Here is an 82,812-nt window from a genome sequence, read left to right as displayed (position 1 = left end):
ATTAAAGAGTTTTTGGATATCAACTTTTGATTACTTTATTTTTTGGATTTTTACTAGTTTTTTAGTTTTGTTGTTGTCTTGTTTTTTGCTAAATGCTTCTATTTTTAGTTTTTAAGGGGTTTTAAGCAATTTTCTAGGTTAGGACATAGTAAACCTTGTCTTGATTGTAAAATGCTTGATACAAGCGAAATTAGATATATATTAGTTTTCATAATTCAACTTGAAAAATTTAGGGGAATTTTCACTTTTTTATTTCAAGTTTAGAAATTTTGATTAAAAATGCTGTTGTTATGGTATCGCGTATCAGTTATAGTAATATCTTTACATTAAGTTAAAAGAAACATTTAACTCTATTGTTATTAATTAGTTTTATTTTTGTAAGTTAGGAAAAATAAAAACATAATGTCGAAAGACAAATAAAAACAAGTATAGAAAGAAAAAATACAAGAATGAAAAAATAAAAGCGCTAAAAGCGCATAAATAAACGAATAGAAAAAGAAAAAGAAAAAATAAATTAATACACAACAATTTTTTCTCTTGGTTTATCTTGTATTTTTTTGTTTTGTTATTTTTTTTGACTTGATTAATTTTTGAGTTTGTTAATTGCAGTTTATTTTTAATTGTGATTGTTTTTTTGTAAAGTTTTTTTTGATAAGAAAAATTTTTTTGTGGTATAATAATGGTAACTAAGATAAGTGCGACTAATAACACATTACTTTGCCCCCTTAAATTCTCTTGTTCCCATAATTGCTTATTTTTTGGCTGTCTTTTTGATTTTTTAGCTTTTTGAAAACAAAAAGCAGCTTTTGCTGCCATTAGTTACTGATCAATGAAAGAATTCATCTTATTATTGAGTACCCGTTATTTGGTGAAAGGTGATTATCTAATTCTTGAACGTTGTCATTGATAAAAATTAATGAACTTTCATTCTCTTCTTTGTCTTTTATCTTATCTAAGCATTCTACAAACAACTCGTTTATTTTGTCTAATTTTAAAAACTCTCGCACAAAGAAAAGTTGTCTTTCCTTGTATGGTTTATACACATTTTTCTTTCACGCTCTTGAAAGAGTTATTTTTCCGTTTTCATTTTTGTACACTGCCTCTATATTTAGACCAAAATTCAGTATTTCTATAATAGATAGGTCGTCTAGATTAGTTTTATCCATTATTTCTGCGAACGACAAAGGGCGGATTGTGAGCATTTCTATTATTGAAATAAACAAATCAATATTAATATCTAGAGAAATATTTTTACTACTATATATTTCGTTAGAGTTTAAATTTGCATAAGTAGTATAAATATCGAACAAAGATAAATTTACATCTTCAAATGAATATCTTTTTGATTTAACTAGATTCACTGATGAGTAATCATTAATATCATTAAATTTATACTCATATAGATTGATTATCCTATTAACGTACACACAGAATACTAACCTAATTGGCTTTTTGACTTTTGTGGTTCAGAATCTATATGGATAATAAAGTTGTCTAATATTAAAATCTAACAATGGTATATTTTTGGCTTCTATTATTACAATCGATTCTTCGTTTTCAGCGCCAGCATCAATCTCACATTGTGCCTTAATTACCGATATTTTTGCCTTTTTATCATCGTTTGTGTTTACTACAAAATCAAAATTATTAGTTCACATTCTCCCATTAAACGTTTGTATGTTACCTGTCACGCCCAAAAAATCATCCAAAATTTTAGATATAAACAAAATATTTAACATTCGCGTTTCTGAGCTTATGTTATCAAGTTGCAAGGATTCATATTTGTCCAGTATTGTTCTGTCTATAATTGTGGGTTTTGTTACAATTGGCAATATGTTATTGTATAGTTTAAATTTTCCAAGTATGTAATGAGTTTTATCAACAGGTAAAATGTTTATCTGATTATCTTTAAATATTTTGGGCAATGACTTGTGAGTATCTCATTTTGCCATTAGTCGTGGTTCTTTGTATTCCTTGATTTGTTCAACAGTTATAAAATAGTAACCATGCCTTTCTATTTCGTTTAAAATGTCATACTTCTCGAATATTTTTTCTCAAGCTTCGCTTAAAGTTATTTTGTTAGTCATAGTTTCTTACTAAAACCTCATTAACATTTCCGCGTTTAGCGGCATCACTATTAATTGTTCTTTTAGCTGTAACAATTGTTATTTTGTAGTCTTTATATAACTCTTTTATAAATTCGTGTTCAGAGTTGGAAAGTAAAAATTTCACTCCTTTTTTGTTCAATTTGTCACATTCTTTCTTTAGTTCCACTTGCTGCTCCTTACTAAAACCATTTTCTGTGTAGCCGGTAAAAGAGGCAGAACTAGAAACTGGCATATAGGGAGGATCTAAATAAACAAAATCGTCCTTTTTTGCCTTTTTAAGCACTTCTTTATAATCACCTGACATAAAAATAATTTTGTTTTTGTTAAAATAATTAGACAAATTCCGTATAGCCTCTTCATTGACTATATTTGGATTTTTATATGCTCCATATGGGGTATTAAAAAAACCAGCCTGATTTACTCTAAATAGACCATTAAAACAAGTTTTGTTTAAGTAAATAAGTCTTGAAGCCTTTAATAAATCATTTCATTCTTTGTAATTAGGGTCTCTGTCCTGCGAACGAACAAGATAGAAATATTCTTTTGAATTTAACTTCTTGTGTTCTTTAAGAAGCTCAATTAATTCTTCAGGCTTATCCTTAACACATTTGTATGTTTTTATTAAACTTTCATTAAGATCATTGATTAACGCTTGTTTAGGCATTAATTCCAATAATACTGCGGCTCCCCCAATAAATGGCTCAATGTAATTATTGAACTTTTTAGGTACTAATCTTGAAATTTCAGGAAGAAGTTGTCTTTTACCTCCTACCCACTTTATGATTGGTTGTAATTTCTTGCTATTCATTTTTCAAATTTCCTTTTTAAATATTATATATTTAACTCCAAAATAACATCGGATTTGAAACAAAAAAAGCCCCTTTGGGCTTTCTGGTCAATTTCTTGATATGGTGCGCGAGGAGGGACTTGAACCCTCACGCCGTGAAGCACTAGTGCCTAAAACTAGCGTGTCTGCCAATTTCACCACTCGCGCAAATGGTGCCACCTATAGGACTCGAACCTACGACCTACTGATTACAAGTCAGTTGCTCTACCAACTGAGCTAAGGAGGCTTTTAATTTGCTTTAATATTATAACAATTTAAAGAACAAATTTTTAAAATTTTTTATTTTTCAGCAAGACACATATCGATGTGGGGAATATCATCTTCTAAATACTCAAAACCTACTGTTACAAAGCCACATTTTTCATATAGACCTAATGCATAAACTTGCGCCGATAGTCATATTTGTAACCCTTTTTGTTGTGCTACATTCTTTACAATTTGCACCACTTCAGACAGAAACTTTTGCATCAATCCCTGACGTCTATAACGTGGGTTAGTTATAACTCTACCTATTTTGTATTTTCCATCACTTTCAAAATATCTCAAATAACAAGCAATTTCATTTCCAATATAGTAAAAGGTATGGCTGGCAGTAGCATCAATTTCATCGATATCCTGATATAAACACTGCTGTTCTATCATAAAAACATTTTGACGCAAAGCAAAGATATGCATTGCTTCCAAACCTGTCATTTCACTAAGTTTTTTAATTTTGATATCCATAATACACAAATATAATAACAAAAAAGCAAATAAAAAAAGCACTTGTGTGCTTGGTGATTTAACATATGGTGGACGATGAGGGGCTCGAACCCACGACCCTCGCCTTGTAAGGGCGATGCTCTCCCAACTGAGCTAATCGTCCGATAAAAAATGGTGACCCTAGCGGGGCTCGAACCCGCGAATGCATGGATGAAAACCATGTGTGTTAACCGCTTCACCATAGGGCCAACTGGCGCCGACAACAGGGATTGAACCTGTGACCAATTGGTTAACAGCCAACTGCTCTACCGCTGAGCTATGTCGGCAACTTTTAAATTGCTTAATAATTATACATAAAAATAAATTTCTTTTCAAAAAATATTTTTATTGTTTGTTTGGCTGTTTCGCTTGAATATTATAACAAATTTTTTAAGTTTACTCAACAATTGGATTAGTTGGTCAGCAACTAAAGACAAAACAAAATACATAAAACATGTTATAATAGATATGCAAAATTTGGGTTGGTACTCAAGAGGCCGAAGAGGCGGTCCTGCTAAGACTGTAGGGGAAGCAATTCCCGCGGAGGTTCGAATCCTCTCCAGCCCGCCATTTTTTTTATAACTTTTTTGACCTAAAAGTAGACAAAAATGGCACAAAATTGTAAAATTTTACTTATGGATAAGCGTAAATTAAAGTTGGTTTGCTATTATATTTTGTTATTAATATTAATTCTAGGACTCTTTGGAGTCATATATTTAATAATTCAAAACAGCAACAATATTGCCTTAATTTCAACTCTTGCTGCTATCTATTTTCTAAATTTAATTTTTAATATCATTGTTTTTACTCAAGATCGGCCAAACGAAACAAGGCAAAGCTGAATTATTGTTTTTATCTCATTGCCTTTAATTGGACATATTCTTTATATTATCTTTGGACAAAAATATTCAAAAGTTTTGTCCTTTGAAGATTATGTAAAAGAAAGAAATTCATTTTTACAAAACAATAAAACATATGAATTGAATGAGTCCATCAACTGCGAAAAGTTACAAAAAATTGCCAAAATGAATGCTAAAAACATATATCCAGCTAAAATAATAACTTTTGATAATGGACATTTCTTTTTTCAAGAACTTTTTAACCAATTAAAAAAGGCTAAAAAATTCATCTTTTTAGAAACTTACATTATTAAGCCAGGAGAAATCTTTGAAGAACTGAAGCAAATTCTAATTTCAAAAGTTTCTGAAGGTTTAGAAGTCAAAATCATTGTTGACGATTTTGGTTCTTGAGACTTACCGCGTAGCACATTTAAAGAACTTGAAAATCTTGGAATAAAAATTGTTCGGTTTGAAAAAATCCCTTTTCCTTTTATTACTGGAAATGCCAACTATCGCAGTCACCGTAAATTTGTTATTATTGATGGCAATTATGTTTTTACAGGTGGATGTAATATTAGTGATGAATATGCTAACTTTTCAAAAAAATATGGAATTTGAAAAGACGCAAATATCAGCTTACAAGGACCAATAGTTGAGTATTACACAAGACTTTTTAGCTATGATTGATACAAACAATCGGGTAAAAAATTAGGCAATATTGAAAGCTATTTTTTGGCATCAAATAACGAACATAATGAATATGAAAATGCTATCACAACCATTGAAGACGGGCCAGCATGTGATTTTCCATTTATAGAGTCAACAATGATTAAAATGCTAAGCGAAGCGGACAAATCAATAAAATTATCGACACCGTACTTCATACCAAGTAAAAGACTTTCGATGGCGTTAAGTGATGCTTTAGCACAAGGAATTGATATTACTCTTTACATTCCTGGTCTGTGAGATAAGGCATATGTATATTTTGCAACTATTTCTTGTTTAAAACCTCTGATTAAACTAGGACTAAAAGTTAAATTAGTAAAAAATTGCTTTTTACACTCAAAAATTGCTTTAGTTGATGATGAATTAGCATATTTGGGAACTTTAAATCTTGACCATCGCAGTTTCTATACTCAATTTGAAGTGACCAATTTTTACAGTGGTGAAGCAACAAAAGATATAAAATATATTTTTGAAACTTACGATCGTTTACATGATGAAAAGCAACTTAAAAAGTTGTTGAACAAGAAAAACGGTTTGATAGCTAAGTACTTATTGAGAATTTTTAAACCAGTTTTATAGAGCACTTTTGGTGCTTTTTTGTTTAAAAGTGCTATCATTTTAAGTATATGCATCGTTAGCTCAGCTGGTAGAGCAGGAGACTCTTAATCTTCGGGTCACAGGTTCGAACCCTGTACGGTGTACCATATCATCATTTTGACCGCAAAAAAAATCAGACTTTTTTAGCAAGGTCTGATTTTTTATTCAAAAATATTTAGGTCCCTATCAATGATATTTACACCTTTTTTCAGTACTAATTCAATGAACTGGTATGCCATAATCATTGCCATAACGTCATTTTCACAGTATATTTTTAAATTATTGACTACTTCTTCTCATTTATTATCTTGAATTGTGTCAGCATAACGGCAGATAGCACATGTCATTGCCATTGTTCCGTTTTGTACTTCTAACTCACTATAAGGAGTAATCATTACAGGAAGTTGTAGTTTTGATTTAGTTATTAATTTTTCAATCTTTTTAATTGAAGAAAAACCTCTTAGCTGGTGGAAATAGATAGCATTTTTAGAGTAATTGAAAACATTTTCAAGATCTACACACAGTTCCTCACTTATAATTTTGTCAACCATTTTTTTCAATTCATCAATTTGCTCTTGTGAAATTGCTTTACCGCCTGTTTTTAAATTAGTTATTTCGTAAAGTTCAACCATTTCTCTTAAACGAGTATTTTCGTAAGATTTGTTAAAGACTACATACGCACAGGCATTAGGATCATAAATTGTTTTAATAAAATCCAAATATTGTGATAGTTCAAGATTTCTAGGATCTAAGACAACATTTTCCTTGCTTATTATTTGATTGTTTATTGTTTTAATTAGACTTACTTGGAAAACTATTTGTCGATATGGCAAAGCGTAATCAAAAATTGGATAAGGCATAGAAAAACCTTCGAAATCGTATCAAACAACCACTTTATCTTTTTGTCTCAATGGCTTAATTATATTTTCAACCACTTGCTCATTTAGTGTAGATTCTTTTCTTAAAATCTTGTTGAGAGCATTAGCTTGAGAAGTGGTTCTTTGCAATATATCATCATATGGCTGGTCGTGAAAAATTTTTTCGGCTATTTTAGATACAAATGAACCATGAATATGTGAAAAAGTTGGATATAGGGTGTTGAAGACAAGATTTGTTTTTGTCTTGTATTTTTTGCATCATTTGCTTGAATCATCCTTCTCACTTAGAACATAAGAAGTTTTTTCTTTTTTACTTCTTAACTCTTTAATTATTTTTATAAAGTATTCAACATCAGCACATCGTAAATCTTTTTTTACTTTTCCGTCATTTTCAAAAATTACTTTATCGAAAGAAAACTTTTTGCTGTCGTCTAACCAGGCAACGAATTCTTTTTGACTTTTCGTGCTTGCCACTTCACTTGCCAAGTAGAAATCTAAAGTATTTTTTTGAGTGTTGTTTGTGTCTTTATTAAAAACAAGAAGTCGATAACATGTCAAATTTTTGACACCAGAAAGTTTTGCTATCTGGCAATTTCAATAACCTTTCAAAAGATTGTCAAGTGAGCTTTTAGCTACTGGTTTTTTGTCTAACATTAAACCTGTTTTTTTGTTGTATGCAGCAGGTTTAGCCAAAGCATCTTTATACTCAAAAACTGGACCAATAATTACCTCTATTTCCGGGTCATCTAAATGCTTTTTAGTCAATTCAATTTTTTGTTCCAGTTTGGTTGAAAGAGGAATTATTACTGATTTGAAATTTTGAAAATATTTATTGATATACAAGTTGATAGATTTATTTACTAAATTAAAAACCTTGTTGTCAGCATGAGCGCGATACAAATCAAGACCAAATTTGTCTGAGTAGTTGAATTCTTCAGTAGTTTCAAAAAGACCTATGAAGTTAGCTCACTCTTTATTTTCATCATCGTCTTCTAATTCATCATCGTCTTCATCATAATAACTTGCATTTTGTACATTATGTTCTAATAAAAAATCTTCTTCAGTGTGTGTTAATCAGTACTCTGATGAAACATTGTATGTAAAATAGTCTTTATATTGAATGTATTTTTTATTTGTCACGAATTACAACCTTTCCATTTTCATATCACTTAAGCAGCAATTTTGCTCAGTCATTTTCATTACGACAGCGCAGATAGTCGACTTGATCAGCATCAATAACTGGATCATAATGTTCAGAAAAACCATTAATAGTTGTTTTTTTAAATCAGTTTATTACGTATTCTAAATCGTCACGTGCTTGCTTTTCGTCTAATGGGTATATATTGGCTAAAGCATGTCTTTTATTGACATCAACTTTATTTGGATCTTGATAGTCTTCTTCTTCTAAAAAGAGTGCAAAAATACCAAATTTTTCAGCTCCCATCAAGTAAGCATATAACTGAGCTTGCTTGATATAAGCGAGACTTGGACCATTTTTCTTTCATTCTTCCCATTTTTTAACACCAGCAGTTTTAATTTCAACTACTGTATTTTTTGACTCAATGAAACCATCAGGAATACCACCGACATATTTATTTTTGTCAGCAAAATAGTCATACTTGTACTCACGGGCATTAAATGTTTGCACTTCAACTTTCGCTTCTCTTGCTAATTTTGCAATTATTTTAGGTTCTAAAATAACCCCTGCATTAACATATTTAGGATCTAACATTGGCAACGCTAAACGACTTATATGGCAAAAGGCTTGAAAATGATTGTTAAAAACGTCAGTATTTAAAACCTTAGCTATTGATGAACCACCAATTTTTTTAAATCCCGCGAATGAACCTGGTTCATTTTTAAAAAGCATATTATGAAAAAAAGGTTCTAATATTACTATTCTTTTTTCTTCGTCAAGTGTGTAGTGGCGATCATTGTAGTATTTTCTTGGAAATGATGCCAAAAGCTTTTCTCTTAATTCTGTGGTTTCCATTATTATTCCTCTTCAAAACTAACACTTTCATATTTTTGTTGAATAGTTTCTCAAATGTGTGAAATGTCTGCTTTTGGGCTTTTTTCTCTTAGGCTTGTGATTTGTTTGATAGAAATGATTGCATCATAAATTGCTTTATAGTTTGTATGAGCATGACTTTCTCAATTATCATATTCTTCAAAAACTTTTTTGTCAATTTCTTCTTCTTTTAAATCTGGTAGGTAACAATGAATAATTTCGTGCAATAAGTTAAAGAAAATAAAACTTTCACGATTGTAAATGTCATTCAAGAAAATGTAACGTTTAGCACGTTTTTTAAGAGTAATACCTCTTATTTTTGCTCCTGTTATATATTTTTTTGTTACTAAAACTATCCCTTTGCTTGCTAGAAAATGTTTTAAAAGTTCGATCTTTTCACTAAAAGTTACGCTGCTTGACATAATGTTCAGCACTTTTTTTAGAGTTACTTTAAATTGACTATTTCTAAAGTTTCCAACTTCTAGGTTGTGATCAATACCCAATTCACAGAAACGAATTCAAACATATGTATTAGGCTTGTTGTAATATTTTTTAGATTCTGCCAAAATGTGTTTTTCCAAATATTCTTTGTAATTTTCTAATTTATTGACCCCATAAAATTCTTTTAATAACATCAATTTTCTTCAGTCTTCCATTTCTTCACGAATCTGAATGTTTTGCTTAATTAAAAGTTGTGGATTTTTGATTAGAAATTTTACTCCATAACTTTCTAGATGAATTTTTAGGTCATCCCCCATATCAAGACCTTGTTTACGGTTGCGATATAGTTGATAATGTCTTCAAAGTGAACCGTTAGGAAGTTGAAAAACAAATTCTAAACCTTCAATTATTCCTGTTGTTATCACATTGCTATCTTCATTTAAAAAACTATTAACATGTTTTAAACTCAAACCCAGTCGCAAAGCAAGTTCTTTTTGACTCATTTCGTTTTTATCAAGTAAGAATTTAATTTCATCACTAAAACTCTCGAACTGATCGATGTTTGGTATTTCTGACATTTATGCTCCTTTATTACATAGTAATAATTATATGCAACAAAAACAAAAAAGTATGATTTTGTTCATTTTTTTGACACAAAAAAGTTGTAAAAAGTAGATAAAAAAATGTCGAAAAGTTCGACATTTTCTGCAAAATCCATTTTTCTATTGTTGTGTTTTTTCTAAAAAAGACTGAATTGCCATTAAATTTTGACTGATAATATCAATTTTTATGTAACTATAGTTTTTGTTCATTCCATGTACGACGTCTTTATTTGCAAAAATATTAATTTGCTGCAAAATCATAAAAATGTATTTTTGCTTGAATTCATTTTTCTCTAATAAATAACGATAGTACTTGATTTTTTCAAGGGTTTTTTCAACTTGAAGATTCAAATAAATATCTGATTGTTTTGCAACTAATGCACCTATTGCGACTTTAAAAATCTTTTTAGTGACTTTTACTTTACTATGATGTGTTACAAGAAAAATAATCAAAACTAAAGGACTAGAAACAAGCGAAACAAAACCACCTGATGAAATTTCTTGATGATTATTACTCAATTTCAGTTGCAATTCAATTAAAAAGTCTAACAGTAAGAATAAAGCTAAGCAATAAATAGCTAAAATTGATAACTTTTCCAATACTCAGGTTGAAATGTTTTTACGTTTATCTTTAGTTGCAACTTCTAAAGTATCTTCGACCATTTCTAAAAACTTATCCAATTTGTTTAGATTAAAATGTTTTGCGTAAGGAGCAAAATCAAGTTTAAAGACGTTTAATCTTTCATTAACAATTTGGTTTAGAATAACATTTTCATTGTTATCTAATTTTTCATTTTTCAAAAAGGTACGAATAATTTCGGACAATTTGTGCATATGATTGATGAAAATAATCTGGATTATTTTTACTATCAGCAGTGAAACAAATGCCAATATACTTGCAGCCACAAAAATCCATAAATAATACATTTTATTAGGTTCTTGTTTTACAGCTAGATTATAAATACTGAAAAAAGGCAACGCAATGACACCAATAAATGTAGTCAGTAAAACAACTTCAAATAAAGCATAAAATGCATTTTTGAACTGTGGTTTGTTTCTTCTCGTGTTCGTATAAACAAAGGTTATTAAATTAATATTATCGTATAAAAGTCTCTTACATTCAGAGTGATTTTTGACACGAGAAATGTTTTTTTTAAATCTAAGAATTTTAAGTAATTTCATGATGTAATACCTTAAGAAATTTTAACAAAATAAAAGCAAGCTTATTATTGGCTTGCTTTTTTAGATAATTAGTCTTCTTCAACTTTAACTTTTCCACCACGTTTTTTGATGATTTCATCAGATAAGTTTTTAGGCATTTTTTCGTAGTGGTCAAATCACATTTGGTAGTTTCCACGTCCAGCTGTCATTGAACGCAAGTCGGTTGCATAACCAAACATTTCACTTAGTGGAATGAATGCTTTAATGATGTGAACTCCATCACTACGTGTTTCGTCTCCACGAACTTGTCCACGACGACGTGAAATATCTCCCATGATGTCTCCAAAGTAATCTTCAGGAACAGTAACAGCAACGTCCATGATTGGTTCTAGTAGAACAGTTCCTAATAATTCTTTTCCTTTGGTTAGTGATTTAGATGCAGCAATTTTGTAAGCTAATTCTGAAGAGTCGACTTCATGGTATGATCCATCAAATAGTGTTGCTTTAATGTCAATCATTGGGTATCCTGCAAGAATACCAATTTCCATTTTTTCAACAAGACCTTTTTGGATTGATTTGATGTATTCTTTTGGAATTTTTCCTCCAACAATTTTGTCAACAAATTCAAATCCACCATCTGGGTTAGGTTCATATTTAATTCATACGTGTCCGTATTGTCCTTTTCCTCCAGATTGTTTCTTGTGAATTCCTTCAACATCTGCTGTTTTAGTAATTGTTTCACGGTATGAAACTTGAGGTGCTCCAACGTTTACGTCTACTCCAAATTCTCTTCTTAGACGGTCAACAATGATATCTAGGTGCAATTCTCCCATTCCAGCGATAATTGTTTGTCCTGTTTCTTCATCAGTATATGTTCTGAAGGTTGGGTCTTCTGCTGAAAGTCTTTGCAATGATAGTGAAAGTTTTTCAGTAGCGGCTTTTGAAGCAGGTTCTAGAGCTTGAGAAATAACTGGTTCTGGGAATTCCATTTTTTCTAGAACAATGTCAGCTGATTTTTCAGCGATTAGAGTATCTCCAGTTGTTGTCGATTTTAGACCAACAGCAGCTGCAATGTCTCCTGTTCTAACTTCATTGATGTCTTCACGAGAGTTAGCATGCATTTGTAGAATACGGCTAATTCTTTCTTTTTGATCTTTTGTTGAGTTTTTAACGTAACTTCCTTTTTCTAGAACTCCGGCATAAACACGGAAGAAAGTTAAGTTTCCAACATAAGGGTCGTTCATAACTTTAAATGCTAGTGCTGCAAAAGGTTCATCATCTGAAGGGTGCACTGAAATTTCTTCATCCCCTAGGTGACCTTTGATTGCTGGAATATCTACTGGTGAAGGTAGATAATCAACAGCAGCATCAATCATTAATTTAACACCTTTGTTTTTGAAAGCGGTTCCACAAACTGCTGGGAAGAATTCTGATGTTAAGGTAGCTTTACGGATACCTTGTTTCAATCTTTCAGCACTAATTTCTTCTCCTTCTAGCGCCATCATCATTAATTCTTCATCGAAGTCACTAACAGCTTCAACTAATTCTTGACGCATGATTTGTGCTTCTTCAACTAGGTGTTCAGGAATAGCAATATCCTTCATGTTTTCTTCAGGTTGCCCATCGAATTCATAAGCACGCATTTCTACTAAGTCAACGATTCCATTGAATTGTGACTCTTCTCCAATGTTCAATTGGATTGCGTGACAGTTTCCGTTTAAACGACTTCTAACTGAGGCAACTGAATCTTTGAAACTTGCTCCAGCTTTATCCATTTTGTTAACGAAAACGATACGAGGAACTTTGTATGTTGTAGCTTGTCTTCATACTGTTTCAGTTTGAGGTTCAACCCCACTTTGAGCATCTAGAACAGCTACGGCACCATCAAGTACACGAAGTGAACGTTCTACTTCGACTGTAAAGTCAACGTGTCCTGGTGTATCAATGATGTTAATTCTTTTTCCTTTTCAGAAAGCTGTTGTAGCAGCTGATGTAATGGTAATTCCACGTTCTTGTTCTTGGATCATTCAGTCCATTTGGCTTTCCCCTTCGTGAGTTTCACCAATTTTGTGAATTTTTCCTGTGTGGAATAGAATACGTTCTGTTGTTGTTGTTTTTCCGGCATCAATGTGAGCCATGATTCCAATATTACGGTAGTCTTCTAAGCGAACTGATCTTCCCATAGTAACTTAACCTTAAAAAATTATCATCTAAAGTGAGCAAAGGCTTTGTTTGACTCTGCCATTTTGTGTGTGTCTTCACGTTTTTTGATTGATCCACCAACTTTGTTTGATGCATCAATAATTTCATTTGCTAAACGTAAATCCATTGTTTTTTCACTTCTTAGACGAGAATATTGGATTAATCAACGTAGTGCTAAAGTTTGTTTTCTACGTGCACTAACTTCAACTGGAACTTGGTAGTTACTTCCACCAATTCTACGTGATCTAATTTCTAATTGTGGAGTAATGTTTTCAATAGCTTGGTTGAAAACTTCCATTGGGTCTTTTTGAGTTTTTTCTTTAACAATTTCAAATGCAGAGTACAAGATATTTTCAGCGATTGATTTTTTACCATCAAGCATAATTCCATTAATTAATTTAGTAATTATTTTTGAGTTAAAAATTGGATCTGCTAAAACATCACGAACTGGCGCTTGGCGTTTTCTTGACATGATTTCTCCTTTTAATAAATGTAAGTATTAATATCTTATTTCAAAAATGTACTAAATTATTTTGCTGCTTTAGGTCTTTTAGCACCGTATCTTGAACGTCCTTGTTTACGGTTGTTAACTCCTGCTGTATCTTGTGTTCCACGAACGATTGTGTAACGAACTCCAGGTAGGTCTTTAACTTTTCCCCCTCTGATTAGTACTACAGAGTGTTCTTGTAGGTTGTGTCCTTCTCCTGGGATGTAGGCTGTAACTTCCATTCCGTTTGAAAGTCTTACCCGAGCATATTTACGTGTAGCTGAGTTAGGTTTTTTAGGTGTCATTGTCCCAACACGAGTACACACACCACGTTTGAATGGTGCCGGAATTTTCTTATCTTTTTTTAGTAAAGAGTTGTATGACAATAGCAATGCAGGTGCTTTTGGTTTAACAACTTTATCTTTACGACCATTAGTGATAAGTTGACTAATTGTTGGCATATCGTGTCCTTTCTATATGATTTTTGTTTTGATTGAAATTAAAAATATTCATAATTATACAACAACTTAACCGGTGTGCTAAAAAATTTTTTATTTTGTTTTGGGGCTAAATTAAAAGCAAACCAGACTAGCTAGTTTGCCTTAGAAATTAAAGATTGTTTTTAAGTTTAATTCAAGCATTAATACTAATTAATTTTAGTAATTCATGCACTCTTAATGCTTGTCTTTCGTTATTTACTAAAACGTTAATTTTTGTAAACGGTTCTGACGATAGTCACATAAATTCATTGGTATTAATGAAATAAAGATTAGCTTTTTGAATTTTTCTAGTTTGCGACGATCTTGGTTGCTCAGACACTAAATTTGCTTTTGATTGTTCAAAATCTTTCTTAGCACTAAATTTATTGTCAATTGCATTCATTCACGCGATTTGTTCTCTAATGCTTGGATCTTGTGTTGACGGCTCTATGTTTTGTTCGTCATCAACACTTGTTGGGTTAAATACATTTCCATAAAGTGTGTATTCAGAAACATAGTGTGGTAAATACTCTGCGACAAAATTGATGTCTAATACTGTTTTGTACTGTTCTAGAACAGATTTAGAACCTAGCAATCTATATTGATCTATTCTTTGACTAAGAGCTTTGTAAAGCATTGAATTTTTAGTTTTCAACCCTTCTTCATCTAAAGTAATTTCAACATATTCATTATTACCATATGCTCTTGTTAAGTCACCCTTCAATATTGAAGATCAATTTTTATTTTGGTAAAGTTCAGAACTGTACACTTTTCTATAAATTAATAACATTGATAGCGAAGTGGCCAGAATTATTCCAACTGAAACTACTGCTCACACACTATAAAGAATTAATAATGTTGAATTATGCTCCTTTTTGGTCAATTCAATTGCCAAGAACACAATTCCTGCTATGAAAATTGCTAATAATAATGCAAAAGCTATAACAGGAGAAACTCACATATTAAAGTTTTTCTTTAGTCCATATGTGTGTTTTATTCTTAATTTTTCACCTTGTACAGCTTGATAAATTTGCAAGCTTTTTTTAAAATACGACACAATTTTAAATGCCATTCAAGCAGAAATTATCAATGCTAAAACTACTACTAATTGTGCTAAATTGTTATTGTTTTCTTTAGTTGCTACTTCTTGAGTTGTATTAGCAGTTTCTTCACTTAAAAACAGCATTAGTTAGCCTCGCTTTTTGTTGTTTCTTTTTCAATGTAAATCATAGTAATTTTTGCTTTTAATTCTAGATCTGACAAATTTTCTGGTTCAAAAATATTTAAGCGGTGAGCCATTGTTAGCATTTGCTCACGTGTTAATGATTTTAATGAAGATCAATATTTTGAATCTTTCACTTGTGGGTATTTGTCAAAAATTTCTTTTTCTTTTTCATCCATTGTCACTGACTTATTATTTTCAGGAGCAACTGTGTGTGGTTCAGTGTTATTTTCAAATTGTGGTTGTTTAGATTCTCCGTTGTCTTGTGACGGTGCAAATGGGAAAAATGGGAATTGTCCATTTTGATTTTTCATTCCTTGCAACATAGTTTCTTGTAGTTCTTGTTGTTTTTGTCATAATTCATACATTTTGAATTGACGAATCACATTCAGACATTTTCTTCAGAAGAATATTCATCAAGCAACAAAGTAAATAATTTCGCAAATTGAAATAATGGCTACTCAGTCTTGTGATCCCAAAGTCTGTAAACGTGAATACATTGAGTACTGACTAAAGAAAATGAAACCTATAACTAGGATTGAATAGCTAATCATTGTTGGATTAAATTTGCCATAATCCTTATCTTTTAAAGCTCTAAAAAAGTTGATTACAAATATTGTTGATAGAGCTAAGGTAACTAATAAAAATACAGTTTGGTAAATAATAATTACATTTGCTTCTTGAACTGCAGTGGCAGTTATTCTACTTTGGTCAGCATCAGCATTCGCTTGTCTTAATAGACTATCAAAAGCAGTTATATAGAAATTTCTGCGAATGATTGAAATTACAAAGTTGGCAATGGTCGAAGCTAAGAAGAAGAATAGCAATATCCCAGTTCAAATGAATCAAGGTCTGAATTTTGCTTTTTCATCACGCATCAATTCTTCTTTGGTTGGTGGTTTCGGCATTAGTGGAAACATTTTACCCCCTATCAATTAATAAAATTATAGCACATTTAGCACTCTAAGGCTTAAATTGCTAAATTACTGATCATATCCTTTTAAGCGAATATCTTTATCCATTTTTCAAGGCATTTCAATTTCAAATTCCATGTAGTTGCCATTAGGATGAGTAAAGCTTATTTTGTAGGCATGTAATCTTTGTTTGAAATCATCTACATCCTTTCCATAAACAGGATCACCATAAACTGGGTGTCCTATGTAAGAAAGGTGAACTCTAATTTGGTGTGTTCTTCCAGTTTTTAGCTCACATTCAATAAGAGTTTTATCTTTATCTTTGATTTTCACATAGTCCAAAACAGTTACTTTTGTTTGTGCTTCTTTGGAATTAGTTTTGGTTACAGCCATTTTTTGGCGATTTTTAGGATCTCTTCCAATAGGTAAATCAATATTTGTGATTTTATTTTCAATAATTCCATCGACAATCGCAAGATAGCGGCGATTTATTTTGTGATCTTTTAGTTGTTTTGCTAAAAAACGGTGAGTTTCATTATCCTTAGCAACTAACAAAAGTCCACTTGTATCTTTATCTAAACGGTGTACAATCCCAAGGCGGTTTAAACCATTTTCATTACTCAAATTATTTTTGAAATGATACATTAAAGCATTAACTAAAGTATCTTTGTAATTTCCTGGTGCAGGGTGAGTTACCATCCCACTTTTTTTATTAATAACTAACAATTTGTCATCTTCATAAACAATATTGATCCCAATATTTTGGGGCTCAATTTTTACCTGTTTATCAATCAATTTTTCAATCTCAATTACTTGTCCTTCATTGACAATGAATTTATTTTTGTTCACTTTTTGACCATCGACGCTAACTGCCCCTTCATTGATTAAAGCTTGCGCATCGTTACGCGTAATTTCACTATTATTTGTAATGTATTTGTCTATTCTGTCGCTGTATTTAACTTCAATTTTTAACATTCTTCAATTATACAATTAGCAAGTTGATTTCTTTATAATTAAAAAGATTGAGTATGTATGAAATTGAAATAAAAAAATCTCGTTTTTTGGCATATGTTTATTCTGTTAGTAACGAAAACCAAATTCACAACTATTATGCACAACTGTATAAAGAACACAAACGTTGTCGTCACGTTTGTTATGCATATCGAATTAAAAACAATGATGGTTCAATGAGCGAAAAAGGTTTTGATGATGGCGAACCAAAAAACTCAGCAGGATTGCCTTTATTGAATTTATTACAGCTTAAAAATGTTGAAAACTTGGCAGTTTTTGTTGTTCGTTACTTTGGTGGAAAATTGTTGGGTCGCTCAAAATTGCCAGGAGCTTATATTAAAGCTGCCAAAGAAGAAATTGAAACTTTTTTAAACACACAAAAGTAATTAGAAAAATAGACAGGCAAGAACCTGTCTATTTCTCTACAATTAGCAGTTGCATTTTTCTTTGCAGCTACATTTTTGGTCAACTTTGCAATTGCATTGGGTTTCTTTGTTTTCACATTTGCATTTGCAAGCTGTTTTTTCTTTACAGCATGATCCCATATTAGCTCCTTAATTTGTTTTTTTATAAAACCATTATAGAACTAAAAAGTTAAAATTTTGCTATTTTTTTCAGTAAAAATTGAATTTTTTAGTTTTTCTGAAGAAAATCCTGACTTTTTGAACTCATCGTACGAAAGAAGTTGTTTTTGAATGTTGATGTTGTAATCAATTCCGAATCTTGTTTTAAGTTTTTCGTCGTTTACGAAAACAATCATTTCTTGTTTTGGACGATATTTAGCTAAGGTTTTAAGCTTGTTAATATCGTTTTGTAAGAAAACAACAAGGTATTTACTTTCATCGTTAAATAGTTCTAGAGCCATATCATAAGCTCATTTTTCAGATTCATCAGCATAGTTAAAGATTTTAGTAATGTAATTTTTGAATTTAGTAGGACAGTGTAAAATATCTTCATTTGCTGATTGATTTACTTTATGCATTACTTTCACTGCTTCTAATGGGAAGTTTCCACTTGCAGTTTCGCCACTTAACATTGTTGAATCTGCACCCAGTTCATTAGCTCAATAAATATCTGTTACTTCAGCTCTTGTAGGTAATGGATTTTTTTCCATTGAGTCTAGCATCTGAGTAGCAACAATAACTGGTTTTTTGGCTTTTAAACATTTTTTAATAATCATTTTTTCAACTCTAGGAACTTCGTAAAAAGGAATTTCTAATCCTAAGTCTCCACGTGCAACCATGATTGAATCACTGTGTTCAATTATTTCATCAATATTGTTAACTCCACTTTGAGACTCAATTTTTGAACAAATTTGAATATTATCTCCACCATGTTTGTGCATGTAATTTCTTAGTTCAATCAAGTTTTCTTTATTATTAACAAAACTTGCAGCGATAATGTCAACACCATACTCAATACCAAATAAGACGTCATCACGATCTTTTTGTGACATAAATGGTAGTGAAAATTCAACTCCAGGAATGTTGATTCTCTTGTTAGTTTTTAGATTGTGGCTATTATTTGCTTTGACAAATACTGAACTATTTTCAATTTTAATTACTTTAGTTTGTAATTTACCATCATCTAATAGAACTGTGTCACCCACTTTTAAGTCTTTATGCATTTCATAAGAGACACAAACTCTTTGACTGTTTCCTACCATTTCTTTGTATTGACTAGGATCACACACAAGTTCCAATGTTTGATCTTTTTGAATAGGTTGAATATCATCTAACATTTTTCCTATTCTGATTTCAGGACCTTTAGTATCAAGCATTAAAGATACGTTGACTCCTAACTCATCACTTGCTTGACGAGCTAAATCAAATTTGTGTTTGTGGTCTTGTCCGCTTCCATGGCTAAAGTTTGCTCTGACACAAGTTATACCATTTGAAAGCAGCGATTTCATGGTTTCTAAATTATCACTTGAAGGGCCAATTGTGGCTACAATTTTGGTTTTTTGCATTGTCTTTAATTTCTCCTTATTTCATTCTTTTTGCTTAGTATTAAAATTTTACCCCATATATCATAATTGTGAAAAATGTGTAATAAAATTAAGGAGTACAAAGGAGATAAAATGCCTAAATTTAAACGTATATTTATGTTGGTAACTGATGGACTAGGAATTGGTCCTGAACCACGTCAAGAAGAATTTGGAGACAAGGGGGCTAACTCATTTTTACACGCCTCAGAAGTCTTACCTTACAAAATTCCTACATGATATAAACTAGGAATTACTGAAGTTGCAAAAATGGCAGGACACGTGCCAAGAAATAAAAAACCGCTAGCATATGTTGGAAGAATCCATGAACTTTCAAATGGAAAAGATACACTGACAGGACACTGAGAAATGATGGGAATTTTGACTAAAACCCCAAGTCCTCAGTTTCTTGAAAATGGATTTCCAAAAGAAATGCTAGAAGCGTTATCAAAAGCTTGAGATAATCGTAAGCTTATTGGTAACAGAGCAGAAAGTGGAACAGTAATTTTAAAAGAATTAGGTCAAAGATCAATGGAAACTGGAGAGATTATTGTTTATACATCAGCTGACTCAACATTGCAAATTTGTGGGCACGAAGAAGCATTAGGACTAGACAAACTAAATGAATATGCTAAAAAAGCAAGAGAAATTTGTTCATCTAGACCAGAATGAAATGTAGCAAGAGTTATCAGTCGCCCATACATCGGACAAAATGGTGACTTTACTCGTACATTTAACCGCCACGACTACGCTAACGTGCCACCGAAGAGAACTTTACTAGAGGATTTACAAGCAAAAGGTGTTGAAACTATTGGAGTTGGAAAAATTAAAGATATTTTTTCAGGAGTAGGAATCCAAACAATTTATGGACCTGCAAGTGACGATGAAAATATGGATATCGCTATCGACATTGCTTCTTCTGATTCGACTAATCAATTTGTTTTTGTCAACTTAGTTCAATTTGATAGCCACTACGGACACCGTCGTAATCCTATTGGATACAGTGAAAACATTTCACGTCTTGACATTAAACTAACAAAACTAATAAATGCAATGCGAGAAGATGACTTATTAATTATGACTTCAGACCATGGAAATGATCCTACTTGACCAGGAAGTGATCATACACGTGAAGCGTTACCATTGACAGTATTTTCGAAATCTTTCACAAAACCACATGCTTTCAAACAACCACTGATGGGTTTAGGAACAGCCGGAAACATTGTTGCTCGTAACTTTGATTGTCCATTACTAGAAACCGGTGAAGACATTTTTGACCAACTGATCTAATTTCCATAATGAAAGGCAAGAATTTCTTGTCTTTTTTTGTGTCTTGTTTAGAGTTATAAACTGGCCAAAAGCATAAAAAACTCCACATTAGTGGAGTAAAAAGAGTTTATTTGTTTTTTTGAATGTTTTTGCTATCTAGCTTTGCTCACTGGTTTTCAATTTTTCCTGACGCTCTTGTTCCAATTGTTTGATTCTTTCAATTTCTCTTTGCAATTTGTTTACCGGTTCTTTGACATTAGTTTCATTTATATCTTTTCCATCTAAGTGGTTTGCATTTTCAATGGCTTCAATTAATTCTTGTGTATATGGTGATCCATTTTGTCTTAGCTCTCATAATAAAGCGTCCGCTACTCAGAATCCTTCTTTATTTGCTCAATTTATAGCAGGCAAGGCATGGAAAAATTTGCTCTTGTACGATCAAATGAGTCCAGGGTTTCCATCTTCTCTTAGTTGTTCATTAGCCATAGGATTATATTTTGCTAACATTCATTTAACATCAGATACATAAGCTGCACCAGGATATTTATTCGCATAATATAAAATGGCATTAGCTTGTTTATTGTATGTATTCTTAGCAGAAACTATATTATTAATATTATTCAGCTTATTAGCTATGTCTTTTAATTCGCTTAAAGGCGTATTTGGATCATTTAGCTTTTCAGTATATTTAGATGACATATTATTTATAAATTCAGTCAGTTTAGGATCATTTGGGCCATCTATACTTGCAATAGTGTTTTTTAACGATAAACGATTGTTTAATCTTTGTTCTTCTTTTAGTTTAGAATTTGCAAAATTTTTAGCTTTTGCTGTTAGTACATCAACTTTTTCTTTTGAAGGCGAATCTGAGTTAATTAAGTAACTTGCTTCACTTATTGCTTGAGTCACTTCATTTCTAATATTTGCTAGATTTGTTTTTTCTGGTATATCTTGAGACGCAAAATCATTATTAACTTTTTTCAGTAACGAATTAGTTTCGCTTAATGTTGTTTCCAAATTAGTTTTTACTAGTGTAGCATTGTTTTTAATAAGTTCAATCTTAGCTGCTTCAAATTTCTCACTTAAATTTTGGTGTGATTCAAACATTGTTGCTGCTGAATTAGAGTTCTTAGCAGACTGAGTAGAATTTAGCTGATCTTTGAGTGCTTTTTGTGTTGTTGTTAAGTTTTGTTGTGCAGCGTTTTGTGATAATCAGCTGCTTACCTGAGTTTCTAGGTTAGTTATCTTATTTTTTAATATGTTCTTATTTTCATCTTCAAGATTATTTAGTCTTGCATCTGCATCACCTATTCACTGTTTAGCTTCACTTACATTGATATTTTCTTTACCAATTGCATCGTTTAACTCTTGCACCAAAGCATTAGCTTTTGACTTAATTTCTTGCATTGTCGAAGGTTGATTTGCGAAATTTTGTACTTTATTTGAGTAATATTTCATTCCTTCTTTAGCAATATTCAAGTTATATGCGTCCAAACGGTTTTCCAAATTTACTACTTGTGATGTATCTATTTGCGCTTCATTTATTAATTGTTTTGAATTTTCTGAAATTGAAGATACTTCAGTCAAGTAACCTTGTTGTTTCGCTTTTTCTACATATTTATTCAATGAAGCATTGTTCTCTACATTAATGCTTTCAATAATTTTTGCAAGTCTTACTCTCTTTAATTTAGCATCTAAATCTTCTGTTATTGTGTCAAAGTCATCTTTATTAAGTTCGTTCGAATTGCTTTTAACCTTTGCATCCGATAGGGCGCTGTTTAAGCTAGTTAGTGAAGATTTTAGAATACCAGAAGAATTAGAAGGACTATTTACTAAACGATTGTTTTCAACAGAATTTATGTTTAGTCACGCTTCAACATCGCTAATTTTTTGTTTTAGATTTATATTGGCATTCTCATTTTGAGCATTAGTATATGCATTTTTTAAATCTTGAAGTTTTTGTTTCAATTCTTCAGGAGAAGTTTTACTGCTTTCAATAGAATCTTTTGCTTCATCTAGCAATTTAGTCATTTCAGTCTTAGGATTTTGGTTACTTGAAGGGCTGTTGACAAAGTCTTCAATATCTTTTATTAGTTCTTTGCCTTTTTGCTTATCAATGTCGTGATCTAATTCTTTTATTTCCTCTTCCAACTTTTTAATTTCAGCATCGCTTATACTATCTTGTGAAGCCAATTTTTTAGCTTTGTCTGCTAATTCTTTCGCTTTTTGATTTAATTCTGCGTTATTTTCAGTCAGCTGGTTGATTTTTTCTAACTCTTTGTCAAGAATTTCTTTACTATTATCAACTTTTGCTTTGTTAAGACTTTGATCTAAATCATTTAATAACTTATCAATTTGATCTTTATCTAAATCTTCAAGTTTTGTACCATTTTGTACTTCTTTTATTTTTTCTTTTAGTTTTGTTTTATATTCTTCAGGAAGATTTTCTAATACTTTGTTTGTTTCTTCAATCTTGTCTTTTAAATTTAAGTCACTGTTAGTTTTTTGTGCATCATCAATGGCTTTATTAAGATCTTCGACTGCTTTTCCTAAGTCTTCCTGACTAATTTCGTTGTTTTCGATTTTTTGTTTTAAAGTACCTAATTTTTGACTTAGTTCTTTTTTTGCTTTTGGTTGATTTAGACTACTATTGCCATCAAGTAGTTGTTTAGCTTTTGCAATCAGATCATTACCTTTTTGTTGCTCTAAACTTTTGGCTAATTGTTGTTTTAATTTGTCAGTAGTTTCTTCAAGTTGTTTAACTGTTTCATCACTTATTTGTGACTCAGTGTTTAAATTTCTCACTTTTTCTAACAGCTTGTCATACTCGTCTTTTATTGCTTTGATTTTTGGATCATTATCATTATCTTTTAACTCATTGTTTACTTTTGACTGTAGATTATCCAGTTCATTCTTTTTGTTCTCAAGTTTTGCTTTGTTAAGTGCATCTTTTAATGCTTGAACCTGATTACTTAAATCACTAGCTTTTGAGTTTTGATTATTGAAATTGTTATCAAAATTTTTACTAATGTCTTTTAATTTGTCTTTTAGGTCAGTTATAAGTTTAGGATCAACACTAGAGCTATTCGCATCAATTCAGTCTAAAATGGTGTCTTTTTCAGTATTAAAGCCTTTAGCTTGTTGTGCTCTAGCACTAGCATTTTCTAGATTTTCAATAGCCTTGTTATATGTCAATGTAGTTGGGTTATTTAGATTTGAATTGTCTTCAATTACTTTGTCTAGGTATGCATTTAAATTTTCATCAGTGCTATTTTTTCTTAACTCTTTAACGCTAGTTAGGAGCTTATCATAGTTAGATTTTGCTAGTTGTTGCAAGTCTTTGACTTCGTTATTAGCATCTTCAACAGCTTGATTAATAGCATTGTTTAGTGTTGTTAATGCTTGCTTGTTCTTTGCATCAACTGTGTTTTGATCTTGCAAGGCTTTCTTCAGTTTTTCAATGTTTTCACTCAGTGCATTACTTGGTTTTTGCTTATTAAGTTCTTCCAAAAATTTAAGCGTTTCTTGAGCCTTATCTAGTGACTTTTCTAAATTATTTTTAGCTTCTTGTAACTCTTGGTTTTGAATGTTTTTAATTTCTTCGATTGCTTTATTAATTTTCTTGGTTATGTCTTCTAAATTACTTGTTGAACCGTCGCTTGCAACTGAATTATTTTTCAATATATCTTGTAATTTATTCTTTAGATTTGAGTCTGTATCAGAATTACTCAATGAATCAATAAGTTTGTTTGCATCACCAACAGCTTTTCGATGTTTCAAGCTTTCAAATTCTTTTTGAATTTTTTCAATCTCAGTGTTTAAATTGTTAGTAGCTTGTTTTTTATTTTCAGTAGTTGACGAGTTAACAAAATCACTATTATTTTTTTCGATAGCTTCTTGTAGTTTTTGTTTTAGTGAATGAGTATCAACGTCAGTGTTGTTAGATAATGACTCTAATAAATTTTGTGCTTGTTGTTGAGAAGCATCGTTTGCTTCTTTTGTTTGAGTATTTTCAATAATTTGATTGTTAATATCACTGATAATTTTGTCTAAATCTTTATTTTTTTCAATAATAGCCTTTAAATTATCATTGTCAGAAGCTGTATTTGACTCAATAGAGTTAGAATATTGTTCTTTTTGATTTTCATCTAATTTTTCAATCAATTCGCTTGCTTTTGATGATTTACTGCGTGATTGTTCTTTAGCAACTTCTTTATTTTGAGTCATTTGTGACTTAACATTGGACAATTTATCGTTTAATTCTTTAGTTAATTCCTGAATTTTGTCAGCATCATTATTTTCACTGGCTTTTGCTATGTCATTTTTATTTTTTGTTATGAAATCAGTTAGCTGTTGTTTTTCTTCTTCTGAAAGATTGTTTTGATTATCTTTTATGAAATTGTCAATTTCAGTCACTACTTTTGTGTTTTCTTCAATAGGTTGCAAAACTGCTTGCTTTTGTTTTTCTCTTAGCTCTGTTCTGTAGGCTAGATTCTCTTTTGCTTTGGCTAGTAAGTCTGTTAAATCATTGTTATCTTTTTCAATCTGACTTTGATTTGTATAACTATTCTTTGATTGGATTACTGATTCATATTTTTGATTCAATTCTTGGTATTCATTGTTAGAGTTATTTTCTGTTAAAAAGATTGCAACTTCTTGCAATGTTTTATCTAAATTTTTTGTGTTTAAAGCACTTGTTTTTTGATGCGAACGTGATGCTATCACATAAGCAACAGAACCTCCTATAACTAGTGTGCTTAGTATCGATAGGATGATTGCCATTTTTTTAGTTTTCTTCATTAAATTCCTTAGACTTTTAGAGATGATGTGTAAAAAAGTTTTTGAAGTATATCAAAAAAAAAAAAAAAAACAAATTGGTGCAAAAAAGTTGCAATATGACCTTCTTTTTGTCCTTTTTGTTCTCATAAATAAGTCTTTTTGTTTTTATTCTCGATTTTTTGCACAAACTTTTAAACGCAAAAGTCAAAAAAATCCTCAAAACAATAACTTTCAATTAATTTGAACAAGAAACTTTTAAAAAAAAAAAAAAAAACACTCAGTGCTGACTAACTAAATTCTTGTCAGTAGCATGAGTGATTTTGGTGCTAAATTAGTAAGTTGACAACCTTACCTTCATTATCTTTAACACTAATGATTTTAAAGTAGTCAATCAATAGTTCATAAACAACATTCATTTGCTCGTATAGTTTGTTACCAATGTTTGCTTGAACTCAGTCTAAACGGTCTAAGTCTGAGTGTCAAATGTTACCAGCAACTACCATATCTTCTCTTTTTATTCCTTCTGGTAGATCATAAACATCAACTATTGAACCATTTAATTTACTTTTTACTAGCTCAACGTTTTTTCCATCTTTAGTAATTCAAGCTTTCGGATTAGTTACTTGCGAATATCCATCAAAAGAACCATAATTTGATTTAATAGCGAAGTTTGTTGCTTCTATGTAAGCGACAGGGATAACTACTTCAGTACAAAACGGGGCATGATCAGATCAATCACCAGTCTGTCCTGGTTTATATTCACCTGCAGTGTAGTATGGGTGAATTTCTAATAGATAATCTGGTCTATTAGCGAGTAAGCTTTTTGCTCTTGAAATGGCATGTAATTGATCTCTAATTGTGCTATCTGTATTTGAGTAAAACATTTTAGCATCTGGTGAGTGAACATACAATACATCTCCACCGGCAACAGTATCAAGATTTATCATTCCAACGGAATTATCTTTCATACTATTTTTGTTGTTATCTGAACTACTTAAAAATTGTTTAACAAATGCATAAGAACCTAGTTTTCCTAATTCCTCAGCATCGACAAAAACAAAGTGCAATCTAACTCCTAAGTCTTCACGATTTTTTTCATCTGAGTAATATTTCAGAAGCGCTAAATTTACTGCAACTGAAGTTGCATTATCAGTCGCTCCTCAAGAACTCTTGTTAGGTCCTTGAGCTGTTGAGTCATAGTGTGAAGCAATATAGAAATCTTTTGGTTCAGTTCCTGCTTCAAAGTTTTTAGAACTTGGGTTAACTGTTACAATAAGATTTGTTCCAAGGTTGTTATATGTCTTTGAAGTGTGGAACAAGAAACCTTGTGAAACTAATCCATCTTTTTTCATTAAATCATGATATCTATTTCTTTGCTCTAAAGAGTTGTTGTAAACAATTCAAGTTTTGTCAGATAGTTGCGATTCACTTGTATCTTGACCTAATGTTCAAGTTGCAACTTCTTTGCTTGTTGATTCATCTTTAGAAACTGAAATTACGCTTTGATTTGGGTATGAAAATTCTGGAGTATGGTCAGTGTATCCTAGATTAATAACTTGTTGCTTGATGTATTCATAAGCGTGCAAACTACCATAGTTTTTATCTTCTTTTACATCAGCATCCAAAGGGTACAACCTTTTCAAGTTTTTATTTGTCAACTGCTCTTGATCAATTGCAAACGTTTCACTGTTGTAGTTTGTAATGTTGCTTTTGTTTCCAGCTCAACGTCCTTTAGTTTGTTCTAAAAGATCATTGAAAATTTTAGTTGTAACAAATTTATTGATATCAACACCATCCTTACTTTTTTCAATGTTTTGGCAAGACAGCATAACTGCTGAAAGTGGGCTTAAAATACTCGCAAGTGCCAAACCTGAAAGTATCATTTTATGTGTTTTTTTCATTTCTTCCTTACAAATTTTGTTTATTAGACAAACTTTTAAAAAGTGTCCTAATTAAATTATAAACAAGAGAAATAAAAAGTAAAGGAACAGGTCAAATTATGCCTGTTCCTGAGTACTTTTTTCAATTTTAGTGGTGTTTGGTTGATTTGTTTTGCGTGGTCTTCTCGTAGTTTTTGGTTTTTGGTTTTTCAACTCAATTTTTGTTGATGCTTTTGAGTCTTGAGTTTCTTGGTTAATAGCTAATTGCTTTTTGGTTCTCGGTTTAGTGGTTTCTAATTTCACTTTTTTTTCTAAACTTTTAGCTTTGACAGCAATTTTTTCTTCAACTCTTTTTTTACTACTTTGTTTTTTAGCGGGACTTTTCGTTTCTTTCATTACAGTTTCATCAGCTATTAAAATTGTTGAAATTACCACTACATTACGACGTTTTTCTTTGTAGAAGAATGGTTCCAAACGATCTTTTATCAACTGTTTAATTTCAGGCACAGTTCAGTCTTTTTTGTTTCTAATTGTGTATAAAACAGCACTGTGAACTAACCTTTTACTTTCTTCAATTAAATCAGCAGAGTTTTTAACATAGAAAGCTCCACGAGACACAACTCTTGGACGCCCTAAAATAATATTTTTTTCTTTATTAATAGCTAAAATCACATGCACAAATCCATTAGCTGCCAATTCCATTCTTTCTTTTAAAATTTGAGTGTTAACTTTTGAAACAACTTCACCATCAATAAACACAGGACCAGTATAAATGCGTTGGTCACTTAGTTTTAGTTCATGATTAACTAGTTCATAAACTTCACCCAATTTAGCAACTACAACATTTTCTGGCTTAACTCCACATTCAATAGCAGTGTGACCATGTACTACACTCATCCGATACTCGCCATGGTAAGGCATAAAGTATTTGGGTTTGACAATATTGAAAATGGTTTTATGTTCATCTTTGTAAGCATGTCCTGATGTATGTAGGTAACCATCTGGACCATTTTCTTTAATAATTGCTCCTAGTTTATATAAACGGTTGACCAAAAGCTCGATTTTTGAACGATTTCCAGGAATTGGTGAAGAAGAGAAAATAATTACATCACCATTTTTAATAGTAACTTGGGGGTGTTTTTGGTAAGACATTTTAGCAAGCCCTGCCATTTCTTCACCTTGTGATCCAGTTGTTAAAATCAACAATTCATTATCATCATATTTCGAAATATTCTTTTTATCGATAAAAACTTCATCAGGAGCATTTATATAACCTAAACGCCGTCCAATATCAATACCCTGAACCATTGAGCGTCCAAAAGCAACAACCTTTTTGTTCATTTTCGAACCTAATTCAATAATTGCTTTTATTCTTGTTAAGTTTGAAGCAAATGCAGTAACGATAATTTTTTTCTTTGCATTTAACATATGCTCTTCAATGTCTTTTAAAATGTCTTTTTCACTTGGTGAGTGATTTGGACGCATTGCATTTGTTGAGTCACTTAGTAAAATGTCTAGCCCTTCTGCACCCATTTTATGCAGCTTAGTGAAATCAGTTAAATTACCAATAGGTGTGTAATCAATTCTGAAATCTCCAGTACACATTATTGAACCATTTGGGGTAGTAAATCTTATTCCGAAAGCATCTGGAATTGAGTGTTGTGCTGTTCAAGTATCAACTTTGACATTGCCTATTTTGAATTCAAAATCTGCGGTAAGTTCAATGAATTCAACGTTTACTTTTAGTTTTAAATCTTTAAATTTTAGTTTTAAGTATTGAATAGCTATTCTTGGTGCAAAAATTCTTTTAACGTCTACTTGCTGTACTAAGTAAGGAACTCCCCCAATGTGATCTTCATGTCCATGGGTAATGAAAAGTCCTTGAACTTTTTTGTTGTTATCGTGTAAATATGTATAGTCAGGAATTGAACCCTTTATTCCTGTAGTGAAAGAATCATGGAATTTAATTCCTGAATCAAGAATGAAAATTACATCTTCATGTTCGATTGCTAAAGTGGATTTTCCAATCTCTTGCATTCCACCTAGCCCTCATAATTTAGTCGGTGTCATTTTTTTCTCCTAAATGTCCATTATTTTTGCGAATTTATAGTATTTTTCAAAATAAAAACTTATACAATTATAACTCAAAAGCATTTTTCTTCCCATAGTTTTTGCTTCTTTAAATCATTGTGGGATCTCTTGTAAGTTATCTTCAAACATTTAAAAGGAAATTTAGTAAAATTTTAAGTACATTTATATATAAAAAGGAAAATATATGTTAGAAGACTCCCAGCAGATTTTGGTAAATTTAGCAAATAGTACTAGTGTTACTACAAGTACTACTATTGCCACACCAATCCAAATCGTTTTATTTGTTATTTTGTTATTATTGTTGACTATTTCAGGGATTATTTCAGGAGCAGAAACTTCTTATACATCACTGAATTTAGCAAAAGTTAATATGTTAGTGGAAAAGAAAGTGCGTGGTGCAAAAATTATTCAAAAACACTATCATAAATTCAACCAAACATTGAGTACCTTGTTATTATTTAACAATGCTGTTAACATTGGTGCCTCAACACTAACCTCATTCATTTTAGGAATATGAATGGGGGCAGGTAATAACTTAATTCCAGTAATTTCTACTGCTGTTATGACCCCATTAATTGTCGTTTTTAGTGAAATAACACCAAAAATTGTTGCTAAATCACACCCTATTGGATACTTAAAAATATTCTGTTATTTCATTGAATTTTTATACATCATTTCTTATCCACTAACTTTCTTAATTTCTAAAATCGGTAAAAAAGCACTGATAACAAATTCAGAAGAAGAAATTAAATCTATTTTAGATATTGCCAGCGAGGAAGGGGTTTTAGAAACTAAAGAATCAATTCTTACTCAAAAAGCACTTGACTTGGATTCAACTAAAGTTTCGACTCACTACATCAGACTGAAAAACGTACAAACTATCAAATCAAGTGCTTCACTTGTTGATGCTTTTGAATTATTTGCAGAAACTCAGTATTCACGTTTACCAGTAGTTAAAAATGGTGAATTAATTGGAATTGTTCACTTAAAAGATATTTTCAATAAAAAAAGTGGAAAAGTAATTAATTATCTAAAAATGGTACCTAATGTTACTGCTAACATGTCGCTGTCAAGTGCGCTTGAAAAAATGCGTCTAAATAGAGCACAAATGGCCTTTGTTACTGCCAACAATTCATCAAGTGAAGTGATAGGAATCATCACAATAGAAGATATCTTGGAAGAATTAGTTGGAGAAATATATGATGAGTATGACAACGATGAAGACATTTATGAAATTTCTTTACAGCGTTCTCGAGCTAAAGCAAACATCACAATGAAACAATTATTCAAACAATTGGAAATTGACAACGAAATGTCGGATGATGAACTGAATCTTTCATTAGAACAGTGACTAGAAACAAAATTAGAACACAAGCTTAGAAAAAATGATAGATATGAATGAGAAGAATACGTAAGCTTCAAAGTATTGGAAACATCAAAGAGTGAAAAGAGTCCAGGATTGATAGAGGTGTACATTTTATAAAGTTGCAGCAGCAACTTTTTTATTGTTAAAATTATTACATGGATAATTTATTGAATGAGTATCAAATAGCACCTAAATATCAGGGAATTCTCAAACAATTCATCAATAAAAAGCAATTAGACAATATTGAATTTTTCTATCAAGGCTTTCATAATGTAACATTTAAAGCAATATTTAAAGGGCAAACAGTACAGTTAAGAATTCCTAGCAATGATTTTGTTAATTGAGAAAATGAAAACAAAGTTTTCAGTCAACTGGAAGACATTTTGTACTACAACGAAGGAATACTAATAAAAAAATGATATGAAGGTAAAACGCTAGACAAAGTAAGAGTAACAACTGAAATTCAACAAAAGGTAATTGAAAAAGTCAAACAATTTCACACCAAAAACATTGATGTTGCTACTTTTGACTGAGATGTGTATCACATTGAAGATCCTAAATATAAAAGATTGGTTAAAAAATATCAAGACCAAACACTTGTTACATCACATGGTGACCTTGCACTCAAAAATATTTTGCTAACAAACAACAATGAAATAGTGTTACTGGATTTTGAATGAGTGCGCAAATGTAATGAAGCTTTTGATGTACTAAGTTTGTATCAAAATGGTTTTGACAAAGAACTTTTAAAAGAAAGCTTTGGAATGAGTGAAGAATATTTCACTGATTTTGAGTATTTATGTGAACAGTTTAGATTCTATGCTTACAAACAAACATATGTTAACTTGTTACAAAACAATGCGAATTTAAAACAGATAAAAGGCGGACTAACAAACGAAAGTTATGTTCTAAATGATAAATTCATTCAGTTTAAAAAATACAACGAATACAATCATCTTAACAATCATATGATTTTTAACAATCAACCTTGAAACGCAAATGTTGTCTATGAAGATGACAAAATTGTAGTTCGTGATTTCATAAAAAATACCATCTTTGAAATTAGCAGTCCAACGATATTGAAAAAGATAGCCTTAGCTTTAAAACAAATGCATTACTCGAATATCAATGTTGAACATAATAATGTATCAGATAGGGTCGAAACTTGGTTTCACGAGTATCATTATCATCCCAAAATTGAAGAATTAGATGAAAACTTAAAGAAAAAATTATTAGAAAATTTTCATTTACTTGATAGCAATGTTGTAAGCCACAATGATCTAAATCCTTTAAACATTATTTATACAAAAGATGAAATAATAAAATTTATTGATTTAGAATATGTGTGTTTTAACACAAAATATTTCGACCTTGCATATTTTTCAAGCAACGCTTTTTTGACTGACAAACAAGAAAAATATTTACTGTCTTGTTATGAAGAAGTAACTGATTGAAGTGAATACTATCGATTGAAATGTTTAGTTAATTTCTACGGTTTATTGTGATCTCTTGATATCAATGACGAATTCAATTTGTGTGTTAATATCAACAATATAAATAAATATAAAGAATATTTAAAATAAAAATTGCAGACTACTCAGTCAATGGCTGAGTAGATTTTTATATTGTCTTAACGACTTGTAATTTTCCCAAAAAGAGTGTTTTATGCGTCAAACATTAAGTAAAACTGCATTTTTTATATAAAAAAAAGCAAGAGAAAATATTCTCTTGCAGATGTCAAATTGCTTTATTTTAGTGGAGTAAGAATTTTTTAACTATGTTATCAAAACGGTACAAGTAATCAATAATTGCTTCACCAAGTCCGTTTTGTTCAACTGATGATGTGTGAAAATGAGCAAGTTTTTTAATCTTACTATCACCATTCGCCATGGCATAAGAAAAACCACATAATGAAAGCATAGATACATCGTTTCCACTGTCGCCTACAGCCATAAAATCTTCAAATGAATGTTGCGTATAAATGGTGCTTTGTAAAAACTCAATACCACTAGCTTTTGAAACATTATTTGGTGTTACTTCTACTACAAAATTACCAACAACTACATCTTCAGAAATAGGTCTCAATAACTCAGCAATTTGGTTACGTTCTTTAGAACTTTCGGCTCAAATTTCAATTTTAACAATCTCTTCTAGCGATTCATCTTTATACTCTGAAATGATACTTTTTTGTTCTTTATTAGTAAAGTGAAAATCAGTAACATAATCAAGAAAATTATTATCCGATATATTCAAGTAATAATACTTGTTCGAGTTAAAAAAAGTTGTAGGTCACTTATTTTCTTTAATAACATTGATAATTCGTTTTACTTTATCAACATCTATGTATCTTTCATACACAAATTCTTGATTTTGAACATCAAAAATCTGCGCTCCGGATGAACATATTGCAAACCTTACTCCTAATTGTTGGCACACTTCTGCTACCCGTTCAAAATAAGGATTTCCTGTCGCCAGATTGAAGTCTCCTGGGTTAAGGTTTTCTTCCGAGCTATGAATTGCAAAATTAATATCTTGTTTTGTATCCTTACTTATTACAAAATCTTTGCCATATAAAGTTCCATCCATGTCGCTAAAAATAACTGGTTTGATAATTTTGCTCATTTTTACTCCTTACTAATTAGTTATTTTATAACATTATTTGTTGAAAAAAATGTGGCAAGTGCCACATTTAGATAATTTAATAAACTTGAGGGATTAGTTTTCTTCCTTAGGTTCATTGTTTTGGTTATTCATCATATTTTCCAAGTCTTCTGGTTTCATTCCACTTGCTTGCATTTGTTCTTGGAAGTGACGCATTTGTGTTTCAAATAAATCAATTTTTGATTTTAATTCTGCTCATTTTCCTGCTTCATATAAATCTTTTAATTCTTTTAGTTCTGCTTCTGCTTTGATTTTTTGATCACTATTTAATTTGTCACCTTGTTCTGCTAATGATTTTTCTAATTGATTAATCATTGATTCAGCACGGACTTTTGTTTCAACTTCTTCACGACGTTTTTGGTCAGCTTCACGATGTTCTTCAGCATCTTTAACCATTTTTTCAACTTCATCGTTTGATAATTGACTTGCATTTTGAATAGTAATAGTTTGTTCTTTATTAGTTTTCTTATCTTTAGCAGTAACAGTGGTAATTCCATTAACATCAATTGTAAAGCTTACTTCGATTTGTGGAACTCCACGAGGAGCTGGGTCAATACCCTCAAGATTAAATTGCCCTAAAATCTTGTTGTCATAAGCCATTTGTCTTTCACCTTGCACGATAACAATAGAAACAGCAGTTTGATTGTCTGATGCAGTTGAGAAAACTTGTGATTTTGTAACAGGAATTTTTGAGTTACGTGGGATTAAAGGAGCAACAATTCCACCTTCGGTTTCAATTCCTAAAGTTAGCGGAGTAACATCTAATAATAGAATGTCATCAATGTCTCCAGCTAGAACTCCACCTTGGATTGCTGCACCCATTGCAACAACTTCATCTGGGTTAACTGAATGATTAGGTTTTTTACCTAAAACTCTTTCAACTAATTCTTGCACAGCTGGCATTCTAGTTGAACCACCAACTAAAAGAACTTCATCAAGATCCTTGGCTTCAATTTTTGCTTCTTTTAGAGCATCTAAAATAGGTTTTTTTACTCTATCTAGTAGATCTTGAGTCATTTTTTCAAATTCTGATCTACTTAGTTCTAATTCAACGTTGATTGGCCCTTCTGATGTAACTGCTAAAAATGGTAATGAGATGTTAGCAACTAGTGATGCTGATAATGTGATTTTTGCTTTTTCAGCTTCTTCTTTCAAGCGGGCCATAGCCATTTTGTCATTTGAAGGATCATAGTTGTATTCTGATTTGATTTTTTCAACCATTCAATTAACAATTTTGTGGTCTCAATCGTCCCCCCCTAAGTGGTTGTCTCCTGATGTTGAAAGAACTTCAAATGTTCCTTCTTCCATTTCTAGAACACTAACGTCAAATGTTCCACCTCCAAGGTCGAATACTAAAACTTTTTGATTTTCTTGTTTATCTTTATCAAGACCGAAAGCTAAAGCTGCTGCAGTTGGTTCGTTAATGATACGGATAACGTCTAAACCAGCAATTTTTCCTGCGTTTTTAGTTGCTTCACGTTGTGCGTTGTCAAAGTATGCAGGAACAGTAATAATTGCTTTTTTAATTGTTTGTCCAGCTTTTTTTTCTGCATAGTCTTTAATGTAACTTAAAATCATTGCACTAATTTGTTCTGGTGTGTATTCTTTTCCATTTGCTTTTACTTTTTGACTTGTTCCCATTAATCTTTTAATAGAAGCAATTGCATTAGGGTTAGTTTCAAGTTGTCTTTTTGCCACTTCTCCTACAATAATTTCATCGTTTTTAAAACTTACTACTGAAGGTGTAGTTCTTTTTCCATTAGGATTTTCTAAAACTTTAGGTTGTTTGTTTTCAATAATTGCTGCAACTGAGTTTGTAGTTCCTAAGTCAATTCCTAAAATAATTTCTTTTGCCATAATAAACTCCTTAAATTTTTTGTTAATTCAATAAGCTAACTATATTTTACCATATTTTTAGCACTTGCAACATTAGAGTGCTAAATTTTCTTTTTTAAATTTTTAGGCAAGAAATTAACCTTGCCTAATGAATAGATGTTATTTTTGTACAACAACTAATGCTGGCTTGATAACTCTATCGTGTAGTTTGTAACCAATGCTTTTAACTGCGATGATTTTTTCTTTTTCCAGTCCCGCATCTTGAGTTTCAAAAACTTGTTGTGTATAAGGATCAAAATCAGTACCTACTTGTGGAATAATTTTACTAATTCCATAATTTTGCATTACATTTTCCACTTGCCCTAGCAGCATTGCAAAACCTTTCGTGTATGCTTGAACTTCAGGATTTTGACTATTTAATCCTGCTGAGGCCGCTTTTTCAATATTATCTAAAGGTAATAGAATATCTTCAACAAAGCCTTGAATAGCATATTTTTTATTTTCTGCCATTTCATTTTGCATATGATCATAATTTTTAGCTTTAAAAGCCGCTAATTCTTCACTAGCTTTTTGTTGAAATTCTTCTATTTTTCGTTTAAAATCTTCAACATTTTTTTCATTTATATTCTTTTGCTCTAAAACTTGCAAATTCGCCAAGGCTAATTCTTGATGTTTTTTTAATAAGGCTTGACGTAATTGTTCAATTTGCTCACGATCTTTTTTAGTGTATGAATTGGCTTTGTAAATTTTTTTTACAACTAATTTATATTTTGTTTCCTTGTTATCTTCTTCTGTTTTATAAATTTTATCTAACTTGATGTGCTTTGCTTCTCTTTGCAGTAATTCTTCAACTTTTTGGCCTAATTCATAAAAACCAAAAACAATTGTTTTGGTATGTTTTTCAATGTTTTTATCCTTAGTTGTTTCAACTTCAAACTCAACGTTAAGGGAGTCAAATTTTTCTAAAAGCAATTTTTCGTGTGATTTTTTGTGTATTTTTTGCTCTTTTTGTTTCATTTCCATATTATTTTTCCTTTTTATACATCAATAATTTTTCTACTAAGGTCATAGCCTCTATTGCTTCACCATAATTCATTCTATTTGAACCAACAATAGAAATTTCACGAATATTTTCGCTGTTGTTGAAATTAATTTTTTTTGATATAACACTTACGTTTTGGTCATTGATATTGAATTTAATTGAATTTTCTTCGTCTAAATCGCGTTCTAGTGCTTCTCATATTGAGTGATTTTCAATAAGATCAAAAATTTCAGTAATTTGTTCACGACTTATGTCACGTGAAAGGATAATTTGATTCTTGTTGTAAACACGCGATTTGATAGTTTCTTCAAATGTCAAGACTTCGCGAACAAATTGTTGCAGCAATTGCTCGTAATTTTTAACTTGCTCCGCTAAGATTGGTGCTAGTAATTTTGCTCTTTGATTTAGCTCAATTAAAGGTACATCTATTAAACGATCTTTGAATAAGCGCACCGCTACTCTAACATCATTAATGTCAATTAATTTGTTATCAAAATTAAATAATTTCGATTCCACTCTTCCTGTTGATGTTACTAGAACAATGATTGCACTACTTTCGCTCAAAACAGTTAACTGAATTGATTTCAAAACTTCGTTTGCATTGTTTGATACTGTTACTAAAGTAAGTCCTGCAAGCTCACTAATTGCATTTGCTGCTTGTTCGACAGTACAATTGATTGACAATCTTCTTTTTGCTAGTAAATCTTCTAAATGATCTTTGAAATATTTTTCTGGATTGTAGGCTAGAAACTTGGCGTAATATTCTAAACCTTCAGTTGAAGGAATTCTTCCACTCGATGTATGGTTTTTTGCTAAGAAATTGATTTGCTCCAACTTAGCCATGATATTTCTAATTGTTGCTGGCGATCAATCTAGAGAATATCTTTCACATAAAAATTTAGAACCTACCGGTTGACCAGTTTCAATGTAGGCTTCAACAATGTATTTGAAAATATTTTCTTCTGTTTCTTTTAACCTGTTCATATAACCTCTGAAAGTTATTATAACAAAAAATAGCACCATTTTAGCAGTCAAAATTGCTTAGTGCTAAATTATTAGTTGTTATAATTAAGGCATGAACAAACCAGAAATCAATGAAAAACTGATTGCTTACTTTGATAGTGAAATCAAACAAATTTCAAAAAGAATCAAATTTCAGAGTTTTTTTCAGTCTTTTTTTAACTTTTTAATAATTTTAATTAACTTAACAATTATTGCCATTTGTTCTTTTGCAATTTACAAAGGACAACAAATTCTTAAAACTAATAAAGCAGCTGAAGTTAATGTAACCATTTCAATTATTGTTGCTAGTTTCACAATTTTGATTTTCATTCTTGCTATAGTACAAAGTATTTACAAAACATATGCTAAAACTTATACATATAAAAAGATGTATGAGTCGATCGAGTTTATGAAAAACGTTTACATTTATGATGCTAACTTTGAACAAAAACAATATCAATACAACATTGAAGAAATAATGGCATTAGAAAAAAACAAAAGCAATGAAAAAGTTAAAAATATAGTTATTAAAACACTGAGGGGAGAAAAAGGTGAATAATTCTCTATTGATAAAAATAATCAAAGACTATGAAAGCAAAATGAAAAAAAGACTCATTATTTGAAGTTTTTGATTTGTTTCTTTAAATATTATTGTGCTTTTAGTTGCTTTAGTGCTGTCAATATTAAGTACTTTACAAATTTATTCAGGAAGTAAGCTGTTCGGTCCTAATTCTTGAAATGATTATTTGTTATACACTAATGCAATCACAGCAATCACCACTTTTTGTACTTCAATCATGTCATTTTTCGCCCTACGAGTAAAAATTTCTAAATATCAATCACGGATTGAAAAATTAAAAGTTCAATGAGTACTTTATGAACAAAAAATAGGTGAGTATTTTTCAAAAGATCGTGATTTGAAATTCTATAAAAATGTGTGTGATATTTGCAGTATGAGCTGGGAGATAAAATATGAAGAAGAAAAATAATAATGAAGATTGAATAGTTGAAAACCCACACAATAAAGACTTATCAGTTCTTAACAACAGCAAAACTAACTACTTAATTTACCGCAAAAAATACATCATTTCACGTCTTACTTACATTGTGATTTCACTAGTTATTATGATCATTTCTTCACTGCAAATTCTTCTAAACTTGTTTGCTATTCGTTGAAATGAAACACAACTTTTGAAAGATTTGTTTTTGGCAGTAGCAATTCTTAGTGCAATTGTAGCATTCATGCAATCAATTTTATTATTCTTTGACTTTAAAGGTTCAAAAGAAGTTGAAATGGCAAAACTAAGAAACTTGCAAAAACTAAAAGATGAGTACATTGCAAATCCCGAAAGTATCAAAGTTTCAAAAGTTGCTAATCAAATTTACGATATTTCTAAAAAAGACAACAATTAAAAATCAGCCTGTAAAATTTGGCTGATTTTTTTGTTAACTAAATAATGCTGTTTTGTAGCTTGGTCCATATTTCGCTATTAATTGTTGACGATAAGACGTTTTTTGATAAGGGTATTTTTGTTTATCAGTATTATCAATTAAATTGTAGGCTTCCACTCTTATATTGTCTTTAATAATTGGTTTTGTTACTGTCAGAGGTTGGATAAGTGTGCTTTTTAGTTCATACTTAGTGCCATCAGAACCAGTGTATGAAACAGGTTCAACCATGTTACCAAACACTAAGCCGATAGTCATTCCCTCACTATTAGTTACCATAGTTCCGCTGGTTCCACCCCTTGAACCTTTTAAGGCTTGGGTTTGATAATGAATTCCGTAATATCTTGCTCCGCCACGTCCATTGAATGAAGTTTTTTCACTGATAATGCGATTGTTAAGAGTACTTTTTACTTGAAAAAGTAGTTTGTTGGCAGGTTTCGAGTTAGAAAAATCAATATCTTCCAAGTTTTCGTCATCGATGTTGTAAATTTGCGAAACTAAATTCTTAGCCTTATTATCTAAAAAGAATCCATTTCAATAAACTGCATTTGGAATGGCGGTGTATTTAGTTCAAGAAGATAAATATTGTTTTGCATCTTCCGAAGCCTCATTTGCTCTTTGGATTGAAGTTATATTGTCTTTTGTGTATTGTCTGTTTAAAAAATTCGTATCAGCTATGCTTTGAACTGTTGCATAATCTAAGTTCATATATGGTGCTGATTCTTTACTAATATTTGTCAAAGTATGTTCTTGTCCATATTTTTTTAAACTATCAAATTCTTGCTTGGCATCAAGAATATGATTCAATAGTAAGACATTTAAAGATCTTTTATTATCCGAAAGTCAATTATCTAGAAATTCGTCAGTGTTAATGTTTCATTCAAGAACTGCAAAGTCAGCATAGTGATCAACATTGTCTGGATCAGGATACGATAGTGCTGATTTATCCATGAAGTTTCTTGCCATATAAAATATTTTTGGTCAAGCATTTTTAGCTAGTTGGTTTACTACTATTTTGCCAGTTGCTGGGTTTATGAAGTTTACACTTATACTTGTTATTGGTCTAGTTACATCAGGTTGTTTATACTCGTCAAAATCCCTATCTAATTGACTAAATAACAAAGCAACGTGATAATTAGTTGCAAGATATAAACGCCATTTGTTTTCGGCAATGTTTTTATAATCTAAAAGTCAAGTAGTTCCAACATTAGCAGTAATCTTGTTTGGATCTTTTGAAGGAGTGTAAATAGTGAATGAAAATGTACGATTAGCAATTGAATTTAAATAGTCTTGATTTGTTACTAACTGACTATTTTTTGACTCAGTAGTTGTTGAAAAAGATGTTAGTTGTGGGTTTTGACTATAGTATTTATCTTTGTCAAATGAGTAGTATTTAAATTCATTAAGCAACTTTTCATTACTTTGCTTTAAGTCATCATTATCTTTTTGAATATCTTCGACTGCTTTAGTCAGATCTTGATTCTGTTTTTGAATGTCCTGATAGTTTTGACTAAGAGTTTTTAATGAGTCTTGTAAAGAATTAAGCTGTTTTTCTAAAGAACTTATTTGTTCGTTGCGAGCAAGAATTTGACTATTTGTATCATTTAATTCTTTAATTTTTTGCTCTAGTTGTGTTTGTGCTGACTCTTTTTCAGTCTTTTCACTACTCAATGACTGAGTTAGTTGTTGAATTTGACTAAGTTGGTCTTGGCTCTGTTTATTTAGTTGTGTAATTATATCTTTGTTGTTATTTAGTTGCTGAGTTAATTGTTGGATATTTATTTCAAGCTCAGTTATTTTTTTCTTTTCAGCACTATTATCACAAGCACTCAACATAACTGGTGCAGTAATGGCAGGTAACAAAGCTAAAGGTGTCATAAAACTTCATAGTTTTCTCTTCATAATTACAAATATTATACTAGTGAAATGCAGGACAAAAAGAAAAAAAGCCCGAGGGCTTTAACTAATTAAAATAACGCATTTTTTGTTGATTTTTGAATTGCTTTTGCATTCAAATAATTAGATGTTGCAATCCAAATAAAATGAATGCGTAAACTGGAATTTCAATTAATGTTTTAAACATTATCGGAATCATAAAATAGAAATAGTAATCACCATACGCTCATTTTGAACTTCTTGCAAAGTAACGATTATAAAAAGTTATATATGCAAAAGGTCCTCATAACCATCTAAAAATAATAATTATTGTAAATACGATGATTAATATAACAAAGAAGTTTTGAAATGATTTTCTTTCACTCATAAATAAACAGAATATGGCGATTGCTCATATTGTTAAAATACACAAACTAGAAACAATCATAACTGTCTGAATACTTACTAATTTTGGTTTTTTAGCACTCATTCCACTTTGAATCAGTGAGTACTGGGTACTTATGAATACTACAAACAAAATTGTTAAAAGCAGTAAAGTACCAAATCCTGTTAGAAAAATAGTTTTTTTCGATAAGCTTCGCATTTTAAACATCAATCATGCCAAAATAGCAATCAAAGGTGGAATAATGGCATAAACTAACATATAAAAATGAATTCCGTAGATTAGTTGTGTGACAAGGTCACAGAAAAATGATAAAAATGCTCCTTTTATTGGTCCTAAAACTATTCCAAAAATAATAAATAAAGTGTAAGTAATAGAAATTTTAAAAGCACCAACAAAAGCGTATCTTTCAATTGACTCAATAATGAAGTAAAGAGCTAATAAAATTCCGAATACTGCTAAATCATAAACACTGAAAGTAAATTCTTTTTTCAGTCTACTAATGAATGTCTTTGTGACTAATCCTCCTGTAATCCTAATTCAATCAACGACAACAACATAGGCACAGTTGAGTAGTTATTTTTCTTTGCAGTTGAAGCAATGTCAATATGTAATAAATCTGCGTTTTCTTTGAATTGTTGTAAAAACATAGCAGCAGTACAACTTCCTGCATTTCCAGAGGGATCTGAATTATATAAATCGGCAATCTTTGATTTAGTTAATCCTTCTAAATACTCATCATCTAGAGGCAGTTGTCAAATCAGCTCACCAGCAACTTGGCTAGCATTTTCTAGCTTATCAAAAAGTTCTTGACTCGAAGAAAAAATTCCACTGTAGGTTTCTCCAACACAGTAACTTACTGCTCCAGTCAGTGTGGCAATATCAATAATTTGAGTTGCTTTTAAATTTCTTACAGCATAAGTAATTCCATCAGCTAAAACCAAACGACCTTCAGCATCAGTATTGTTAACTTCAACACTTAAACCATTCATTGAACGATACACTGTGTCAGGTGTTGATGCAAGTGAGCTTATTTTGTTATCAGTTAACATCAAAATAGCACTCATGTTTTTAGTTCCACCCAGTTTAGCTATTGCTCATAGACTGAAAGCGGCCACAACACTTCCTGTCATGTCATATTTCATTCCAGGCATTCCTTTTTTGGTTTTTACTTGGTAACCACCTGAGTCAAAGGTGATTCCTTTACCTACTAGAGCTAAACTTTCTTGTGAGTCTTTGTTTGGTTTATAAGTTATTGCTACTAATTTAGGTTCATAAGCAGAACCTGCGTTTACACTCAAGAATAAATTCATTCCCAATTGTTCAACTTCTTTTCTAGAAAGAACTTTTACTTCTATGTTTTTAAGCCCTTTAAATTTTTTAACAATTTCCTGTGCTAAAAATTCGCTGTTGGCAATGTTTGGTGCCATTGCTTGATAGTATCTTGCTTGGTTATGTGCTTCTGAAACAATCAGTGCTTTTTGATAAGCTTTGTCAAATGCTTCACTAGTCTCACTTATTAAAATCTTGTGATCAAATTTGTGTACTTTGTCATTGTTTTTTCAAGTAAATGAGTCAAACTTTGCATATTCCAGACCATAAGTTAGTCAGTAGAGAATTTGGTCTAATTGTTCAAATTTGTTGTTTTTAAAAGAATCTAGCTCAAAAGTGTATTCACGATTAGCATCTGTAACTAAATTTTTGGCAATTTGACTAAAGTCGCTGACATTTTTTAATTTATTTAAATCTAAATATAGTTTTGCTTGTTTTGTTACAACATCTTCTTCAACTTTTTTGTGCTTGTTTTTTGCTTTTGAAGAATAGTCGGCCTTTAGTAATCAAGCATTATTGTTTTGATTTTCTAATTTAGTCATTTTAACCTCTCAATTTTGCGAAATATGTTAGTGTTGCAACCAATTCACCTTGCGGAATTTGTTTTCTGTCAGCAGTTCCTGCCACGTCACAATGAATAAAATCAACATCGTCAACAAATTCTTTTAAAAACATTGCAGCTGTATTGCTATCACTTGGTGTGTCATTTGAACAGTTTAATAGATCAGCTACTTTTGATTCTTGATTATATTTATGAAAATCTTCATGTAAAGGCATTCTTCAAACTTTTTCTCTTGCAATTTGTGACGCTTGCGCAAAAAGCAATCAATTTTCATCACTAGTTGAATAAATTCCACTATAAACTGAACCTAAGGCTCTTACCATTGAACCAGTTAGAGTAGCCACATCTACAATCAAGTTTGCTTTTAAAACATCTTTTGCATAAGTATTACCATCTGCTAAAACCAAACGACCTTCAGCATCAGTATCAACTATTTCAACAGTTTTCTTAGACATTGAAACATACACGTTCTCAGGTAGTGAAGCATCACCATCTAATCTGTTATCTGTAATCATCATCACTGCACTGGCATTTACTTTTAGTTTTAGTTGTGCTATTGATTTTAAAGCATAAGCAGCAATTACACTTCCTGACATATCATATTTCATACCTTCCATGAAATATCCTTTAGTGTTAACTCCACCAGTGTCAAAAGTAATTCCTTTACCAACAAAAGCCATTCTTTGCGTCTTTTTAGTATTTCCTGTGTAATTAATTACTACAACTCTTGGTTCAAAAGTTGATCCGCGATTAACACTCAACATTAGACCCATTCCAAGATCTTCGATTTCTTTTCTTCCTAAAACTTGTACTTCAACATTTTCTAGATTTCTAAAATCCTCAACTATATAGTCAGCCAATCATTCACTATTACATACATTTGGCGGGGTGATTTGTAAGTCACGAGTTCTTGTTACATTTTCACTGATAATCAATAACTCTTTTACTAAAGAACGATATTTGGCATCACTCATAACCAATGTAGGATATTTGAAAGATTTGGTTTTTTCAGTTTTTACATTGTAAATATTTTCTTTAAAAAATGGATAACGTGTGTAAAAAGCAGTTAAAACGTCTTCATTTGATATTTTTTCATTCACAAAAGAGTCTAAGTCAATAGCATCAAATTCATAGTCAGAATTTATGATTTTATCGACCGCTTTTCTTAATTCAACATAATTCTTAATTTCATCTAAATAAACGTAATAATTTTTGTTGGCATTGTCGTAAGTTACTTTATCCTTGATGCGTGAAATAAATTCTGGAGCAGTGCCATTTTTATATACAGCCTGCAAAACTTTTTTGTTTTTAGGTAATTTATTAGTATAGTTTTTCAACATTTCAACCTCCTATAAAAGTGGAATTTTACGCATAATTGCTTGAGCTTCCGTTTCATCATCTCAAACACTTACTTGTACTTCTCCAATGTGGTGCTTTTCTAAAAGAAACATTGCTATTCTACTTTGACCAATACCTCCACCTACTGTAAGCGGTAAAGTTTTATCAATAATTTTGGCATGATAAGGACTGATTGCTTTAATTTCTTCTTTACTTAATTGATATTGTCGTTGTATTGATTCTGCATCTACTCTGATTCCCATACTACTCAATTCTAGTGCTTGATCGTTAGTTGCATCGTAGACTACAATATCACCATTTAATAATCAATTGTCGTAATCTTTTGCCCGTTTCGAGTGTGGTTGTTTGTCTGGCAAATCATACCCTATTTGACTAATAAACGCAGCCTTGTGTTTTTTAATAAATTCATATTCTCTTTGTCCTGGATCTAAATTTGGATAAAGGTTGTATAGTTGCTGAGAAGTGATAAATGTTATCTTTTTGGGTAATTTTTGTTCCAAAACCGGATATAAACGATTGATTGCTTTTTCAGTGTTTTTTAGACACTTGTAAATTGTTTCAACTACTTTTTTAAGGTACTTGATATTGTATTGATCTTCGCCAATAACTTTCTCTCAGTCTCATTGGTCGACATAAAATGAATGTAAGGAATCTAAAATTTCCTCTCTTCTGATTGCATTCATGTCAGTATAAATCCCTTCTCCAACATGAAAATCATAACGATTAAGAGCATGTCTCTTTCACTTTGCAAGTGAGTGAACAACTTCTAATTCGTATTCAAAATTTTTAGCAAAAAATGCTACTGCTTTTTCTCCATTTAATGTGTCGTTTAATCCACTATTTTTGGCTAAAAATAATGGAGCAGATACTCTTGTTAAATTTAGTTCTTTACGTAAGTTATGAGAAAAAATGTCTTTAAGTTTTTCGATAGCAAATTGTGTTTCTTTTATGTTTAGTTTATTCATAGAATAAATTTTAATGCAATCTCTTAAAACTTTTCGAAAAGAAAAAAATAACTGCATTATCGCAGTTACTTAGTAGATCAATCAATAGTTGTTTTGTTTAAACTAGTCAATATGTCATTACATTTTTTGAAAACATTAGAACCCAAAAAACCTCTATAAGCGCTTAATCCTGAAGGATGAGAAGTGAATAAGTAAAAATTGTCCTTGAGAATCAAATTGTTCTTGATTAAGAAATTTTTGGCGTAATTACCAAAAACTAAAAACACTAAATTTTTGTGTCTTTTACAAATTTCACTAAGAGTCTTGGCAGTAAAAATGTTTCAATTTCAGTCTTTGTGCGACAAAGCCTTACCAATTTCAGCAGTTAATGTTGTATTAAGCAAAAGAACTCCTTGATTGCGTCAATTTATTAGATTATTGGTCAAAAAGACTGAATCAGGATATGAATTTTTGATTTCTTTGAAAATATTATTTAATGAAGGTGGTCGTTTGTTACTGCTGGAACTGAAAGCTAAACCATCCGCAACCCCTTTGGTAAAATAAGGGTCCTGACCTAGTATTATGACTTTAAGATTTTTAAAATCCAAGTCAAAGCATTTAAAAATGTTGTTTTTTGATGGAGCTAGTTTTTCATCTTCAATTTGATTCAAATTATTTGCAATTTTGACAAAATATTCTTGCTTTTGCTCTTGCTCTAAAAAGTCATTGAAACTAAACGCTTTGTTTGACACGTTTTTTTCCCTCTATTTGATATTCAATTAAGTACAATCACTCATTGTTAATACTTATTTTCATAGGAGTAGAAACCTTTTTCTTAGTTGCTCGGAAAATTTTTATTCTCTTTCCATTTTCAACTATAAATGCTCCTGGTTGGTCATTAAAAGCTTTAATTTTTGCTAGCGCTTTATCAATAGAATCAGCTGGCAGAATTTCGGCTTCGTGATTTTCTATTTTTGGTGCTCAAGTAACTTTTGCTTCGTCTTGAACTACTGCTTCATTTGAACCTTGAATTAAATCATTCAGTCAATTATCAATATTCTTTGTTGTGTGATCAGCCATTTTTTCATAAAGCTCTAAAGCAGTGTCATTTTCTTCGATATCAAAGTAAACTTGTGCAATCATGTCACCAGCATCCATTGCTTTAGTCATATAAATTAGTGTTACTCCAGTTTGCTTATCTCCATTCAACAGCGCATGTTGAATAGGAGCTGCTCCACGATATTTCTCTAGCAATGAACCATGCACATTTATTGATGCTGTTTTCGCTAACTTAAGAACTTTTTCAGGAATATATTGTCCAAAAGCAGCAGTAATCAAAAAATCATAGTCCAACGAAGACAATTCATCATAAATTTCGCCAATTTTTTCAGGTTGGTATAACTTGATAGCGTTTTGTTTAGCAAGGCTTGCAGTTGATGTATCCAAAAGTTGTTTTTTTCTGTCAAATTGACGATTCGGTTGTGAAACGATTGCTACAACCTCATATTTTTCGTTATTAATAAAATGAGAAAAAATTTTGGCACTGAAATCAATAGTTCCAGCAAGGATAACTCTAGTTTTTTTCATGTCTTGAATTATACAAAAACCTTGTTGGCAACAGAAAATAAAAAGTGCCATTTGGGCACTTAAATATTATTCATGGTTAGGTAAATTTTTCAATTGTGGGAATAATAAAACTTCACGAATTGATTCATTTTCAGTTAGTAACATTACTAAGCGATCTATTCCAATTCCACATCCACCAGCAGGAGGCATTCCATATTCTAAAGCTTCGACAAAGTCTCAGTCAATTTCGTTAGCTTCGTCGTTTCCTGCTTCACGTTCTTCTAATTGTGATTCAAAACGTTCTAATTGGTCAATTGGGTCAGTTAGCTCAGTAAACATGTTAGCAAATTCTTTTTTGTTGATGAATAATTCTGCTCTTAATGTGAAACGTTCATCCTCAGGCATTTTAGCAGCTAAAGGTGAAATTTCAATTGGGTGTCCTCACACAAATGTTGGTTGAATTAATGTTTCTTCTACATATTTTTCAAACAATTCGTTAATTACGTGTCCTAATTTGAAATATTTTTCAACTTTAATTCCATGTTTTTTAGCAAGTTCAACAGCTTCTTGGTCATTTAGTTTTCTTACATCTAATCCTACTTTTTCACTCACAGCATCCACCATATTAATGCGTTTGAATGGTGCTTTAAATGAAATAGTTTGACCACCAAAATTTACTGTTTCAAATCCTAAAACGTTAGCCAAGTAATTGAAAAGTTGTTCACAACGTTCCATCATTCCTTCCATGTTCGAGTGTGCTTCATAGAATTCTATAGATGTAAATTCAGGATTGTGAGTTGTGTCAACTCCTTCATTTCTAAAAATACGACCTATTTCGTAAACTCTTTCTAGTCCACCTACTAAACATTTTTTAAGTGGTAATTCTGTTGCAATACGTAAATAAAAATCACTTGATAAAGCATTGTAGTATGTAGTGAAAGGTCTAGCAGCTGCTCCACCCAAAATTGGTTGAAGAACTGGTGTATCAACTTCCAAATAGCCGTTTGAGTCAAAGAAACGACGCACAGAAGCAATAATTTTTGAACGTAAAATGAATGTTCTTTTCGTATCTTTGTTAACTGTTAAATCAACATAACGACGACGGTATCTTTCTTCTTGATCAACTAATCCATGGAATTTGTCTGGCAATGGTCTTAGAGCTTTAGTTAGCAATTCAAACTTAGCAACCTTAACCATAATTTCATTAGTGTGAGTTTTTGAAACTAACCCTTCAGCATGTAAGATGTCTCCTAAATCAACTAATTTTAGAACTTCGTTTTGTACTTCAGATAGTGATTTTTTATCAATGTAAAGTTGCACTGTGTTTTCTCTATCTTGAAGCACCAAAAAAGGTCCACGCTTAGCAATTAAACGTCCGTTTACTGAAACTATTACGTTTTTTTGTTCTAGTTGTTCGCGATCGAATGAATCAAATTGTTCATGGATTTGTCCACAGTTGTGACTTGCTTTGATCGCTAAACTAAATGCTGGTTTATTTAGTTTTTGCAATTGTGCAATTTTTTCACGACGGACAAGTTCTTGTTCTGAAAATTTTCTTTCCATAATGTGTCTCCAATAGTCAAAAAAAATTAATTAAACATAAGTTTAAAAATATTTATGCTTAATATTTTATAAAAAAAGGCTCCAGAATTTACACAATTGCTTTCTTAAGATCATAAAGTAAACAAAAGAATATTCAAGAGACTGAAAAAAGACACAAAAATAACTTATTGTGAGACACGTAAATAATATTATTTGGCCTAAAATTTGCAATTGCTGTAAAATTGTTAATGTTATACATTAAATGGAGGTTTTATGTTAGAAGTACAAAATTTAAGCAAAATTTTCAGTGATAAAAAACTGTTTCAAAATGTTAATTTGAAGTTTTTACCCGGGAACACTTACGGAATAATTGGGGCAAATGGAGTCGGAAAAAGTACATTTCTAAAAATCCTAGCAGGACAAGAAGAACAAAGTAGCGGAGAAATTATTAAATCAAAAGGTTCTCGTCTTTCAGTATTGAGTCAAAATCAAAATGAGTTTGACGATTTTATTGTTACCGAAGTTGTTATTATGGGTAATCAAGATTTATACAAAATTCAAGAAGAGAAAAATGCCATTTATGCTAATCCTGAAGCTTCGATGGAAGATTATGAAAGAGCTAGCGTTTTGGAAGAAAAATTTGGTGAAATGGGTGGATGAAACGCTGAAAATGATGCCCAAACCTTACTATCTGGCTTAGGAATTGATAAAGAAAAATGAACCATGCCAATGGCTAAACTAAAAGCTAATGAAAAGGTTAAAGTATTGATTGCTAAGGCTTTATTTGGCAATCCAGACATTCTAATAATGGATGAACCTACTAACCACCTTGACTTAAAAACAATCAAATGATTAGAAAACTTTTTAATTGATTATGAAAACATAGTTATTGTTGTTAGCCACGATAGTGACTTTTTAGATGCTGTGTGTACTCACACAGTTGATATTGATTTTAATGAAGCTAGATTATTCACTGGTAACTATAGTTTTTGAAAACAATCAAGTCAATTGATCATGGAAATGCAAAAACAAGCTAATCTAAAAAAAGAAGAGCAAGCAGCTAAATTAAAAGAATTCATTGCTCGTTTTAGTGCTAATGCTTCAAAAAGTCGTCAAGCAACAAGCCGTAAGAAAGCTTTAGAAAAAATTGTCATTGACGAAATTAAACCTTCATCGCGTAAATATCCATTTATCAACTTCGATCTTAACCGTGCACCTGGTAAACAAATTTTAGAAGTTGAAAATTTAAGTTACATTAATGATAAGGGCGAAACACTTTTCCAAAATGTTTCATTTACCTTGAAACCTGGTGAAAAAATGGCAATCATCGGCGACGATGATATTGCTAAAACAAAATTACTAGAAATCATTATGGGACTTGAAAAACCAACTAGTGGTACAGTAAACTGGGGAATTACTATTACTCCTAACTACTTCCCGAACAACAACGAAAAATTTTTCCAAAACGATATGACTATTTTGGAGTGAATTAGTCAATGACCACTAAACAATTCGACACAAGAAACTAAGGATAATTCAGATCACCGTATGCGTGCTTACTTAGGAAGAATGCTATTTTCGAATGACTCAGTATTTAAAAAAGTAAAAGTAACATCTGGGGGAGAAAAAGCAAGATTAATGTTTTCAAAACTAATGTTAGAAGAAAGTAATTTCTTAGTTTTTGACCAACCTACTGACCACTTGGACTCAGAAAGCATTGACTCGCTTGTTGAAGCTATTCAAAAATATAAATCTGGAACTATTTTCACCACATACAACCGGGGGTTAGTTAAAGAAGCAGCTAATGTGATTTTAGAAGTTAAAAATAATGAAAGTTTCTTATTCTACGGAAACTTAGATGAATATGAAGAAGCAATGGGGTACTAACATGATTGACTGAGAATTGTTAAATAAATGAAAAAATAATTTCAAAAGCAACAAAAATTTGAATGTTTTGAGTCATTCGATAATCAAAAACGGAATTAATAACACAGTTTACAATAATGATGTTATTGCTCGTCATCCCCATGTTTTCAGTCACGAATTAAAGACTGGAGATATAACTAACCAAAAACAATCTGGAAGATGTTGAATTTTTGCTTCTTTGAATATGGCAAGGGTTCAAAGCATTGAAAAACTAAACATTGAAAACTTTGAATTTAGTGAAAACTACTTCAATTTTTGAGAAAAAGTAGAAAAAGCTAACACTTTCTTAACTAACATTGTGGCTTATGGTTTAGAACTGGATCTTAATGATCGCCTGATGCAAAGATTCTTACAAGATCCGGTTGGGGATGGTGGTTATTATGCTTGATGAGAGAGTTTGGTTCACAAATATGGAGCAGTTCCGAAACAAGTAATGCCAGAAACAATTAGTTCTGAAGCAACTGATAAAGTAAGTGAGTTATTGAATAATGTAGTCATTATGGCTGCTTTAAAAATGCGTCAAGAATATGCAAACAATAAAAAGGCTGATTTAGATAAAATTAGAATTCAAACTTTAGACCAAGTTTATAGTATTTGTGCTCAAGCTTTCGGAATTCCCCCTTATGAATTTGATTTTGAGTACTATGACAAAGATAAAAAATTTCATCGTCTAAAAGATATGACACCAATGAGTTTCTATGAAAAATTTCTTAAGGATGAATTGAGTCAAAAAATTACCCTTATTTCAGATCCGAGAGAAATTTATCCTTATGGAAAAATGATTGAGGCAAAATATTTCCGTACCGCTGTTGAAGGAAGTTTAAACAAAGCTCTAAATGTTCCAATTGAAGAATTGAAACTTGCAGCTAAAAAATCATTGCTAGCTAATAAAGCGGTTTGATTCGGGTGTGATGTTAGTCAAATGGCCGATAGAAAACTAGGAATTTTTGATTCTGAAATTTACAATTACGACGCAATGGGAATAAAAATTTCACAGTTAACAAAAGCGCAAAAATTTGCAACAGGACTGATTTCACTCAACCACGCAATGACTTTGACTGGTGTAGACATTGAAAATGACACAACCAAAAACTGAAAAGTAGAAAATTCTTGGGGCGGAGATCTTGCTAAAAAAGGAATTTTTTCAATGTCAGATAAGTGATTTGATGACTACGTTTTCGAAGTGATTGTAGATAAAGAATTTGTAAGCGAAAAATATTTGAAAGGATTAGAAGAGGATCCTATTATTGTCGAACCTTGAGATCCTCTAGCGTAATTATGAAAAAAGAAATAACTCAAGAATTACTAACAAAATTTGAAACCGATTTTGTTAAAAATAACTTTAATAAAACACTAACAAATGCTGTTACAAAAAACGGAATTAAAGAAGTAAGTTTCAATAATGAAGTAAAAATCAAACACAATCACGTGTTTTCAAGCGTTATTAATTCAGGGGCAGTAACGAATCAAAAACATTCAGGAAGATGCTGAATTTTTGCTTCATTAAATATGGAAAGAATTAATGCTGCTAAAAAGCTAAACATCGATGACATTGAATTTAGTCAAAGTTTCTTACTTTTTTATGACAAAATCGAAAAATCAAATACATTTTTACAAAACTTTATTGAATATGGTTTAGAGCTTGGCTTCAATGATACATTGTTTGTTAAACTAATGGATGGTCCGGCAGACGATGGTGGGTTCTGAGAATGATTCTTAGCTCTTATTAATAAATATGGAATTGTGCCAAAATCAGTAATGCCAGATGTATTTGAAGCCCAAAACACTGATACTTTAATGTTCGTTCTAAATTCAAAACTAAAACAAGCAGCAATGGAGTTAAGACAGGACTGACAAAAGAATCACGATGTTGAAAAACTCTATGAATTAAAAGAGAAAACAATGAGTGAAATTTACTCAATCTGCGCCATAAGTTTGGGTATTCCACCAAAAACTTTTGACTACAAATACTATGACAAGGACAAGAAATTTCAACAAATATTAAACACAACTCCAAAAGAATTCTTTGACTTGACTATTGGTGATTCGCTGAAAAACAAAGTGTGTCTTGTTAATGATCCACGTCCAGAGCACCCATACGGAAAAGTTTTAAGTTCAAAATACTTTAGAAGTGTTTATGAAGCCGTTGGAAACAACCAATTAAACGTACCAATTGAAGAATTAGTTAAAGCTACAAAATTATCAATTTTAGACAACATTAGTGTTCCATTTGCTTGTGACGTTTCAAAATTTCATGATCGTAAACTTGGGATTATGGATCAAGAGTTATACAAATTTGAAGATGTTGTAGCCAATATCTACACAACCAAAGCACAAAGACTAAATTATCATATGAGTCTTCCAACTCACTTAATGAATTTTGTTGGAGTTGATTTAGACGAAAATGGTAAAGTAATCAAATGAAAAGTTGAAAACTCATGAGGTGATGACATTGCTGATAAAGGTATGTTCAGTATGTCAAATGAGTGATTCAAAGAATGAAACTTCCAATGTGTAGTTGACAAAAAATATGTTGATCCTGAGTATCTAAAAGGTTTAGATGAAGAACCACACATGCTTGACATTAATGATCCGTTAGCATACTTACACTAAAAGAAATAAAAAGCCGACAATTGCTTTCTTAGTTAAAGCTGTCGGCTTATTTTTTGTATCTGATTTAATTTTTCATCTATTAATTTTTCAATGTCTTGAAATTGTTTACTATTGATCTGTTGCCAAAAACCATGGTTTATATTATCAAAAACAATAATTTCGACACCTTGTTCCTTAGCTACATTTTCAACATCGTCTTTTTGAATACAAGTGTCAATTGAACCGGTAATCAACATGTAATTGTGTACATTTTCATACAATTCTTTTATTTTGTTAGATGTGTATTTTTTGTTCATTAGCTGAGTACTTACTAAGTAAGCAAATTTATTGCTTGAACCTATCAAAGCTGAAGTTTTTTTCACTAAATTTTTAGTGATTTTTGTAAGTGATAAAGTATTCTTTTTGTCACTATTTTTATTTGCTTTTGCTAAGGATAGAAATGAGTTTGTAGATTTGAAAAAGTTTTTAGCTCATTCAGAAGTAAAGAAATTTGTTTTGTAATTGAAAGGTGAAGACAGAATTCCATATTTTGCTAAGTTATTTTCTAAGAGATATAAAGCAATGCATGCTCCCATTGAGTGACTCACAACCAAGCAATCCTCATAGCCAATTTTACGAACAAATTCAGCAACAATTTTTTGATTGTATTCAATAGTTATTTGATTGCAAGCAGTAGTGAACCCACACCCAGGCAAATCTAGCATAGCAATATCATAATCACGTTCAGTATCAATGAATGCTTTTCAAATATTTAATGAAGAATTAAAACCGTGCACAAATAAAACTTTTTTAGCACGGTTATTATTTTCTACATAGCAATGAACATTTTCATTGAGTATCTGAATATTTAGTCAGTTATTATTCTCCATAAATAGTTGTTAGAATTTCGTCAATGGTTAGTGTTCCAAACATTTCACTGAAATTATCAAATGATTCAAGAATTTTTCTTGTCACTTCTTTTTTATATTCGCTTCCAGTTAGTTGTTTTTCAACTTCATCATGATCTGTTAATGATAAGTAGTCACCTTCTAGACGAATGTGTTCAAAAACGTTTTCTTTTACTGAATATTTTACTTTTAAAATTCCACCATTTCATTTTGCTTCATTGATAACACTGAATGGGAATTGTTTTTTAAATACTCATTCATCTGAGTGACGATATTCTGCTAATTTAAGCATTTCTTGTTCGTATTTAGCAGGTAGATCTTCAACTTTAACATTATGTTTATGTTCGAAGAAGCTTACAAGTCTTGATACAAATTCTTTAACGTCAATTTTATTTGGTAATGTGTCAATAATATTTGTAACTCTTTGTCTTGCGCTTTTAATTCCTTTAGATTGCATTTTTAATTTCGAAGGAATTAAATAGTTTCCAACTTTTTCTAAATTAGCGTCGAAAAGTAATGTTCCATGGTGCACAATTTTGTCTTTGTAAATAAATTGTGAGTTTCCTGAAAATTTAAGTCCATCAATAACTAAATCGTTACGTCCTTTGAAATAAGCATTAACACCTAAAGATTTTAAAAATTCTAAAATTGGCTGTAAAAATTGTTCGTAACTTTGTCCGTTTTCGCGTTTTGTAATGAAACTAAAGTTAACATTTCCTAGATCATGATAAACAGCTCCACCACCACTTAAACGACGGTAAAGTTCAACATTATTTTTGTTTAATTCATCGATTTTAACTTCTTCATAGACATTTTGATTACGTCCAATAATAACTGCATTTTCATGTTGGTAAAAGTAAATAATATCTTCGGTATTAGAATCATCTTTAACTAACAACTCTTCCATTGTAAGAGTGTAAAAAGGTGAATATTTTTTAGCTAAATATATTTTCATGCTTGCTCCTTAAATGGTTTTTTCTAAAAAGATTCCAATTCCATTATCATCATTTGACTCAGTAACAAAAGTTGCTTGTTGTTTGATAACATCTCTTGCTTGCCCTAATGCTACTGAATAGTCACTGACCTCAAACATTGGTAAGTCGTTGTTTTCGTCACCAAAAACAACGGTTTCCGATTTTTTTACATAATTGTTATCAATCAAGTATTGTAAACCAGTACCTTTATCGATGTTTTTAGGAATTATATCTAAAATTGCTGAGTTAGATTGTAGTGGGTAGCAGTCTTGCAATTCATTTAGTTCTTTTTTAATTTCTTCAATACTTCCCAATACTTCATCACTGATGCAAATGATTTTGTAAATTTCATGGTCACTTAGTTTGAAAGTATTTAAGTCAATTTCTAAAACTTTGGCACGATATTCTTTTTCAACAGCATCATTAGTTTTTTTAATGAAATTTACTCATTTACTTTGCTCATTGAAGTGTTTGTAATAAATTGAATCCTGAGTATAAACTAAAATAGTTGATTTTTCTTTTCAAAGAATATTGAATGCTTTCGTTGCATCACTTAATGGAATTGCATGTTTAGAAATGAAAGACTTATTTTTTCAGTCATAAATTAGTGCTCCATTGCAGAAAGAGCAAGGAAAATCAGGCTCAATTTGATCCATAAATTTTAAAGATAGAAAAGGTGTTCTCCCTGTATTAAGTGAGAATTTTTTTCCGTGTTTTTTTAACTCCTTGATAGTATTTAATGTTCTAGGGTCAATTTGTTTTTCTTTCGTTAACAAAGTCCCATCTAGGTCAAAAATAAAATAATTTAGGTTTTTTGTATTCATAAAAAATATTTTATATTTTTCAGACACAAAAAATTAAAATTGTGCTTTTTTTGTTTTGTATGTTAATATTTATTAATATTAGATAAGCGCTATTTTAAGGAGGAAAATGGACTCAAAAGAATACTTTTCTAAAACTGATATTGCTAAAGGTTTAAACGATGCTGAAGTTGCTAAAAGTCGTGAACTCTTTGGTAAAAATAGTTTGAAAGAAGCAAAGAAAAAGCACTGACTTATTGTTTATTTGGAACAATTTAAAGATTTAATGGTTATTTTGTTACTTGTTGCTACCGTTATCGCCTTTGCACTTGCAATTTTCGAAGGGGTACACACAAAATGAAACTGACAAACCTCGCTAGTGGTTTCTTTTGTTGAACCATTCATCATTTTATTTGTTGTAATGACAAATGCAATAGTAGGAACAGTACAAGAAATAAAAAGTCAAAAAGCTGTTGAATCCTTAAAAAATATGTCTCCCTTGATGTCGAAAGTAATTCGAAACGGAATTTTACAAAACATTAAAGCCGAAGACATTGTTGTTGGTGATATTTTAATTATTGAATCCGGAGATATTGTTGGAGCTGATGGTTTGCTACTTGAAAGTACAAATCTAAGCTGTATTGAATCTTCTCTAACTGGAGAATCTACTGCAAGTCAAAAAGATGCAAAAGCTACTCGAGACTTGAACTTGCCAATCGCAGATCAAGATTTTAAAGTCTTCTCTTCTTCTGCTGTTGCAACAGGAAGAGGAGTAGTTCTAGTTACTGAAGTTGGTCAACAAACTCAAATCGGAAATATTTCTACTCTAATATCTGAACAAGAAAACTCATTAACTCCATTGCAAATCAAAATTAACAAACTAGGAAAAGTTTTTGGGTTTGGTGGAATTATATTGTTTGTAGTTTCATTCATTATGCAAATAATATTCCAAGCAGTTGGACACCAAGGTTTTGATAAAACTAGTTTTTGATCTTCAAGCCTAGTTAACTCAATTTCACTTGCTGTAGCTGCAATTCCTGAAGGATTAGTTGCCTTCACAACTATTATTCTTTCATTGAGTGTTCGCTCAATGGCAAAACGAAAAGCAATTGTAAAAAGTCTTATGGCAGTAGAAACACTTGGGTCAACTGCAGTTATATGTTCTGACAAAACAGGAACTTTGACTCAAAACAAAATGACTGTTGTAAGTTACTGAAACAATCAGTTCATGAGTGAGAATAATCAGAAAGATTTTCAAAAAACAGCAATTTTGTTTGCTTTATGTACTGATGCTAATGTTTTTTATGAAAACGATGAGCTAAAAGAAGTTGGAGATCCGACTGAAACTGCTTTACTTCACTCACTAAAAAAATTAAATAATCAAACAGTTGATCAAATTCGTTCTTTATACCCAAGAGTTAAATCATTCCCATTTGATAGCGATAGAAAATTAATGTCTACTATTAATGAAATCGACAATCAGAAAGTAATTATTGTAAAGGGAGCACCAGAACAAATTTTCAATGCTCTACAAGACAAGTCAAATCTAGATGAACTACACAAAATTAACGAACAATGAGCTAAACAAGGTTATCGTGTTCTAGCTTTAGGAATGCGTCCTTTAAATAAAAAAGAAGCTGAAAATATTGACTTACTATCAGAGCAAAGTATTGAAAATGATTTAATTTTTGGTGGAATGGTAGCAATGATTGACCCACCAAGAGAATCTTCAAAAGAAGCAATTGCTATCTGTAAAAAAGCTGGAATTAAACCAATTATGATTACTGGTGACAATTTAGTAACCTCAAAAGCAATTGCTCATGAACTAGGAATTTACCAAGAAGGTGACATCGCAGTTAATGGTGTACAACTTGAAAAAATGAGTGATGAAGAGCTTTTAAATGAAATTCAAAACATTTCGGTTTATGCTCGTGTTGCTCCAAAGGATAAAATTAGAATTGTTAAGATGTGACAACAAAAAGATCAAGTAGTTGCCATGACAGGAGACGGAGTTAATGATGCTCCTGCTTTAAAAGCCAGTGATATTGGTTGTGCAATGGGAATTACTGGTACTGAAGTTTCAAAAGAAGCTGCCGACTTGATCTTAGTAGATGATAACTTTGCAACTGTGGTTGAAGCTGTTAAAAATGGACGCTCAATTTACCAAAGAATTAAGAATGTCATTCAGTCTTTACTTATTACATCTGTTGCTGAAATTGTTTTAGTTTTCTTTGGACTAATCATTTTCCGCTTAGTTTTCAAAAATGAAATTAATAAATACAGTTCAGAAGTTGCTGGATGAGATTTCTTTGTTCTATCAGCTACTCAATTATTGTGAATTAACTTATTTACTCACGGTTTTCCAGGAATAGCACTTGGATTGCAAGAAAATAATGAAAATTATATGAACCGACGTCCATATTCAAAACATGAATCTATCTTTGCTCGTGGAATGGGTATTAATACAATCTGACAAGGAATTTTTATGGGTTCACTATCAGTCATAGGTTACTGATTAGGAGCTAGTTGAGCGCTAAAAAATGGTCATGGTTCAGAATTCGTAAATGCCGGTTCTACTGTAGCCTTCATCATTCTAGGAATTGGTGCAACATTTAATACATTGACACTAATGTCTAGAAAACCAATTATTTGCTTAAACCCATTAAAATACTGAAAAGCTTACAGTTCTGTTATCTTTTCAATTGGATTTTTACTGCTAGTAACATACGTATCAAACATTGCTGAAGTATTTAACTTAATGACTAACTTTGCTAAATATTCAATACTTAATGCCTACGCGTATGGTTTAGTAGCAATAATTATTCCAGTGTATGCAGTTCATAAAATTATTACCAATTTAGTGATAAGTTCAAGAATGAAAAAACACCAAATTACTAGTTTTGAACTTATCCAAAAACCTACTGGTTTTTTCAAAAAAGGTTTTAAAAAAGAATAAAATTTAAAGAAATAGATTGAAAAATCTATTTTTGTTTATTTTTTAGAAAGGACGGAAAATATGTGAAGAGTTTTTCGGGCAATGGAATTCAAATACAAGATGCTTGCCTTGTTGACTGTTTTCATGTCAATTGGACAAGTAATCATTTCAATTCTAGCGCCTAACTTCTTAGCACAACTTATAACACAAGTTGGACTTTATGAGGCCAATCAAAAATTAATGGAAACCAAACCAGTTTCGATTGATATTCTAAATATTATCCATATCTCATACAAAGATCCACAATCAGCTATGACTGGGATAACTATTATTTTTTTAGTTACTCTTTTTGTGGGACTAATTCTAGGAGTTTTGGCCAGTGTTTGTGCTAATGTTATCGCTGTTAAAACAGCGCAAAGACTGAGAGCAAATCTTTTTGCTCACATTCAGACACTGAATGCTAAAAAACTAACTCAAATTTCACAACCTCGCTTGTTAACTACTTTTACTAGTGACATAGCAAGAATTCAAGATGGAATTCTGACTTCATTGAGAACAATGATTCTAGGGCCTATTTTCTTTATTGGTGGTTTCATTTTGGCCTTAATGACTAATTTAAAATTCTCAATTTCGATGGCGATTTTAATTCCTTTACTTCTTTTAGTAACAGTTATTGTCGCAATTAAAGGTATTCCTTACTTTAAGAAGCAACAAACTGCATTAGATGCTATCAACTTAGAAAGTCAAGAAAACATTGGTGGAATCAAAGTTATTAAATCATTCAATCTTGAAAACAATCAAGAAAAAAAATATATTAAAGCTAATGATAATTGACTAAGTGTTTCAACTCGTGCCAACCTGATTCAAAGTATGGCAATCCCAGTTGTTTCACTGATTGTAAACTTGAGTACACTAGTTATCTTCGTTATTGCTGGTATCTTTGAAAGACCGGACTTAAGTGGATTACAAAGTAATGAAATTCAAGAAAAATTAGCTGAATATGCAAAATTCTTAACATCGATTAACGCCTTTATTGGATATCTATGGGTTGTTTCGAGCGGATTAATTATGTCAATCTTTGTTTCAGTCTTTTTCTTTAGAAGCCAAGTGTCAGCCTCACGGGTATGAAACATTATGGCAATGAAAAATAGTCTAAAACAAAATTTAGACTCAAAAGATGAAATTCAAGCAGGAACAATCAAATTTGACAATGTGTTCTTTAAATATTTCAAAGACTCACCAGAATATGTTTTAAGAAATATCAATCTTGAAATTCAAGCAGGACAAACTATTGGAATAATTGGACCTACCGGTTCAGGAAAAAGTTCAATTGCTAAGCTAATTACTCATGACTGAGATGTTACTGAAGGAAATTTACTTATCGACGGCATTGATATCACTGACTATAGTATTGCCAACGTTAACAAATCAATAAGTCACGTGTATCAAAAACCTTTCTTGTTATCAGGAACTATTCGTTCAAATATGCTTTTTGGAAATCCTGATGCAACTGAAGAAGAAATAGATCATGCTTTAAAAATCGCTGGAGCTTATGACTTTGTTTACTCATTTAATGACGGTCTAGACCACCCTGTGAGTCAAGGCTCAACTAACTTAAGTGGCGGACAAAGACAACGTATTTTTATTGCTCAAGCATTGCTGAAAAATCCAAAAATCATAATTTTTGATGACTCAACATCAGCACTTGATAATAAAACTGACAAGTTAGTTCGTCAAAACATTAAAAAATATTATCAAGATACTACTACAATCATCATCAGTCAAAAACTTTCTTCAATTATTGAATGTGACAAAATCGCAATTATTGAAGATGGACAAATCACAGCGTTTGACAATCATGAAAACTTATTAAAAACTAATAAATACTATCGTGAAGTGGCTGAAGCACAGTTAGGAGGAAATGATGCCTAGATATAATATGCATGCTGTTCCCTACAGAAAAATAAGCTACTGAAAAGAATTCAAAAAAATGATTAAGTACTTTGACAAAAATGAACTTAAAACAATTTCAATCTTTTTTGTTAGTTTACTTTCTGCTGCTGTCACTGTTCTTGCAAACTTTTTAGTAGGTAAACTTATAGATAAATTCTTTTTACCTAATAAAATTGCTGGTTTTGACCAAAACAAATTCATAATATTCCTAATATATCTAGCAATTTGTTACATATTAGGACAAGCATTCATTTTAATAATTAATTGATTCAGTGCCAAAATGGCTATGCGGGCTGCAGCACAAATGAGGCTACAATCCTATAAAAACTTAATGAAAATGCCATTAAGCTATTTTGAAACTAAAAATAGTGGACAATTAATGTCAACACTTACAAATGACATTGATAACGTTGCCATGGGATTAATGACCTTGATTTCACAAGCAATGATAACTATCAACTTTACTATTATTTGTTTAATAGCGATATTTGTAACAGCTCCTTTCATTGGACTATTTACGGTTGCTTTGATTCCAGTTCTTTACACTGCAATGTTTCTATTTATTAAATTTGCTATGCCTGCATTCCATCAACAACAAATCAGTATTTCAATGGTTAACGGATTTGTTGAAGAAATTATCAAGGGACAAAATATTATTACTTCTTTCAATCGCCAAGAAGAAATGATTAAACGTTTCAAAGTACACAACGATAATTTAGTTAAACCTGCAATGAAAGCCGGAATTTTGGGAGGAATTACATATCCTTACTCAAATCTGGCTGCTATGATTTTACGTTTAGCAGTAATCAGTCTTGCGGCATTTCTAATTATGAATAACAAATCTGGTGGTAATGGAGTTATGACACTTGGAGCATTATCAGCAGTTAATATCTATTTAGTAATTTTTACCAACCAATTTATTCAAGTAATGAACGTTTTCTCAACTATTCAAATGGCAGTTGCTTCTAGTTCTAGAATCAGTGAAATGATGGTTTTAAAACCAGAAATTGACAATTCGAAATTATTGACAATCACCGATATCAAAGGTGATATTAAATTTGAAAATGTTGATTTTTCATACACAAATGATCCGGAAAACTTACAACTTAAAAAAGCAAGTTTTTGAGCTAAGAAAGGGCAAAGCATTGCCATTGTGGGGCCTACCGGAGCAGGAAAAACTACAATTGTTAACTTGCTTTCGAAGTTCTACCAACCACTAGGTGGGAAAATCTTGGTTGACGATCGTGACTTAACACAATATAGTGAAGAATCATGAAGAGATAATATTTCTGTTGTTCTTCAAGATACATTCTTATTCAAAGGAACTATCAAAGAAAATCTTCGTTATGGAAACTTAAAAGCTACTGATGAAGAAATCCATGAAGCTGCTAAATTAGCACATGCTGATGAATTCATTCAAAAACTTGAACACGGATATGATACTGTAATTGATCAAAGCGGTTCAAACTTATCTCAAGGAGAAAGACAACTTATCGCTATTGCAAGAGCTATTTTAAGTAATAAGGACATCTTAATTCTTGATGAAGCAACAAGTAATGTCGATGTGCACACAGAGAAAAATATTCAAAAAGCAATGCTTAACTTGATGAAAGGAAAAACTTCATTCATCATTGCTCACCGTCTTTCAACAATAGTTAACTCTACATGTATATTGGTTGTCGATAAAGGGCAAATTGTAGAAAAAGGAAATCACCAAGAACTATTAGCATTGAAAGGTATGTATGAAAAAATGTACCATTCAAACTTTGAGGATAATGATTAATTAAAGATGCAAAAAGAATATAAATTATGATGTGAGTTTTATGGTAAAAATCGTAAAGCTCTTAGACAAATAAAAAAATACCAGTCAGCTGATGAAAACAGTGAATTTTATCAAGATATTAAAATAAACGAAGGAGTTTTCGTCGCTCAAACTGGTTATGGATACAATAAATTCAATGAAGCAACAATCAGGGGCTTAGCACACTCATATGCCAATTTCCTTAAATCTAAATATGATTCCACACAACCAATAAGAATTTTGCTAGCTTCTGATGGAAGTGATGCTCAATTCAGCCGCTTAATCAACGAGTTCGGTCAAGTCTTGATGGCTTCAAATATCAAGGTTTACTTATTTGAAAAATCTGCTCATGTTTCAAAAGACTTTGCCTTTTACGTGATGCAAAAAACAAAAGACTTGCATAATCTAGTTTTCTTCAGTGATTTTAGTCAGTCACACAAAACAAAAGCACTGTACTTCTTTGATGAAAAATTAAGACGTTTTTTTGACAAAGATATCAATGAACTTTACAATTACTACTTACAAAATGTAAACATCTTCTTAACACCAAGCCTTTTAGATGATTTCTTTTATCTAAAAGTAGACATGTTAATGGAAGAATATGTAAGTGAAATTCTTAAATTGCAAATTAGACCTTTTGACAAAAAAGAACTAAAAATCAAACTAGTAAATAATCCTGCTTCACAATTAGCTGTGCAAAAAATACTAGGTAAGATGGACTATAGTTATTCTTACTTGAAAACCAAAAAAACTCATAAAAATGCAACTCTAATTTTCAATAAAGATTTTTTAAAATTCAAAAAATCCAATTATAAGCATGATAACTTTTTGTTTGTTTTTAATCCTGAAATAAAAGTTTTAAATATTTATCAAAGGAGATTTTTACTCCTTTATAAGAAAATAAATCCTAATGACTTGATTATGGCTTATTTAGATTTTGTCGGAAGTCAAATGAAACAAAATCAAAAGAGTTTACGTTATAAAGAAATTTACATTAGTCCTTTTTTAAGAAACAATATCTATAAATTGGACGAAAAATATTATGGTAACATTCACAAAAAAATATTTTTAGATAAAAGAGATTTCTTATCGATTAGAGCACAGTATTTCATGAGCTTCGATGAAGATGGTGCAATGTATGTAAAAAAACCTTTAATGAATGAGAACAATGCTGTAATGTTCTTTGTTACTATGATTGAAATGCTTAACTATTTCAAAAGTCAAAATAAGAGCATTAAACAGGTTTTTAAAGAACAAAACAAACTATATAGTAATGAAATAGTGGACATTTTCAGAGTGCCCATTAATAGAAAGTTTGTAAAAGATTTTCTTGAAATATTAGTGCAACTTAAAAAAATTGCTAATCGTTATATTTTTAATCAAATACCTATGAAAGATTATCGTTCATATGAAAATCAATATGTGTATAAAGTAGTGTTTGATAATAGTGAATGACTAGGAATAAAATTTGACAAGAATGAAGACGAATTAGTATTCTATAATCAAGTTTTGAAAAATAAAAAAGATATTGCACAAACTAAAAAGTTCTTTAAGAAAGTAATTTCACTTTTAAACAAGAAAGATAAAAAAAATATTTCCGTTTCACTTTCTAAAGTACTGAGTTCGAAAAATGGCTAATAATGCCATTTTTTTTAATGTTTTTTAGTCACATTAGATAAAAAGTGAACTTTTACTGATTGTTAGCACTCAAGAAAATGTTTTTTTGTTAAAAAAGTAAAAAACTTCTATGGAAAATTTTCAAAGAATAAAAAAAAAAAAAAAAAAAACAAGGGCATTAAGTGTCCTTGTGAAGTGCCTAAATTATAGACTTGCCATGTGTTTTAGTGTTCTAACGAATTGAGAAACAAAACTTTGCTCGTTGTCGTATCAAGCAAAAACTTTGTATAATCTTTTTCCTTCATGTTCTACAAATGTAGTCAATTTTGAGTCGAAAACTGAACCATAAGTTGTTCCGATAATATCACTTGAAACTAGCTCGTCTTCTGTATATAGTAACGAATCTGAAGAAGCGTTTTTAATTGCTTGATTAATTTCTTCAACACTTGGTTGTTTTTCAAGTTCTACAGTTAGATCAATAATTGATCCAGTAATTGTTGGAACACGTAATGATGTACCATCTAATTTTCCACTTAGTGTAGGAATAACTTTTCCAATTGCTTTTGCAGCACCTGTTGTAGTAGGAACCATGTTTTGAGCTGCTGCACGAGCACGACGTAAGTCACGGTGAGGAGCATCTTGTAGATTTTGATCAGCTGTGTAAGCATGAACTGTTGTCATGAATCCTTTAACGATTCCGAATTCTTTTTCAAGTACATTCGCAACTGGTGCTAAACAGTTAGTTGTACATGAACCCGCTGAAACAATAACATCGTCTTTAGTTAAAATTTCTTCATTTACTGAGTAAACTACTGTTTTTACTGATTTTGAATTCTTTGCAGGGGCAGTAATTAGAACTTTTTTAGCTCCTGCTTGTAGATGTAGTGATGAACCTTCTTCAGTAACAAAACGTCCAGTCCCTTCGATAACAATGTCAACATTTAAGTCTTTTCAAGGTAATTGTGAAGGATCTTTTTCTGCAAAAACTGGGAATTTTTTACCATCAACAACAAGCATATTATCTTCTGCTTTAATGTCGTGTTTAAAAGCGCGGTGTGCTGTATCGTACTTTAATAGGTGTGCTAGTGTTGCTGCATCTGTTAAATCATTAATAGCAACAACTTCTAAATTTGGGTCATTATAGATTTCACGGAACACTAATCTTCCGATTCTTCCGAAACCATTTATAGCTATTTTTTTAGGTTGCATATTTCTCCTTATTATTTAACTTAATTATAAAAAAATTAACCCCTTATGTCAAATAAAAAATGTTCGTTTTGGGACATAAAAAATGGTTAAAAAGCTTTGTTTGAACGCTTTGGTTTAATAACCTTGAATCCGTTGTCGATTATTAGTTTCAAGTTGCGAATTATCTTGGAATTCTGTGTGTCTTCGACACTTGATTTTTTGGTTATTAGCGACAATTTTCCATCAAAATAATCATCCGAAGCAGTAATAAAAGTACTTTTTTCATAAGTTACACGGATTCTTAAAATGTAACTTATGAATGAGTTAACATATCAGTCTGGTTTTGAACCTGAGCCAAAATCACTAATGTATAAATTATCTACTTCGCTCAGTAAATCTGTCAGTGTTCTTCTTTCTTCATTGCTTGATTTTGAGTAAAAAAGATACAAATCGTTGTAGTCTAACAGTGCTACACTGTGTCCTTTGCTTGCCTCTTGATAAGCTAGAAATTTCAGAACTGTCAAAGAGCGAAAAATGTTGTAATCTACTAAATAAAGCGAATAAGCTGGTAAAGAATACTTTGGAGATACTACTTTTTTGAGTAAATCTAAGTCTTTTGTTCAATATGAATTAGTATCGCAAATAATCGATTCTAAATCGTCCATCATTCTTTTACCTTCACGCGAAGATTTTTTTAATTTTTTGTCAATTATTGAATCAAGGTCACGCTCTAAAGGGGTTATTGCGGTTAGTCAAAACTTGTCGCGCATTAAAGCACTTTTGTATCAACTTTCTTTTGAAAAATCACGATCAAGAGAATTGTTAGCGTTTAAAATCGGACTTCAATTTGGCAATTTATTATGCGTTTTAAAATAGCTATAATAATCGAAGAGAACTGTTTCACCGTTTTTGATTTGTCAGTCAGTCAGTTTAAGTTTTTTGATTACTTTTTTGATTATTTCACTATTAAAAACCTCTTGACGGTAAGCGTCAAGACAGCTTTTGCTATGCTGAGTATCAGAAACTGACAATTGAGATAAGTTTCTTACTTGTTTTAATTCAGACATAAATTAATCCTCAAAACCTAATTCTGCTCAGTTTAGAACTGATTCTTCTTTAAAGCTTTTTCTTACTAAATATTGTGTGTCAACTTGAGTATTAGTTGAAATTTTATATGAAAGTGCTCTTTGTAATTCGTTTTCAACATCAATATCTGACTTGATATTTTTATTTGCGTAATCACGAGCAATTTTTTCAATGTATTGGCAAACAATACTTTTATTAATTTTCATTGAATAATCAATGAATAAATTTATTGCATTAAAAGTAAAACCTAAGTCTGAAAGTTTTGAAACCATATTAATTTGCGAAGGACTAGGTTCTAAATTGGTTAAATGCTTGATGTAATCACGTGGCGACAATCTCTTTTCATTTTCTAAATCATCTAAATCAATTTGTTGGGTTGCACGAAGATCATGATTATTTGAAACAAAAACTCCTAGTTCTTCATTAGCAAAAACTTCAGTAAACTTTTTAGTTTTGTTAGCATAATCTGATCTTGAATAATTATTAATTGCGTTGTGTTTAAGAATTTTGTCAAATCTTTGTTGTCCGATTTTAGCGATTAATGATTTGCTAATAATGCTATTTGAAAATGTCTTCACATCCATTGGTTTACGAATTTCAATTAGCCCACTATTGTATAAATCTGATTCAAAATAATTAATTAAGCCAACAGCTTCTAATTTTTCTTTTGCTTGTATTAATTCTTGTGAACTTATATTTAATAAATAAGCAAGTTCTTTTTGACTAATACGAACTCTTGCTGATTGCAAAAGAGTTGCTTCATCAACTAAAGCACAATAAAAACTCGAAGCTTCAACACCAATAATAGGTAGATATAACAGCCTTACAATTTCAAAATCTTTTTGATCTACTACTAAATTTTTTTCAATGTAAAAACTGTCATATTTCATGATTTTGTCCTGCCTTTTTATATTAATATTGTTTTAACTTTTGACCCTTCATCGCTGAAGAGTAACAATATTTTAAAAAGCAGCAAAATAAATTTCCATAAGATTGTCAAAAAACCTTTTTGTAGTAACTTTTTTACACTTGATATTGACAACATTTTTCTCAAAAAAGCCCTTATTTAAAGTATCAATCACCGCTTTTTGAGATTTATTTACATTTCTTTTTTGTAAATTTTTTTGTCTATATTTTTCGTCCATTTCAATTCTGACTATTTTGTCAAAAAGTCCCACAAAATTTCCATTAGGAGAGTATAAATTTGGCACCTCTGCGAAGTCATAATAATTGAATTTTAAATGTTCTTCAATCAAGGGGTAAATAAGCTTTTCAACCTCATTTATAAAGTTTGGATCTTCAATAAGCCTTGCTCTCAAGGCATTTTTGTCAACCCCTTCATTATTTATGTATAAATTACCCCATTTTTCTTGCATTTTTTTATAACCTAAACCACCTTTTTTATAGAGATTTTTCACGTAAATATCAGCATTAAAAGTTCTAAAACCCTTCGCTTCCAGAATGTTGAGAATTGTCGTTTTTCCCACACCACTTTTTCCAATAATCGCGATCATTAGTTTGACTCCAAATCTTTCAGGCGGTGATAAATTTGTTTAAGTTCTAATTCTTCTAAAATTTCATGTGCTTTAGGAGAAATACGCAAGTCCAAAAATTCAGCCTCTAATTTTTTAAAATCAATTGGAACATCATCACGAAGCTGGGTAAGGAATTTGTTTTTGAAAACTAATTCTTTATCTTCAATGAATTTAGTTTTCATTTTGGCATCTAAATTTTCGATATTACTGTAAATGTTTTCAACTGATTCATATTTTTCTAACAGCTTACATGCAGTTTTAGGTCCTACACCTTTGATTCCTTTAATGTTATCGCTCGAATCACCAACTATTGCTTTGTAATCAGTGACTTGTCAAGGATTGAATCCATAAGTTTCATAAAAATTCTTATTATTTATAACAACTAAATCACGGTTTTTTGGCTTCAAAATTGCTACCGATTTGTCAATTAATTGATTTAAGTCCTGGTCTGCTGAAAAAATTAACACATAATTTTCGTTTTTTGTCTGGTTTGTAATTGTAGCAACAATATCATCAGCCTCAAAGCCTAAATATTCAAACGTAGGAATGTTAAGGTTGGTTAAAAGTTCTTTAATTAATACAAGCTGAGTGTAAAAATCTTCAGGAGCTTTTGGTCTTTGTCCTTTATATTCTGAATATTCTTCATGGCGAAAAGTTTTTCCATAGGCATCGAAACAAAAGTAAATGTGGTCAGGTTGATACAAATTGTTTAATTTAAAAACAGTATTGAAAAAGCCAACTAAAGCATTAGTTTTAATTCCTGTTGATGTTTCTAATCTTTGATTTGAATACAATGTTCCATAATATGACTTAAACATCAAATATGTCCCATCAACAACAATAATTCTTTTATTCTTCACGATGTTTCTCCTCTCATTTTCCAAGAACTCAATCACCATTCATTTTCTTTGTTAAAGTTGCATAAATGACTTTATTTTTAGCATTAACTATGTCAGATTCTTTTCAAATTCTTACATCAATTGTCGCACTAGAGTCTAATAATACAACATGAGTATACGGTTTATTGGTTTTAGTTATTTTTACTACTGCATCTTTGACATAAGCAGCGACAACATGTTGAGTTCCCCGATGAATGTCTATTATTTTACAATTTTTATTTTCATAACCAATAGTTGGACTAACATTATAGGTTCTTCCTAAATAAGTAATTTCATTAATCATTTCTTGGTCAATATCTTGCTTGTAGTGTAACAAGTTAATATTCCAATCGATTTTGTCCCAAAAGACTTTTTTGTTTCTGGCATCAAAGGCATTCGCAATTTCAAACTTTAACTCACTACTATTTTCTAGATTATTTAAAATCATTGTTTGATTGCCGAAATCTCTAAAAACTCCAGCTTTAACCAAAAGTTTGATTTTTTCTTCACCGATTCCTGCTTCTCTTAGACACAAAATGGCTTCCAATAAGTTTTTGAATTCGCCTCTTTCTTGTCTTTTTAGGATAATGTCGCGTTCAGTTACCTTACCTAAACCTTTAATCATGGCAAAAGGAAGATAAATGGCATTTTTTTCACGATCAATTACTGAAATGTTTGAACTATGATTTAAAGAAGGGCTATAAATTCTTATTCCTAAGTCTTGTGCTTCGAGACAATATTTATTCATATCCTCTAAGGAATTAATGCTTGAAGAGATAATAGCTGAGTAAAATTCCAGCGGAAAATGAGCTTTTAAATAAGCCATACGATAACTTATCAGTGAATAACTAACAGCATGAGATTTGTTAAAACCATATCCTGCAAATTTCTCAATATCTTTAAAAATGTCAAGTGCAAATTGTTCGCTATAGCCATTTTGGACTGATTTTTCTACAAAAATAGCTTTAAATTCTTCAAATTCTTCAATCTTTTTCTTTGAGATTGCTCTACGCAATAAATCTGCCTCAGCATAATCCATGTTTGAAATTTTTTGCACCAGTTGCAAAATTTGTTCTTGATAAATCATTATTCCGTAAGTAGAAGCCATAATTTCGTCATAAACTGGATCTTTTTTCTTGATAATTTCAAGACCATTTTTTCTTTTTGCATAAAGATCTATATATTGTGCAGTCCCTGGTCTGAAAAGTGAAATGATAGCCGCTATATCATTGAAATGATCAACCTTAACTTTCAATAATGTTGAACGCATACCAGGGCTTTCAAGTTGAAAAATTCCGGCAGTTCTTGCCTCCGAAAGAAGTTGGAATGTTTCTTTGTCATTAACATCAATTTTATTAATGTCAAAGTCAGGATTAATTTTTCAAACTTGCATCAAAATTTCATTAATGATTGTCAATGTTCTTAAACCTAAAATATCAATTTTCAGTAGTCCGAAATCTTCTAGATAATCCATTGAAAGTTGTGTTTGTAGGTGATCTTGACTATCAAGCATTACTGGTATTTTATTTACAACTTTGTCCTGGCTAATGACAATTCCAGCTGCGTGAGTACCACTTTGACGATAAAAACCTTGAATTTGACATGCTTCTTCATATGCTTCCATCAAGTCATTATTGCCTGTTTGATTGTTAATATATTTGTTAAGTTCAGTTCGAAAACTGAAGCTTTCGTCATAAGCTTCTTGCAATGTATTTGCTGTGGAAGGAATTTTTCTTGCTAATGAATCAATTTGTGGAATAGGGACTGAATAACTTCTTGCAACATCACGCATTGATGATTTAACTCCAAGTGTTGAGAAAGTTACAATAGTAGCAACATTTTCGGTTCCATATTTTCTAATTAAATAATCAATTAGTTCTTGTCTTTTATCATCTTGAACGTCTATATCAATATCGGGCAACGAAATTCTTTTTGGATTCAAAAAACGTTCAAAAAGTAAACCGTATTCAATGGGGTCCATTTGAGTTATATCCATTAAATATGAAATCAATGATCCAGCTGCCGAACCTCTTCCGGGTCCTGTTGAAATATTATTTTCTTTAGCTCATTTAATAAAATCTCAAATAATCAAAAAGTAGTCGCAATAACCTAATGATTCGATGACATCTAGTTCATATTTGATTCTGGCTTTGTATGTGTTGTAAAGTGATTGTTTACCTTTCAATTTTCAATCTATATTTTCAAGAATTATTTTCTTTAAATATTCAGTACTTGAAACATTGTCGGGATTTGGATAGACTGGCATTTTGAATTTACTGTGCTCAATTTTAACAACCAATTGTTTGGCAAGATTGTTAGTTTTCTCAATTAATTGAGCCATTCTTGGACTCGGATTTTCAAAACTTGTGTATATTCCGGTGGCTAATTTATTTTCGTGCTCTTGTGTTTTAATTCAATTTAAAGTTGAAAGGGTTTTAGATTCGAAACTGTCAAAACATCGGTTTTCATTAACTAATAAAAAATTGTTTTTGTCAAAATCGATATCAATTTTTTCTGCTAGATCCGCGGTTAGTCCAGTATAAAAATTTTCTTTTTTCAGTAAAACTGAGTTATTTGACACAAAAAAACCTTTAGTTGGGTGGTCAATAATGATAATGTTTTTAGCTTTTAGAATTTGTTCTAAACCTACTTTATGGTTTTTGAAAAAGTCAAAATTGATTGCAAATAATTCTTGCAATCCTAAAAAGTTTTTTGCCAATAAAATAAAACGATAAACAGTTGATTCGACTGTTACATCTAAATCAATCCCGTAAATTGTGTTAATACCTAATTTGTGAGCTTTAGTGCAAAAACTTGCATAACTTAGCATGTTGTTGTGTTCTGTTACTGCAACAGTATCCAATTCGTTTTCTTGAGCTCATTGAAGCAATTTGTCTAGTTCGATTGTTGATTCTAAAAAAGAAAAAGTTGTGTTCGTATGAAGATTAATTAGTTTCATTTAAAGTATTTTTGAACTTGAAAATCGATACTGTTTCAACTGCTTCTTGTTCAAGTTGGGCAAGTAATGGCAATTCTTGTTCCACTCTAAGAACGTCTTTTAGATGCGGTTTGGTCACTGGTTCTTTTGGTGCGAAAAGTTCGCAAGTTTCGCATGCTTTTTGATTACTAATTTCAAGTGTGTGAATTTCTTGAGCAATTTTAATTGTTTCCAGTTTATCAAAAGTTAGTAATGGGCGAAAAATAGGCATATTTGTTACTTCATTAATAACAGCCATGCTTTCCAATGTTTGACTAGCAACTTGAGCTATATTTTCTCCATTTGAAAGTGATAGGTAATTATATTTGTTGGCAATTTGTGAAGCAATACGATAGAAACTACGACGCATCAATGTAATTTTGTACTTTTGTTGGCTTATAAGTGCAATATAGTTCATTATTTTTGTGTAATTTACTTGAAATAAAGTTGCATGACTTTGGAATTTTGTGAGTTGTTGAATGATTTCTTCTACTTTACGTGTTGTATTTTCATCTGTGTGCGGCGGAGTAATAAAGTTTAAATAATCAACAACAAGACCACGTTTTTGTAACAAGTTGGCAGCAACAGGAGAATCAATCCCACCACTTATCAAGTGCAACGTTTTTCCAGTTATACCAACTGGCATTCCACCTCTTGTTTGATGTCAATTTGAAAAAACATAACAATTATCCCCTCTTAACTCAAGAAAAATAGTTAAATCAGGATTGTACATTGCTACTTTTTTATTTTCAGTGTTTTTTAACACAAAACCACCTATTTTTTGACTCACTTCACTTGAAGTTAATGGATAGTTTTTGTTTGAACGCTTGGTATCCACTTTGAAAGTTTCAAAGTTTTTGTCCTTTAACTCTTCTAAAACCGCTTGCTGAATAGATTCAAAATCGTTAGCAGTGATAGTTATAACACTATAGCTTGAAAGACCAAAAATATATGCTAGGTTTTCAATGTTTTTCTGGCTATATTCTAAATATCCCCTGTCAAACTTACAAACCACTTCACCTTCCATGATATTTTCTAAATTTTGACGTAACTTTTTAATAAAACTTTCTCTGTTTTTACCTTTTAGTGTTAATTCACCATAACGTAGTAAGATTTTCTTTTCCATTAATTTTCTCCTTTTGCTAAGAATTCTTTGATTGTTTCTAAAGCTTTAACATACTTTCCTGAATTGTTTTCAACTGTTGCAACGTTTAGCATTGCTGCAATATTTTCTTTATGAGATCGATATCTATTTAGGTGATTACTAATCACATAGAAAACATCATTAGCATCCTTTGTTACTAAATTTTCAACATCTAATCCATTAACCAGAAGTTCAAAAAGGTCTATTTCGTTTTTAAGTTGATCAAAATTCACTAAATTTTGTTCTAATGCATTCTGAATTCTATTTTGTTGTTTATAGACTGCTTCGAGATAAAAGTTACGCTGTGGATTCATTACTATTTCACTGCTTTGTCACTCGAATGATAATTGCATCACCTTTTTTTCTAAATCACTGAATGTATTTAAAATTTGTTTTAGTTGTTCTAATTCGTTATCAATTTCTAATAAAAGCCTGTCTGCTTGATCTAATTTCTTTAAAAATTCTTCTAGTCTTTTAAAACGAAGAGTAGAAGAAATTGTTTTATCAGACAGTAGAAAATCTATTGCTTCGTAGAAATTAGTTTTCATGATTTGATTTATTTTTTTGATTTTGGTGTGTGAGAAATTTGAATCTAACTTATAAACTTTTATATCTTCTTGTAGTGTGAAAAAACGTTTATTTAACTCTGATATCGTTTGGTTTATTTGTTCTAAACTAAAACTTTGTTCTTCGAAATAGTTACGTGCAGAATTTTCAAAATTAAGAATAGCTGAAAACTCTGACATGAGTAAGAAATTATCTTTTAGTAATGTTTGAATTCTTTCACGATTTGCTACATAATCTTGTTGACTAAAAAGCTTTTCTATCTCTTTATTTTTTGCTCTTATTGCATAAATTTTTTTTTCTAATTTTTGCTCCTGATACAATTTTTCAAATACATCGTAGTTTTGCATGATGTATGTTAATCTTCGCTCATCATATGTTCGAATCTTCATGTTGTAAAAATCTAAGCTTTTTTTACCTTCACCAACTATTAGACATAAGTTTTGAACTATAGAATTTAATTTTTCAAGTTTGAAATTATTTTGTTGTTCTACATTATTTAAATGCTTGTCTTCTGAAAAATATGAAACTTCTTTTTTTCATTTTTTAGCAAGTAATTCTAGTTCTGCCTTAAAAAGCGTAAGTTTATCGCTTTGTTGGACTATTATTGAAGAAATTTCTGAGTTAGCATACAGTACTTTTTGGTATCTTGTTAATACCAATTGCGTCTCTGATGTTTTTTCTTTTGTGTAGTGTGTCAGTCTTTTGCTTAAAACTTTTATTTCACGAATCATTTTTTTCAGTGCTTTTGATTCATCGTGAATTTTTTTGAAATTTTTTATTCTTTCTTTGAAAATCTTATTTGCATTCTTATTGATCAAAATTAAAACTTTTGTCATATTAAAAGAAATTTTGTCTTTAAGTGAAACAAACTGGTAGAAATTTCTTAAAAAGACTTCATAAGTTTTTTCATATTTTTGGCTGCTTTTTGAGTATGTTTCTAGCATTTCATTTGTCTTCGAGTGTTTAGCATTGATGTCACTAAGCCATTTTTTTTGCTTTTGAAAATATTGATTTAGATAAACCTGAAAGTAAAAATAAACATAAACAGCTATTGCCATAACAAGAGCTGCAAAAGATAAAATTAAAAGAAAAACTATAAAAATTTTTAACGTTGTCTGATTGTCCATACTCATTTTATTAAATTTTATAACAGCAAACAAGTTATAAAAGAAAAACGGGGAAATAATAGTAAATATAGTATTTAATTGATTTAAATAAATTAGTGTACAATATATAAAGCATTGATACAGCAATAAAACATTTATAAAACTGTTTTGAATTCGTGTAGATTTGAAAGTAAGTAAGCTGTCAAAACCGAAATCATTAAATAAAAAACATTTATAAAGAGTTTTTGTGTCCTTGCGGAAAGGATTAAAATATGTCAAGATTTAGAGGATCTTTATTTAAAAAATCACGTCGTTACGGATTTTCATTACTAGAAAACGATAAAGAATTTGCAAAAGGAAAACAAAGAAAATACGCTCCAGGACAACACGGACAAAAACGTGCAAAATTAACTGACTATGGACTACACTTATACGAAAAACAAAAAGTTCGTTACATGTATGGTCTAAATGAAAGACAATTCCACAATACTTTCGTTAAAGCTTCTAAAAAATCAGGGGTTACAGGAACAAATTTCCTACAAACTCTAGAATCACGTCTAGATAACTTAGTGTACCGTGCAGGATTTGCTAAAACAAGAGCACAAGCTCGTCAATTAGTAAATCACGGACACTTCACACTAGACGGACACAAGGCTGACATTCCTTCAATGTTAGTATCAGTAAATTCAGTTATTGAATTAAAAGAAAAATCAAGAAATAACTCAGAAATTAAAGAAGCTATGGAACAAAGAGCTGTTGCTGAATGAGTAAAAAGAGAAGACTTCAAAGCAACTTTCACTCGTTTACCTGAAAGAAATGAATTAAATAAAGACATTAACGAATCACTAATCGTTGAGTTCTACAACCGTTAATTATCAAAAAAGTTCAAGCCCTTGCGCCTGAACTTTTTTATTAACTATTTTTTGAAGTCAATAACTGCTCTTCCTAAGAACTCACCTTTTTCCAATTTTTCGAAAATATCAGCAACTTCTTCTAGGCTAACAGTTTTTGTAACTTCACTTTTTACTAATCCTCTTGCAGCATAATCAAGAGCTTCTTGCAGATCTTTTCTTGTTCCCACTATTGAACCCGCTAATTCTCTTTCAAATAATACAGTTCAGAAGACAGAAACAGGGAACTCATCTTTTCCTAAGTTGTCTTTAGCCGGAAGACCCACTAAAACTTGTCTTCCACCACGACGTAACATTTCCATTCCTTCGTAAGCAGCTTTTGTTGATACTGATGTGTTGATTACCGCATGAACTCCACCATCAGTAACTTCTAAAATTTCTTTTACTGCATTTACTTTCTTAGAGTTGAATGCATATTCAGCACCAGATTTTAATGCTAGTTCCACCTTGTCATCCGATAAGTCAATTCCAATAGGACGATATCCCATTGCTTTAGCATATTGAATTGCCATTTGGCCTAGTCCACCAACCCCGATAACTGCTACATATTCACCAGGTTTTAATTTTGCTTGTTTTACTGCTTTATATGTTGTAACACCAGCACAAACAACTGGAGCACCGGTGATGATATCTAGATTTGCAGGAACTTTTCCTACATAGTCTTCATGACCGATTGCATATTCAGCAAATGATCCATCTTTTGTATATGCAGACATATTTTGGTTAGGACATAGAGTTTCTTTACCTGTTAAACAGTATTCACAGTGTCCACATGCATCATGTAACCATGCTAAACAAACTCTGTCTCCTATTTTTAAGTGGGTGCATCCAGGACCCAATTTTGTTACAATACCAATTCCTTCATGTCCTGGAATTAGTGGATATTTTGGTTGTACTAATCAATCGAAATTAGCAGCATGTAAGTCAGTATGACAAATACCACTAGTTTCCATTTTAATTAAAACTTCTTTTTCTTTTGGTTCAGGAATATCAACTTCCTCAACACTTCATTGACGTGGTAAACGCACCACAAATGCTTTCATTTTTGCAGACATTTTTTTGCTTCCTTAAATGTTTTTTCTTTCACTTAAATTATATTAAATGCCTAAATTAAAGTCAAGAGGTATCAAAAAAAAGTACTCACAACAAGTACTTTTTTCTAAAACTTCTAACTGTTAGCGTTGGGTAAAAAACTTAAAAGAGCAATAAAGACCACAACAACAAATAAAGGTAATAAAATTGATAATATTAATTTCAAAGTTTGTTTTGGACTTTTCTTTGTGTTTACTTCTGATACATTGTTTGATGAATTCTTTTTCATAATGCTTATTATATTCTTTTTTAAAAATAGGTTCAAAATTACAATGTTTATTTAAAAGTAAGTAAAATTTAAAGTTATGAAAAAAGAGTCAAGTAATCACAAAAAAACTGAAATATATATCGATTTTGAGGCAATAACTAATCCTTTTGCTAAAATGATTGGTCTAAAAAGTGGAACTCCATATTGTTATACTTTGGGAATAAAAAATAATTTTAATGTGATAAAAACTCATACATTTGTAAGTGACTTCAAAAAATCTGATTATATGAAAGTAATGCGTGAAGCAATAATCAGAGATATTAACCGCATCGATAACACAATAAAAATGAGTGAAGTTATTTTTGTAGGTCACAACCCAGTGTTGGAAAAGAAAATAATTAAAGAACTTTTTCCTAACAATGAAGTAAAACCGCTCTTATCACATGCAACTGTATCGCTTGACTTAATAACTCACAAAGATTTTAATCAGCCATACTTTACCGAAGTAAGAAATGCGATTCTTTCAAATACTAAAAATAATGTTTTAGAAAATAAATTTGTCCATGATGGCTCACTAGCTAGCTTTGTGGGATGCTTGTTATTTTGTATGCAAAAACAAAGAAAAATCCCCTTTAAAAGATACAACCTGGAAATTAGTCGGCAAACAGTTCTAAAAGAATTAAAACAATATTCAAAAGATGATGTTTTAAAAATGTTCTGAATTGATGAACGCAGAGACGATATTGATGAAATGATAAAATTGTTGAATCATAAAAAAGAATTTTTAAAATTGTTGAATCAATTTCAGTTGGAAGACTCAATGACGATAAAGGAACTGAAAGAAAAAATTTGGGACATCTAGACAACAACTAAGCCAGTGTCAAAAACTGGCTTTTTTTGTTACAATACTTTAAGTATGGAGAAAATCACTAAGAGAAGAAATATTATTCGAAGACATTTTCCTGCTTCGAAACAAGATTGACTAAGATATTTAAAAAACACTCTACCAGTAGTCGTGGCAGAGTTAGTTTTTTCTTTAACCTCTTTTATTGATAATTTCATGGTTGCTCCAATCGAAAATGGAACAACAGCGCTTTCCTATGCTAATACGTGATCAGGAATAGTAACAACTATTTTCATTACCATTAATATGATTGTCGGAATGTTAGTAGGACAATTTTATGGAAGTAAACAATATTCAAAAATTAATCAAATAATGGCTTTAAGAATTTGAACCTATGTGTCAATTGGAGTAATTTTTGCAATCTGTGCTTGGTCGATGCCGGCTGAAATGATTCGGTTGATTGGAAGAGATGATGAACCTGCAGTTAACACCGGAGTAAGTTACATCCGCTTGATTGCTATTTGTTGAATATTGTTGGCAGTTGCTTGAAATACTAATGGACTTTTGAATGAGACAGGACACTCAAAATATGCTTTCTTTACTGCTTGTTTAAACTTGTCTATCAATGCAACAATTAATGCTATTTGTATCTATGGTTTTAAATTAGGAGCTTATTCCGCTGCTTATGGAACAATTGCTTCGGTCTTTATTTCAATCTTTTTGGATAATTTTTGAATGAGTAGGAAAAGAAAAGAGATTGTAATAAAAGTTAAAAACCTATTTAAAATAAGTCGCGAAATTACAGTTTTATTTTTTAAGAGAGGTTTTTCATTTGGTATTGCAATAGCGGGAATGATTGTTATTCCATTGCGAATGCCGATTTGAAACGATGGATTTATACCTGGCAGAGTAGGCGAAAAATGAATGAATATGAATGCTGCTGCTGTGCTTTCACTAACAGAAAGTATTTCCACTGTTTTTGGAGCGGTGACAGTCGCCTGCGGGGCTAATGTCAGTGTGTTTGTTGCATCAAATCTAGGAAAAAATGATTTTGATGAAGCAGATAAACATGCTCATGCCTTAAAAGGATTCCATGCTACAGCGGGTGCTTTATTTTCATTAATATTATTGATATTTGTATTTATTATTTATCAAACTGAAATGTTGTCTGGTGGAATAGCTGAAAAGATTCAAACACTATACAAAGATAAAGACTTTTCAACAATTCAAAATGATCTTCAAGGAAGTAAATTTTACTCATTATATGATTGAACTAACACAGATAAAGATGCATTAATCACAGCAATGAGTAACTATGCAAAAAATGTAAATAGTAATTTGATTTGTTGAACTTTATTGACAGTTGCTTTAGTTAATCCACTATGAGCTTGATTCTACACAACTAATGCACTAATAGCTAGTGGTGGGCGTTCAAACTTGAGTAGTTTAACTACTTTAGTAGCACAATGATCTCAATTCATTTTCTTAATTATTATTCGTTTTGCAATAGTGCCACACACAAACATTTCTATTGCTTGAGCATACTTTATTTTCTATTGTTGAGACCTAGTAAGGCTAGCAATTTACGAAGTCGTACAACACAGAAATGACTGAAAAAGAAATGTCAACCACGAAATTGAAAAAATTACAACTGTAAAACAAGTACAAAGTGAAAACTAGGTTGTCCTAGTTTTTTTATTGCTTTTTAAATCTCTCAAAAAAGCAATTTTTCTCCCATTTAAGCATTGAAAAATTAATTTTTTAACTTTTATATTCAATAGAATATAATTTTAGAATTATGGAAAATGACAAGATTATCATTAAAGGAGCAAGAGAAAATAACTTAAAAAATATTGATTTGGAAATTCCGAGAGGAAAATTAGTTGTTTTTACAGGACTTAGTGGTTCAGGAAAATCAAGCCTTGCTTTCAACACAATTTATGAAGAAGGAAGAAGAAGATATGTTGACTCACTTTCTTCATATGCACGTCAATTTTTAGGTAACACAAAACGTCCAAATGTTGATAGTATTGAAGGATTGAGTCCTTCGATCAGTATCGAGCAAAAAACTACTCACAATAACCCTCGTTCAATTGTTGGAACTGTTACAGAAATTTATGACTATCTAAGATTGTTATATGCAAGAATTGGAAAAGCTTATTGTCCTAAACATAATATCGAAATAAAGGCACAAAAATTAAAAGACATTATTGATGCAATTTTTCAACTACCGGAAAATACTAAATTATATATTCTCGCTCCTGTTGTACAAGGTGAAAAAGGAACTCATCAAGTACTGCTAGCAAAACTAAAAAAAGATGGTTTCGTGCGTGTCAAAATTAATGACGCAATTTTTAGTCTTGACGATGAAATAAAATTAGATAAAAATAAACGTTGAAATATTGATATAGTCATTGACCGTTTAACCTTGAAATATGACATGCGTCAAAGAATTTCTGAAGCAGTTGAAATTGCCTTAGGATACTCAAAAGGACTAGTCAATGTTCATGAAGTTGATGGTGCTACTCAACAATTTTCAATTTTCCATGCTTGTGAGTATGGTGATTTTGATATGCCTAAGATTGAACCTAAATTATTTTCATTCAACTCTCCATTTGGAATGTGTGAGGAATGTAAGGGTCTAGGTGTTAAACAATCAGTTGATGTCAACAAATTAATTCCTAATTTCAAACGAAGCATTCGTGGTGGTGGAATTAAATATTTTGAAAATACAGTCAACACAACGAATCTTGAGTGACAAGAATTTAAAGTACTGCTTGATCACTATGACATTAGTATTGACTTACCGCTAGAGAAAATCGAACAAGATAAAATGAGAATTTTATTGTATGGTTCAGATGAACCTTTAACTTATACACTGATTTCAGCTTCAGGAAATAAATATAATCGCAGTGGGTACATTGAAGGTATTGCAACAATGTTAGAACGTAAATATCTTGAAACCACTAGTGAAGATATTCGAGCCTGATATGGAAAATTTATGTCAGAAATTGTTTGTTCTTCTTGCAAGGGAGCTAGATTAAATCCTAAAGCTTTGGCAGTTAAATTAGGAAATCAAAATATTTATGAAGCTTGCAAAAATGACATAAACACCTTGCTTGAATTTATTAATAACTTAGAATTAGATGCAACCGAAAAGGAAATTGCTAACTTAATTCTTATTGAAATTAAACACCGTCTTGAGTTTTTGGTAAACGTTGGTTTAGACTACTTAACCCTAAATCGTAAGGCTGAAACATTGAGTGGGGGAGAAAGCCAAAGAATTCGTTTGGCCACACAAATTGGAGCAAATTTAACTGGAATTTTATATGTTTTAGACGAACCAAGCATTGGATTACATCAGGCTGATAATCGTAAGTTACTGAATTCACTAAGAAAAATGGTTGATATCGGTAACACTCTTGTTGTTGTAGAACACGATGAAGAAACAATTTTTGATGCCGATTATATTGTTGATATAGGACCTAAAGCTGGAGAAGAAGGTGGTTATGTTGTAGCTACTGGCTCAGTTGAAGACATTGCCAAAGCACCTGAGTCTATCACTGGTAAATATCTTTCTGGAGAATGAAAAATCGCAGTCCCAGAATCACGCCGCAGTGGAAATGGTAAAGTGTTAAAAATCAAAGGTGCATCAATGAATAACTTAAAGAAGGTTGATGTTGATATTCCTTTAGGTAAATTGGTCTGTGTTACTGGTGTTAGTGGTTCAGGGAAAAGTACTTTAGTAAATGAAGTTATAGTTAATGAATTAAATAAATACATAAATGAGTTCAATTATGAGTCTGAGATAGCAAAAATGAGTGGTTATGTCAATATCGACAAAATTATCCAAATAACACAAAGTCCGATCGGTCGTACACCGCGTTCTAACCCAGCTACTTATACTTCTGTTTTCGATGATATTCGTGATGTTTTTGCTAATGTTGAAGAGTCAAGATTCAGAGGATACACAAAAGGCCGTTTCAGTTTCAATGTTCCTGGTGGGCGTTGCGATAAATGTCAAGGGGACGGAGTAATTAAAATCGAAATGCACTTCTTGCCTGATGTTTATGTTGACTGTGATCACTGTGATGGAAAACGTTACAATCTGGAAACTTTAGAAATCAAATATCATGGCAAAAACATTAATGATGTACTAAATATGAGAATAAAAGAAGCTTATGGATTTTTTGCTGCTAAAAAGAAAATTCAAGACAAACTAAAAACACTAATGGATGTTGGTTTAGATTACATTCAGCTAGGTCAAAGTGCAACAACATTGAGTGGTGGAGAAGCCCAAAGGGTCAAACTTGCAACGTATTTACAAAAGAAACCCACAGGTAAAACATTGTATGTACTTGATGAACCAACTACTGGTCTTCATACTCACGATGTTAAAAAATTACTTTCAGTAATTAACCGCATTGTTGATAGTGGCGACAGTGTTTTAGTAATAGAACATAATTTAGATGTAGTTAAGTCTGCTGACCACATAATTGACTTAGGTCCAGGTGGCGGAAGATATGGTGGAAAAATAGTGGCTACTGGTACTCCAGAGCAAGTCAGCTTAGTAAACGGTTCGCTGACAGGTAAATACCTTGCTGAAATGTTGAAAAAATAACTCAATATTAAAGGTTATTTATTAAAATTTAAGATACATAAAGGAGGAATATGACAGCATATATCCCTGATGATCAAAGTACGGTCTTAAAATTAGGAGATCTTCGTCTTTATTCTTTTTTAATGATGCTAGGAATGTTTTGTGCTATTCTTACCGTCTATTGATTTTGAAAAAGAGAGAAATATAAATTTGACCTTTTCGTGTGAGTAGTAATAGTCACTTTACCTTCAGCTATCATTGGAGCGCGTTTATTCTTTATTTTCGAAAGAATTGCAGTCAAGGATTGAATAACACTTAAGCATTGGTACAAAATTTGAGAGGGTGGACTCTCAATTCAAGGGGGGGTTGTCACCGCTGCCATTGCTGACTTGATTTTTCTATCATTTTTCAGAAAACAAGTAGATTTACGCAAATGTCTTTCAATCATTTTGCCAACTGTCTTCATCGGTCAAGCAATTGGTAGATGAGGAAACTTCGCAAATCATGAAGTTTTTGGACAAATTGTAGGTGCTGACGATTGATCAATAGTTTGACTGCCAAACTTCATCAAATCTCACATGTATATAACTGACGGTGGTGAAACAGCATACCGTGCTCCATTGTTCTTGTATGAATCGATGGCAAACTTGCTAGGATATATTATTTTAGTTTGAGTTCTAAACAAATGAAATTGATTGAGACCAGGAACTACTGGTGGACTATACTGAATTTGATACGGTGTGGTTCGTTTATCAATGGAAAATTTACGTGCTGAAAGTTATACATTCTATAATGTTCTTTCGGTAATTTACATAGTTGTAGGTGTACTTCTTGTACTTGTATTTGAATTCACAACTAACAAACGATACACAATTTACAAAGTTAATCAGTATGGAACCAAATGAATTTACTTCATTGTTTGAGAAGATTCAGTTTCATTTACTATGCGCCGCCAAAAAGAA

General features: G+C 31.0%; 63 protein-coding genes and 7 tRNA genes (1 of these 70 running past the window's edge). 22 read left to right on the top strand and 48 right to left on the bottom strand.

Annotation, left to right across the window (positions count from 1 at the left end; all coding sequences use genetic code 4):
• Positions 1-369 precede the first annotated feature (369 nt).
• The 9 genes from ACWXVN_RS02120 to ACWXVN_RS02080 all read right to left on the bottom strand — a co-directional run bounded on the left by ACWXVN_RS02120 (position 370) and on the right by ACWXVN_RS02080 (position 3,983).
• A complete protein-coding gene (locus ACWXVN_RS02120; protein ID WP_455978962.1) occupies positions 370-816 on the bottom strand; it encodes a hypothetical protein in 447 nt (148 codons plus the stop codon).
• Positions 816-2,087 (bottom strand): type II restriction enzyme, encoded by a 1,272-nt coding sequence (locus ACWXVN_RS02115; RefSeq protein ID WP_455967766.1) that lies wholly within the window; start codon positions 2,085-2,087, stop codon positions 816-818. The genes ACWXVN_RS02120 and ACWXVN_RS02115 overlap by 1 nt, the downstream gene beginning before the upstream one ends.
• A complete protein-coding gene (locus tag ACWXVN_RS02110; RefSeq protein WP_455978961.1) occupies positions 2,080-2,916 on the bottom strand; it encodes a DNA adenine methylase in 837 nt (278 codons plus the stop codon). The genes ACWXVN_RS02115 and ACWXVN_RS02110 overlap by 8 nt, the downstream gene beginning before the upstream one ends.
• Before the next feature lie 101 nt (positions 2,917-3,017).
• Positions 3,018-3,102 (bottom strand) — tRNA-Leu (locus tag ACWXVN_RS02105).
• Positions 3,103-3,105: 3 nt separating this feature from the next.
• Positions 3,106-3,181, bottom strand: a tRNA-Thr gene (locus ACWXVN_RS02100).
• Between the two features lie 53 nt (positions 3,182-3,234).
• Positions 3,235-3,678 (bottom strand): GNAT family N-acetyltransferase, encoded by a 444-nt coding sequence (locus ACWXVN_RS02095; protein WP_455978960.1) that lies wholly within the window; start codon positions 3,676-3,678, stop codon positions 3,235-3,237.
• 66 nt (positions 3,679-3,744) lie between these two features.
• Positions 3,745-3,820: transfer RNA gene (locus ACWXVN_RS02090), tRNA-Val, on the bottom strand.
• Positions 3,821-3,829: 9 nt separating this feature from the next.
• A tRNA-Glu gene (locus tag ACWXVN_RS02085) sits at positions 3,830-3,905 on the bottom strand.
• Positions 3,906-3,908: 3 nt separating this feature from the next.
• Positions 3,909-3,983 (bottom strand) — tRNA-Asn (locus ACWXVN_RS02080).
• A 192-nt stretch (positions 3,984-4,175) separates the two neighbouring features.
• Here ACWXVN_RS02080 and ACWXVN_RS02075 point away from each other — a divergent pair.
• From ACWXVN_RS02075 to ACWXVN_RS02065, 3 genes are all read left to right on the top strand, one after another.
• Positions 4,176-4,266: transfer RNA gene (locus tag ACWXVN_RS02075), tRNA-Ser, on the top strand.
• A 104-nt stretch (positions 4,267-4,370) separates the two neighbouring features.
• On the top strand, positions 4,371-5,840 hold the full coding sequence (gene cls / locus ACWXVN_RS02070; protein WP_455978959.1) for a cardiolipin synthase: 1,470 nt from the start codon (positions 4,371-4,373) through the stop codon (positions 5,838-5,840).
• Between the two features lie 49 nt (positions 5,841-5,889).
• Positions 5,890-5,965: transfer RNA gene (locus tag ACWXVN_RS02065), tRNA-Lys, on the top strand.
• 54 nt (positions 5,966-6,019) lie between these two features.
• Here ACWXVN_RS02065 and ACWXVN_RS02060 read toward each other — a convergent pair.
• The 10 genes from ACWXVN_RS02060 to ACWXVN_RS02015 form a co-directional block, all read right to left on the bottom strand.
• Positions 6,020-7,876, bottom strand: a complete 1,857-nt coding sequence (locus ACWXVN_RS02060; protein ID WP_455978958.1) for a DUF2779 domain-containing protein — start codon at positions 7,874-7,876, stop codon at positions 6,020-6,022.
• Positions 7,866-8,729 carry an MAGa7180 family putative nuclease gene (locus tag ACWXVN_RS02055; protein WP_438341364.1) on the bottom strand — a complete coding sequence of 288 codons (864 nt, stop codon included), beginning with the start codon at positions 8,727-8,729 and terminating at the stop codon, positions 7,866-7,868. Before ACWXVN_RS02055 ends, ACWXVN_RS02060 begins: the two co-directional genes overlap by 11 nt.
• Positions 8,730-8,731: 2 nt before the next feature.
• On the bottom strand, positions 8,732-9,766 hold the full coding sequence (locus tag ACWXVN_RS02050) for a hypothetical protein (protein ID WP_455978957.1): 1,035 nt from the start codon (positions 9,764-9,766) through the stop codon (positions 8,732-8,734).
• Positions 9,767-9,910: 144 nt separating this feature from the next.
• Positions 9,911-10,972 (bottom strand): hypothetical protein, encoded by a 1,062-nt coding sequence (locus tag ACWXVN_RS02045; protein WP_455978956.1) that lies wholly within the window; start codon positions 10,970-10,972, stop codon positions 9,911-9,913.
• A gap of 68 nt (positions 10,973-11,040) precedes the next feature.
• The gene (gene fusA / locus ACWXVN_RS02040; protein WP_438341367.1) at positions 11,041-13,134 is read right to left on the bottom strand and encodes an elongation factor G; all 2,094 of its coding nucleotides are present in this window, start codon (positions 13,132-13,134) and stop codon (positions 11,041-11,043) included.
• 20 nt (positions 13,135-13,154) lie between these two features.
• The gene (rpsG, locus tag ACWXVN_RS02035; RefSeq protein WP_438341368.1) at positions 13,155-13,625 is read right to left on the bottom strand and encodes a 30S ribosomal protein S7; all 471 of its coding nucleotides are present in this window, start codon (positions 13,623-13,625) and stop codon (positions 13,155-13,157) included.
• Positions 13,626-13,681: 56 nt separating this feature from the next.
• On the bottom strand, positions 13,682-14,101 hold the full coding sequence (rpsL, locus tag ACWXVN_RS02030) for a 30S ribosomal protein S12 (protein ID WP_438341369.1): 420 nt from the start codon (positions 14,099-14,101) through the stop codon (positions 13,682-13,684).
• Between the two features lie 148 nt (positions 14,102-14,249).
• Positions 14,250-15,305: a hypothetical protein gene (locus ACWXVN_RS02025; protein ID WP_455978955.1), complete on the bottom strand. Its 1,056-nt coding sequence runs from the start codon at positions 15,303-15,305 to the stop codon at positions 14,250-14,252.
• Positions 15,305-16,249, bottom strand: coding sequence for a hypothetical protein (locus ACWXVN_RS02020; RefSeq protein ID WP_455978954.1), 945 nt, complete (start codon positions 16,247-16,249; stop codon positions 15,305-15,307). Before ACWXVN_RS02020 ends, ACWXVN_RS02025 begins: the two co-directional genes overlap by 1 nt.
• A gap of 75 nt (positions 16,250-16,324) precedes the next feature.
• The gene (locus ACWXVN_RS02015) at positions 16,325-17,230 is read right to left on the bottom strand and encodes an RluA family pseudouridine synthase (protein WP_455978953.1); all 906 of its coding nucleotides are present in this window, start codon (positions 17,228-17,230) and stop codon (positions 16,325-16,327) included.
• Positions 17,231-17,283: 53 nt separating this feature from the next.
• Here ACWXVN_RS02015 and ACWXVN_RS02010 point away from each other — a divergent pair, with 53 nt between their 5' ends.
• Entirely contained in the window at positions 17,284-17,652 is a 369-nt protein-coding gene (locus ACWXVN_RS02010; protein WP_438341373.1) for a YigZ family protein, read from the top strand.
• A gap of 200 nt (positions 17,653-17,852) precedes the next feature.
• On the opposite strand, the gene pyk is transcribed toward ACWXVN_RS02010, so the two are convergent.
• A complete protein-coding gene (gene pyk / locus ACWXVN_RS02005; protein WP_455978952.1) occupies positions 17,853-19,235 on the bottom strand; it encodes a pyruvate kinase in 1,383 nt (460 codons plus the stop codon).
• A 111-nt stretch (positions 19,236-19,346) separates the two neighbouring features.
• On the opposite strand from pyk, the gene ACWXVN_RS02000 reads away from it, so the two are divergent.
• Positions 19,347-20,540 carry a phosphopentomutase gene (locus ACWXVN_RS02000; RefSeq protein ID WP_455978951.1) on the top strand — a complete coding sequence of 398 codons (1,194 nt, stop codon included), beginning with the start codon at positions 19,347-19,349 and terminating at the stop codon, positions 20,538-20,540.
• Between the two features lie 135 nt (positions 20,541-20,675).
• Here the strand turns inward: ACWXVN_RS02000 and ACWXVN_RS01995 are convergent, their stop codons facing one another.
• The 3 genes from ACWXVN_RS01995 to ACWXVN_RS01985 form a co-directional block, all read right to left on the bottom strand.
• The gene (locus ACWXVN_RS01995) at positions 20,676-25,319 is read right to left on the bottom strand and encodes a hypothetical protein (RefSeq protein WP_455978950.1); all 4,644 of its coding nucleotides are present in this window, start codon (positions 25,317-25,319) and stop codon (positions 20,676-20,678) included.
• A gap of 305 nt (positions 25,320-25,624) precedes the next feature.
• Positions 25,625-27,199, bottom strand: a complete 1,575-nt coding sequence (locus ACWXVN_RS01990; RefSeq protein WP_455978949.1) for a M28 family metallopeptidase — start codon at positions 27,197-27,199, stop codon at positions 25,625-25,627.
• A 96-nt stretch (positions 27,200-27,295) separates the two neighbouring features.
• A complete protein-coding gene (locus ACWXVN_RS01985; protein WP_455978948.1) occupies positions 27,296-29,248 on the bottom strand; it encodes a ribonuclease J in 1,953 nt (650 codons plus the stop codon).
• 205 nt (positions 29,249-29,453) lie between these two features.
• Between ACWXVN_RS01985 and ACWXVN_RS01980 the strand changes: the two genes are divergently transcribed.
• Both ACWXVN_RS01980 and ACWXVN_RS01975 read left to right on the top strand, forming a co-directional pair.
• Complete coding sequence (locus ACWXVN_RS01980; RefSeq protein WP_455978947.1) at positions 29,454-30,752, top strand: CNNM domain-containing protein; 1,299 nt, start codon at positions 29,454-29,456, stop codon at positions 30,750-30,752.
• Positions 30,753-30,790: 38 nt separating this feature from the next.
• Complete coding sequence (locus ACWXVN_RS01975; RefSeq protein WP_455978946.1) at positions 30,791-32,218, top strand: phosphotransferase; 1,428 nt, start codon at positions 30,791-30,793, stop codon at positions 32,216-32,218.
• A 169-nt stretch (positions 32,219-32,387) separates the two neighbouring features.
• On the opposite strand, the gene ACWXVN_RS01970 is transcribed toward ACWXVN_RS01975, so the two are convergent.
• The 4 genes from ACWXVN_RS01970 to hrcA form a co-directional block, all read right to left on the bottom strand.
• Positions 32,388-33,257 carry a Cof-type HAD-IIB family hydrolase gene (locus tag ACWXVN_RS01970; RefSeq protein ID WP_455978945.1) on the bottom strand — a complete coding sequence of 290 codons (870 nt, stop codon included), beginning with the start codon at positions 33,255-33,257 and terminating at the stop codon, positions 32,388-32,390.
• Positions 33,258-33,350: 93 nt separating this feature from the next.
• Entirely contained in the window at positions 33,351-35,153 is a 1,803-nt protein-coding gene (dnaK, locus tag ACWXVN_RS01965) for a molecular chaperone DnaK (RefSeq protein WP_455967730.1), read from the bottom strand.
• Positions 35,154-35,291: 138 nt separating this feature from the next.
• The gene (locus tag ACWXVN_RS01960; protein WP_455978944.1) at positions 35,292-36,155 is read right to left on the bottom strand and encodes a nucleotide exchange factor GrpE; all 864 of its coding nucleotides are present in this window, start codon (positions 36,153-36,155) and stop codon (positions 35,292-35,294) included.
• 1 nt (position 36,156) lies between these two features.
• Entirely contained in the window at positions 36,157-37,158 is a 1,002-nt protein-coding gene (gene hrcA, locus ACWXVN_RS01955) for a heat-inducible transcriptional repressor HrcA (RefSeq protein ID WP_455978943.1), read from the bottom strand.
• Positions 37,159-37,249: 91 nt separating this feature from the next.
• Here hrcA and ACWXVN_RS01950 point away from each other — a divergent pair, with 91 nt between their 5' ends.
• The 3 genes from ACWXVN_RS01950 to ACWXVN_RS01940 are packed head-to-tail and all read left to right on the top strand — an operon-like array spanning position 37,250 to position 38,589.
• Positions 37,250-37,735, top strand: coding sequence for a hypothetical protein (locus tag ACWXVN_RS01950; protein WP_455978942.1), 486 nt, complete (start codon positions 37,250-37,252; stop codon positions 37,733-37,735).
• A gap of 7 nt (positions 37,736-37,742) precedes the next feature.
• Positions 37,743-38,165 carry a hypothetical protein gene (locus ACWXVN_RS01945; RefSeq protein WP_455967728.1) on the top strand — a complete coding sequence of 141 codons (423 nt, stop codon included), beginning with the start codon at positions 37,743-37,745 and terminating at the stop codon, positions 38,163-38,165.
• Positions 38,149-38,589 (top strand): hypothetical protein, encoded by a 441-nt coding sequence (locus ACWXVN_RS01940; RefSeq protein ID WP_455978941.1) that lies wholly within the window; start codon positions 38,149-38,151, stop codon positions 38,587-38,589. The genes ACWXVN_RS01945 and ACWXVN_RS01940 overlap by 17 nt, the downstream gene beginning before the upstream one ends.
• A gap of 33 nt (positions 38,590-38,622) precedes the next feature.
• Here ACWXVN_RS01940 and ACWXVN_RS01935 read toward each other — a convergent pair whose 3' ends face one another.
• From ACWXVN_RS01935 to lysS, 8 genes are all read right to left on the bottom strand, one after another.
• The gene (locus ACWXVN_RS01935; protein ID WP_455978940.1) at positions 38,623-40,527 is read right to left on the bottom strand and encodes an MIP family Ig-specific serine endopeptidase; all 1,905 of its coding nucleotides are present in this window, start codon (positions 40,525-40,527) and stop codon (positions 38,623-38,625) included.
• 61 nt (positions 40,528-40,588) lie between these two features.
• Entirely contained in the window at positions 40,589-41,164 is a 576-nt protein-coding gene (locus ACWXVN_RS01930; RefSeq protein WP_438341390.1) for a hypothetical protein, read from the bottom strand.
• A gap of 257 nt (positions 41,165-41,421) precedes the next feature.
• Entirely contained in the window at positions 41,422-42,777 is a 1,356-nt protein-coding gene (locus ACWXVN_RS01925) for a M17 family metallopeptidase (protein ID WP_455978939.1), read from the bottom strand.
• Position 42,778: 1 nt separating this feature from the next.
• A complete protein-coding gene (locus ACWXVN_RS01920) occupies positions 42,779-44,137 on the bottom strand; it encodes a M17 family metallopeptidase (protein ID WP_455978938.1) in 1,359 nt (452 codons plus the stop codon).
• Between the two features lie 9 nt (positions 44,138-44,146).
• On the bottom strand, positions 44,147-45,121 hold the full coding sequence (gene asnA / locus ACWXVN_RS01915; protein ID WP_455978937.1) for an aspartate--ammonia ligase: 975 nt from the start codon (positions 45,119-45,121) through the stop codon (positions 44,147-44,149).
• 65 nt (positions 45,122-45,186) lie between these two features.
• Positions 45,187-45,852, bottom strand: a complete 666-nt coding sequence (locus ACWXVN_RS01910; protein WP_455978936.1) for a uracil-DNA glycosylase — start codon at positions 45,850-45,852, stop codon at positions 45,187-45,189.
• Positions 45,833-46,687, bottom strand: a complete 855-nt coding sequence (gene fmt / locus ACWXVN_RS01905) for a methionyl-tRNA formyltransferase (RefSeq protein WP_455978935.1) — start codon at positions 46,685-46,687, stop codon at positions 45,833-45,835. Before fmt ends, ACWXVN_RS01910 begins: the two co-directional genes overlap by 20 nt.
• Positions 46,688-46,753: 66 nt before the next feature.
• The gene (gene lysS, locus ACWXVN_RS01900; protein WP_438341396.1) at positions 46,754-48,229 is read right to left on the bottom strand and encodes a lysine--tRNA ligase; all 1,476 of its coding nucleotides are present in this window, start codon (positions 48,227-48,229) and stop codon (positions 46,754-46,756) included.
• 252 nt (positions 48,230-48,481) lie between these two features.
• Between lysS and ACWXVN_RS01895 the strand changes: the two genes are divergently transcribed.
• The 3 genes from ACWXVN_RS01895 to ACWXVN_RS01885 are packed head-to-tail and all read left to right on the top strand — an operon-like array spanning position 48,482 to position 52,747.
• A complete protein-coding gene (locus tag ACWXVN_RS01895) occupies positions 48,482-50,095 on the top strand; it encodes an ABC-F family ATP-binding cassette domain-containing protein (protein WP_455967718.1) in 1,614 nt (537 codons plus the stop codon).
• Positions 50,073-51,410, top strand: a complete 1,338-nt coding sequence (locus ACWXVN_RS01890) for a C1 family peptidase (protein ID WP_455978934.1) — start codon at positions 50,073-50,075, stop codon at positions 51,408-51,410. The genes ACWXVN_RS01895 and ACWXVN_RS01890 overlap by 23 nt, the downstream gene beginning before the upstream one ends.
• Positions 51,411-51,412: 2 nt before the next feature.
• Entirely contained in the window at positions 51,413-52,747 is a 1,335-nt protein-coding gene (locus ACWXVN_RS01885) for a C1 family peptidase (protein WP_455978933.1), read from the top strand.
• 32 nt (positions 52,748-52,779) lie between these two features.
• Here ACWXVN_RS01885 and ACWXVN_RS01880 read toward each other — a convergent pair whose 3' ends face one another.
• From ACWXVN_RS01880 to ACWXVN_RS01870, 3 genes are read right to left on the bottom strand one after another with little or no spacing between them, the layout of a single operon-like run.
• Entirely contained in the window at positions 52,780-53,616 is an 837-nt protein-coding gene (locus tag ACWXVN_RS01880; RefSeq protein WP_455978932.1) for an alpha/beta fold hydrolase, read from the bottom strand.
• On the bottom strand, positions 53,606-54,589 hold the full coding sequence (locus tag ACWXVN_RS01875) for a lipoate--protein ligase (protein WP_455978931.1): 984 nt from the start codon (positions 54,587-54,589) through the stop codon (positions 53,606-53,608). The genes ACWXVN_RS01880 and ACWXVN_RS01875 overlap by 11 nt, the downstream gene beginning before the upstream one ends.
• 9 nt (positions 54,590-54,598) lie before the next feature.
• On the bottom strand, positions 54,599-55,432 hold the full coding sequence (locus ACWXVN_RS01870; RefSeq protein ID WP_438341402.1) for a Cof-type HAD-IIB family hydrolase: 834 nt from the start codon (positions 55,430-55,432) through the stop codon (positions 54,599-54,601).
• A gap of 106 nt (positions 55,433-55,538) precedes the next feature.
• Between ACWXVN_RS01870 and ACWXVN_RS01865 the strand changes: the two genes are divergently transcribed.
• From ACWXVN_RS01865 to ACWXVN_RS01850, 4 genes are read left to right on the top strand one after another with little or no spacing between them, the layout of a single operon-like run.
• The gene (locus ACWXVN_RS01865) at positions 55,539-58,364 is read left to right on the top strand and encodes a cation-translocating P-type ATPase (protein ID WP_455978930.1); all 2,826 of its coding nucleotides are present in this window, start codon (positions 55,539-55,541) and stop codon (positions 58,362-58,364) included.
• A gap of 60 nt (positions 58,365-58,424) precedes the next feature.
• The gene (locus ACWXVN_RS01860) at positions 58,425-60,275 is read left to right on the top strand and encodes an ABC transporter ATP-binding protein (protein ID WP_455978929.1); all 1,851 of its coding nucleotides are present in this window, start codon (positions 58,425-58,427) and stop codon (positions 60,273-60,275) included.
• On the top strand, positions 60,265-62,079 hold the full coding sequence (locus ACWXVN_RS01855; RefSeq protein WP_455978928.1) for an ABC transporter ATP-binding protein: 1,815 nt from the start codon (positions 60,265-60,267) through the stop codon (positions 62,077-62,079). The genes ACWXVN_RS01860 and ACWXVN_RS01855 overlap by 11 nt, the downstream gene beginning before the upstream one ends.
• Positions 62,080-62,085: 6 nt before the next feature.
• The gene (locus ACWXVN_RS01850; protein WP_455978927.1) at positions 62,086-63,735 is read left to right on the top strand and encodes a hypothetical protein; all 1,650 of its coding nucleotides are present in this window, start codon (positions 62,086-62,088) and stop codon (positions 63,733-63,735) included.
• 183 nt (positions 63,736-63,918) lie between these two features.
• On the opposite strand, the gene gap is transcribed toward ACWXVN_RS01850, so the two are convergent.
• From gap to ACWXVN_RS01810, 8 genes are all read right to left on the bottom strand, one after another.
• Complete coding sequence (gap, locus tag ACWXVN_RS01845; protein ID WP_455978926.1) at positions 63,919-64,923, bottom strand: type I glyceraldehyde-3-phosphate dehydrogenase; 1,005 nt, start codon at positions 64,921-64,923, stop codon at positions 63,919-63,921.
• A gap of 86 nt (positions 64,924-65,009) precedes the next feature.
• Positions 65,010-65,969 carry a hypothetical protein gene (locus ACWXVN_RS01840; RefSeq protein ID WP_455978925.1) on the bottom strand — a complete coding sequence of 320 codons (960 nt, stop codon included), beginning with the start codon at positions 65,967-65,969 and terminating at the stop codon, positions 65,010-65,012.
• A 3-nt stretch (positions 65,970-65,972) separates the two neighbouring features.
• Complete coding sequence (locus tag ACWXVN_RS01835) at positions 65,973-66,878, bottom strand: DnaD domain protein (protein WP_455978924.1); 906 nt, start codon at positions 66,876-66,878, stop codon at positions 65,973-65,975.
• Positions 66,879-66,950: 72 nt separating this feature from the next.
• Positions 66,951-67,502, bottom strand: coding sequence for a dephospho-CoA kinase (gene coaE, locus ACWXVN_RS01830; protein ID WP_438341410.1), 552 nt, complete (start codon positions 67,500-67,502; stop codon positions 66,951-66,953).
• On the bottom strand, positions 67,502-68,383 hold the full coding sequence (locus ACWXVN_RS01825) for a 5'-3' exonuclease (protein WP_455967709.1): 882 nt from the start codon (positions 68,381-68,383) through the stop codon (positions 67,502-67,504). Before ACWXVN_RS01825 ends, coaE begins: the two co-directional genes overlap by 1 nt.
• Complete coding sequence (gene dnaE / locus ACWXVN_RS01820; RefSeq protein WP_455978923.1) at positions 68,373-71,360, bottom strand: DNA polymerase III subunit alpha; 2,988 nt, start codon at positions 71,358-71,360, stop codon at positions 68,373-68,375. Before dnaE ends, ACWXVN_RS01825 begins: the two co-directional genes overlap by 11 nt.
• Positions 71,347-72,504, bottom strand: coding sequence for a tRNA uracil 4-sulfurtransferase ThiI (gene thiI / locus ACWXVN_RS01815; RefSeq protein WP_455978922.1), 1,158 nt, complete (start codon positions 72,502-72,504; stop codon positions 71,347-71,349). Before thiI ends, dnaE begins: the two co-directional genes overlap by 14 nt.
• Positions 72,504-74,216 (bottom strand): hypothetical protein, encoded by a 1,713-nt coding sequence (locus ACWXVN_RS01810; protein WP_455978921.1) that lies wholly within the window; start codon positions 74,214-74,216, stop codon positions 72,504-72,506. The genes thiI and ACWXVN_RS01810 overlap by 1 nt, the downstream gene beginning before the upstream one ends.
• A 251-nt stretch (positions 74,217-74,467) precedes the next feature.
• Here ACWXVN_RS01810 and rpsD point away from each other — a divergent pair, with 251 nt between their 5' ends.
• Positions 74,468-75,067 (top strand): 30S ribosomal protein S4, encoded by a 600-nt coding sequence (gene rpsD / locus ACWXVN_RS01805; RefSeq protein ID WP_438341415.1) that lies wholly within the window; start codon positions 74,468-74,470, stop codon positions 75,065-75,067.
• 44 nt (positions 75,068-75,111) lie between these two features.
• On the opposite strand, the gene adhP is transcribed toward rpsD, so the two are convergent.
• Complete coding sequence (adhP, locus tag ACWXVN_RS01800) at positions 75,112-76,161, bottom strand: alcohol dehydrogenase AdhP (protein WP_455978920.1); 1,050 nt, start codon at positions 76,159-76,161, stop codon at positions 75,112-75,114.
• 113 nt (positions 76,162-76,274) lie between these two features.
• Complete coding sequence (locus ACWXVN_RS01795; protein ID WP_455967704.1) at positions 76,275-76,427, bottom strand: hypothetical protein; 153 nt, start codon at positions 76,425-76,427, stop codon at positions 76,275-76,277.
• A 76-nt stretch (positions 76,428-76,503) separates the two neighbouring features.
• Here ACWXVN_RS01795 and ACWXVN_RS01790 point away from each other — a divergent pair, with 76 nt between their 5' ends.
• The 4 genes from ACWXVN_RS01790 to lgt form a co-directional block, all read left to right on the top strand.
• Positions 76,504-77,268: a hypothetical protein gene (locus tag ACWXVN_RS01790; protein WP_455978919.1), complete on the top strand. Its 765-nt coding sequence runs from the start codon at positions 76,504-76,506 to the stop codon at positions 77,266-77,268.
• Positions 77,269-77,322: 54 nt separating this feature from the next.
• Positions 77,323-78,930 carry an MATE family efflux transporter gene (locus ACWXVN_RS01785; protein ID WP_455978918.1) on the top strand — a complete coding sequence of 536 codons (1,608 nt, stop codon included), beginning with the start codon at positions 77,323-77,325 and terminating at the stop codon, positions 78,928-78,930.
• Positions 78,931-79,048: 118 nt separating this feature from the next.
• Positions 79,049-81,871 carry an excinuclease ABC subunit UvrA gene (uvrA, locus tag ACWXVN_RS01780; protein ID WP_455978917.1) on the top strand — a complete coding sequence of 941 codons (2,823 nt, stop codon included), beginning with the start codon at positions 79,049-79,051 and terminating at the stop codon, positions 81,869-81,871.
• A gap of 50 nt (positions 81,872-81,921) precedes the next feature.
• Positions 81,922-82,812: the 5' portion of a prolipoprotein diacylglyceryl transferase gene (gene lgt / locus ACWXVN_RS01775; RefSeq protein WP_438341421.1), read on the top strand. Its footprint extends 57 nt past the window's final position; 891 of the gene's 948 nt are visible here — the first part of the coding sequence; its start codon is at positions 81,922-81,924; its stop codon lies off the right edge, out of view.

This window comes from Mycoplasma sp. 4044, from assembly GCF_053851695.1.
The sequence above is the reverse complement of the archived record's forward strand: the minus strand, read 5'-3'. Positions and strand labels throughout refer to the sequence as shown.